Raw genomic sequence first — 92,128 nt, forward strand, 5'->3', positions numbered from 1 at the left:
CGTGTCCGAGATCGTCGCCAAACGCTCGAATACGAGTAGAATCAACACCGTGCGCCATGTCCACCAAATTTAAACCGGACAGCAGTGGGACAGGCCCGAGGATGACGTCGGGTGGGATGGCTTGTTAGCCGATAGAAAGATCGGCTTCTCAGCCCCTGCCACCCGCGAGCCTCAGAGCGCCGTTCTCACCGATGACAACATCCAGCTCACCATATCCGCCTATGGAAAGATGCGGCGTTTCGATGAGATGGGAGTGGGTGGCGTTGATGACGACCACGGTTGCGCCCATGCTTTCCCCGGCCTGAATGCCGGCGGGGGCGTCCTCGAAGACGACACAGTTTTCAGGCGCGACGCCGAGCTTTTCCGCCGCCTTTTTATATCCTTCCGGATCAGGCTTGCCGTTCACCACGTCCTCGGCGCAGATCATCACCGCAGGCGGGGTGAGGCCTGCGGCCGCCAGTCGGCGCTCGGCGAGCGCGCGGGCGGCGGAGGTGACGATGGCCCATTTGCCAGCCGGCAATTTTTCGAGAAATGCCGCAGCCTCGGGAATCTGGAGGATGCCGTCGACATCGTCCATTTCCTTCTGCAGCAGCATCGCCGCCTGTTCCGCGACATCCAGACCGGGAACGGCCTCGCGGCGCACCACTTCCGACGCGCGCATGCCATGGATGCGCTGCAGGAAAGCGTTCGGCTCTATGCCGTTGTCCACGGCCCATTCACGCCAGACCCGCTCCACCACCGCAATCGAGTTGAGCAATGTTCCATCCATGTCGAACAGGAAGGCCGCATAGTCTTGCGAAAATATCTGGTTCTGCGGCGGGACTTTGCTGTGCATCTCATTCTTCCGTTGAAGCTGTCGGGACGCCTGTCTCTACAGCATCGGCGGAGATAACGGAATCGCTTTTCCACCTTGAAGGCATAATGCGGTCATCTGGCCGAAGGCGGATATTGTCCCGGAATCGGACGTTCGCGTGTTCCGCGACTCGCCGGGTTGGGGTAGGGGACATGGCGTGCCCATCTCGCGATGACGGGCGTCAGGTTGCAGCAAGGATGAGCTGCTATCGTGAGTTTTCAAATGTGCCGGAAACGCGTTAAATCAAGAGGTAATGATGGATTTTGAATGTTTCGCATGAATTTTTTCGGGGCGGAATTTTCTTAACGAATCCGCCGCTTCAGGGGCGGCGTTAACCATTTGTTAACCATATTCGAGGTACCTAATTGTCAACGATTTGTTTACCAAGATGACCAAAGTGCTAACAGACCAGCGTTCGATCCGTATCAAAGGCCGCTCCTTCCTCGCAGTCGTCCTGTCTCCCGAATCTCCGGTCGATCAATGGCTGGAAAGGCTCGATGATCTAGCCGCCCGTTCAGCGGGCTTCTTCCTGTCGCGTCCGGTGGTTCTGGATGTGTCGGAGCTGTCGCTCGACAAGGCGGGGCTGAAGGAGCTGCTGGCGGCGCTGACGGAGCGCAATGTCGGCATCATGGGTATCGAGGGCGTTCGCCCCTCGATGATCGAGCCGGGCATGCCGCCGTCGCTGAAGGGCGGAAAGCCCGCTTCCGATGTCGAGGTTGAGCCGGTCGCCATCGCTGCCGAGTTGCCGGAGGAAAAGCCGCGTGCTGCCGGTGAGGTCAGGGCCGTCGTGCCGTCGCTGGTCATCAACGAGCCGGTTCGCTCCGGCCAGTCGATCATGTTTCCCGAGGGTGACGTGACCGTCATCGGTTCGGTCGCCTCGGGGGCGGAAATCATCGCCGGCGGTTCGGTGCATATTTACGGCGCCCTGCGCGGTCGCGCCATGGCCGGTTCGCTCGGCAATGTTTCGGCGCGCATCTTCTGCCGCAAGCTGGAAGCGGAGCTTCTGGCCATCGACGGCGTCTACAAGGTGGCCGAGGACATTGACGACAAGCTGCGCGGCCAGCCCGTTCAGCTCTGGCTGGAAAACGATACGATCAAGGCCGCAAAGCTTGGCTGATAATAGAGAAACAACACAGGAACAGGAGAGCCATATGGGGAAGGTAGTCGTTGTAACTTCCGGCAAGGGCGGGGTGGGAAAGACCACCTCGACCGCAGCGCTTGGCGCCGCACTGGCGCAGAGCAAGGAGAAGGTCGTGGTCGTCGATTTCGATGTCGGCCTGCGCAACCTCGATCTCGTCATGGGTGCTGAACGCCGCGTGGTTTACGATCTCGTCAACGTCATCCAGGGCGATGCCAAGCTGACGCAGGCGCTGATCCGCGACAAGCGCCTCGAGACGCTGTTCCTGCTGCCTGCCTCGCAGACGCGCGACAAGGACAATCTGACGCCGGAAGGTGTCGAATGGGTCATCAACGAGCTGAAGAAGCACTTCGACTGGGTGATCTGCGACAGCCCCGCCGGCATCGAACGCGGCGCGACGCTGGCCATGCGCCATGCGGATGTGGCCGTCGTGGTCACCAATCCGGAAGTCTCCTCGGTGCGCGACAGCGACCGCATCATCGGTCTGCTGGATTCCAAGACGCTGAAGGCGGAACGCGGCGAGCGCATGGAGAAGCATCTGCTTCTGACACGTTACGACGCTTCCCGCGCCGAGCGTGGCGATATGCTGAAGGTCGACGACGTTCTGGAAATTCTCTCCATTCCGCTGCTCGGCATCATTCCCGAAAGCACGGATGTGCTGCGGGCCTCGAACGTCGGTGCTCCTGTTACGCTGGCCGACGCCCGCTGCGCGCCGGCCATGGCTTATTTCGACGCCGCCCGCCGCCTGTCCGGTGAGGATATTCCGGTGGTCATTCCGGGCGAGAAGCGTGGCATCTTCTCCAAGATCTTCGCAAGGAGGGCTGCATGAGCATCTTCAGTCTTTTCCGCAAACAGAAGTCGGCACCGCTTGCGCGCGAACGCCTGCAGGTGCTGCTCGCCCACGAAAGGGCATCCTCCGGCTCCGATCTGGTCGCCATCCTCAGGGAAGAAATTCTCGGCGTCATCGCCAAACATGTGCAGATCGACAATGATCGCGTGCATGTGAAGATGGATCGCGACGAGCATGTCTCCATCTTGGAGATCGATGTCGAGATTCCTCTGGGTGCCGATCTGCGCGCCGCGTAAGATACGTCTTGAAAAAAACGCCGCCCGCCACCGGCGGCGTTTTTATTCCGCTGTCGTATCGACGGGTTTTCGAAATGCCTCCGCCAGATCGCCGGGCAGCGGGCGCTTCAGGTTGATGCCGTTTGGCGGAATCGGCGCGTTGAACCATTTGTCGTAGATTTTATCGATTTCGCCGCTCTCATAGATTTGGCCGAGCGCTTCGTTGACGGCGTCGCGGAAGCCGGTATCGCCGTGGCGGAGCATCAGGCCATAGGGCTGCGGCGGGGCAAGATATTCGTCGGAGATGACGTAGTCTTCCGGCTTGCCGGTCTCGGCAACGAAGGATCGCAGAAGTATGTCGTCCATGACGAAGGCCGAGGCACGGTTTTCCGTTACCATGTCAAAACTGCCCTCGGTGCTGTCATTTTGCAGAACAGCGACGTTCAGCCCCAGTTTGCGATTGAGCACGTTGAGTTGGGTTATGTTGATGGTTCCCGTCGTCACCACCACCGTTCGCCCGGCGAGATCGGCGACGGTGTTCAGGCCGCTCGATTTCAGCGCCACATAACGGGTGCCGGTGATGAAGTGGCTGTAGGAGAACCACACTGCCTTGCGCCGCTCTTCCGTATTCGTGCTCGCCACGCATTCCATGTCCATCGTACCGTCATTGAGAAGCATGATGCGGTTGCTGGGCGTGCGCTTGACGAACTCGATCTTCAGTTCCGGCAGGCCGAGCTTTTTCTTGATGGAATCCGCCACTCTCAGGCATAGCTCGATGCTGTAGCCGATAGGCTCCGGGCCGGCGCCGAGATAGGAAAAGGGAATATTGCGATCGGCGTAACCGAGCTTGATGGTGCCGGTTCTGGCAATGGTTTCAAGTGTCGGCGGTTGGGCGTCCTCGCTCACCGCCTGGGCGGGAAGAAGACTTGAAAATACGAGCATAAGCCATAGTGTCGATCTCTGCATCGCGCATCTCCAGCCAAATAATCTGTCAAAACATTCTCATGAAAATCGATACGGGTGGACGGCTTGCGCTCTCAGTCCTGGTATTCGCTCGGATGTTCGTATGCCTGTTTCAGAGAGGCGGCCATCGGCAGGTTCAGGTTCATGCCGTTTGGGGGAATGGGCTTGGTGAACCACTTTTCATAAAGGCCATGAATGACCGGCCCGGTGAAAATATGCCGAAGGCTTTCATTGACCGCCGCCTTGAAACCGGGGTCGTTGCGCCGGAAAACCAGGCCATAGGGTTCGGGCGCGCTCAGCGTTTCCTCAGAAAGCGCATAGAGGTCCGGATTCTCTGATGTCGCCGCCAGCGCCGCGAGCAATATGCCATCCATGACAAAGGCGGAGGCCTTGCCGGAAACCACGAGTTCGAAGGCCTCCTCATTGGTTTTCGTCGGCATCACAGAGATATTGAGGTTCTTTGCCCGGTTCACGGCATTGAGCTGCTCGATATTGACCGTGCCGGAAGCGGATGTGACGGACCGCCCGGCTAGATCGGCAAGGCTTTTCAGATTGTCCTGTTTGCGGGAGAGAAACTGCGTCGCGGTCATGAAGTTGGGATAGGAGAAATCCACGATCTTGCGGCGTTCGCTATTGTTGGTCGTGGCCGCGCATTCAATGTCGATCTGGCCGCCGCGGACAAGGATGAAACGGGTCGCGGGCGTCGCCTTGACGTATTCGAGTTCGATCCTGTCGAGCTTCAGCTTCCTGCGAATATCTTCGCTGATCGCCCGACAAAGATCGGTCGAGAAACCGGTAACCTCCCCATTCGGCAATTGATAGGAAAAGGGCGGTTCGGCTTCGCGATAGCCAATGCGGATCTTTGCGGTTTTGGCGATCTGCTGGAGCGTATTGCCTTCGCCGGCAGCCTGGAGAGGCGTGATGGGAGCAAGGCATGTGAGGAAAAGGCAAAATACTGAAAGACGCATTTTATGTCCTCTGGGCCGGCGGCCGGTTTCTCAAATGGCTTTTTGTGGCGGGCAATAGGTTTCCTGTGTCGGTCGACCGATATCGCCGAATTCATCCTTCGCAATCGGCGCGATGACGGCGCGGTTCTTGAGAATGCGGGCAAGCGGCGCGGGCTCGGCAAAATAATAGCCCTGCGCTTCGTCGCAGCCGGAAAGCTTGAGCGCTTCGACCTGCTCCCTGTTTTCAACGCCCTCGGCGGTGACCTTCAGGCCGATCTGTTCAGCCATGTCGATGACGGTGTTGACGATGGCGGAACACATGGGATTGGATGGCAGGCCGGAGACGAATTCCCGGTCGATCTTGATCTTGTCGAAGGCGACATGGGTGAGCGTGCTGAGCCCCGCATAGCCGGTGCCGAAATCGTCAAGCGCGAGGCGAACGCCCCTTTCCTTCAGAAGTTTCAGGGCTCGGGCGCTGTTATCGCGCTCCAGCATGACCGTTTCCGTCACTTCCAGTTCAAGCCGTTCCGCCGGGAAGCCGGATGTTTCAAGCGCCCGGTCCACTATCGGTACGATGTCGTCATTGCTGAGCTGAACGGCGGATAGATTGACGGCGAGCCTGATATCCTTCGGCCATGTCATCGCGTCTCTGCAGGCCTGCGCCAGAACCCACTCGCCCAACGGCTTGATGAAGTTGTTTTCTTCGGCAAGCGCGATGAAGCGGTCCGGTGCGATAAGGCCAAGCTTGCTGTGCCGCCAGCGGGCCAGCGCTTCATAAGCGACGATGCGACCGCTCTGCAGATTGACGACCGGCTGATAGTGCAGCTCGAATTCCTGGTTTTCGAGCGCGGATTTCATGTCTATTTCCAGCGCATGCTTGTGTTGCGCCGCCATGTCCATGCCGGGCTCATAAAAGACGAAATAGCCGCAGCCCATGGATTTCGCCCGGTAAAGGCCGAGATCGGCATGTTGCAGAAGCTGCGTTGCGGATGTGCCGTGGCCCGGCGCGCAGGCGATGCCGATGCTGGTGTCGATGCTGATATCGCTGCCTTCGAGACTGAAACTGCGCGAGACGGCATGCACCACCCGCGCGGCCAGCATCGCCGCATCGCTCTCGCAGTCGCCGTTTGCCGATTGTATGATCGCGAATTCGTCGCCGCCGAGACGGCTTACCATGTCGTTTTCACCCAGCACGGCGGAAATCCGTGAGGCCACCGCCACCAGCAGGGCATCGCCGGCGGCGTGTCCGAGTGTGTCATTGACGGCCTTGAAGCGGTCCAGATCGAGCAGCATGACATTGAACGGCTGGCCTGACGCGGCAAGCTGTTCGAGACGGTTTTCCAGCGTCTTCATCAGCAATACGCGATTGGGCAGCCCGGTCAGCGCATCGTGATGGGCCATATGTTCCAGCTGCTGCGCCATATCGCGAATCTGCCGCAGGCGCCCGCGTTCCAGAACCGCCTCGCGCAACGTCTCGATGGCGGTGGCCATGTCGCCGATCTCGTCCCGCCGCTCCTGAAACGGCGTGGCGACATCCGTTTCCTCGCGGGCGATCCGAAGCGTCGCCTGCACCAGCGCCGGGACCGGTTTCAGGAAATGCCGGGCGATGACGGTCACAAGCACGCCGGTGACGGTCAAGACCACGATCAGCGCGGCGAGCGAATTATAGATGAGCTTGCGCTGCGCGCCATAAAGCGCGTCCGAGCCGCCGATGCTGACGGCGACCGCGCCGATGGGTTTCTTCGTTTCCGTGCTGATGATCGGCAGCAGGCCGATATAATGGCTGGATTCGCCGATGGTCGCAAAACCGGTGGAAAAACGCGCGGCGACCGCATCCCGGGAAAAGATGGGATCGGTAGCGAGCGGCTTTTCATCGTCGTCGGTGGCGTTGTCGAAAGCCGCCGCGATCTGCCGGAAGCCGGAATCTGCCTCGTCATAACGGAAAAGCCAGACGGCATTCTTGGTCTGTGCGCCGATAAGCGCGAGAACATCGCTGGGGTTGAAGCCGGTGACGAGAATGGATTCATCGTCGCCGATGGGTTTGTCGGTCAATATGCCGTTGACCTGCCCGTCGGCATCGGCGGTGACGCTGACATAAGTGTAGATGCTGCGAAGCGTGGCGCTGGCGATCTGCGAATTGACGCGCGCCTGGTTGAGCCATTGCTCGCTGGCGGCGGCGACGAACATATACCAGCCGACAAGCGCACCGATGCTGTAGGAAAAGATCACGCCGCCGAGGAATATCAGGGTTATCTTGCTGGCGAGCGAACGCCGCCGCGAAAACCGGCCTGTTTCCGGCTGCGTTGGCGAGCGAAGCGTGTGGCCCGATTCAACCTGTCTATCTGTCCCGCGATAGGCAGTCTCTTCCATTCGCGATAGTCCCCCGCGATGTCGCGTTATAATTGTTTTATGGAATTTTATAGGGCATGCATTTCAATGCTGTCTGCTAAATAATTCAACAAAGTTTAGATGCGATTAAGAATTAATCCGTCTTTTTATAGTCGTAGCTTATATAAGAGATGGCGTTCCTGTTCAGGTTGCAAAAATCAGAGGTTGGAAATGAATCGTCAAGGATAAACTCCAAAATTCTGCGATCGCTGCCATGTTTCCCGATCCGGCATGCCGGTCCTCGATAGCGCGGCGATTGGCCTTGCCAACTCGCCGATAAACGGCATGTTGTGCGCAACATGCCGCTTTCAGGGAAGATATTATGGCTCATAAAGGCAAAAACATCGCGCAGCTTTCCGTTCTCCTCCAGAGCGGCCATCTCGATCCGCGTGCCCTGGTGGAAGAGACGCTGGATGCGGTTCGCGGCGGGGACGATCGCGCGATTTTTGTCGAGTTGACGGCGGCGCGTGCGATGTCGGAGGCGGAAGCCGCGGCAAAACGCATTGGTGAGGGCCGTTCCTGTGGTGTGCTGGATGGCATTCCGGTGGCTTGGAAGGACCTGTTTGACCTTGAAGGCATGGCGACCACGGCGGGATCGACGGTGCTTGCCAACGATAAGCCTGCGTCTCGCGACGCGGATGTGGTGACGGCGCTGAAACAGGCGGGCATGATCTGCATCGGCCGCACCAATATGAGCGAGTTCGCGTTTTCCGGTCTCGGCGTCAATCCGCACTACGGTACGCCCCGCAATCCTGCTTCTACGGATGGTCACCGTCTGCCGGGCGGCTCTTCGTCGGGTGCGGGCGTCGCCGTGGCTGCCGGTCTGGTGCCGGTGGCGATCGGCACAGATACCGGCGGATCGGTGCGTATTCCCGCCGCCTTCAACGGCGTGGTGGGTTACAAGGCAAGTCGTGGCCGTTATTCGATGCGCGGGGGTTATCCCTTGGCGAAAAGCCTCGATTCACTTGGACCGCTCACGCACACCGCACAGGACGCCGTCTGGGTGGATGCCGCCATGCGCGGCAAGGCGGCTGCCGATCTCACGCGCGCACCCCTTTCCGGCCTGTCGCTGGTGGTGCCGGAAACTGTCTTTTTCGATGGCATCGAGGATGGCGTCGCAGCCGCTTTCGAGCAGGCGGTGGAGCGTCTCGTCCGCACCGGCGCTTCGGTGCGGCGGCAGGCATTCCCGATTTTTTCGGAACTGTTCGATCTTATCAGGGAAAAGGGTGCGCTGGTGACGGCAGAGGCCTTCGCCCTGCACAAGACCCGGCTGGAAGGTGCCGACGCCGCCCGCATGGACCCGCGCGTGGTGGCCAGAGCAGGGCTCGGCGCGAATATTTCCCTGCCGGACTATATCGCCATCATCGACGCGCGCGAACGCATGACGGCGGCGTTTTCCGGCATGATTGGCAGGCAAGAGCTGCTGGTATCGCCGACATTGCCGCATGTCGCGGCCAAGGTCGCGCCGCTTCTCGAGAGTGACGATGCCTTTTTCGCCATGAATGCGAAGACGCTGCGTAACACCCAGATCGGCAATTTTTTCGATCTCTGCGGTGTTTCGATCCCCTGCGGAACGGGCGATGCGGGCATGCCGGTCGGCCTACTGCTTTCCGGCCTGCACGGCACGGACGATCATGTTCTCAGCGTGGCGATGGCGGCGGAAGAAATTGTTCGGGGTTGAGGAGAGGGCGGTTCACACAGCCATTCTCCGTCACCCCGGACTTGATCCGGGGTCCAGCGCGATCAAGTCCTTGATCGTGAAAGACTCCTGACGCCGCGCAGACGCGCGGCTGCTGGATGCCGGATCAGGTCCGGCATGACGGAGAGAGTACTTGGCCGCCTCCTACCGACAACCTCAACGCGCTGCCCAATTCGCGCCACGGCGGAACATGGTTTTCATCTGCGGCACGGAAAACTCCTTGGCCTGATGGCCGAGCGCCGAATAGAAGACGCGGCCCTTGCCGTATTTGCGTTTCCAGACAACCGGCATCACCACGCCGTCGATCCACCATGCGTGCTCACCTGTAAACTTCGTCGTCGCGAGAACCTCGTTGGAGGGGTCGACATGCATGTAATATTGCTCCGACGTATAGGGGAAATCGGAAATCCCCTCCATCAGCGGGTCGTCGGGGCGGGTGATGTTGACGTGGTAGTCGATGATATTGCCGGGATGGGCGACCCACTGGCCGCCGATCATGAACTGATATTCGACGCATTCGCGGAAACTATCGCCCGCACCGCCATGAAAACCGGCAATGCCGACGCCGTTTTCCACGGCGGACGTCAGGTTCTTGATCTCTTCCTTTTCGATCTTCGACATGGTGACGATGGGCACCACGAGGCTCAGATCATGCACCGAAGGATCGGCGAAGGCCTCGGTTGAGTGCTCCACATAGACCTTGAAACCGTCCTCCTCCAGCATGTCCTTGACGATGGTGGCGCATTCCTGCGGCTCGTGGCCGCTCCAGCCGCCCCAGACGATGAGTGCTTCGCGCATTTATATCCTCCTCCGAATTATTTGCCGAGCTGGCCGTTGACCAGCGATGTTTCAAGCGGAGCAGGGCGCTCCGCCTTGGTGGTGATGGAAACGGCGGTGCCGGTGTCCGATGCGGTCTGGAAGGCTTCCATCACCTCCAGCACATGCAGGGCAAGATCGCCATTGGCGCGGTGCGGGCGGTTCTCGCGGATCGCATGGGCCATGTCGGCGACGCCTATCGAACGATAATTGCCGTCGGCATAGGGGGACGACAGCGCCTGCGGCTCGAACTGGCCGCCCTTTTTCAGCAATTGCACCTCGCCGCCGAAATGGTTTGGATCGGGGACGATCAACGTGCCTTCGGTGCCATAGAGTTCCAGCGGCACATGTTTGTGGCCCGCCACATCGAAGCTCATGCCCACCTGCACCACGGCGCCGTTCTCAAAAGCCAGCACGCCGGACACATGTGTGGCGACGTGGACGGGGATTTTTTCACCGTTCTTCGGCTCGCTGGTAATGAGGCGTTCATTGCGCGGCGCGATGGCAAAGCCCGCCACTTTGGCGACCGGGCCGAACAGGTTGACGAGATCGGTGATGTAATAGGGTCCCATATCCAGCATCGGCCCGCCGCCGACCTCGTAATAAAAGGCCGGGTTGGGGTGCCAGCGCTCGTGGCCGGGGCACATGAAGGTGGCCGTTCCACCGACCGGCTGGCCGAGCACGCCCTCATCGATCAGCCGGCGTGCAGTCTGGTGCCCGCCGCCGAGGAAAGTATCCGGGGCCGAGCCGATGCGAAGGCCCTTTGCCTTTGCCGCATCCGCAAGCCGCTTGCCCTCGGCGAAATTGATACCGAGCGGTTTTTCGGAATAGGCATGTTTGCCCGCGTCCAGCGCGCGCAGGCCAACTTCCACATGCGCCTTGGGAATGGTCAGGTTGACGATGATCTCCACGGAAGGATCTGAGAGAAGCGCGTCGATGCTTTTTGCCTGGAGGCCGAATTCGTCGGCGCGGGCCCTTGCGGCCTCCTCGTTCATATCCGCAAGACCGCGAATGTCGAGAATGGGAAACGACGCCATGGCCTTGAGATAGGCGCTGGAGATGTTGCCGCAGCCGATGATGCCGATACCGACCCTGTTCATGTGATTTCCTCCCGTAAATCAGAAATGCCGAAGCCCGTGCTCAACCCGTGGGCTAAAGCGCCGGTCCCGTGGTGTTCCATGGCGATTCGTAAAGTTCGTAAAGCGCGACGGCCGCAGCCCCCTGCGCCCATAATTCGTCGCTCGCAATGTCGAAAACCAGCGCGGCGACGCCGGCCAGCGAAGGCGGCACGGCGGCATTGTAGCTGTCACGAATACTGGCGATGAAGGGTTCTCCGAGCTCGAGGCTGGAGCCGGTGATGATGACCCGTGGCGGCGCAAACAGCGTGACGATATTGGCAAGCGTCAGGCCAAGCGCTGCGCCGGCGCGCAAGGCTGCCGCGATGAGGTCGTGGTCTTCCGCCGCAATCAATGCATGGGCATGCTGCATGCCGCGGCCGAGCCGGATCGCCTCGGCAAAGCGCCCATCCGCCGGGCGGGAGCCCAGAATGGCGTTTTCGCCCGCCTGGCTCGCCAGCCGCACCGTGCCCTCATTGGCAAGGCCGATGACGAGGTCGCCGAGATTGTGGCTGAGCCCGCCAGCGCCGCGAAAAAGCTGGTTCTGGTGCAGCACGCCAAGCCCCAGCGTCTGTTCGAGCGAAATCAGCACCATGTCTTCCAGATCGCGCGCATGGCCGAACCAGTGATGGGCGAGCGTGATGGCGTGGGCGTCGCTTTCTATGATGGTCGGCGAATTCAGCCGCGCGGTCATTTCCTCGGCGAAATTGACGTTCACTTCGCGTAAAATCGGGCTGCTGCGAATTTTCCCGGTGCGATGCTCGATGACGCCGGGCAGGCCGAGGCAGACCATGTCCACATCTTCCAGCGACAGCCCGGCATCGACGACGCAGCGCCGCACCCCGTCCTCCACCAGATCGGCGATGACGCCGATGGGCTGACGGTCGACACGGATCGGTAGTGCAAGCGTTGAAAGCACGTTGCCGCAGAAATCGGTGACGACGAAGACCATGCGGCTTGCGGCGATCTTGGCGCCCACCACGCGGGCGGCATCCGGGTTCAGTTCCAGCATCACGCGCGGCCTGCCGCGTGCGCCTTCGGTGCGGATATCGCCGATATGACGGGTGAGGATAAGCCCGTCATCGAGCAGCGAGGCGGTAATAGCCGAGACGGTGGTGGTGGAAAGCTCAGTTCTTTCGCTGATTTCCACCCGCGAGATCGGCCCATGGCGGCGGATGCTGTCCAGCACGCTCAGCCTGTTGATCGCGCGCATTAATTCTGGGTCTGCGGTCTTCATGGGGTCCTGCTGCGATCGGCTGCGATCTAAAACGAATTTACATCGGATTGCGGATTAAATAACGTCTGCCGGGAGGGGTGTGTCAAGCCATCAGGGTAAAAAATCAGCAACCCGCCTTGACATTGGGCAGGGTGTGGGGTGAATTAATCCGCATTGGGGAATAAATGGTGAGGAACCCCAGGGAGGATCACGAACATGACCTATTGGCACGCAGGCGCAAGCCTGAGCGGCAGGCGGATCGCCTTTGCCGCAACGACAAGCATAGCCCTGATGCTCGGCGCGGCCAGCGCCTCGGCGGCGACCGTCGTTAAATGGATGCATGTGGAATTGGACCCGAAATCCGTGGCTGTCTGGGAGGAGATCGCCAAGGAATACGAGGCCAAGCACCCCGATGTCGATATTCAGCTGCAGTTCCTCGAAAACGAGGCTTTCAAGGCGAAATTGCCGACGCTGCTGCAATCCAACGACGTGCCGGATTTCTTTTATAGCTGGGGTGGCGGCGTCCTTGAGGAACAGTCCAAGACCGGTGCGCTGAAGGATCTGACCGAGGTGTTCGACGCCAATGGCGGCAAGCTGCGGCAGGCCTATAATGCATCCGCAATCGACGGCCTGTCTTTCGACGGTAAGGTCTGGGCCGTGCCTTACCGTGTCAGCCTCGTCAGCTTCTTTTACAACAAGGAGCTGTTTGCCAAGGCCGGCGTGAAGGCCGAGGACATCAAGACCTGGGACGATTTCAGCGCCACGGTCAAGAAGATCAAGGAAGCGGGCATCGTCCCGATTGCCGGTGGCGGCGGTGAAAAATGGCCGATCCATTTCTACTGGAGCTATCTCGTCATGCGCAATGGCGGGCAGGCCGTGTTCGATGCCGCCCGCAAGGGCGAAGGCGAAGGTTTCATGGATCCGACGATCATCAAGGCGGGTGAACAGCTGGCCGAGTTCGGCAAGCTCGAACCCTTCCAGCCCGGTTATCTCGGCTCCACCTGGCCACAGGCGCTCGGTGTCTTCGGCGACGGCAAGGCGGCGATTATTCTCGGTTTCGACAATACGGAAGCCAACCAGCGCAAGAATGCCGGTGACGGCAAGGGGCTGGCCGCAGACAATATCGGCCGCTTCGCCTTCCCGGTGGTCGAGGGCGGCAAGGGCAAGGCCACAGATACGCTGGGCGGCCTGAACGGCTGGGCTGTCACGAAAAACGCGTCCAAGGAAGCGATCGATTTCGCCACCTTCCTTACCAGCAAGGAAAGCGAAGAGAAAATGGCGACCGCCGGTATGATCCTGCCGGTTGCCACAGGGGCTGCCGGTGCGGTGAAGAACCCGCTGCTGGCGGATTCCGCCAAGCAGCTGGCTGCTTCCACCTGGCACCAGAACTTCTTCGACCAGACGCTCGGCGCTGCCGTCGGTCGTGTTGTCAACGATATCTCGGTTGAGATCGTTTCCGGCCAGATGACTGCCGAAGAGGGTGCCCAGCAGATTCAGGACGCATTCGAACTGCGCTGATCTGGTTTCCATGGCGGCGCCGCGAATGTGCGGCGCTGCTTATCTGCCTCCATGAAAGCGGATAGAGATGACGGATATTTCCATGACTTCTGCGTCCATACCGGCGCGCGGCGCGGCGAAGACAAAGCGCAAGCAAAGCTCGGTCGCGCATGACCGGGCACTGACCCTTCTGGTCTTCCTGCCGCCCGCACTGCTGCTCTTTACCCTGTTCGTCATCCTGCCCATGGGCGAGGCGGCGTGGTACAGTCTTTACCGCTGGAACGGCTACGGCACGCCGACCGATTTTGTCGGCTTGAAGAATTTCCAGGTGCTTTTCGGCAATGCCGCATTCTCGCAGGCCCTGATCAATAACGGCCTCATCATCCTCATTTCGATCCTGATCCAGATTCCGCTGGCCATCTGGCTCGCCATGATGCTGGCGCACCGCATTCCCGGTGTCGTCGCTTTCCGCCTGGTGTTCTTTCTGCCTTACGTTCTCGCTGACGTCGCGGCGGGTCTGATCTGGCGTTTCGTTTATGATGGCGATTATGGCCTGTTTGCCGCCATTTCCAATTTCTTCGGTTTCGCCAATCCTTATGTGCTGGCTGACAAGGATGTGGCGATCTATGCCGTGCTCGGCGTCATCGTCTGGAAATATTTCGGCTTTCACATGATGCTGTTCATCGCCGGCCTCCAATCCGTCGACAAGAATGTGCTGGAAGCAGCCGAAATCGATGGCGCTTCCGGCTGGCAGAAATTCCGATACGTCACCTTGCCGATGCTCGGCTCCACCGTTCGCCTCTCCGTCTTCTTTGCGGTCATCGGCTCGCTGCAGCTCTTCGACATGATCATGCCGCTCACCGGCGGCGGGCCGTCCAACTCCACGCAAACCATGGTCACCTTCCTCTACACCTACGGCGTCATGCGCATGCAGGTGGGGCTCGGCAGCGCGGTCGGCGTCGTTCTCTTCGTCATCTGCGTGACGCTCGCCTTCGGTTACAAAAGGATTTTCATGCGCCATGACTGACACATCCACCTCCGTCCGCATGCCGCTGCAAACCAAGCTCTATCTTTATATATCGCTGAGCCTGATCGCGGCCATCGTGCTCATCCCGTTGCTCACCACCGCGCTTGGCGGCTTCAAGACGCTGGGAGACCTGCGTGTGAACCCGTTCGGCATCCCGGCCGAATGGCAATGGGCCAATTATGGCGATATTCTCTTCGGCAAACGCTACTGGCTGCAAATCTTCAATTCGCTGGTCATCGCGCTGTTGACGGTATTCCTGACGCTGACCGTCTCGGCCATGGCCGCCTTCACCTTCGCGCATGTGAAGTTCTTCGGCTCGTCCTTCCTGCTGAATTATTTCCTGCTGGGACTGATGTTCCCGGCGGCCACCGCCATCCTGCCGTTGTTTATCCGCATCCGCGATCTCGGCCTGCTCGACACCTATTGGGGGGTGGTGCTGCCGCAGGTGGCCTTCGGGCTTGGCATGAGCATTCTCCTGTTCCGCAATTATTTCCGCAATCTGCCGGAGGAGCTGTTTCAGGCCGCCTTCGTGGATGGGTGCGGTTATCTGCGCTTCTTCTGGCACATTTCCGTGCCGCTCTCGCGGCCGATCGTGGCGACCGTCGGCATCGTTTCCTTCGTTGGCAGCTGGAACAGCTATATCCTGCCGCTCATCATGCTGAACTCGGAATCGAAATATCCCTGGCCACTCGGCATCATGGTCTATCGCGGCGAATTCGGTACGGAATGGCAGCTCGTTCTCGCCTTCATCACGCTGACGATCCTGCCGACCGTCATCGTCTTCTTCCTCGCACAGAAACACATCATCGCGGGCCTGACGGCCGGTGCCGTCAAATCGTGACGTGAAAGGAGCAAAACATGGCTTCCGTCGAACTTAGGGATATCCGCAAGTCCTATGCCGCGCTTGATGTCATTCACGGGATCTCGCTCGATATTGCGGACGGTGAATTCATCGCGCTGGTCGGGCCTTCGGGCTGCGGCAAGTCCACGCTTTTGCGTATGATCGCCGGGCTGGAGGAAATCACCGATGGAGATATTCTCATCGGAGACAAGGTGGTCAATGGCATGACCCCGCGTGAGCGCAACATCGCCATGGTGTTCCAGTCCTATGCGCTTTATCCGCATATGACGGTGGCGGAAAACATGGGCTTCAACCTGAAGCTTGCCGGCCAGCCGAAAAATGTGATCGAGGAGCGCGTGGCGGAAGCCGCCCGCATGCTCGATCTCGGCAAGCTGCTGGATCGCAAGCCCTCACAACTCTCCGGTGGCCAGCGCCAGCGTGTCGCCATGGGCCGCGCGGTGGTGCGCAATCCGGCCGTCTTTCTGTTCGATGAGCCGCTCTCCAACCTGGACGCCAAGCTTCGCGTGCAGATGCGCAGCGAAATCAAGGCGCTTCATCAGAAGGTCGGCACCACCTCCATCTATGTCACCCATGACCAGATCGAGGCGATGACACTGGCGGATCAGGTCGTGGTGCTCAATCACGGTCGCATCGAACAGCAGGGCACGCCGCTGGAACTCTACAAGACGCCCGCCAATCTCTTCGTCGCCGCCTTCATCGGCTCACCGGCCATGAACCTCATCGAATGCGTGGTCGATGGCGAGGGAGACCAGCCGGCGGCCCGGCTGAAGGACGGAACCGCGATCCGCATTGCCGCCTCCCGAAAGGTGAAACGCGGCCAGCCGGTGACGATTGGCTTGAGGCCGGAACATATCGGTTCGGCCATCGGCGGTGATGTGTCTCTCTCTGGCCGGACACTGCTGGTGGAGCCGACGGGCGCACAGACCCATGTGATATTCGAACTGGCGGGCGATCATGTGACGGCGGTGGTAGATGGCGAGCAGCCGGTCAAGGTCAACACTCCCTTTGCCGCCACCGTGCACCATGAGCGTGTGCACGTCTTCGACAGGGCGAGCGGACTGGCGCTTTAGGCGTCTTCCGCATTTTCAACGAAATGCGGAAATTCTCTCGTCCCTCCGCTTTTGGGGCTTGTTTGAAAATCACGAGCGGTTAGCTTGGCGCTTGGGAAAAAAGCGGATTACCGCGAAACTGTATCGATGCAGGAGGAGATTTTTATGAGAACGATCAAGGGACCGGGTCTTTTTCTCGGCCAGTTTGCCGGCGATGCCGCACCTTTCAACAGCTGGGACGGCATTACCAAATGGGCGGCAGAAAAGGGCTATGCCGGTGTGCAGGTGCCGACATGGGCCGGACAGCTGATCGATCTCAAAAAAGCGGCGGAATCGAAGGATTATTGCGACGAATTTGCCGGAGTCGCGCGCCAGAACGGTGTCGAGGTGACCGAGCTTTCCACCCATTTGCAGGGCCAGCTGGTTGCCGTTCATCCCGCTTATGACGAGGCTTTCGACGGTTTTGCAGCGCCTGAAGTGCGCGGCAATCCAAAGGCCCGCCAGCAATGGGCGGTGGAGCAGGTGAAGCTGGCGCTGAAAGCCTCGAAAAATCTCGGCATCAAGGCGCATGCGACCTTCTCCGGTGCGCTTGCCTGGCCCTTCGTTTACCCGTGGCCGCAGCGCCCGGCCGGTCTGGTGGAAACAGCCTTCGACGAGCTGGCGAAACGCTGGACGCCGATCCTCGATTATGCCGATGAGCAGGGTGTGGATGTCTGCTACGAAATCCATCCCGGCGAAGACCTGCATGACGGCGTGACCTTCGAGATGTTCCTGGAGCGGGTGAGGAACCACAAGCGCGCCAACATGCTCTACGACCCGTCGCATTACATTCTGCAATGCCTCGATTATCTCGACAATATCGACATCTACAAGGACCGCATCAAGATGTTCCACGTCAAGGACGCGGAGTTCAATCCGAACGGACGGCAGGGCGTTTATGGCGGTTATCAGGGCTGGGTCAACCGCGCGGGCCGGTTCCGTTCGCTGGGCGACGGGCAGGTGGATTTCGGTGCGGTCTTCTCGAAAATGGCGGCCAATGATTTCGATGGCTGGGCCGTGGTCGAATGGGAATGCGCGCTGAAGCATCCTGAAGACGGTGCCCGGGAAGGAGCCGAATTCGTCAAGGCGCATATCATCCGCGTCACGGAAAAAGCCTTTGACGACTTCGCATCGAGCGGCACGGACGATGCGGCCAACCGCCGTATGCTTGGGCTTTGAGAGCATTTCAGGGGAGATATTATGGCTATTGAAGGAAAGACAACCGACAAGGCGAACAGGCGGATTCGCCTTGGCATGGTGGGGGGCGGTTCGGGCGCATTTATCGGCGGCGTTCACCGCATGGCCGCGCGACTCGACAATCGCTTCGATCTCGTGGCGGGGGCCCTGTCCTCGACGCCGGAAAAATCCCTAGCCTCCGGCCGTGAGCTGGGGCTCGATCCCGAGCGCTGCTACGGTTCGTTCGAGGAAATGGCCGAAAAGGAAGCGCTGCGCGAGGATGGCATCGAGGCGGTGGCGATCGTCACCCCGAACCATGTGCATTATCCGGCCGCCAAGGCGTTTCTGGAGCGCGGCATCCATGTCATCTGCGACAAGCCGCTGACCTCCAATCTGGAGGACGCCAAAAAGCTGAAGCAGGTGGCCGACAAGGCCGATGCCCTGTTCATCCTGACGCATAATTATACCGGCTATCCCATGGTGCGGCACGCGCGGGAACTGGTGGAGGCCGGTGAACTCGGCAATATCCGTCTGGTGCAGATGGAATATCCGCAGGACTGGCTGACGGAAGCGGTGGAGCAGACCGGTGCGAAACAGGCTGTCTGGCGTACCGATCCGGCGCAATCCGGTGTCGGCGGCTCCACCGGCGATATCGGCACCCATGCCTATAATCTCGGTTGCTTCATTTCCGGTCTGGAAGCGGATGAGCTGGCGGCAGATGTGCACACCTTTGTCGAAGGCCGACGGCTGGACGACAATGCGCATGTGATGCTGCGCTTCAAGCAAAAGGGCGGCAAGCAGGCGGCCAAGGGGCTGCTCTGGTGCAGCCAGGTTGCGGTCGGCCACGAAAACGGGCTGAAGGTTCGTGTTTATGGCGACAAGGCCGGTATCGAGTGGACGCAGGCGGACCCAAACTATCTCTGGTTCACGAGGCTTGGCGAACCCAAGCAATTGATCACCCGCGGCGGCGCCGGGGCAGGGGCTGCCGCAGCGCGCGTCACCCGCATTCCGTCCGGCCACCCGGAAGGTTATCTCGAAGCCTTCGCCACCATCTACACCGAGGCGGCGCATGCCATCGAGGCCCGCCGCAGCGGCTCGGCGCTCGACAAGGCGGTGATTTACCCGACCGTGGACGACGGGGTTAAGGGTGTCGCTTTCGTCACGGCCTGCATCGAGTCCGGCAAGAAGAATGGTGGCTGGGTGAAGCTGTAAGATTGTGCGCGGGGGCGCGCGACACGGTTTCTTCTCCCCGCCGGGGAGAAGGTGGCCCGAAGGGTCGGATGAGGGGGCAACGTTGCCGAATATCTCGACCCTTGCCCCCTCATCCCGCTGCCGCGGACTTCTCCCCGGCGGGGAGAAGAAACAAGTGGCATGCGCTCGCTCCTTCGTGGACTAGGGTGCAAGACTTATTGATAATATTGATAAGCGCTAGACGATGTCGTCTGCACCCTTTCTGTTATGGGGCAACCGTCCTGAATCTTTGTCCATGACGAAACGTTGAGCTTCATCTCGCAGCGCGCGAGATAAGAGCCGCCATCGACCTTCAGGCAGGATGTCTGGCCGAGCTGGAACATGACGCCGCGATTTCGGCATTTGCAATTGTGGGCATCCGCCAAAGTCGGAATAAGGGCCATGACCAGGCCAAGTATGAGCACTCCAGGACGCATGGCTGAGGCTCCAAAGGATATCCCGCCAGATTACTCCTGTCGGAGGGCATAGTCAAAACGTCTTCCCTCCGCGATCCACGCGCGGGAAAGCCCGTAATCGTTGCGAACTTCTCCGCTATCACCCGATCAAAATCGCGCGGATATCATTCACATTCGTCAGCGTCGGCCCCGTCACGACAAGGTCTCCTGCTGCCCTGAAAGCGGTGTAGCTGTCGTGGCTCACGAGCGATTGGCGCGGATCGACACCGGCTTCGCGCATGCGGGCAAGCGTGTCCGGTGTCACCGCCGCACCTGCCGCATCCTCCACGCCGTCTATGCCGTCGCTATCGCCGGCAATGGCCCAGATGCCGTCCGCACCCTTCAGGGTCAGCGCAAGGCTGAGCAGGAATTCCGTATTGCGGCCACCCTTGCCGGCCGGTCCCTTGCCGCCAACGCCCCTGTTCAGCGTCACTGTGGTTTCGCCGCCGGAAAGCAGCACGGCGGGGCCTTTCACAGGCAGGCCCTTACGGCTGGCGGAAAGCGCGATGCCGGCCATGACAGCGCCGACATCTTTTGATTCACCCTCCAGCGAATCTCCGAGGATGAGTGGCGTAAGCCCGAGTTTCACCGCCTCATCCGCTGCCGCCTGCAGGGCGAGCGAGGGGGCGGCGATGAGCCGGATATCCTCCTCGATATCGCCCGCCTTGGGGGTTTCCTCGCCTTTTTCCAGCACCTTGCGCACGTTTTCGGGAAGATCGAGCGCATAACGGGAGACGATTTCCCGCACGCTTTCAATATCGCTCGGATCGGCAACCGTCGGGCCGGAAGCGATTTCGGAGGGATCGTCTCCCGGCACATCGGAAATCAGCAGCGAAACGACCCTGGCCGGTTTGGCAGCCAGCGCCAGCCGCCCGCCCTTGATGCGGGAGAGATGTTTGCGCACGGCGTTCATTTCGGAAATCGTCGCGCCGCTGGCCAAAAGGGCACGATTGACGGCCATCTTGTCGGCAAGCGTCATGCCTTCGGCAGGTGCCACCATCAGCGCCGAACCGCCGCCGGAAATCAGCGCGATGACCATGTCGTCCGCCGTCAAGCCTTCAACGGCTGCGAGAATGCGTTTTGCCGCTTCCGCGCTCTTATCGTCCGGCACCGGATGCGAAGCTTCGATGATCTCGATGCGCGCAGTCGGGACGGCATGGCCGTAACGCGTCACCACCACACCGGAAAGATCGACATGCGGCCATGCCGCTTCGAGCGCGGCAGCCATGGCGGCCGAAGCCTTGCCGGCGCCCACCACAACGCAGCGGCCTTTGGGCGGGGAGGGAAGGTGGTGTTGCAGCGCCTTTGCCGGATCGGCGCTTGCGACTGCCGCCATGAAAATCCGGTTGAGGGCGTCTTTTGCGCTGTGATCGTTCCATGCGCTCATCGGTTCATGCTCCGATCCAGAGGAAGCCGAGCGCGAACAATGCCGGCAATGCCTGAATGAACAGGATCTTCATATTGGCGGTGATGGCGCCGAAAATACCGGCCACCAGAACGCAGGTCAGGAAGAAAACCTTGAAGCTCAGCCCTTCATCGCCCTGCATCAGCCCATAGATCAGCCCCGCTGCGAGAAAACCGTTATACAGTCCCTGATTGGCGGCCAGTACTTTCGTCTGCCGGGCAAAATCCGCCGAAAGACCGAAGGCCTTGCGGCCGGCTGGTTTTTCCCACAGCAGCATTTCCAGAATGACGATGTAAATATGGATGGCCGCAACCACGGCAATCAGAATGCTGGCGATCATCGGCGGTTCCTCCAAACCATGATGTCCGTTGCCGGGCGGCTGTCAGGGTAAAACAGGTGCGGCGGACAATTCCGTTTTAACGGCAGGGCAGAGGGCCGCAAGGCCAGAATCCTCTCTTCCCGTGCAAACTGTTGAAGACCGGCAGCCTATTGCTTGACTCTTTGCTGAAATAGGAACAAAACAGGAACAATAAAGATGAATAACCGGAATTGAAACCTGTCATGCCATGCAAAAGCGCGCGGATCAGTTGCTCGTTGTCGAAGAGCTGCGTGAAAGGCTGGAAAGGATCGGTAACGGCGCTCCGCGCCTGCACGAGACCTTGCCTTTCGGCGTGGATGCCATCGACCATCGCCTGCCGGGAGGCGGGCTGAAGCTCGGTTGCCTGCATGAGGTGAGCGGCGGCGGCAATGGCGCTGCCGATGGCGCGGCGGCCGCCCTTTTTGCGGCCGGTGTGGCGGCACGGCTTTCCGGCAAGGTTTTATGGTGTGTCACCCGCCGGGATCTGTTCATGCCGGGGCTGATGCAGGCCGGCCTGTCGCAGAACCGGGTCATCATCGTTGAATGCCGCGATGAGAAAGGCGTGCTCGATTGTTTCGAGGAGGGCTTACGCTGCAACGGTTTCGGCGCGGTGATGGGCGAGCTGGCGAAGCTGCCGATGAATGCCTCGCGGCGGCTGCAACTGGCGGCGGAAACCTCCGGTGTTACCGGCATCGCCATTCGTCGTTTCCGGCGTGCGGCCGATGCGGCGCTGTTCGGCGAGCCGACGGCGGCGATGACCCGCTGGCGCATCTCCGTCCGACCCTCATCCCCCTTGCCGGTACCGGGGGTGGGCAGGCCGCACTGGTTTCTGGAACTTTTGCGATGTCGCGGCGGCGAAAGTGCCGAATTTGAAGTGGAAGCCTGTGATGCAAAGGGTCGTCTCGCTCTACCTGCCGACATGGCCGACGGATCGTTTCCGGCGTCTTTCGGGCAAGGACGCGCCGCCGGTTGAAAAGCCGCTGGTCATGATTGGCCGCCATGGCAGCCGCCGGCTGGTGCTGGCGCTCGACAAGGCGGCAAAGGCGGTGGGCATCCGGCACGGCACGCCGGTCAGCAAGGCGCAGGCGCTGGTGCCGGGCCTTCTCGTGGAAGATCTGGATGCCGATGGAGATGCCCGCGCCCTGCAACAGCTGGCCTTTCATTTCCTGCGCATCTATGCACCCATCGTCGCCGCCGACCTACCGGACGGGCTGGTGCTGGACACGGCGGGGGCGGACCATCTGCACGGCAATGAGGCGCTGATGCTGAGCGGCATGGTCAACCGCCTGCATGCCGCCGGCTTTAGCGCCCGCGCCGCCATTGCCGATAGCTGGGGAGCGGCCCATGCGCTGGCGCGTTTTGGCCGTGAGGCGATCAGCATCGTGCCGCCGGGCGGGCAGCGTGTGGCGGTCAGCGGCTTGCCACTTGCCGCGTTGAGGCTGGAAGAGCGGATCGTTTCCGAGTTGAAGGTGCTCGGTTTCCGCAGCATCGGCGAGCTGGCCGATGCGCCGCGTGCGCCGCTCACCCTGCGTTTCGGCCCCGAACTCGTGCGCCGTCTTTCTCAGGCTTTGGGGGAGATCGGTGAACCCATCGAACCGGTGCGCGTGGCCGAGCTGGTGGAGGTGCGGCGCGCCTTTCCCGAACCCATTGCAGCGGCGGAGACGATTGCCCGCTATACGCAAAAACTGGTTGCTGACCTTTGTATCGCGCTGGAAAAGCGCGGCCTCGGCGCTCGCCGTGTCGATCTGGTGCTGCACCGGGTCGATAGCGGCCTGCAGGCGGTGCGGGCCGGCACCTCCAGACCGGTGCGCGATGTCAAACAGCTTGTCCGGCTTTTGACCGACCGGATCGATACCATCGATCCCGGTTTCGGCATCGAGATGATGGTGCTGACCGCCACCCATGCCGAGCCGCTTGTCGCCGCGCAGGCCCGATCCTCGCTTCTGGAGGAAGGCCGTGCGGACATCGCCGATACGGTCGATGTCATTCTCAATCGCGGCCACCGGGTCTATCGTTATGCGGCGGTGGCAAGCGATGTGCCGGAACGCTCCGTTGCCCGGGTTGCGGCGCTGGCACCTGAGGATAGGCTCGGCTGGCCCGGCCACTGGCCGCGCCCGGTCAGGCTTTTTGCAAGGCCGGAACCCATCGAAACGCTGGCGCTGCTGCCGGACCATCCGCCGCGTTATTTCCTCTGGAAAGGCGTGCGCCACAATGTGCGGCGCGCCGACGGGCCGGAGCGGGTGTTCGGCGAATGGTGGAAACGCGACCGGGAAAAGGCCGCCGTGCGCGATTATTTCACGGTGGAAAATGAAAGCGGCGAGCGCTTCTGGATTTTCCGCTCAGGCGATGGCGAACATATCGAGACTGGTTCTCAGGGCTGGTTCATTCACGGGGTTTTCGCATGAGCGCGCCGCGTTATGCCGAATTGCAGGTGACCACGCATTTTTCCTTCCTGCGCGGTGCAAGCTCCTGCGACGAACTGTTTGAACAGGCCAAAAATCTGGGCATCGAGGCGCTCGGCATTGTCGATCGCAACAGTCTTGCGGGCATTCCCCGCGCTTACGAGGCGGCGAACAAGCTTGGCATCCGCCTCGTCATCGGCTGTCGTCTCGATCTGGATGACGATATCTCCGTGCTTGCCTATCCCATGGATCGCCCGGCCTACGGCCGGCTTTGCCGGCTGCTTTCCATCGGCAAGAAAAGGGGCGGCAAGGGAAAATGCCGGCTTGCTTGGGACGATCTCGTCGCCTACGGCGAAGGTCTGATCGTGGTGCTGCTCGCCGATCTGGCCGACGATCTATGCGCGCTTCGCCTGCGCCGGCTGAAGACAGCTTTTGCGGACCGGGCCTATATGGCGCTTAGCCTCAGAAGACGCCCCAACGACCAGATGCGGCTTTTCGAACTGTCAGCTATGGCCGAAGCGGCTGGTGTGCCGACTGTTGTCACCAATGACGTGCTTTTTCATGTGCCGGAACGGCGCATGCTGCAGGATGTCGTCACCTGCATAAGGCACAATTGCACCATCGATGAGGCCGGTTTCCGCCGCGAGCGCCACGCCGACCGTTACATGAAACCGCCGGAAGAGATGCACCGGCTGTTTGTCCGTTACCCCGAGGCGCTGGCCCGCAGTCTCGAAATCGCGAAGCGCTGCAAATTTTCGCTGGAGGAGCTGGTCTATCAATATCCCGAGGAGCGCAGCCTGCCGGGGCTGACGGCGCAGCAGGCGCTGGAGAAGATGGTATGGGAAGCGGTGCCGGGGCGTTATCCGCATGGTCTGCCGGAAAAGGTGGAGAAGGCGCTGCATCATGAGTTAGATGTTGTCGGCAGGTTAAATTACGCCCCCTATTTTCTGACCGTGAGTGCTATCGTCAAACAGGCGCGTAAGATGGATATCTTGTGCCAAGGACGCGGTTCGGCGGCAAACTCGGTTATCTGTTTCGTCCTTGGTATCACTGCCATTGATCCTGCTCGCTTCAGCAATCTCGTCTTTGAACGTTTCGTTTCCGAAAACCGGGGTGAACCGCCTGATATCGATGTGGATTTCGAGCATCAGCGGCGTGAGGAAATTATTCAATGGGTCTACAAAACCTATGGCCACGATAAAGCCGCGCTTTGTTCCGTCGTCACCCGCTATCGTGGTCGAGGGGCATTGCGAGATGTTGGTAAAGTACTAGGTCTGCCAGAAGATCTGACCAAACTTCTATCCTCGCAGGTCTGGCGCTGGAGCGAGGGCGTTGGCGAAAAACAGGTCAAGGAATTGAACCTCAATACAGAGGATCGCCGCCTGCAACTCGCTTTTGAATTAGCCAATCAGCTTGTTGGCACGCCACGCCATCACAGTCAGCATCCTGGCGGCTTCGTGCTTTCCCACGATCGGTTAGATGAGCTCGTCCCGATTGAACCAGCTACCATGAACGATCGACAGATCATCGAATGGGATAAGGATGATATCGATATCGTGCGGTTCATGAAAATGGATTGCTTAGCGCTTGGAATGCTCTCCTGCATGAAGCGTGGCTTCGATCTGTTGGAAGCGCGTACTGGAGAGAAATACGATCTCGCTGCGATGCCGCCGAATGATCCTGCAACATTTGCAATGATTCAAAAGGCAGACACGCTAGGCACTTTCCAGATCGAAAGCCGGGCGCAGATGTCAATGTTGCCCCGTTTGAAGCCCGTCGAATTTTACGATCTTGTCATTCAGGTCGCTATCGTTCGTCCCGGTCCCATTCAGGGAGATATGGTCCACCCATATTTGCGGCGCCGTCAGGGAAAAGAGCCCGTTCGATATGAAAAACCAGAGCTTAAAAATATTCTCGAAAAGACGCTGGGTGTCCCGCTATTCCAAGAGCAGGCCATGAAGATTGCCATCGACTGCGCCGGTTTTTCTCCCGGCAAGGCGGACCAGTTGCGCCGCGCGATGGCGACTTTCAAGAATGTCGGCACGATCTCCAAGTTCCAGCAGGATTTGATCGATGGCATGGTGGAACGCGGCTATGACGAGGACTTCGCCAAACGCATCTTCAAACAGCTCGAAGGGTTCGGCAGTTATGGTTTCCCGGAAAGCCACGCGGCGTCCTTCGCGCTGATTGCCTATGCTTCCGCATGGCTGAAGTGCCATCATCCGGATATTTTCTGTGCCTCGCTTCTGAATTCGCAGCCCATGGGCTTTTACGCCCCGGCGCAGATCGTGCGCGATGCGCGCGATCATGGGGTGGAGGTCCGCCCGGTATGTGTCAATGAAAGCCGGTTTGATTGCACGCTTGAGCCAACAGGCGAGATGAATGCGGAAGGCAAAGAACGCTATGCCGTGCGGCTTGGCATGCGTCTTGTGAAGGGGCTTTCCAATGACCATGCTGCAAAAATCGTCGCCGCCCGGCAGGATCGGCCTTTCGCCTCCGTCGACGATCTTTGGCGAAGGGCGGGCGTTCCTGCCGCCGCCCTTGTCTGTCTCGCCGAAGCCGATGCCTTTCTGCCATCGCTTTCGCTTGCCAGACGCGAAGCGCTCTGGGCCATCAAGGCTTTGCGGGATGAGCCGCTGCCGCTTTTCGCCGCCGCTGCCGTCAGGGAAGATGCCGTTATCGAAGAGCTTCAGGAGCCCTCCGTTGCGCTCAGGCCCATGACTGATGGTGGCGAGGTGGTGCAGGATTACGGTCATGTGGGGCTGACGCTGCGCGAACATCCCATGACCTTCCTGCGGCGCGATCTTTCCCGCCGCCGCATCGTCACCTGTGCGGAGGCGGTGCGCGTTCGGGATGGTACATGGCTGGAAACGGCGGGTCTGGTGCTGGTGCGCCAGCGTCCCGGCTCGGCAAAGGGCGTGATCTTCATGACGCTGGAGGACGAGACCGGCATTGCCAATGCTGTCCTTTGGGTCAAGACCTTCGAAAAATACCGGCGTGTGGTGCTGTCTGCCGGCATGGTCGGCATTTACGGCAAGATCCAGCGGGAAGGCGAGGTGGTGCATCTGGTCGCCCACCGGCTGACCGATTTGTCGGAAGCGCTGGCAAGTGTGGGTGAGCGCAACCGTGCCTTTCCCCTGCCGCATGGGCGCGGCGATGAGTTCCACCACGGAATGTCGCCGGAGGATCATCGCACTATTAGGAAGCGCCCGCCGGCTACAGTCGATGATGAAGATGAGGTGGAGCGGATAAAGGTCATTTCCCGCAATTTCCACTGAGACACATTCTTATGCCGCATCCTCCAGCCCGGCCGTGTCCTTCCTGCGGAACTGGCTGGGCGGCGCGCCGAGCACGCGTTTGAAGGCGCGGCTGAAGGAGGCTTCGGAATCGTAACCGAGCTTTTCCGCCGCCAGCGTCACGCGCATGCCTTCGCGCAGCCACAGCCGCGCCTGATGCATGCGCACTCGCACCACGTAACGGGCCGGGCTTTCGCCCACTATGCGGGTGAAACGTTCCGCGAAACTGGAGCGGGATGCGCCCATCAGCGAGGCAAGCTCCTCCACGCTCCAGTCCTTTTCGGGGTTGAGGTGGATGGCGGCCAGCACCCGCCCGAGTTCGGGATTGCGCACGGCGGCCAGCCAGCCGCTGGAATCGCCGCAGCCATATTCCACCCATGTGCGGATCAACGTCGCGGTCAGCACATCGGCAAGCCGTGCCAGAATGCCGCCCGCGCCCACGCGGTTCAGCTCCACCTCGCGCGTCATGGCTTCAAGCAGATGGGGGATAGCCGGGTCGCTTTTGGCCAGATCGCTGGTCAGCATCACATCCGGCATCAGCTGCAGCAGCGGGTGCAGATTGTCCATGTTGAAACGCATCGAGGCGGTAAAGGCCACGGTATCGCCGCCGGCACTCGCGCATTCCATGTCGAAGATGCCCTGGCAGACTTCCTTCTTGCCGAAGCGGTCGAAAAGGGCGGGCTTCACATCCTCGCCACTGCCCAGCACATGGGCGTGCCCTCGCGGCAGAAGCACGGCGTCGCCGCAGGTCAGCGTCAGCCATTCCCCGGAAGGTTTCAGCAATTTCGCCTGACCGACGCCGATGAAATGAAACCGCGCGGCTTCCTGTTCGGGAAAAGCCGTCGCCCAGGGTGTGGCCATGCGGCACCGGCCGTATTCGACACCATCGAGCCTCAGGCCACGCAACATTTCGGTCAGGGCATCATTCATGGCTTGCTCGCAAATTCGGATGTTTGGTTAAGGAATATGGATTTTCTAGCATGGAAACGCCGGGATGTCACGCATAGCTTATGTGCATCGATTTACGGTTGTTGAACCGGGCTCCCACCGGTTTCACCACTTTGCCTTTCCGTTTCAGGACGCATTCCGGGAATGCGCATCAGGAGATTTTCATGAACAACCGGACCATAAACGAGCTTGAATATGTGCCGCGCAAGACAGAGCCGGATGCGAAATGGGCGGCCGTGGTTTCGCTTTCGCTCGGCGTTTTCGGGCTGGTGACGGCGGAGTTCCTGCCGGTCAGCCTTCTCACGCCGCTTTCGGTCGATCTCGCCGTCAGCTCCGGCATTGCCGGTCAATCCATCACCGTTACGGCGCTGGTCGCGGCGGTCGCCGGCCCCGGCGTCGTCATCGGCACACGCAGCATCGACCGTCGCTGGACATTGCTTGGGCTGACCACGCTGCTGATCATTTCCAGCACGCTGGCCGCCTTCGCCAACGGTCTTTTCATGCTGTTCGCCTCGCGCGTCCTGCTCGGCATCGGCCTTGGCGGCTTCTGGGCCATGTCGGCGGCGCTGGCGCTGAGGCTGGTGCCGCTTGAGAAGATGCCGCGCGCCATGGCCATCATCCTGACAGGGGTTTCGGTCGCCACCGTCTGTGCAGCGCCGGTGGGCGCATGGATCGGCGCGACGCTTGGCTGGCGCTCGGCCTTTGTGGTTGCGGGTGCGCTCGGTGTCATCGCACTTTTCGTGCAATTGCTCACCGTTCCGTCGCTGCCGCCGGCTGGCGCACCCGGTCTTTCCACCATGTTCCGGCTGTTGCAGCGGCCGCAGGTTCGGATCGGCCTTCTGACGACGCTATTCATCGTTGCGGGTCACTTTGCCGGTTTCACCTATGTCCGTCCATTCCTGGAAGACGTCACGCTTCTTGGCGTCGAGGCGATTTCCCTCGTCCTTCTGGTTTATGGTGTCAGCGGCTTTTTCGGCAATCTTTTCGGCGGTTTCCTCTCCGAGAAAAACACGGCATGGGCAGTGACGTTCGCCGCGACTCTCATCGCGGCATCGGCTTCCGTTCTGGTCGTTGCGGGTGCGTCACCCCTGATTGCTGGCCTTGCCATCGCCTCCTGGGGTTTTGCCTTCGGTGCGCTCCCGGTCAGTGTGCAGAGCTTCATCACGCGGGCCGCTTCCGATGAGGCGGAAAGTGCTGGCGCGCTGCTGCTCACCACGTTCCAGATCGCCATTTCCAGCGGTGCGGTTCTGGGCGGCCTGTTGATCGATCTTCAGGGGGCGACGATGGTCTTCGTCTTCGTGGCGATTGCCGCCCTTCTCGGCGCATCGCTGATGGCGTCGCGCCGTGGCGTGGTGCCGCAGGTCGAGGCATCGCAGGGATAATTGGTTGGAGAAAACGGACCCGCATTCCTGCGGGTCTTACAACTCCTCAAACCGTCTTGATCGCCTTCTGCGTCCGGTCTTTACCGACCTCGATCACGTGGCGCATGGCTTTCACCGCCGCATCCGCGTCACGCGCCGCAATCGCATGCACGATGCGCAGATGATTGGACGCGATTTCGGCGATGGTGCCAGGCGAAGCGGCCGGCGACGAGAGCTGGAAGGAAATGGCAAGTGCTGCTTCGATCAGCCCGCTTGCCGAGCGCATGAAGGGATTGCCGGACATATGCGCCACGGCAAGGTGGAATTCGAGATCGACCTTGGCGATGCTTTCCGGCGTATGTTTCGGATTGTCGAATTTGGCGGCGATGACGTAAAGCGAAACGATATCGTCATTGGAGGCCTGCAGGGCCGCTGCCGCTGCCGCCGCCGGTTCCAGCGCCAGGCGGATCTCCGCCAGATGCGTGACGAATTCCTGGTCTATGCCGGCCTCGCAGCGCCAGCCCAGCACATCCGGATCGAAGAAGTTCCAGCTTGAGCGGTCGAGAACGCGGGTGCCGACCTTCGCCTTGGGTTCGACCAGCCGCTTGGCCGCCAGCGTCTTCATGGTTTCGCGCAGCACGGTGCGCGAGACGCCGAAGCGCATGGAAAGTTCCGCGTCATTGGGCAGCAGGGAGCCTTCCGCAATTCTGCCCGAGACGATGGCGCTGCCGAGTTCGGAGACCACATGGGCGTGGCTGTTCCGGCGTTTTCGCCCGCTTATCGTCGTTTCGAGCAGCCCCAAGCAAGCCTCCCTTGGCAATTATGCCGGATGCGGTCCGGCCAGTCTCCTGTTTGAATACCAGATGATTGCGCGCTGCAACACGATGAAGACGAAAAGCAGCACACCGATGACGATTTTCGTCCACCAGGAGGAAAGCGTCCCGTCAAAAACAATGTAGGTCTGGATCAAGCCCTGGATCAGAAGGCCGATGAAGGTTCCCGCCACCAGCCCCGTGCCGCCGGTCAAAAGCGTGCCGCCAATGACGACGGCGGCGATGGCGTCGAGCTCCACCCCCACCGTCGCCAGCGAATAACCTGACGAAGTGTAGAGCGTATAGACGATGCCGGCGAGACCGGAGAGGAAACCGGAAAGCGCATAGATGCCGATGGTCGTAGCCCCGATCGGCACGCCCATCAACTCGGCCGATTGCGGGTTGCCGCCAAGCGCATAGACATTGGCGCCGAAGCGGGTGCGGCTGGCGATCAGCATGCCTGCGGCGAAGACGAGAAGCATCAGCATGGCGAGCGCCGTCAGCCTGCCGCCGCCGGGGAAGCGATAATAGAAGCCCTGTATCGCATCGATGAAGGGATGCGAGATCGGCACGGACTGGGTGGAGATGAGGTAAGCCGCGCCGCGCGCCAGAAACATGCCCGCCAGCGTCACCACGAAAGGTGGGATCGACAGGAAGCGGATCATCGCCCCCATCAGGCAGCCAAACAGCGTCGAGACAACCAGCACGATGGCGAAGGCGAGCAGCGGATGGATATTATAGGTGCCGACCATGACGGCGACGAAGACGCTGGTGAAGGCGATGACCGAACCGATGGACAGATCGATGCCGCCAGACAGGATGACGAAGGTCATGCCGACCGCCGCTATGCCGAGGAAGGCATTGTCGGTCAGAAGGTTGCCGATCACCCGCGTGGAAAAGATCGCCGGATATTGCAGCACGCAGAGGAGATAGGCGATGACGAAGATCGTCAGGGTGGTGAGGAAGGGCAGGTTGCGGCTGTGGATCATCGCGCGGTTCCTTCCTTGGTCATGCCATTGGTGGCCGCCGGTTTGGCGTGTGGCTTCGGCGCTTTCACGAAGCCCAGCACCGTCATGATCGCTGGCGATTGCAGCGTCAGCACCACCATGATGATGCCGGCCTTGATGATGAGGTTGAATTCCGGCGGAAAGCCCGAAACGAGAATGCCGGTATTGATCGTCTGGATAATGAGCGCGCCGATCAGCGAGGCGGTGATGGAGAAGCGCCCGCCATTCAGCGACGTGCCGCCGATGACTACCGCCAATATGGCGTCCAGTTCCAGCCAAAGCCCGGCATTGTTGGCATCCGCGCCGCGAATATCGGCAGTCACGATCATACCGGCGATGGCTGCGCAGAGGCCGGAAACCGCATAGACGAAGAACAGCAGGAAGCGCGCCCGCACGCCGGCAAGCGCTGCCGCGCGACGATTGATGCCGGTCGCCTCGATCAGGAAACCGAGCGCGCTCTTGCGCACCAGAAGGCCGATCGTCAGCGCCGCCGCCACCCAGATGATGACGGGCAGCGGAATGCCCGCAAACGAGCCGGAACCGATAGCGGAAAAGCTGTCATTGTTGAAGGTGAGAATGACGCCTTCGGTAATGAGCTGGGCGATGCCGCGCCCCGCCACCATCAGGATGAGCGTGGCGATGATCGGCTGTATGTCGAGAAGGGCGACGAGCACACCGTTCCAGAGGCCACAGGCAATGCCCACCGCAAGCGAGATGACGATGACCGAAGGAATGGAATGGCCGTTGCTGATGAGCGTGGCCGCAACCGCGCCGCAGATGGCGATGACAGCGCCGATGGACAGATCGATGCCCTTGGTGGCGATGACCAGCGTCATGCCGATGGTCAACAGCGCGACCGGTGCGGCGCGAACGAGAATATCCACCAGACTGCCGTAGAGCCGGCCGTTCTGAAACGAGACATGCAGGAAACCCGGCGAAAGGATTGTAATCGCTGCCAGAATGATGAAGAGCGCGGCAAGCTGGGGAGCAAGCCTTTTTAGGCGTCGTGTCACTGCCACCATCACGCCGCCTCCGTTTTCGCCGCATCGGCAATCGCCCGCATGATGTTGTCGGCGGTCACTTCGCCGCCCTTCAATTCGCTGACATGGCGGCGGTCGGAGAGCACGACCACACGATGGGCAACTGCGGTAAGCTCTTCCAGTTCGGAGGAGATGACGACGAGCGACATGCCCTCGCTGCAGAGTTTTTCGATCATTTTCAGGATTTCCGCATGCGCGCCGATATCGATGCCGCGTGTCGGCTCGTCGAGGATCAGAAGCCGGGGATGGGTGGCGAGCCAGCGCGCCAGAATGGCCTTCTGCTGGTTGCCACCGGACAGGAATTTGATCGGCCGCTCGGGATCGGCCGGGCGGATATCGAGCGACTTGATAAAGCTTTCGGCCAGTTCCGCCTTCTGTCGGCGCGACAGCGGCCGTGCCCAGCCCTGCCGTGCCTGAAGCGCCAATGCAATATTATCTGTGACGGAAAAGTCGCCGATGATGCCGTCCGTCTTGCGCTCTTCCGGACAGAAACCGAACCCGGCCGAGATGGCGGCTTCAGGAGACGAAATCGCCGCAGCCTTTCCGTCGATTGTCGCCGTGCCGGTATCGGGCCGGTCGATGCCGAACAACAGGAAGGCTGTTTCCGTCCGGCCCGAACCCAGCAGCCCGGCGACGCCGACAATCTCTCCCGGCCGGATGCCGAGATCGAAAGGCGCGATGCTGCCGCGTTTGCCGTAACCTTCGAAACGGATCGGCGGCTCACCCTCGGCAACCGTATCTTCGGTCGCCTGATGGTCATGGGTGATGTGCTGAAGCTCGCGGCCGAGCATCATCGAGATCAGTTCGGAACGGGGCAGGCTGCCGATGTCGCGGGTGCCGACGAGGCGGCCGTTGCGCAGCACCGTCACCCGGTCGGCGATATCATAGACCTGATTGAGGAAGTGGGTGATGATGACGATGCCGATGCCGCGTGCGCGCAGGTTTCTCAAGACGCCAAACAGCATCTCGACCTCATGGGCATCAAGGCTGGCGGTCGGTTCGTCCAGCACCAGCACCTTGCCGGAAAGATCGACGGCGCGGGCAATGGCGATGATCTGCCGGATGGCCACGGAATAGCTGGAGAGAAGCGCGTTGACGTCGATGGACAACCCGTATTGGGCAAGCAGCGCCTGCGATTTCTTCTGCATCGTGCCGCGGTCGATCAGCCCGAAGCGGCGCGGCTGGCGGCCGAGAAACAGGTTTTCGGCAACCGTCAGGTTTTCGAGAAGGTTCACTTCCTGATAGACCGTGCCGATGCCCAGCGCCTGCGCCTCACCCACATTGGCGGGCGAAATCTCTGCGCCCTCCAGAAAGATCGAGCCGCTGTCGCGGTGATAAACGCCGGTCAGGATTTTGATGAGCGTCGATTTACCCGCGCCGTTTTCGCCGAGCAGGGCATGGATTTCACCATGTCCAAGCGAAAAATCGACGCCATCGAGCGCCGTGATCCCCAAAAAGGATTTGCCGATGGCGCGTGCTTCCAGAAGTGGTGCCGTTTCGGACATTGAGCAGGTTCCGCATGAAGAATGCCATGATGGAGCGGCACGAACGACGCGCCGCTCCTTCCGAAGAATGGGGTATCAGTAACCCAGACCCTTCTTCGCCTCGTAGACCTTCATCGGGTCGTCAGACGCCGTGTAGAGCTTGGATTCGGTCTGAATCCACTTCGGCGGGGCCTTCTTTTCCTTCAGATAGGCTTCGAGCGCGTCGAAGGCAGGGCCAGCCATGTCAGGCGTCAGTTCGACGGTGGCGTTGGCTTCGCCGGCCGCCATGGCCTTGAAGATATCAGGCACGGCATCGATGGAAACGACCTTGATGTCGGTTCCGGGCTTAAGGCCGGCTTCCTTGATCGCCTGGATCGCGCCGACGGCCATGTCGTCATTGTGAGCGTAGACCGCACAGATATCCTTGCCGCCGCCTTCGGCCTTGATGAAGCTTTCCATCACTTCCTTGCCCTTGGTGCGGGTGAAGTCACCCGTCTGCGAGCGTGCGATCTTGATGTTCTTGTGTGAGGCAATCGCCTCTTCGAAGCCCTTTTTGCGGTTAATGGCGGGCGAAGAGCCGGTCGTGCCCTGCAATTCAACGACCTTGCAGTCCTTGGAACCAACATCCTTGACCAGCCAGTCGCCGGCAACCTTGCCTTCATGAACCTGATCGGAGGTTACGGCGGTGAGGTAAAGATCATCCGAAGCCTCGATCTGGCGGTCGAGCAGAATGACAGGGATATTTTCTTCCTTGGCTTCCTTCAGCACGGCGTCCCAGCCGGTTGCGACGACCGGAGCGATCAGGATCGCATCGACGCCCTGCGCGATGAAGCCGCGAACGGCCTTGATCTGGTTTTCCTGCTTCTGCTGTGCGTCGGCGAATTTTAGCGTGACGCCGCGCTTCTCCGCCTGCTGCTTGGTGACGGTTGTTTCAGCCGCGCGCCAGCCGGATTCCGAACCGATCTGCGAGAAGCCGACGGTAAGCGATTGTGCGGAAACACTGGATGCAAGGCATGCGGAAACGGCGACAGTGAATGCCGCAAGAGCTTTTCTCATCTTATCCTCCCAGAGATGATGTCAGCGTGACGGCGACACTATGAGCATATAGTAATACTCTTGAAAAGTGGTTTTTTAGCCTTTTCACAATTTGGCTTTCACGAAGCGCGACTAAATTTTGTCATAAAATACAATAAATCAATGGTTTGGGCGGAAATAAATTATACTCTTGCCCTGTCTGAACACACCGAAAATGGCCCGCGATGTGGCTTGACAGTCAATGACGGCATCTAATAGTAATATAAATAAAGATATCAGACTGAGGCGGAGTGCCGGGCCATCGGGCCAGACGCATTCCGGCAAGGCAGGGAGGAAGAGGCCGTTGCGCGACGCCGGTATCATCGTAAATGCCGAAAAATATTCGGCTAAAGCCGAAGAACAGCTCCAAATCACTCGTCTGGGGCTGCTCTGTCGGTTATGCGTGATCTCCGAAAGCTGATTCCATTTTCCTTGCGCACAACATAAGCTTGTCGCATTTCGTAATATTTTACCGTTGGCCACTTCCGGCTGGAGACCCGCATCATGACTACATCCGACAATCTTCCCGCAACCCAGGGCAAGGGAGGCAAGCTTCGCTCGCGCGCGTGGTTCGACAATCCCGCCAACGCGGATATGACCGCGCTTTATCTCGAGCGTTACATGAACTTCGGTCTCAGCCAGGCCGAGCTTCAGTCCGACCGCCCGATCATCGGCATTGCGCAGACCGGTTCGGACCTTTCGCCCTGCAACCGCCATCATCTGGAACTGGCGAACCGCCTGCGCGAAGGCATCCGTGAAGCGGGCGGCATCGCCATCGAATTTCCGGTGCATCCGATCCAGGAAACCGGCAAGCGCCCGACGGCTGGTCTCGACCGTAACCTTGCCTATCTCGGCCTCGTGGAAGTGCTTTACGGGTATCCGCTCGATGGCGTCGTTCTGACCATCGGCTGCGACAAGACCACGCCTGCCTGTCTTATGGCGGCGGCCACCGTCAACATTCCGGCCATCGCCCTTTCCGTCGGCCCCATGCTGAACGGCTGGTTCCGTGGCGAGCGCACCGGTTCCGGCACCATCGTCTGGAAGGCGCGCGAACTGCTGGCGAAGGGCGAGATCGATTATCAGGGCTTCGTCAAGCTCGTCGCCTCGTCGGCTCCCTCCACCGGCTATTGCAACACAATGGGCACGGCGACGACCATGAATTCGCTTGCCGAAGCGCTCGGCATGCAGCTTCCGGGCTCCGCCGCCATCCCGGCGCCTTACCGTGACCGCCAGGAAGTTTCCTACCTCACCGGCCTGCGCATCGTTGAAATGGTCAAGGAAGACCTGAAGCCTTCCGATATCATGACCAAGGATGCCTTCATCAACGCCATCCGCGTCAACTCGGCCATCGGCGGCTCCACCAATGCGCCGATCCACCTGAACGGCCTCGCGCGTCACGTCGGCGTCGAGCTGACGGTGGATGATTGGCAGACCTATGGCGAAGACGTGCCGCTGCTTGTCAACCTGCAGCCGGCAGGCGAATATCTCGGCGAGGATTATTACCATGCCGGCGGCGTTCCCGCTGTCGTCAATCAGCTGATGAACCAGGGACTGATCATGGAAGACGCCATGACCGTCAACGGCAAGACCATCGGCGAAAACTGCCGTGGCGCGATCATCGAAGACGAGAAGGTCATCCGTCCCTATGAGCAGCCGCTCAAGGAACGTGCCGGCTTCCGCGTCCTGCGCGGCAACCTGTTCTCCTCCGCCATCATGAAGACGAGCGTGATTTCGGAAGAGTTCCGCAACCGTTACCTCTCCAACCCGAACGATCCGGAAGCCTTCGAAGGCCGAGCTGTGGTGTTCGACGGTCCGGAGGACTACCATCACCGCATCGACGATCCGTCGCTGAAGATCGACGCCAACACCATCCTCTTCATGCGCGGCGCCGGTCCCATCGGTTATCCGGGTGCGGCGGAAGTGGTTAACATGCGCGCGCCCGATTATCTCCTGAAGGAAGGCGTCAATTCGCTGCCCTGCATCGGCGATGGTCGTCAGTCCGGCACGTCGGGCAGCCCGTCCATCCTCAACGCTTCCCCGGAAGCGGCGGCCGGTGGTGGCCTCGCCATCCTGCAGACGGGTGACCGCGTCCGCATCGATGTGGGCCGTGGCAAGGCGGATATCCTGATTTCCGGCGAGGAACTGGCCAAGCGTTACGAGGCGCTGTCGGCTGAGGGCGGTTACAAGTTCCCCGATCACCAGACGCCATGGCAGGAAATCCAGCGCGGTATCGTCAGCCAGATGGAAACCGGCGCGGTTCTGGAACCGGCCGTGAAGTATCAGCGCATCGCCCAGACCAAGGGCCTGCCGCGCGACAACCACTAAGGTTAGGCAGTTTTGCCGACCGCTTTTTAATCGGCCCCGGGGTAAAACCCGGGGCCGAAACATTTTGGATACCGTGCTTCGCAACCGCGTGAACCGTGCGGGCGGCCGAAGGGCGCGATAGCCTCATTGCTTACCTGCTTACTTCCCCGATGGGGCTGGCGGCTTTCCTAAATACGGCAGGAAGAACATGTAAAGCCCGCTGAGAACAAGCAAAGTCAGCGGCACCAGTGGAGCATAAACGATCATCGGTGGCGTCGGGCCGAAGGCCATCGAAGCGAAGTTCGCCAGAATGGTGACGGTCAGCAGAATGCCCAGCCACCGATGGCCCTGCCTTATCCAGTTTCGCAAGATCAAAGTCGCCCCCAAGAAAAAACATCCATGATGGAATGTGACACATCGGCGCTTCAGCGGGCCTGAACGAGCTTCCAGCCATTGCCGGAAGGATCGCGGAAGCTCGCATCCACCGAGCCGTAGCGGGCGATCGGTTCCTGGGTGAATTCGACGCCGCATTTGTGCATGGCGTCAAAGGCTTTCTTACAATCCTCGACCACCAGAACCAGCGGCGGCATGGCGCCTTTGGCCACGGCTTCGTTCAGATCCTGCGCCGTCGCCTCATCAACGGTCGGGGCCTGCGGCCGAAACAGGCCCAGCTGGAAATCCGGCTGGTCCGGGTGCTGCACGGTCAGCCAGCGATAATCGCCGTTGCGTGCGTCCGTATGCAGACGAAATCCGACTTTTTCGACATAAAATTGCAGCGCTTTGTCCTGGTCATGAACGTAAAGCCCGACAAGTTGAACACCATTTTTCATGAGCTATCTCCCTTTCACTCACCGTGCCTACCGCTTTCCGTTCGCCGGCGCTTCTCCGAAACTGCGATTGTGAGATGGGGACGATGTGCGGCGCTGACGAAGCAATGGGGAACCTGCTCAAGGTCGGCAGGCAAAAGCCGCATCCTGCGCCGCAATTCACTCGGGTTTTCCCCCGTCACGTCGCGGAAAACACGGCCGAACGTGCCGATGCTGTTCCAGCCGGTTTGCAGCGCGATGTCGATGATCGGAAGGTCCGTGTCACGCAACAGCGCCACGGCGCGCTCCACGCGCCGTGTTAGCAGATAGCGGTGAGGGGGTATGCCGAAAGCATCGCGAAACGATCTCGCGAAGTGCGCCTGTGAGGCCCCGCTGACGCTTGCAAGGCGTGAAACAGGCCACGCCTCATGGGGCGCCGCGTCCATATGATCCTTGGCCCGCAGAAGGCGGCGCAACAGTTGCAAGTCTCTGTTCGCAGAGTTCTTTTCGGGCCGGCGCATTTGGCAATCATTGAATGAACCCGCGGTCCTTGGCAAGGTTCATACCTGCAAGCCGCTGTGAGTGGCTCAGATCACCGGGTAAAGCGACCAGAAGAACAGTTCATATTCCTGATCGCGGTCGTCATCGTGCGACTCGTCATCGGGTCTGCGCGGTGTTTTGTCCTGAAACTCGGTCTCCACCCGCTCATTGACGACGGGCATCCTTCGGCCGATGCCAAAGAGGTCAAAGGAGAGCATGTTGAACCCTGCTACCATGGCCGTTTCCCTTCTTCACGCGAGTTAACGTAGCGTTAAGTTTCGCGCGTTGCCATGATTTCGTCAAGATTGGTCGAGGAATTTGTCTACCATTTTTAACAACAATGTCGTGACTGACATTCCAACGCTGCCGGATTTGGCGCAATGAACGTCTATTAGCGGCATTAAACGCCGTTCGCAGGGGCGTCAGAATAGGCTTTTTCAGTCGCTTCCAGTGCGGAATCGGTATCTGCGGCATGGCCGAGGCTCTTCAGGGCGCTGGAGAAGGCCGCGATATTGGCTTTTACTGCCTCCGGATGCGCCCTCCGACCGGTGTGATTGAGCCTTATCAGCCGTTCCGCGCCGGGGCCGACACCGGCGGAAATATCTGCGCCCTGCTTTTGGGATGCAGCAGCGAGGAACGCCTTTGCTTCCACGGTATCCGGCAGGATCGCCGTGGAAACGAGGGCGGAGGCGTGTGTCTCCTCCACCCAGGTCGGGATACCGAGCGCCCTGATGCCGTTCCGGGTGGCCGCCGCCGCTCTTTCATGACGTTCATTGGCGGATGCCAGACCTTCCGCCTCTATCCTGTCAAGGGCGGCCTCCAGCGCGTAGAATTCCAGCGGAGCAGGCGTTCCGGGCAGCGCGCCCCGGCCGGCATCGAGCCAGAGTTTCTTCTGGTCCAGAAGCGAGAGCATGGAGTTTTCCGGCGCACCACCATGGGAAAGTAGCTCCCACGCTTTTTCGCTGACGGAAATGGCGGAAACCCCGGCCGGGCCGGCCAGCGCCTTTTGCGGGCCGATCACGGCGATATCGATACCCAGCCGGTCGACCTCAAAGGCATGGCCGCCGATGGAGGCGACGGCATCGACGAGCGTGACGATACCCCTTTGCCGAGCAAGCGCGGCAATGGCGGGCAGGGGGTTGAGAATGCCGCTTGCCGATTCCGCATGGACGATGGCGAGAAGATCGAAGCCCGGACCCTCGTTCAGCGCCCGTTCCACCTCCTCCAGCGTGACCGGCTTTGCCGGGCTGGCGGTCAGGTTGCGTACCGTCGCGCCGCCTCTCGCGAGCCAGCCGCCGAACCATGCGCCATAGGGGCTGGTAACGATGTTGAGCGCTCTAAGACCCGGTCGGGCAAGGCTCGTCGCCGCCGCCTCAAGCGCCAGCACGGCTTCCGCCTGTATGAGAAGGACGTCGTTCCCCGTGCCCATCAAGGCTGCCAGCCGGTCGGCCAGAATGGCGTAATGCTCCGCGGGAAAGGCAGGTGGGTCGAGCAGCAATGCATAATCCGGAACGGGCATGTCTTTTCCTTACGTGGCAATGGTCAGGCGCGGTGCGGCGTCGATCAGGGTTCTGGCGGTCGAGGATTGCGGTGCCGAGACGATATTTCGCGTCCTGCCGATTTCAACGATCCGCCCCGCTTCCATGATGGCGACGCGGTGGCAGACGGCCCGGATGACCGCGAGATCATGGGAAACGAAGATACAGGAAACGGCCGTCTCGCGCTGTATTTCCACCAGCAGTTCGAGGATTTGCCGGCGAACCGAAACATCGAGCGCGGAGACGGCTTCGTCCAGAATGAGAAGCGACGGTTTGAGCGCAATCGCCCGTGCAATCGCGACACGCTGCCTTTGGCCGCCGGAAAGCTCGAAGACCGAGCGGCCGGCATAGGCGGCGGGCAGGCCGACGCGCTCGAGAAGGCGGTGTATTTCCGCCGCACGCTCGCGTCTTTTGACCATGCGATGAATGCGCAAGGGCTCGCCGATGGCATCCTCGACGCTGGCGCGCGGATTGAAGGCGCCATGCGTGTCCTGAAACACCATCTGCATGTGCTGGCGGGCGGCGCGAAGCGTGCCGCCGTCAAGCGCCAGCCAGTCACGGCCTTTGAAATGGATCGTGCCTTCGTCGGCCGGGACCAGCCGCATCAGAATGCGCGCCAGCGTCGATTTCCCGCAGCCGGAGGGACCGGCAAGCCCCAGCGTCTCGCCGGGCTGAAGCGATAAGGAGATGTCGGAAAGCGCCGCCACCGTTCTTGCGCCGGTGCGATAGGCTTTCGACAGTCCGTCGACGCTCAGAAGGGCTTCGTTCATGACGCGGCCTCGCTGATGAGCGGCGGGGTAGAGAGATCGAGATAATCGGCAAGCAGCGCACGCGTATAGTCATGACTGGGTGCGGAAAGCACCCGCCGTGTCGGGCCGTGTTCCACCAGCAGCCCCGCGCGCAGAACCGCGATCTCGTCGGCAAGGCTGGAGGCAAGGCCGATATCATGGGTGATGAAGACCAGCGTCTTGTTCTCCTGCCGCACCAGATCGTCCAGCAGCGTGGCGATGGCGGCCTGACTGACCGTATCGAGAGCGCTCGTGGCCTCGTCGGCAATCAGGATCGAAGGACTGGCGGCAATGGCAGCGGCAATCGCCACGCGCTGCCTTTGGCCGCCGGAAAGCTGGTGCGGATAGGCGGTGAGCAGATGGGAGGGATGCGGCAGCCGCACCCGGTCCAGAAGGTCGCGGGCAAGATCGCGCGCTTGCCTCCATGACAGGCCGAGATGCCGCACGGCGCCTTCCGCCACCTGTTCGCCGATGGTGAGAACCGGGTTCAGCGTCGCGCCGGTATCCTGAAAGATCGTGCCGATATCGCGCCCCGGCTGTGGCCTGCCGTGAAACAGGCCGCTATCGCGGCTCCAGGAAATATCGCCGGAAACCCGTGCATTGCCGGGAAGAAGACCGGCAATGGCTCTGCCGAGCGTGGATTTTCCCGAACCGCTTTCGCCGATGATCGCCAGCCTCTGCCCCTGCCGGATCGTCAGCGAAACACTCTGCAAGGCCGGCGCATCGCCCGCCGCATAAAAAACGCTGAGATCGTCGATCCGGCACAGCGCATTTCCGCTCATGGCGCTTGCCTCCTCGTCGCCATCGCCCTGTTGATGCCTTCGCCGAGAAGGTAGACGCCGAGAACGGTGATCAAAAGGCCGATGCCGGGGATGACGGACAAAAACGCGGCCGAGCGCAGGACGTTGCGTCCTTCGGCGATCATAGAACCCCAAGTGACGATATTGGGATCGCCAAGCCCGAGAAAGGACAGTGCCGCTTCGGTGAGGATGGCTGCCGCTACAATGATGGCGGCCAGCGCCAGAACCGGCGGCAGAGCGTTGGGCAGGATTTGCCGGAAGGCGATTTCCAGCGGATGCATGCCGATGGCGCGGGCGGATTGCACGTAGTCGCGCTCGCGGATGCTCAACACCTGCGCGCGCATCAGCCGCGCGGGATCCGCCCATGCGCCGAGCGCAATGGCGAGAATGACGATGGGCATGGAAGGGCCGATGGTGCTGACGAAGGCGAGCGCGAGCAGGAAATTCGGCACGATCTGGAAGGCGTCGGTGACGCGCATCAATGTTTCGTCCACGAGGCCGCCCGCAAAACCGGCGATGGTGCCGATGACGGTGCCGATCACCAGCGCGGCGGCGGCGGCGCCCATGCCGACGAGCAGGGAGGCCTGTGCGCCATGGGCAAGTTCGGCCAGCACATTGCGGCCCAGCCGGTCGGTGCCCAGCGGCAGGGTGGCATCCGTGAACGGCGCGATCAGCGGTTCGCCGACAATGGCCAGCGGGTCCCCCGGAAAGAGGAGGGGGGCGGCAAGCGCCGCCACGGCAAGCAGCACCAGTATGATGGTGCCGGTGGCGCCTTCGAAACTGCGCAGCAGCCGGAGAGCGAAACTCATGCCTGTCTCTCCCCGCTGCCGATGCGCGGATCGAGAACGGCATAGACAATATCGACGGCGAGATTGACGAGAATGACGAAGACGGCGCTTGTCAGGATAATGCCCATCAAAAGCGGCGTATCGCGGCTGCTGACCGCCTCCTGCGCCAGCCGGCCGAAACCGGGAATCGCGAAGACGCTTTCGATCACCACGCTGCCGCCCAGCATGGTTGCAGCCTGCAGGCCGAGCACGGTGACTAGCGGAAGAGCGGCGTTGCGCGCGACATGGCGCAGCACGATCCGCCGTTTGGAAAGCCCCTTGGATTGCGCAAAAAGCACGAAATCCAGCGGCCAGACCGCCGCCATGGCAGTGCGCATGACGCGCAGGAAAAGCGCGAGATAAATGAGGCCGAGACTGGCGACCGGCAGCACGAGATGGCGGGCAATATCGAGCGCCCTTGCAAATCCCTGCTTGCCCGAAGCGATGGTTTCGATGCCTGAGGTGGGCAGCCATTTGAGTTGAACGGCAAAGACGATGGCCAGCACGAGGCCGAGCCAGAAGCCGGGCGTGGCGTAAAGCGTCAGCGAAAGCGTTGAAAGCACGCGATCCGTCAGCCCCCCGGGACGCGCGCCGGCCACGATGCCAAGCCCGGTGCCGAGGATGAAGGCGAATGCGGTGGCGCTGCCCATCAGGAGAAGCGTGTTCGGCAGCCGCTCGAGGATCAGCCCCAGCACCGCCCGGTCGAAGGCAAGGGACCAGCCGAGATCGAGCCGCAGCACCGAGCTGGCATAGAGCCAGAAACGGGCAAATACCGAACCGTTCAGGCCGTATTGTTCGCGCAACACATCCCTGAGCCCGGCATCGCCGCCGCCAATGGAGACGAGATAGGCGTCCACCGCGTCTCCGGATGCATTTTCAAGCAGGACGAAAGTGAAGATGACAACGATCAGCAGCACCGGAATGGCGCTGACTGCCCTTCGCTTCAGCAATGTTACTGCACGCTTCACGATGCGTCCTTACGTATCGACCGCGGTATCCGCCCAGTTGGAAACGGCCCAGCGGGGATTGCTGGCGACATGTTTGACGGTATCGCGCGCCACCGTGATGAAGCCCCATTCGGCAACGTTGATCAGCGGCAGATCGGCGGCGACCTGCTTCTGGAAATCCTTGTAAAGCGCCGTGCGCGCGGCGGTGTCGACCGTTATCGACGCCTTGTCGATCAATTCGTCCAGCGTCTTGTTCTCGTAACCGCCCTGATTGGAGAAGCCGACGCCCGCCGGAATGCCGGAACGCACGAGAATGGTGGTGGAAATTGCCGGGTCGCCGCGGAAGACCGGCGGCGCGATGGCGAGGTCGAAGGCATGATCGGTGTAGACCGCCTTCTGGTGAGCAGCTGAATCATTGTTGACCAACTCGGCATCGATGCCGATTTCCTGCAACGCCTGACGAAGATAGGAGCCGAACTGCCTGGTTTCGTTGAAATAGGGCGCCGGCAGAAGTTTCAGCGAGAAACGTGTTCCGTTCGGGCCGCGCGCATAACCCGCCTCGTCCAGCAGGGCATTGGCCTTGGCCACATCGAAATCATAGGTCTCGACATCGTCGGTGTAGAATTCAGGGGCGTTCTTCGGCACCGGGCCTGTGGATGCCGTGGCGTAACCGAGGAAGACCTTGTCGATGACGAATTTTTTGTCGATGGCGTGGGCGATGGCCTTTCTGACCTTGAGATCGGCCAGTTCCTTGCGGCGATGGTTGATTTCGACCACCAGCTGATAGGTCAGCGCCTCGTAACCATCGGCAATGACCTTGATGCCAGGCACCTTCGAGATGCGGTCGAGATCGGCCAGAGGCACGGCCGAAAAGGCGGCGAGCTGAATTTCCTCTGCTTCGAGCGCGGAGGCCGCACCCGCCCGGTCCGGCAGGACGCGGTAGATGATCTCTTCGAGCTGCGGTTCGTCCTTGCCCCAGTAATTGGGATTGCGGGTCAGGCGGTAATATTCGCCGGGCTTGTATTCTGCAAAGACGAAAGGCCCGGTGCCGACCGGCTTGGTATTGGCCGGGTTGGTGGCGATATCGGTGCCTTCATAAAGATGTTTCGGCACGACGCTGGTAACCACCGGCAGCGCATTGCGGATGAGCTGGAAGGGTGTCGGCTTGGAGAAGCGGAAGATCGCCGTGTGTTCATCCGGGGTATCCACCTTCTCGAGATTGGCGAAGACCAGCCGTCCGAGATTCTGCAGCGGCTTCCAGATGGAGAGCGCCGAAAAGGCGACATCCGCCGCGGTGAACGGCTTGCCGTCATGCCAGGACACGCCTTCGCGCAGCTTGAAAGTGGCGCTGAGACCGTCATCCGATCCCTGCCATTCGGTCGCAAGCCGCGGCGTGAGCCCGTCCTTGCCATCGAAGGAGGCCTCGGCCAGCGGCTCGACGATCTTGCTGGCAATATAAAACACGCCGTTTGAGGCGACGATCGCCGGGTTGAGGTTCTTCGGCTCCGAATCGGCCGCGACGATCAGCCTTCCGCCGGGTGCCGCCTCCTGCGCGGCGGCGATGCCCGCCAAACCCGTGGTTGCGGCAAGAAGGAGTGACGTCTTCAGAAGCGAGCGGCGGGACAGGTGGACAGGCGACATGATTCACTCCGGAAACGAGGGCTGGGCGGGCCTTTCCACTTGGTCCGCGGCGGCCGATCTTAAGACTGCAACCTCGGCAGTGTCCACGTTAATTCGCGGGCTTTACAGCAATGATTTTACGTTGCGTGGGCCATTGCGGAAACAATATGCTTTCTGGCGGCAATGCGCTTTTCTCGTGCTGCGGTCCTGCCGGCGGCGATGTTCCGGAAAATTGATTTAACGCAATGAAATTAGGTGGTTGGGATGCCGGCGTTTCGGCCGTGTGTGTCCCGTTGCCCCTGTGGGCGGAGCGAAAATCTGCCGCGGTGACCCCGTTTGGAAAGGGGTAATTAACCTTTATTTTCTATTTCAGGGAGACCGAAATATGTACGTTTATGATGAGTGTGCACGCTGCCATGAGTTTCTCCCGATCCAGATTCCAGAATTCGTCCAATAGCGTAGGGGAGGGGAGCGAGAAGGCTCGTCATGCCGGCGGCCAGTCGGTTGCCGGTCAGCAAACGGCGGGAATGAAGGCGGGCGCGGCACCCCGGCCGAATGCCGATGTCAGCGCAGCCGATGCCATTGAAGGCCGCGCCGAGATGCCCGGCTGGCAGAATGCTTTCGTGCTCGGCCCGAATGTGCGTTTCACCCGCACGCCGGAAAGCGCCTTTGCCCGGCGCATGCCGGTCGAGACACCCAATATTCCGGAAGAGGAAATCCTGGATGCCGCCCCGCCTGAAATGGTGGAGCAGGAAGCGGTGGCGCAGCAACGCGCTGTGCAGCAGGAGGTTTCTGTCCCTCAACCCGTCGTGAAGCAGGCTGAACAGCGCGTGCCGCCGCCGCGCATGCCGTTTCTGCCGCAGCCGCCGGAGGCCCGGGGCGCCAGGGCGCTGACTTACAAATTGCGGCTGGAGCTTGCCCGCAAGCAGGCGGAAGAGGCGGCTGCCGCTGCGCAGATGCCGGTTCAGGAGGGTATCTCCGTAGCCGTGGAAGCGCCTGTGCCGCAGGTATCCCCGTCGGTTCAGCCGCAATCCGTCGCGCCTGCTGTCGAGGCCGCTCAGGCCGCCATTCCTGCTTTCGCCGCCCATCTGCCGGATGAGCTTTTCTGGGAAGTGATGACGCTCGATCTGCCGGGCAGTGCCGGCGAGGGCGTTTCTGCGTCCACGCGCGCCGTTCTTGCAAATTCGGTCGTCACGGCGCCAACGATAGTCGCGCCGGCGGCCGTCGTGTCGCCGGCAGCGGCTGCGATCGTGCTTTCGTCCGAACCTCCGGTCGTCACCGTGCCGGGCGGTTCCGCAATCCGGCTTTACCGCGAGATTGGCGTGCGTCAGTCCGTTGTTCCTGCCGCCCTTCCGGTCGTGGAACAGGAAGTCGCACCGCTGCCCGTCGCGGAAGCGCCGATGGTTGTCGAGACGCCGAGACCTGTGGAGCAGGTTCAGCCGGTTGAGAGAATTGCGGCCGAGCCGCGTTTCACGCCGCGCGCGCCCATCCAGGCCTCGCAGCCGATGTTCCGCGAAGCGCCTGTCTTCGCCGAGGGGGAATATGAATACCCCTCCATCGATCTTCTGCAGGAGGCCCGCGTTCAGCAGACCACGACCATGACGCCGGAAGCGCTGGAGCAGAGCGCCGGGCTTCTCGAAAGCGTGCTGGAGGATTTCGGCATTAAGGGCGAGATCATTGATGTCCGCCCCGGCCCGGTTGTCACGCTGTATGAGTTCGAACCCGCCCCCGGCGTCAAGTCCTCGCGCGTCATCGGTCTCTCGGACGATATCGCCCGCTCCATGTCAGCGCTCTCGGCCCGTGTCGCCGTTGTGCCCGGCCGCAATGTCATCGGCATCGAACTGCCGAACCCGGTGCGCGAGACGGTTTATCTGCGCGAACTGATCGAAGCAACCGACTATGCCGAGACCCGCCAGAAGCTCGCACTTTGCCTCGGCAAGACCATCGGCGGCGAACCCGTCATCGCCGAACTGGCGAAGATGCCGCATCTGCTGGTCGCCGGCACCACCGGTTCCGGCAAGTCAGTCGCCATCAACACTATGATCCTGTCGCTGCTCTATCGTCTGAAGCCGGAAGAGTGCCGTCTCATCATGGTCGATCCCAAGATGCTCGAGCTTTCCGTTTATGACGGTATTCCGCATCTGTTGACGCCTGTGGTTACCGATCCGAAAAAGGCGGTCATGGCGTTGAAATGGGCCGTGCGCGAAATGGAAGACCGCTATCGCAAGATGTCGCGTCTCGGCGTACGCAATATCGACGGCTACAATGCAAGGGCCGCTGCTGCCCGCGCCAAGGGCGAGACGGTGTTCTGCAACGTGCAGAGTGGTTTTGACCGCGCCACCGGCGAGGCGGTCTACGAGCAGGAGGAAATGGACCTCACGGCCATGCCTTATATCGTCGTCATCGTCGACGAAATGGCAGACCTGATGATGGTGGCCGGCAAGGAAATCGAAGGCGCGATCCAGCGTCTGGCGCAGATGGCGCGTGCGGCCGGCATCCATCTCATCATGGCAACCCAGCGCCCGTCGGTCGATGTCATCACCGGTACGATCAAGGCGAATTTTCCGACCCGTATCTCCTTCCAGGTGACCTCGAAGATCGACAGCCGCACCATCCTTGGCGAACAGGGCGCGGAGCATCTGCTCGGCCAGGGCGATATGCTGCACATGATGGGTGGCGGCCGCATCGCCCGTGTCCACGGTCCCTTCGTTTCGGATGAGGAAGTGGAAAAGGTGGTCGCGCATCTGAAGACGCAGGGACGTCCGGAATATCTCGGCACCGTTACCGAAGACGCTGACGAAACCGACGAAGAGGCGGAAGAGGAAGCCGCTGTTTTCGACAAGACCGCCATGGGTGAGGACGATAGCGACGATCTTTATGAAAAGGCCGTCAAGGTGGTGATGCGCGACAAGAAGTGCTCCACATCCTATATCCAGCGCCGCCTGTCCGTCGGTTACAACCGTGCCGCTTCGCTGGTCGAGCGTATGGAACAGGAAGGCATCGTCGGGCCTGCCAACCATGTCGGCAAACGCGCGATTATCGCCGGCGAACGCTCTTCTTACGATGCCATGGGAGCGGAAGACTGATTGAGCCCTCGGGGCGCGCGATATTCGATTGCAAAAACGCGCCCCGTGAATAGCTTGTGCGGCATGGATTCTGGAATTGGGAGGATTCCCTCATGGCGCACAGCAATGAAAAAGCCACCGTTCTGGCGAGCCTGGGTGAGCTGGAGCGGTTTTGCCGCACCGTTTTTCTGGCCGCCGGCACCGATGACGAAACGGCCGATGCGGCGACCCGCGCCATGATGCACGGCACAAGGCTCGGTGTGGACAGCCACGGTGTGCGCCTCCTCGCCCATTATATTACCGCGCTCGAAGGCGGGCGTCTCAATCGGCGGCCGCAGATCCGCCGCGTTTCGGGCTTCGGCGCGGTGGAGACGATCGACGCCGACCACGCCCATGGCGCCCGCGCCACCTATGCGGCGATGGACAGCGCCATGGTGCTCGCGGAAAAATTCGGCATTGGCGCGGTGGCGATCCGCAACTCATCGCATTTCGGCCCGGCCGGCGCATATGCGCTGGAAGCGGCGCGGCAGGGCTATATTGGCCTCACCTTCTGCAATTCCGACAGTTTCGTGCGCCTGCACGATGGCGCCATGCGTTTCCACGGCACCAATCCCATCGCCATCGGTGTGCCGGCAGCGGATGACATGCCCTGGCTGCTGGATATGGCCACCAGCGCGGTGCCCTATAACCGTGTCCTGCTTTACCGGAGCCTCGGCCAGCAATTGCCGCAAGGTGTCGCCTCTGACGGCGACGGCGTCGATACCCGCGATCCCCATGCCGTTGAAATGCTTGCCCCGGTCGGCGGCGAGTTCGGTTTCAAGGGGGCCGCACTTGCGGGGATGGTCGAGATTTTCAGCGCTGTTCTCACGGGCATGAAACTCAGCTTCGATATCGCTCCCATGGGCGGGCCGGATTTTTCCACGCCGCGTGGGCTTGGGGCCTTCGTTCTGGCGCTGAAGCCGGAAGCCTTCCTGGAACGCGAGGTGTTCGACGAGGGCATGAAACGTTATCTCGAGGTCCTGCGCGGATCTCCCGTGCGGGAAGATTGCAAGGTGATGGCGCCGGGTGACCGGGAGTGGGCGGTGGCGGCAAGGCGGGAGAGGGAAGGGGCTCCTGTCGATCCCGTCACGCGGGCGGCCTTCTCGGAGCTTGCCGTAAAATTCTCGCTCAACCCGCCTGCTTATCATTAAAGCGGCCTGCGGCTGACGGCGTCGTTCCGCCGTCATCCCGTGTTCAGGCGGGTCGCAGTAGCATATTCGGGCGCGGATAGGACGCTGCCGCCGCGCCCAGCCTTTCGGCCCCGATGGGGCGACCGATATAATAGCCCTGCGCGTAGTCGATTTCCATCTGACGCACGAGCCTCAGCTGTTCCTCGGTTTCGACGCCTTCGATCAGGATCTTGTGGCCGCGATTGCGGATGAGGCGGATCATGTCCTGCAGCATCGCCCGGCCACGCGGGGTCTTGCTGTCGTGCAGGAAGGAGCGGTCGATCTTGACGGTATCGAAATCCGTCATGCGCAGCCAGGAAAGGCCGGCAAAACCCGTTCCGAAATCATCCAGCCAGATATTGATGCCGAGCGTTTTCAGGTCGTTCAGACAACGCAGCACGTCCGAATGCATTTCCATGTCGACGCCTTCGGTGATTTCGAAGGCAAGCCTGTTGCCGGCAATTCCCGCCTCCACGAGAATGGCGGCCACCGAGGTGGCGAAACCCGGATTTTTCAATTGCATCGGCGACACGTTGACACTGACGACCGCCACCTTGTCATCGGCCAGTATCTGCTTGCAGACGGTCTTGATGGTCCACAGGCCCAGTTCCATGATCGTGCCGGTGCGTTCGGCAATCGGAATGAAAATACCGGGTGCGACTGGATTGCCATCCAGCAGGCGAAGCCGCATCAGCGCCTCGACCCCCGCGGTCTCGTTGGTCGAAACGTTGAGAATAGGCTGATAGACGAGGGAAACGAGATCTTCCGCGACAGCGATTTTCAGCAGGGCGGCAATGTTTTCCGTCTCGTCGCTGGTCTGCGGATCGTCCGGGTCGAACAGCTTCATGCAGTTGCGGCCATTGCCCTTGGCGATATAAAGCGCGCGGTCGGCCTCGTTGATGATCTTTTCCAGCTTGCCGTCCGCGTTGGGACGGGTGAAGGACGCACCGATGCTGACGGTGACGATGAAGGTGCCATCCCGGCGCTGGTCATGCGCAAGCGACAGGTCTTCAACGGTGTGGCGGATCGTCTCGGCAAGCTCACCCACCTGCTGCTTGGATTTGAACGGCGCCAGCACGATGAATTCCTCGCCGCCATAGCGGCCGATGGAAGCGCCATGTTCGGTGATCGCATTCTGCAGGGCTTTGCCTACCGTCACCAGGCATTTGTCGCCTTCCTGGTGGCCGTAACGGTCGTTGTATTTCTTGAAGAAGTCGACATCGATCAGGAAAACGGCAAAGCCTTCTTCCTTCCTGATCCAGTTGTCCCACAGCAGGCGCAGATGGTGGTCGATGGCGCGACGGTTCTGCAGGCCGGTCAGGGAGTCGGTATTGGAAAGCCGCAGCAGCGCCTGGCCACGTTCGTCAGCCGCCTTCTGCTGGGCCTTCGCCTCCAGCCCGTTGACGAAGACGTGGTAGCGCTCCCGGTTCAGATTCCAGTTTACGTAAGAAGTGAAGACGAAACACGATATGTAGAAGGTGCCAAAGGCGAACTTGTAGAAGCTGTCTTCGGGAAACTGCGTTGCCGCCAGAAAATAGGTGACGAGAATAATGCCTGAAGACACCAGCGACAGATGGAAGCGGAAGGTGAAAAACAGATTGGCGCCCATCATGAAGATCGCCCCGAAAACCATGTAGTAAGACATGTTTTCGGTATTGTCGGTCAACAGCGACGGCAGTAGCCAGCCGATATAGCCCATGACGAGAGCGGTGGCGCAGGTGAGATCGAGCGCCGTGGTGCTGGCACCCTTGCTTAGCTGAATCTCCAGTGTCAGCAGGGATGACAGGACAACAATCAGACGTGCGATAATGGTGTAAAAAGCGACGTCGGGTATCAGAATGATGTCGGTTGCGGCAAACAGCAGATAGATGAAAACAGCGGTCCACAGGCCCCGCCGGATAGAACCGCGGCGGCTGCGCTCACCTTCCTGCTGGTAAAGGGCAAGGAGTTCATCAGAAAACCGGGAGTCCGGCCGCCGATAGTCTTGCTGTCCACTCACCTCTCCCAATGTGTGCTTCATGCACTTTCCCATAGTGTTGCGTATACTTTATTAAGTAACTGCTTATTCCACTTTTCCGTGTGCTGTCGCACCCAGTGCGGGTTCCCGTCGATCTCTGCCGATGTGTGCGGAGAACATGGAAAGGAAGAACGCATCATACGTTCGCAACATTAAGTTTCACTAAATCGCGTATCTGCTTTCTCCCGTCCTCACGAGTGTGACCAAAAAAATACGCTAATTTACTAGTGTATCCCTACACCGCTCAAAAATCGAAAGCGAGTGGCCTTCCGCCTCCCAGAAACGTATAGTTAACAATGTGTTAATACTGGAGGCTGAAGTGGTGCGGGTAAAGAAGAAAAATCTTGACGGGGCAAGTCTGATTACCCCGGATACTGTCGCAAAAGAGATTTTTGAACGCAGAACGGAAACATTCGATGAGCAGTTCGCCGTTGCGAAAGCAGAGATTGCGCTCATTCTCGAATTGGCACAGCAGCAGTTCGACAATCGTATTTCAGCACGTGAGATAATACATAGAACGGCGGGCGCACTGCATGGTCTGCGTGAGAAGCTCCACTCCAGCGTGTGGGCTGAACTGATTCCGCTGGTGCAGAATCACCCTGTTTCGGTCCATTTTCTGGAGGACCCGTTCACCCGCTGGTCTTTCGAAAAGCCGCGGGGTTATTCGGGCGATGCGCAGCTGCTCGATTTCATTTATGGCCACGACAGTGTTGCCGAACTGGTAAATAACGCCACGCCGCTCGGTGCGGCCCTTTACGACTACACGAAGGATGCCAGTTCCTCGGTCGCCGTGCGCGAGCGTCGCGATTTGCTGACGCGATTCGTCGATGAGGCTGCGGCCCGGCACGGTAGTGAGACGGAAATCCTCACCATCGCTTCCGGCCATCTGCGTGAGGCGGATGCCTCCGTGGCGCTGAAAGAGGGCAAGATCAAGCGCTGGGTAGCGCTCGATCAGGACCCCTTGAGCGTCGGTTCCGTCGCCCGCGATTTCAACGGCAGCTGCATCGAGGCGATCGACGGTTCCGTGCGCGATATCGTCCTGCGCACGCAGGAACTCGGCACTTTCGATCTGATCTATGCGGCCGGTCTCTACGACTATCTGAACGACCGCGTGGCGATCAAACTCACGCGGCGCTGCATGGAAATGCTGAAGCCCGGCGGCATGTTCCTCTTCGCCAATTTCTCGGAGGACATCGTCGTCGACGGTTACATGGAAACCTTCATGAACTGGGCGCTGCTGTTGCGCTCCAAGGCGGATATGTGGCGAATCGTCAATGCCAGCGCCCATCCTGCAGGCATCGAAGCGGATGTGTTCTTCGGGGAGAACCATAATATCGTCTACGCTACGATGCGTAAGAAGGCGTGACATCCTTCGGGCCAGTCTCTGCTTGCCAATAACCATTTGATTAAACCTCGGCGCGGGCCTAAGAATCCGCGCCGAATGCGTTGCAGAATGGAATGGCTGAAATGAAGAGATATTATTCGGATATGGGTGGTCTGCCGGGACAGACGGAACTTCTGTCGAGCAAGGCGGTGTTCAAGACCGCCTATGCGGTCATCCCCAAAACCGTCATGTCCGATATCGTGACGAGCGTGCTGCCGCACTGGACCGGCACCCGGGCCTGGATCATCGCCCGGCCGATGACCGGTTTTTCGGAAACTTTCGCGCAATATATAGTCGAGGTGCAGCCGGGCGGCGGCAGCGAGCGGCCGGAGCCGGACGCAAGGGCGCAAGCGGCGATCTTCGTTGTCGACGGCGAAATGACCGTGGAATTCGAGGGCGTGCCGCATGCCTTGCGGGAGGGCTCCTTCGCCTTCCTGCCGGCCGGTTCCCGCTGGCAGCTTCGCAATTCGGGCAAGGCGCCCGTCAAGTTCCACTGGGTCCGCAAAGCGTTTCAGGCGGTCGACGGGCTGGAGCCGCCGCCGGCTATCTTCACGCATGAGGATGAGCACGCTTTGTCGGCCATGCCGGATACGGACGGCAAATGGGCGACGACCCGCTTCATCGATCCGGAAGACGTGCGTTACGACATGCATCTCAACATCGTCACCTTCGAGCCGGGCGCGACCATTCCCTTCATGGAAACCCATGTGATGGAACACGGCCTTTATGTGCTGGAAGGCAAGGCCGTCTACCGGCTGAACGAGAACTGGGTGGAAGTGCAGGCGGGCGACTTCATGTGGCTGCGCGCCTATTGCCCGCAGGCCTGCTATGCGGGCGGGCCGGGCCGCTTCCGTTACCTGCTCTACAAGGATGTGAACCGGCACGTGAAGCTCTGGTAACGGGCGTCATATCGGCAAAACCCATGAATTATCGCGCAATCCGGCGGTTTGCGCGATAAATGCTTGCGTTAGATCGAATATCACTAATAAATCCGGTTATGCGGACGGCTATCGCCGTTGCGCACCGTTTCGGCATTCGCCTGCTATCCTTGAGAAGACCTCCCGTATGAATGAGATAATCGATACCAATGTCTTCAATCTTGCCCCCGTGGCGATGTGGATCGAGGATTTCAGCGAGGTGAAAAGCCAGTTCGATATCTGGCGATCGCAGGGCGTCGAGGATATCCGGGCGTTTCTTCTGGAAGATTTATCGAGGGTGGCGGCCTGCTCGCAGAAAATCCGCGTGATCAAGGTCAACGCCAGGACGCTGGAACTGTTCGAGGCCCGCGATCAGGCGCATCTCGTCGACAATCTACACCGGATTTTTCGTGACGACATGCTGGAAAGTCATGTGAACGAGCTTTCCGAGCTCTGGGCGGGCAAGACGGAATTCACCAGCAACGCGGTCAATTACTCAATCGGCGGCAAGCGGCTGGATATCCAGTTGCGCGGCGCGGTCATACCCGGCCATGAAGAAACCCTCGGACGGCTGCTTTTGACCACCGAGGATGTGACGGAGCGGGAGGAGGCGCGCCGCAAGGAGCTTCTCAATCGCCGTTACGCCGAAGGCATGTTCAAACATTCGCCCGTTTCCCTGTGGGTGGAGGATTTCAGCCGGGTGCGGCGGCTGATCGAGGAGGTCAGGGAGCGCGGCATCATCGATTTCCGCGTGTTCATGGATGTGCATCCCGAATTCGTGCGGCAATGCATGAGCGAAATCCGCGTCATCGACGTCAACCGCGCGACGCTCGACCTGTTCTGCGCGCCGGACCGGCAGGTTCTGTTGCAGCGGCTCGGCGATATTTTTCGCGGCGAGATGGAAAAGCCGTTCCGGGAACAGCTGATGGAGCTTTGGAACGGCAATCTCACCCACCATCGCGAGGTGGTGAATTACGCGCTTGACGGTTCGGAGCGGCATGTGCTCCTGCATTTTTCCGTCTTCCCTGGCCATGAGCGCGACTGGTCGCTGGTCCAGGTGGCGTTGACGGACATTACCGCGCGCAAGAAGGCGGAAGCCTATCTCGAATATCTCGGCAAGCACGATGTACTGACCAAGCTGCACAACCGTGCCTTCTATTCGGACGAGCTGAACCGGCTGGAGCGCAGTGCGCTCAGGCCGGTTTCGGCCATCGTTATCGATCTCAACGGCCTGAAGGACGCCAATGACAGGCTGGGACACGATGCCGGCGACGCATTGTTGCGGCGTGTGGGCGAGGTGCTGAATGGCGTGGTGACCGCGCCGAACCATGCGGCGCGCATTGGCGGCGACGAATTCGCCATCCTTCTTCCCGGCGCCGACAGGCAGGTGGCCGCCGCCATGGTCGAGACCGTTTATGAGCTGTTGAAGATCAACAACCAGTTCTATTCCAGCGCGCCGCTCAGCCTGTCACTGGGCGTGGCCACCAGCGAGGTCGGAGAGACGATGGAATCGCTGGTACGCCGCGCCGATATGAACATGTACGAGCAGAAGAACGCCTATTATGCGGCGCTGCGCAACAGATCCGCCGACAATAATGACACGACGAAACCCGGCTCGCAGCCGGAAGCCTCCTCGCTGAAGCGTCTGTCCTGAGGGGTAGTGAGGGCGTCGGGGCATTCCCTCAGCCCCATGCCGAAGATCTAGTCACGTCGAATAAAATCAATCGGTTCCAGATCCTCGGGACAGGCCCGAGGATGACGTCGAGACAATGTTATCCCCGGAATCAAAACCGCGTAGCGGTGGTTTGGACGTGCCGGCAGCAGCGGAAAGCTTCATTCGTCCGGCTGTCGCCTCCGGCTCGGCGCGATATGTCCTGCCTCGAACGCCAGTTAGTCCTCCATTCCCGAATTACAGCGCTTTCCGCAAGCCGTCGCACGCACCTTCACAAGCGCGTGAGACGGCTTTTGCACTGCAACAATTTCATTGCTGAAATTTTACATACGTCTTAGTATGTATGTAAATATGACATTTTTTTATGGATTCGGAGCGCAGTATGGCGAAGAGATTGGGGCAGATCGCGGCGGTGTTGTTGACGGGCATTGTTCTTGTCGGATGTAGCGATGAGCAGGCGTCCGCGCCCGGCGCGCCGCCGCCCGGTGCGGTGAAGGTCGTGACGGTGAGCCAGGAAGAACTGCCCATCACCAACGAATTGCCGGGGCGCATTGCGCCGACGCGGCTTGCCGAAGTGCGCCCGCGTGTCTCCGGCATCATCGTGGAGCGGGTGTTCGAGCAGGGCTCGCTGGTGAAGGAAGGCGACGTTCTCTACCGGATCGATCCCGCGCCGTTCCAGGTGCGCGTCGACAGCGCCGAGGGCACGTTGCGCCGGGCGCAGGCCGCGCAGCTGCAGGCGCGGCAGACGGCCGACAGACAACAGCAGCTGCGCCGTTCCAACGTCGGTTCCCAGCAGGAATTCGACAACGCCATCGCCCAGCTGGCGCAGGCCGATGCCGAGGTGGCCGTGGCCGAAGCCGGTGTCGCGGAGGCGAAGCTCAATCTGCAATATGCCGAAGTCAAAGCCCCGATCAGCGGCCGCATCGGTCGTGCGCGCATTACCGAAGGCGCCCTCGTCAGCGCCACCGGCTCGGAAAATCTGGCGACGATCCAGCAGCTCGATCCGATCTATGCCGACTTCACCCAGCCGGCAGCCGATCTTATCCGCCTGCGCAAGGCCCTGCAGGATGGCAAGCTGATGACCGGCCCGAACGAAGCCGAAGTCAACCTGCTGTTCGATGACGGCAGCCGTTACCCGCTGCCCGGCCGCCTGCTGTTTTCCGAAGCGGCGGTGGATGAAACCACCGGTCAGGTGACGCTGCGCGGTGAATTCCCCAACCCGAACGGCGATCTGCTGCCGGGCATGTATGTCCGCGTGCAGATCCAGCAGGGTATCCAGAAAGCGGCCTTCGCCGTGCCGCAGCAGGCGGTTCAGCGCGATGCCGGCGGTCAGGCGAGCGTGCTTGTCGTCAATGCCGAAGACACGGTGGAGCAGCGTCGTGTCAGCGTCGGCCGCTCCATCGGCGATCGCTGGGTGATTTCCGAGGGTCTGAAGGACGGCGACCGCGTCGTGGCCGAAGGTTTCCAGAAGACCGCTCCGGGCGCGAAAGTGAAGCCGGAACCGTGGTCCGATGAGGCCGATGTCGCAACCGCCGCTGACAGCGAGAGCGCGGCTCCGGCTGCGAAGCAATAAGGACCGATTTCATGGCACGTTTTTTCATCGATCGGCCCATTTTTGCCTGGGTCGTCGCCATCTTCATCATGCTGGCGGGTCTGCTCGCCATTCCCATGCTGCCGATTGCGCAATATCCCAATGTCGCCCCGCCGCAGATCTCCGTTTCGACGACCTATCCGGGCGCGTCGCCTGAGGATATTTACCAGAGCGTCACGCGTCCCATCGAAGAAGAGCTGAACGGCGTTCCAGGCCTGATCTATTTCGAATCGACGTCGGAATCCTCGGGTCGAATTTCCATCAACGTCACCTTTGCGCCGGGCTCCAACATCGGTGAAGCCCAGGTGGAGGTTCAGAACCGCATTGCGCGCGTCGAACCCCGCCTGCCGCAGGCGGTGACGCAGCAGGGCCTGCGCGTGGAGCAGGCGGGCACGTCGTTCCTGATGATGGTGGCGCTCACCTCCGTCGACGGCAACACGGACGCCATCGGTCTCGGCGACTATCTCAGCCGTAACGTGCTAGGCGAATTGCGCCGCGTTCCCGGCGTCGGCAGCGCGCAGCTCTTCGCCACCCAGCGCTCCATGCGTATCTGGATGGACCCGGACAAGATGCTGGGCCTGAGCCTCACCTCGAACGACGTCATCGGCGCCATTCAGGCGCAGAATTCGCAGGTTGCTGCCGGCCGCATCGGTGCATCGCCAAATCCCATCGGCCAGCAGATTTCCGCAACCGTCAACGTGCAGGGCCAGCTCACCTCGCCGGAAGAATTCGGCTCCATCGTGCTGCGCGCCAATCCGGACGGCTCGTCCGTACGGCTGCGCGATGTCGCGCGGGTGGAAGTGGGCGGCGAAAGCTATAACTTCTCGAGCCGCCTGAACGGCAAGCCGAGCGCCGCCATCGGCGTGCAGCTTTCGCCCACCGGCAATGCGTTGCAGACCTCCGAGGGCGTTCGCGCCACCATGGAAGAGCTGTCCCGATATTTCCCGCCGGGTCTGGAATATGAAATTCCCTATGACACCAGCCCCTTCGTCAAGATTTCGATCGAAAAGGTCATTCACACGCTGATCGAGGCGATCATCCTCGTCTTCGTGGTGATGTTCGTCTTCCTGCAGAATATCCGCTACACCATCATCCCGACACTGGTGGTGCCCGTGGCGCTGCTCGGCACCTGCGCCATCATGTATGTCTCGGGTTTCTCGATCAACGTTCTGACCATGTTCGCCATGGTTCTCGCCATCGGCATTCTGGTGGATGACGCGATTGTCGTCGTTGAGAATGTCGAGCGCATCATGGCGGAAGAGCATCTGTCGCCCAAGGAGGCCACCCGCAAGGCGATGGGCCAGATTTCCGGCGCGATCATCGGCATCACGCTGGTGCTGACCGCCGTGTTCGTGCCCATGGCCTTCTTCCCGGGCGCCGTCGGCATCATCTATCAGCAGTTCAGCCTGACAATGGTGGTGTCGATCCTGTTTTCGGGCTTCCTTGCTTTGTCGCTCACGCCGGCGCTCTGCGCGTCGTTCCTGAAGCCCATCAAGGCCGGGCACCATGAGAAGAAGGGCTTCTTCGGCTGGTTCAACCGCGGCTTCGACAAGGCATCGCACAAATATTCCTCGTCCGTCGGCAGCATCATCAAGCGTTCCGGCCGCTTCATGGTCATTTACGCGGCTTTGCTGGTGGGTCTTGGCTGGGCGTATATGCAACTGCCGAGCTCTTTCCTTCCGAACGAAGATCAGGGCTACCTGATCGTCGACATTCAGGCGCCGGCGGAAGCCAGCAGCGACCGCACCCTGCAATCCATCCAGCAGATCGAAAAGATCTTCATGGAAGAGCCGGCGGTGGATCGTGTGATTGCAGTTTCGGGGTTCTCCTTCTCCGGCTCCGGCCAGAATGCGGGTCTCGCCTTCGCCACCCTGAAGGACTGGAGCGAACGCGGACCGAACGATTCCGCCGCCGCCATATCGGCGCGCGTCAACGCCAAGCTGTGGGGTCTTCCGGACGCCATGTCGTTTGCGCTGTCGCCGCCACCAATCCAGGGCCTCGGCAATTCCAGCGGCTTCACCTTCCGCCTGCAGGATCGCTCGGGCGCGGGACAGGCCGCTCTCAGCGCGGCCGGTGCGCAGCTGATGGCTGCCGCCCGTCAGAGCCCCATCCTTGCCGGTCTTCGTATCGAAGGCATGCCGGATGCGGCGCAGGTCAATCTCATCATCGACCGTGAGAAGGCCAATACGTTCGGCGTCACCTTCAGCGACATCAACGCCACCATCTCGGCCAATATGGGTTCGTCATACGTCAACGACTTCCCCAATGCCGGCCGCATGCAGCGCGTGACGGTGCAGGCGGAACAGGGCCAGCGCATGAAGACGGAGGATCTTTTGAACCTCAACGTCCGCAATGCCAATGGCGGCATGGTGCCGGTGAGCTCATTCGCAACGGTGGAGTGGGTGCGCGGTCCCTCGCAGGTGGTCGGTTACAACGGCTATCCGGCGGTCCGTATCGGCGGCCAGTCCGCACCTGGTTATTCGTCGGGTGACGCCATTGCCGAAATGGAGCGCTTAGCGGGTGAGTTGCCGAGCGGCTTCGGTTTCGAATGGACCGGCCAGTCGCTGCAGGAAATCCAGTCCGGTTCGCAGGCGCCGGCATTGATCGGGCTCAGCGTTCTGTTCGTCTTCCTGCTGCTGGCAGCGCTTTACGAAAGCTGGTCCATTCCGCTCTCCGTCATGCTGGTGGTGCCGCTCGGCGTCATCGGCTCGGTGGCGGCGGTGATGCTGCGCGGCATGCCGAACGACGTCTATTTCCTCGTAGGCCTCGTCGCGATCATCGGTCTGTCCGCCAAGAATGCGATCCTGATCATCGAATTCGCCAAGGATTTGCGGGCGGAAGGAAAATCCACCTATGATGCGACGGTGGAGGCGGCGCATCTGCGCTTCCGGCCGATCCTGATGACGTCGCTCGCCTTCTCGCTCGGCGTGCTGCCGATGGCGATTGCTTCGGGCGCCAGCGCGGCGAGTCAGAACGCCATCGGCACCGGCGTGCTCGGCGGCATGATCTCGGCGACGATCCTTGCGATCTTCTTCGTTCCCGTCTTCTTCGTCTTCGTCATGAAGATTTTCGGGGATCGGAAGAAGGAGAATGAGATTGCTGCTGACGCGGTATCGCCGGCGGAATAAAACGGGTGTGACGGCTGGGCGAAAAGTCACGTGAATGCGTTCATCTGACTGACAGCCCGGCACCGCAAACAGGGCACGGTGCGAAAGCGCCGTGCCGCGACTGGAAGGAGACATCAGCATGCGCCGAACCAAGGCCGAGGCAGAAGAGACCCGTCAGGCGATCCTTGCCGCTGCCGAGCGGGTGTTCTTCAAGAAGGGCGTGGCCAACAGCTCTCTGGATGAGGTGGCGGCTGCGGCCGGCGTTACGCGCGGGGCGATCTACTGGCATTTTTCCAGCAAGAGCGATCTTTTTATCGGCCTCTATCAATCGGTGTCCCTGCCGGAATCGGATCTTCTCGATTTCGGCGACCCCGACGTCAAGGGCCTGGCTCTGCTGGCCAAGATCGAGGAAGCGGCCTGCAAATGGCTGACGCTTCTTTCAAAAGATGAGCAACGCCAGCGCATCATGACCATCAGCCTGCGCACCAATTACTCCGATGAGTTCGCCCCGGTTCTGCACGCGCAGGAGGAACTGGACCGGTATCACAAGGATCGGCTCGAGGGCGCTTTCGCGCGGGCGCAGGCGGAAGGCGCATTCAACGACAACTGGACGGCGGACTCTGCGCTCGACGCGCTCTACTGGCTGCTGAAAGGCATGTGCTCCGACTGGCTGCTGTTCGGCAAGCGTTTCGATCTGGCCAAGGAGGGCGCTGAAGCCGTGCACCGTCTGATGAAGGGATTCCAGCGCTCCTCCGCGTCATGACGGGACTTTCGCGACCCTCTGGCTTGCGGTTCCTGTGGTCAAATTTGAGTGTATTCTAAAACACCAGCGAAATTTGCTTTACGTACCTCAAAACGGACGCTAGCTTCTTCCTCGAGCTTTGGGAGGAGTTCGCAGATGGTCGTTTCAGATAAAATCAAGGGGCAAATGCCGTCCGTTCACACCGGATACCGGTGACGGCACATGGCTTTTGCTGACGAATCTCCAGACCACGCCCTTATCCGGACGGTTGGGCTGTCCAAGTCTTTCGGGCCGGTACAGGTTCTCAAGGATATAGAGATCGCGGTGCGCGCCGGTGAGGTCCACGCGATCATTGGCGAGAACGGCGCCGGCAAGTCGACGCTGATGAAGCTGCTGGCCGGCAATGAAAAGCCGTCGGGCGGCGAAATCCGCATCGATGGCGAAGCCGTTACGCTGAGCGGTCCGGTGGATGCCGAACATCGCGGCATCGTTCTCGTGCATCAGGAAATATTGCTGGCCCCGGATTTGACGGTGGCGCAGAACATTTATCTCGGTCGCGAAGTGGGTCGGGGCGCCATGGTGGACGATCGCGCCATGCGCGCCGGCGCCCGCAAGGCAATCGCCGATCTCGGCGGTACGATCGATCCGGACGCCATTGTCGGCAGCCTGTCGATTGCCCAGCGGCAGCTCGTGCAGATCGCCCGCGTTCTGCTGGTGCCGCATCGCGTGGTGATTTTCGATGAGCCGACCGCGAGCCTGACGCCCATCGAAACGGATGCGCTGCTGAATGTCATCAGGGACATCCGGGCGAAAGGCGTAGCCGTGCTTTATATTTCGCATCGTCTGCCGGAGGTGAAGGAGATCGCCGACCGGGTGACGGTTCTGCGAGACGGCAGGCTGGTCGCCTCCCATCCGGCATCGGCGCTGGAGCCTGCCGATATGGCGCGGCTGATGGTGGGGCGCGATGTCGCCAAGCTTTATCCGGACCGCGCCGCCGGCGGCGAGCACGAGCCGGTTCTGCAGGTGGAGCATTTTACTGTTCCAGGTTATGCTCAGGATGCCGGTTTCAGCCTGCGCGGGGGCGAAATTCTCGGTTTCGCCGGTCTGGTCGGCGCGGGCAGAACGGAACTCATGGAAGGAATACTCGGCCTGCGCGCCGGCCGGGGAACGGTGCGACATCATGGCAGGCCGGTGCATTTCGCAAAGGCGGAAGACAGCCTGAAAGCCGGCATCGTTTATCTGAGCGAGGACCGCAAGGGCAAGGGCCTGCTGCTTACCAAGGATTTGCGTGTCAATCTCACGCTTGCTTCGCTCAAGAAATTCAGCCGGCTGTTTCAGATCGATACCCGCCGGGAAACGGCGGCGCTCGATGATGCGGTCCGGGATTTCGACATCCGTACCGGACGCAAGGATCTGCTGGCGGGCCAGCTTTCCGGCGGCAACCAGCAGAAACTGCTTCTGGCCAAGATGATGCTCATCGATCCGTCCATCGTCATCATCGACGAACCGACGCGCGGCATCGATATCGGCACCAAGGAACAGATTTACCGCTTCATCGCCAGGCTCGCGGATGAGGGGCGCTCGATCATCGTCGTTTCCTCGGAAATGCCGGAGCTGATCGGTATCTGCGACCGCATTCTGGTTATGCGGTCGGGCCGGATCGTCGGCGAGGTGACAGGTGAGCGCATGACCGAAAACGACATCGTGGCGCTGGCGACTGGCGTTCATACGCAGGAACCTGCCTGAGCGCCCGTGTGCCGGGAAACATGGCCTGACAAAAGAGACTGAGGGGAAACATGACTGAGGCCGCATTTGACAACGGCAAAACGCCGAAGACCTCGAAGGACTGGGATCTGCGCGCCGTCGCGCCTTTCGTGGCGCTGGCCCTGCTGCTGGTTCTCGGAACCATCGCCAATCCCAATTTCATCGGCATCGACAATCTCCTGAACGTCATCACCCGCAGCGCCTTCATCGCCATCATCGCGCTCGGCGCAACTTACGTCATCACATCGGGCGGGCTCGATCTTTCGGTGGGCGCAATGGTGGCTTTCGTCGCCAGCCTGATGATCCTGTTCATGAATAGCGGCGCCATCGCCAGTCCGCTTTTAATGCTGCTTACCGCCATGGCGCTGGCGCTCGCCATCGGGGCTGCCTGCGGGCTGACGAACGGCCTCATCACCACCATTGGCCGCATCGAGCCCTTCATCGCCACGCTCGGCACCATGGGCATTTATCGCGGCTTGACCACATGGCTGTCGCAGGGCGGGGCGATCACGCTGCGCAACCCGGAAATCCAGACGCTTTATCGTCCGGTCTATTTCGGCAATGTCCTGGGCGTGCCGGTGCCGGTCATCGTTATCTTCGTCACCGCCGCGATAGCCGCCTTCGTGCTTTACCGCACCCGTTACGGGCGGCATCTGACCGCAGTAGGGTCGAGCGAGGATGTGGCGCGTTATTCCGGCATCTCGGTCGCGCGGGTGCGCACCATCGCGTATGTGGTGCAGGGGCTGTGTGTTGCCGTTGCGGTGCTGCTTTACGTGCCGCGCCTCGCTTCCACTTCGGCCACGACAGGCATGTTGTGGGAGTTGCAGGCCATCACCGCCGTCGTTGTCGGCGGCACGGCGCTGAGGGGCGGGGTAGGGCGCATCTGGGGGACGATCTGCGGCGCTTTCATTCTGGAGATCGTCGGCAACATCATGATCCTGTCGAACTTCGTCAGCGAATATCTGATCGGCGCCATTCAGGGGGCCATCATCATCATCGCCATGCTGGTGCAGCGTTCGCTCAGCCGCAGGTGACGTATCACGCCGCGCCATGTGGGGCAGGCGCGGTTGAAGGAGGAACGCCCCGGTCTTGGGAGGAAAGAGACTATGCGTAGTAAATTCATCGGCGTGGCCTTTGCCGCGCTGGCCACGGTGCTGGCGGGCTCAGCGCAAGCGCAGGATAAGAAGGTTACCATCGGCGTATCCATTCCAGCGGCCGACCATGGCTGGACGGCGGGCGTCGTCTACCATGCCGAGCGTGTGGCGAAGCTGCTGATGCAGGAACATCCGGGGCTCAACGTCATCGTCAAGACGTCGCCGGACGCCGCCAATCAGGCCAATGCGCTGCAGGACCTTGCCGTGCAGGGGCTCGATGCGCTGGTCGTCTTGCCGTCCGATCCAGATCCGCTGGTCAACGCCATCAAGGAGATCAAGGACAAGGGCACCTTCGTCGCGCTGGTCGACCGCGCGCCGAGCGTCAACGACAATTCGATCCGCGATCTCTATGTTGCCGGCAACAACCCCGCACTTGGCCAGGTGGCCGGCGAATACATCAAGAAGACGACGCCTGACGCCGAAGTCGTGGTCATTCGCGGTCTGCCGATCCCGATCGATCAGCAGCGTCAGGATGGTTTCGACAAGGGTATCGCCGGTTCCAGCGTCAAGGTTCTCGACCGTCAATATGGCAACTGGAACCGCGACGACGCCTTCCGCGTGATGCAGGACTATCTGACCAAATACAAGAAGATCGACGTGGTCTGGTGTCAGGATGACGATATGGCTATCGGCGTGCTGGAGGCCATCCAGCAGGCGAAACGCACCGATATCCAGTATATCGTTGCGGGCGCAGGTTCCAAGGACATGATCAAGAAGGTCATGGATGGCGACAAGCTCGTGCCGGTCGACGTGCTCTACCCGCCGGCGATGGTGGCGACCGCCATGCAGCTGACGGCCGGGCATTTCTACGATCAGGTGCCGGTTGCGGGTGAATATATCCTCGATGCGACGCTCATCACCAAGGACAATGCCGAGCAGTTCTACTTCCCGGATTCGCCGTTCTGATCTGATTTTCCGCTAACGCCGACGCCCGCCGCAAGGCGGGCGTTTCATTTTGTGGCTCACCCGTTCTTCCTGAACCAGGCCGAGAGATAATCCACGAAGCTGCGAACCTTGGCGGGCAGGTAACGGCGATGCGGATAGACCGCATAGATACCCCTGTCCTTGGAAATATAATCGTCGAACAGCGTCACCAGCTCGCCGGACTGGATATAGGGTCTGGCGATGAAATCGGGCACGAGCGCAATGCCGAGCCCGGCGCGGGCGGCGCGCAGCGTCGCCTGCGGGCTGTTGACCTCGATCGGTCCGCTGATGGTGACGGAGTTCGAACCGCCATCTGGCTCCAGATATCGCACCGTATTGTGAAACCGCGTATTGGTGTCGATGATGAAGGGAACGCGGGAAAAATCCTGCGGCCCGTCGAGCGGCCCGTGCTGCGCCACGAAATCCGCCGTCGCCACCGCATAGACCCGGAAATCGGAAAGCTTGCGGGCGATGAGACCGGAATCCTCCAGCCGGGTTATGCGAACCGCAAGATCGAAACCCTCTTCGATCAGGTCGACGAATCGGTCTTCCGCGACGATTTCCAGCGACAGTTCCGGATTTTCTTTGGCGAAGTCGATCAGACTCTGGCCGACATCGGCATCGATGAAGGTGCGGGGCACCGAAATCCTGAGCTTGCCCTTCAGATCGGCATTCTTTTCGCGCACCAGATCGGCAAGGTTATCGATCTCCTTCAAAATGTCGGAAGCGGTGCGGTAATAGGTGTGCCCGGCTTCCGTCAGAGAGAACTGCCGGGTGGTGCGGTTGAGGAGCAGCGCGCCGAGATCGTCCTCCAGTTCCCGCACATATTTGGACAGAAGCGCCTTGGAACGCCCCGTCTTGCGCGCCGCGGCGGAAAAACCCTCCGCTTCGACGACATCGATAAAGGCGCGGATGCGGGTGAGCGTGTCCATGAAAATCCTCCAGTTCGTTCCATATAATTGAACGGCGAAGGCGGACTGTTCAACCCTTAATTCACTGCCGAAAAAATCCGCTCTTTGGTGAAAAAATCCTCTTGATTATGACTGCGAATATTCTTATCTCCCGTGCTGCCCAAAGTCGCACGTGCCCATGTGTGTCCGCCGATTCCTCGATGTGGTGAGGATTTAGGTAAGGTACCTGGAACTAACCCCTCCAGTCGCTATTCCGGCCAACCGGAAAATGCGAGGACATACGAAGCAACGACGGTGCGGGCCTTTCTGGTTCTCTGCCGGCTTTCCATCAGCCGGGGTACTAAAGAGGCACACCATCATTGCCTGAAGTGCGGTCGGGTCATTCCCTCCAATCCATGGCAGACAAAGCCGAATGATGCTCTGGCAGGGCATCGTTCCCATTCGCGCCTTGAGCGTATGCTATCGATTCTGCGCCTCCACCGGCTGATTCGAATGCATATCTCGAGCGTCCTTTGTCCTCCGGATTTTTCCGGAGCCGGTTTAACAGGGAATACATCGATGACGACTGCACGCATTCTCGACTTCATCAAGACCCGACGTCCCGAAGGCCCTTGCCTCGTGGTTGATCTCGACGTCGTGCGCGACAATTTCAACGCTTTCCGGCATTCCCTGCCGAACAGCGCCATTTATTACGCCGTCAAGGCAAACCCGGCTCCCGAAATCCTGAAGCTGCTCGCTTCGCTCGGCTCCAACTTCGATTGCGCCTCCGTGGCTGAAATCCAGATGGCGCTCGATGCCGGTGCGACGGCTGACCGTATCTCCTTTGGCAACACCATCAAGAAGGAACGCGATGTTGCTCGCGCCCACGCGCTCGGCATCGATCTCTTCGCCGTGGACAGCCATGAGGAAGTCGAGAAGGTCGCCCGTGCCGCTCCCGGCGCGCGCGTCTTCTGCCGCGTGCTGACGGATGGCGAAGGCGCCGAATGGCCGCTGTCGCGCAAGTTCGGCTGCGTGCCGCAGATGGCTGTCGACGTTCTGGTCTATGCACACCAGCTCGGCCTCGAGTCCTATGGCGTATCCTTCCATGTCGGTTCGCAGATGATGAATCTCGACGCATGGGATGCGGCGCTGGCCGATGCCAAGCGCGTCTTCGCTTCGCTCGCCAAGCAGGGCATCCACCTGCAGATGGTCAACATGGGCGGTGGTTTCCCGACCAAGTACCTGCGCGACGTTCCGGCTGCCGAAGAATACGGCCAGGCGATCGACACGGCGCTGCGCAAGCACTTCGGCAACCAGATCCCGAAGACGATCATCGAGCCGGGCCGCGGCATGGTCGGCAATGCCGGCGTCATCAAGGCGGAAGTCGTTCTCGTGTCGCGCAAGTCCGACAATGACAACCACCGCTGGGTGTTCCTCGATATCGGCAAGTTCGGCGGTCTCGCCGAGACGATGGACGAGGCTATCCGTTACCCGATCCGCACGGAGCGCGATCAGGACGAGATGGAGCCCTGCGTTCTGGCCGGCCCGACCTGCGACAGCGCCGACGTGCTGTATGAAAAGAACATGTACCCGCTGCCGGTCTCGCTGACCATCGGCGACGAAGTTCTGATCGAAGGCACGGGCGCTTATACGACCACCTATTCGGCGGTCGCGTTCAACGGTTTCGAGCCGCTGAAGGCCTACGTCATCTGATCCGAGCGCCGTCCGCTGAGCAGGGCGGCGTCTCGACCAAGCTTCCGTTCCGGCTTTGCCGATTGTGCTGATGCGCAAATCCCTGCTTGCTGCACCTCTTCCAGCCGAGGAAAGCGTGTCGGCGGGCCGGAACGGCTCCACCAATTTTTCATCAAGGGCCGCGTGTGGGCGGTAGTGTGACGGGAGGCCAAGGATGGCCGCTCTTTTGAATTCGGTACGGGCATTTTTCACGCCGCAGACATTTCATGTCGATCAGGAAAATCCGGGCGATGTCGTCGCCCGTGAGAACCTGCTGGACCGCGCCATGGGCGCCGGCCGCCGCCGCAAGTCTTCCGAAAAGCTGCGCGCGGGTCGCATTCCGGCCGAAGGCCTGGCGCTGGTTGCCCGCGACGAGGATGGCCATGTCATTGGTACGGTACGTCTCTGGAATGTCGAGGCTGGCATCTCCCGAGAAGGTCGCGCCGTCGAAGCCCTGCTGCTCGGCCCGCTGGCCGTCGATGCCGCCCATGAAGGCAAGGGCATCGGCTCGGCGCTGATGCGCGCCGCCATTGCCGAAGCCACCAAGCGTGGCCACGGCGCCGTTCTTCTGGTCGGCGATGCACCCTATTACGAGCGCTTCGGCTTTTTCGCCGACAAGGCCCAGCACCTCATCATGCCCGGCCCGTTCGAGCGCAGCCGTTTCCTGGCGCTGGAACTGAAAGCCGGCTGGCTTGAAGGCGCTGCCGGCCTGTTGGTGGCAAGCGGTCGCAGGCTCTCTGCCTGACACCGGCCTCGCTGCTGATATCAAACCCCGGCCCAAAGCCGGGGTTTATTGTTTCTGCTCTATGGCTTTGGGGGTCGGCCGTTGCCCGCCGATAATTTCTCGGAGCGCCTCTTGCGCACAGAAATTTACGGGTATATACCCGAGACAAATGCCAAACGATAGTTGCCATTGCATCCTGTTGCGCAAAGCATCCCGCAAGGTTTCGTCCTATTATGACGAGGCTCTGGCGCCGCTTGGCGTGAATATCGGTCAGTTCAGCCTGTTGCGGAATATCAATCGCACCGCGCCGGTCTCGCTGACCGATCTGGCCGCGCGGGTGGAACTGGATCGTTCCACCGTCGGCCGCAACGCCAAGGTGCTGGCTCGCATGGGTCTGGTGGCCATCGGCCACGGCGAGGATCAGCGGGAAGCGATGCTGACGGTGACGAAGGAAGGCCACGCGATCCTGAAAGCGGGCGCCCCGCTCTGGGATGGGGTGCAGGATGAAATCGAGGCTCGGCTTGGGCCTGAGAAGACAGCACAATTGCAGGAACTGCTCGCAGCCCTGTGATTTTTGGGGATATGCGGGTATCTGCCCGCAATATAGGGTATATACCCGTAAAATATCGGCCGCGGCCGCGGGAAAGGGAATTTGAACATGCTCTCCACACGCCTCGCCAGCTGGATGGCCGGCAGAAATCTGCATTATGGCTGGCTCGTTGCCGCAACTACCTTCTTGACCATGCTGGCCACCGCCGGTGCGATGGGATCCGCCGGGGTGATGATCCAGCCGCTGCATCAGGAATTCGGCTGGGATATTGCCGATATTTCCTCCGCAATGGCTGTCAGGCTGGTGCTTTTTGGCCTGCTCGGGCCTTTTGCCGCCGCCTTCATGAATCATTTCGGCGTCCGGCAGGTGGTGTCCACCGCGCTTGCCCTGATCATGGGCGGCATTGTCGCCTCCTTCTTCATGACCGAGGTATGGCAATTGCTGCTGCTCTGGGGCGTGGTGATCGGCGTCGGCACGGGCATGACCGCGCTGGTGTTGGGCGCCACCGTGGCGACACGCTGGTTTTCCAAGCGTCGCGGACTGGTGATCGGCCTCATGACGGCGAGCAACGCCACCGGCCAGCTGGTTTTCCTGCCGCTGCTGGCGGCGCTGACGGAAGCCTATGGCTGGCGAACCGCCTTGACCCTGTCCGTTGCTGTAATCGCCACCGCCATGGTTCTCGTCCTGCTTTTGATGCGTGACCATCCTGCCGATGTCGGCCTGCCGGCCTATGGCGAGACGGCGGTGGCAAAGCCGGTCAAGCAGGATCACAATCTTCTTGCCACACTGGTATCGCCGCTGGTGACCCTGAAGAGCGTATCGGGCAACCCGGTGTTCTGGGTGCTTTTCGGCACCTTCTTTGTCTGCGGGCTTTCGACCAACGGCCTCATCCAGACACACTGGATTTCGATCTGCGGCGATTTCGGCATGGCTGCGGTGACGGCGGCGGGCACGCTGGCGGTGATCGGCATTTTCGATTTCTTCGGCACGATCTTCGCAGGCTGGCTTTCCGACCGGTTCGACAATCGCTTCCTGCTGTTCTGGTTCTATGGTCTGCGCGGCCTGTCCCTGTTGTACCTTTCATTCTCGGGGTTCAGCTTCGTGGAGCTTTCGGTCTTCGCTGTCTTTTATGGGCTGGACTGGGTGGCGACGGTGCCGCCGACGGTGAAGCTCGCTGCCGAGAATTTCGGCCGAGAAAAGGCCGGTCTCGTTTTCGGCTGGGTGTTTGCCGGCCATCAGCTGGGAGCCGCCACAGCCGCCTTTGGCGCCGGTTTCTTCAAAAGCGACTTCGATACCTATATGCCCGCGCTGCAGATTGCCGGTCTGATGTGCATGATCGCGGCCGTCTCGGTTCTGCTTCTGCGCAAGCCGGGCTCCGCAACCCTGACGCCCCAGGCCGCTTGATAGACGTGATGCACTGGAAGGAGGCCTGCATTTGCAGGCCTTTTTTCGTATTTTTCCGGCATCTGCCGGCGCGTTGTGCACGAGCTCCACGATCGCCGGACGGCACTTGTTGCGTAATTGTCACAATCCTTGCCGGTTAATCGTTCCGATCCATGATCGGCGTCCCGGTTTGATCCATCTCAATCGGCCCGCCTCTCCCTTCGTCATAGTGGCCCCAAGCGGTTGCGGCAGGCGAAGATTCGCGAAAGCCCGCCGTCATCAGCCGGTTCCGGGGACTTGCCCGGCTGCGGTGCGCTATAGGAGAGATGGAATGACGAACGGAAACAAAAAAAACGCCTTGCTTGCCAGTGTCGCAGTGGGTGTCGCAGCCATGCTGGTATCCGCCAATGCGATGGCTGCCGATCTGGCCCAGGCAGCGCCGGCCCCCACCGCCGAAGAGGCGATTGCGGCAGCAAGCCCGTGGATGCTGCGCGTGCGCGGCCTCGGCGTCATCACCCATGACAGCGGCAGCGTCGACGGTGTGCCGGGAGCGGGCCTGTCCTATTCGGACACCGTGATCCCGGAACTCGACATCAGCTATTTCTTCACCGAAAACTTCGCCGCGGAGCTTATCCTCGGCACCACCTATGCCAAGATCAATGGCGAGGGTGTGCTGGCCGGCACGCCGGTCGGCAAGACGTGGCTGCTGCCGCCGACATTGACGCTGCAATATCACTTCACCGATTTCGGTGCTTTCAAGCCCTATATCGGCGCGGGCGTGAACTATTCGCTGTTCTATAACCAGACGGAAAAGCCCGGTTTCAGCAATCTCGATGTCAAGAACAAGGTCGGTGCAGCCGTGCAGGTCGGCTTCGACTATATGCTGGACGAGCATTGGGGCGTGAACTTCGACGTGAAGAAGATCTTCCTCAAGACCGACTGGACGGCGGAACTCGGCGGCACGCCGATCAGCGGCAAGGCGAAGCTCGATCCCTGGCTGATCGGCGCGGGTATCACCTATCGCTTCTGATTAGGGGATCGGTTAAGCGCCGCCTTTGACGGGCGGCGCTTTCTAAGCTATAGGGACGGCCACGGGCATAAGAGCCCCGGCCGTCCGCAGGCGTTTGCGCCCCTGGTGAAGCTCTTTCTTTAATAACGGTCATCCCATGTTTTGCATGTCGTCGATGGCAACGCGGACCCCCTTCGGAATAGTCGGCATGCGCATGTTGGAGAACCGTTATGAACGTGTCCAAACCGCTTCCCGCACTTGAGGGGCTGAAAGAACAGGCAAAACGCCTGCGCGCCGCCCTTGAAGGTGAGGGGCAGGCAATCACCCATTCGAAGGCGCTGGAACTCATCGCCGCGCAATATGGCTTCCGCGACTGGAACACCCTCCACGCATCGGCCGGCAACCGCCCCGCCTTCAACCCCTATCTTCTGGGCTCAAGGGTGGAAGGTTTTTACCTCGGCCAACCCTTCGTGGCTTCGGTGCTGGGCGTGCAGGCGCTCGGCGGCGATCCCGAACGTTACCGGCTGACCCTGCATCTCGACGATCCGGTGGATGTGGTGACTTTCGAAAGCTTTTCCGCCTTTCGCCAGCGCGTCCACTGCAATGTCGACACATCCGGCCGCACCGTGGAGAAAACCTCCAATGGCCGGCCGCAGGTGGAACTCGTCTGGTAGGGAAGCGGGCAGAGTTCGCTTGCCGTTACCTCCAAAACAGCGCCCCAGATCGCTGGCGTCGTCGCACCGCGTTCCGATTCAGGGTCGGAATGCGGTGTGCCGCAGCTGTTTGGGAGCACGCGCCGACAAAGAGAGCATGACCTGTTGCAATTCCCGTTTGGGTGGCAGTATAATTAAGTCCACATTGTTGAATATTGCATTTTTATAACAAATTTTGAATGAGGTATTGATGAGCGCGGAGCGCAATCCCGGGCGTTGGATTTACGTCGATTCCATTCGAGGCATAGCGGCTCTGGCGGTGATATACATTCATATTGCCGAAGTCGCCTATAAGAACAGATTTTCGACCTATGCGGTCGAGCATTATCTGTTTTACTTTTTTTCGGAATACTTCGATCTCGGGAAGATCGCCGTCGTTATGTTCTTTGCCGTTTCCGGGTTTGTTATTCCCTTCTCCTTGCTGAAGGCAAACAAAGTGCCCTTGCGCAGCTTTGCGATTTCGCGATTTTGCAGGCTTTACCCCGCTTACTGGGGGTCGATGGTCCTTGCTCTGTTGATTATCCCGCTGGTGCGGGGAGATGTCTTCACGCTTAGCCAGATCATTGCCAATGGGACGATGCTGCAACAGTTTCTGGGACAGCAAAATATTCTCGGGGTCTATTGGACACTGCAGATAGAAATCCTGTTTTATGTCGTCAGCGCCATGCTGTTCTATGTCAGGCTTCTTCACAAGCCTGAGGGTGCAGCGGGTGCTGTAGTGTTCTTCCTGTTCTGCGCCGTCGCCATGGGGGCGGCGCGATATGGTACGGGCATCAAATTGCCGGTCGCCATTCCGCTTGGACTAACCGTCATGTTCTGGGGATTGTTGAGGCGTCACGGCGCGAGTGAAGAGGCTGGCGTGCATATGCGGCGGCTCATCCTTGCCACATCCCTCCTCATCATCTTCACCGTGCCTGTCGTCAGCCTTCTGAGCTATAATGTGGATATGGGCTTCGGTGAAACCTGGTACCGTTATACGATTGCCTATTATGCGGGAATGGCGCTGTTTGCGCTCTTCACGACAAAGCTCCGCATAACGCACCCGGTTTTCGTCTGGCTCGGTGCGATAAGCTATTCCGTGTATCTGCTTGGCCCAGTCGCCCAGCCGATCGTGGAATATGTTCTCCCCTATCGGCAACTGGCTCCCTATCCCATCCACGTCACCATCATCCTAACCTTCGCCTTGACGGTGATTATGGCCTATTTGAGCTACAGGTTCATCGAGCTGCCGTCGCAAAAGCTCGGGAAGAAACTCGCATCACGCCAGCCCGCTCATGTGGCGGGATCATCGGTTTGAATGCACCGGCATTACAGCAGGGGACGGCCATGCCGGTGCGCTCGGTTTCAAATCCGTTTGCCGGCCGCATCGAACAGGTGAAAATCCTTCGCCTGGGCGGCGATCTTCAGCGTTTCGCCGATGCGTAGTTGCGAGCGGCCGGGAACGCGGAAGACGATGGTGGTGCCGTCAGCGAAGGAGCCGTGTACATAGCTTTCCGCGCCCACAAGTTCCACGGCGTCCACCTGCACGTTGGCGGTGAAGGCGGCATCGGCGGGTTCTGCTTCCGCCAGCGTGATGTCTTCCGGGCGGATGCCGAGCGTGGCGGCGTTTTGCGGTAGTGCTGCGGCGCCATTTACCGACCAGCCGGTCGAGGCATTGGACGAGGCCGCGGCATGGGCCAGAAGGTTCATGGAGGGCGAGCCGATGAAGGTGGCTACGAAGGTGGTCGCCGGCTTTTCGTAAAGCTCGATCGGCGTACCCATCTGCTCAATGCGGCCGGCGTTCAGCACCACCAGCCGGTCGGCCAGCGTCATGGCCTCCATCTGGTCATGGGTGACATAAACGCTTGTCGTGGCGAGCGAGCGCTGCAGGCGGCGGATCTCCACCCGCATCTGGACGCGCAGCTTGGCATCGAGGTTGGAGAGCGGCTCGTCGAACAGGAAGGCGGCCGGCTTGCGCACGATGGCGCGGCCCATGGCCACGCGCTGGCGCTGGCCGCCGGAAAGCTGGCGCGGCTTGCGCTCCAGGAACTGCTCGATCTCCAGCGCCTTGGCCGCCTCGGTGATGCGCCGTTCGATCTCTTCTTTCGGCGTGTTGCGGTTCTTCAAGCCATAGGCAAGGTTCTGGCGCACCGTCATATGCGGATAAAGCGCATAGTTCTGGAACACCATGGCGATGTCGCGGTCGGAGGGTTCGAGATCATTGACGACGCGGTCGCCGATGACGATCTCGCCGCCCGATATGCTTTCCAGCCCGGCGATCATGCGCAGCAGCGTGGATTTTCCGCAGCCGGAGGGGCCGACGAGCACGATCATTTCGCCGTCAGCGATATCCATCGATACGCCCTTGATGGCCTCGACATTGCCGCCATAAACCTTGCGGACGTCTTTCAGCGCAATTTTTGCCATTACTTTTCGGTCTCCACCAAACCTTTGACGAACCAGCGCTGCATCAGCACCACAACGATAATCGGGGGGATGATGGCGAGGATCGCCGTCACCATCACATAATTCCAGGGCGTCGAGGCGTCGGTGAAATCCACCATGCGCTTCAAGCCGATGATGATCGTGTTCATCCTGGCGTCGTTGGTCACGAGCAGCGGCCAGAGATACTGGGTCCAGCCATAGATGAACAGGATCACGAAAAGGGCGGCGATATTGGTTCTCGACAGCGGCAGCAGGATATCCCGCATGAAGCGGAACGGCCCTGCATTGTCGATGCGTGCCGCCTCGACCAGCTCGCCGGGAATGGTCAGGAAGAACTGCCGGAACAGGAAGGTTGCCGTCGCAGATGCCATCAGGGGCAGCGTCAATCCCGCATAGGTGTCGATAAGCCCAAGATCGACGATGACCTTGTAAGTGGGCAGGATACGCACCTCCACCGGCAGCATGAGCGTGATGAAAATCATCCAGAAGAAGCCCATGCGGAAGGGAAAGCGGAAGAAGACGATGGCGAAGGCCGACAGGAACGAAATGACGATCTTGCCGATGGCGATGGCGAGCGCCACGACGAAGCTGTTGAACAGCAGCCGCTCGAGGCTGACGCCGACCACTCTTTCGACGCCGCCGACCATGGCCTCGGTGTAATTGGCGCCAAGATGGTCGCCGGGCAAAAGCGACATTGGCGGGCGGATGATATCCGTCGACGTCATGGAGGAGGCGACGAAGGTGTAATAGATCGGGAAGGCCACGATGATGATGCCGAGTACCAGCATCAGATGGGCGATCACGCGGGCGACCGGGCGATTTTCAATCATTGTGAAATCCTCAGCCGTAATGCACGCGCTTCTCGACGAAGCGGAACTGGAAGGCGGTGAGCGCGATGACGATCACCATCAGGATCACGGACTGCGCGGCGGAAGAGCCGAGATTGAGGTTCACGAAGCCATCATTATAGACCTTGTAGACCAGCGTTTCCGTCGCCTTGGCCGGGCCGCCGCCGGTGACGGCATGGATGATGCCGAAGGTATCGAAGAAGGCGTAAACCGTGTTGACGACCAGAAGGAAGAAGGTGGTCGGCGCAAGCAGCGGGAAAACGATAGTCCAGAAGCGCCGCGAACCGCGCGCGCCATCGATGGAGGCCGCTTCCAGCAATGATTTAGGAATTGCCTGCAAGCCTGCGACAAAAAACAGGAAATTGTAACTGATCTGTTTCCACGCGGCCGCCGCGACGACGAGCAGCATGGCCTGGTCTCCATTGAGCAGCGGGTCCCACATGATGCCGTTGCGGCGCAGAATGTAGGAGAAGGTGCCCATGGCCGGGTTGAACATGAAGAGCCACAACATGCCGGCCACCGCAGGGGCGACGGCATAGGGCATGATCATCATGGTGCGGTAAAAGCCCTTGCCGCGCACAACGCGGTCCGCCGCCGTCGCCAGAAGCAGCGCCAGCCCCATGGAGACGAGCGCGGTCAGGATGCTGAAAATGACCGTGACCTGCAGCGAGTTCAGGTAGCTTTCATCCGACAGCACGGCGGAAAAATTCGCCAGCCCGACGAAATTGCTGTTCAGCCCGAAGGCGTCCTCGCGCATGGTCGACTGGTAAAGCGCCTGGCTTGCCGGCCAGAAGAAAAAGATCACCGTGAGGATGATCTGCGGCGCGACCAGCAGATAGGGCAGGATCTTGTTGGGGAATACGACGCTTTGCACGGCGATCTCCTGATGAGATGGGAATGCCGCCCGCACCCTGTTGAGGATGCGGGCGGGGCAGGGGATCGTTTAGTTGCCGGCAGCCTGTTTGATGGCCGCATCGCCGCGCTCTACGATCTTGTCGAGGGCGGCTTTCGCGTCCTGCTTGCCGGCCAGCATCGCCTCGAATTCCTCATTCATGATGTCGCGCACCTGCGGCAGGTTCACGAGACGCACGCCCTTGGAGTTTTCTGTCGGCGGCTTGCCCATCATCTGCAGCAGCGGCGTTTCACGGGCGGGGTTCTTGTCATAGAAACCGGATTTCTTGGTTTCCTCATAGGCCGCGATGGTCACGGGCATATAGCCGGAGACCTGATGCAGGCGCGCCTGAATCTTGGTCTGGGAGAGGAAGTGGAAGAACTCGGCCACACCCTTATATTCGGCATCGCTCTTGCCGCCGAAGACCCAGAGGCTGGCGCCGCCGGGAATGGTGTTCTGCGGGCCATGGCCCTCATAATAGGGAAGCTGACCGATGCCGTAATTCATGCCGGTCTTGACGATATCGCCAAGGCCGCCGGAGGATTCGGTCAGGATGCCGCATTCGCCGGACATGAACAGCTGCTTGGCTTCGGAGGTGCGGCCGCCATAACGGAAGGTGCCATCCTTGGCGAGATCGGCAATCGCCTGGAAATGCTCGACGAAGAGCGGCGCATTGACCGCAAGTTTCACATCCGTGCCGCCAAGGCCGTTTTCATTGCTGCCATAGGAGACGTTGTTCCAGGCGGCGAAGTTTTCGGTCTGAATCCAGGTGAGCCATGTGGAGGTGAAACCGCACTGCGCCGCACCGCTGGTCTTGATCTTCTTGGCGGCTTCGAAAACTTCCGGCCAGGTCTTCGGCGGATTGGCGGCGTCGAGGCCAGCCTTCTGGAAGACATCCTTGTTGTAATAGAGGATCGGCGAGGATGAATTGTAAGGAAAGGACAGCATGGTGCCGTCCGGCTTGGAATAATAGGCCACGATGCCGGCCAGATAATCGGCCTTGTTGAAGGTGTAGCCGCCTTCCTTCAGCACGTCGGCCACTGGCTTGATGGCGCCGGCAGCACCCATCATCACGCCCGAACCGGCGTCGAAGACCTGAATGATCGCTGGCGGCTGCTTGGCGCGGAACGCCGCGATACCGGCATTCAGCGTTTCCGGATAGGTGCCCTTGAAGACGGGCGTGATCTTGTATTCTTTCTGGCTATCGTTGAATTCTTTGGCAAGCGTATCCACGACCTCGTTATTGGCGCCGGTCATGGCGTGCCACCACTGAATGTCCGTTACTGCATATGCATTCGATGTGACAAAAAACGAAAGCGCGGATGCCGCGGCGAGGCGGTAGCTGAGTTTTTTCAAGGTCATTCCTCCCATTATGAAAACAGTAAAAGATACAGCCCCTTATTGCAGTGGTTCCTCCTCGATCCGGCTGCGGGCGATCTTCTCTGTATTAGCATTACTGATTAAAAGCGAACTCTAACGAAAATGCAAGAGAACGTGGAACGATTAAAACGAAAGTGAAGGAAACGGATTTATTATTCCATTTCCTTCGTTCCATGGTTTTTTCATGCGCCCGACCCCAGGGGCATGCAGGCGCAGGATCAGCTCCCGCCGGAAATCCAATAATCGCCATTGATATGTTATTACATTACGTATTATGGTGCGGTGAATCTATGAATGTCGAAGGTGCGGATGTGTTCGGAATGAAGCGGAAGAAAGCGGTCGATTCCAGGGACGATTCGGCCGTCGCGCCACCTGTCCGCACGGTGCCGGTTACCCTGCTGACCGGTTTTCTGGGCGCGGGCAAGACGACGTTGCTGAACGCGCTTCTGACTGAGCCGGCCATGCGCGATGCCGCGGTCATCGTCAATGAATTCGGCTCGGTGCCCATTGATCACGGTCTGGTGCGAACGGGTTCTGAACGATATTTCAGAACGACGACGGGCTGCATCTGCTGTACGGCCACCAGCGATATCCGCACCTCGCTTTACGAGCTGCATCAGGCCTTTCTGGAGGGGATGATGCCGCAAGTATCGCGGGTCGTCATCGAAACCACCGGCCTTGCCGATCCCGCGCCGATCATCAACAGCCTGATCGCCGGCGGCACGCCGGCGCTTGGCCTGCGCGATCACATCGTGGCCCGGCATTTCCACCTTTCAGGCGTGGTCACGGCTTTCGACGTTGTCGCCGGCCCGGCGATGCTCGACAGCTTTATCGAAGGCTGGAAACAGCTTGCCTTTGCCGACCATATCGTTCTGACGAAAACCGATCTTGCCGATGCCGCTGCCGTGGACCGGGATAGCCTCGCCGATCTCAATCCTGCGGCCTCGTTTCATGACCGTAATGCCGTCGATTTCGATCTGATGTCATTGTTTGCAGCCTCGGATTATTCGCTTAGTGGCAAGCCGGAGGATGCGCCGGGGTGGCTTGCGGCCGACAGGCTGAGCCTTCATGCCGCCCACCAGCACGATATCAACCGCCATGGTGTCGGGATCGAGGCTTTCGATCTGACCTTTGAAGGCGCTTTCGATCCGCAGGCGATCGTCACCTTTCTGGAGCTCGTCACCAGCAATGTGCATTCCGGCCTGCTGCGGCTCAAGGGAATTTTCGGCGCGACGGATGATCCGGAGCGGCCGGTTGTCGCCCATGCGGTGCAGCACCGGCTTTATCCATTGACCCGCCTGGAGCGCTGGCCGGATGGCAATCGTTCCACGCGCATCGTGCTGATCGGCATGGACATGCCGCAGCAGCCGATCCGCGCTCTCTTCGAGACATTGGCCTCGCAGGCGGGGCGAAAGGGCAGGGCATGAACAATCCGCTTGCGCGCAGCGGCTCGGCAATCGTCTCGCAGGCCCGTCTTCTGAAGCAATGGTCCCGCGATCTGCTGCATCTCCACCCCGAAGACATTATCACCGTCAGCGAGCTTTCCTGCGCCCTGCCGGATTGCCCGCCACGGGAAACGGTGATCGTTGTCCTGTCTGCCTCCGGTGATATCAGGCAAATATCCATCCACAAGGCACTGCTGGAGGTGGATCATGACGATATCGTGTGCGCCATTGCCGCGAATTTCGCTTGAGAACCCGCCCCCAGGTGGCAGGCCCGCTTGACCGCTGCGGCCTTCATCCGCCACTTCAGGGACAGCGATGGGATTCGCTGATGATGAAGGGCGGGCGATGGCCGATCTAGCGGTATATACGGGTTTGTTCCTGACGGCGTTTATCGCGGCGACCATTCTGCCCATGCAGTCGGAGGCCGCACTAGCCGGCCTCATTGTTCTGAAATCACAGCCCGTCTGGCTGCTGGTCACCGTGGCCAGCGCCGGCAATGTCGCCGGTTCCTTTGCGAACTGGCTGCTTGGCCGCGGTATCGAGCGTTTTCGGCATGAACGCTGGTTTCCGGTCGGGGAGGCGGCGCTGGAGCGCGCCCAGAACTGGTATCGTCGTTACGGCAAATGGTCCCTGCTCATCAGCTGGGCGCCGCTGATCGGCGATCCGCTGACGGTCGCCGCCGGCATCATGAAGGAACCGCTGCCGGTCTTCCTGCTGCTGGTCACCATCGCCAAGGTCGGGCGTTATCTCGTTCTGGCGCTGGTGACGCTGAATTTTCTATGAAGCCTCTCCTCCGTCATGCCGGACTGGATCCGGCATCCAGCCACGGCGCGTCTGCGCCGTGAAAAGAGTCTCTCGCGATCAGGTACTTGATCGCGCTGGACCCCGGACCTAGCCCGGGGTGACGGTTTACGGATGCTACGCATCGGTAGCAATCGATCAAGCCGCCTGCCTGTCCCAGCTTGCGAAAGGATCGGGCAGATGCCGCCATGCATCCGGTGTGAATGCTTCGGTATCGATCAGGCAGGCGTCGAGCTGCGCGCGGATGCGCGCCTCGTTCATCGGGTCGGAGCCGATGAAGACGATTTCCTGTCGCCGGTCGCCGAAGACCGGATCGAGATAGGGCTTCATCATATCGAGGAACTGCTTTTCGCGCGGCCATTGTTCCTTCGGCACGGCGGACCACCACAGGCCCATCTTGCCGGTGCGCACCAACGCGCCGGCCTGGCTGATCTCGCCGACATAACGCGGACGCGTCGCCAGCCAGAAAAAGCCCTTGGCGCGCACCACGCCGGGCCAGGCGCGGTCGATGAAGCGCTGGAACAGCACGGGGTCGAAGGGTTTCTGGGCGCGGTAAACGAAGGAGCGGATGCCATATTCCTCGGTTTCGGGAATGTGGTCCTTGAAGCCGTGCAATTCCTTGAACCACAGGGGGTGTTCTTCGGCCCTGGCGAAATCGAAACGGCCGGTGCCGAGAACCTCCTGCAGCGCCACCTTGCCGAAGTCGGCCTCAATGAGTTTCGCATCCGGGTTCAGCCCGACAATGATCTTGCGGGCGGCGTCCCGCTGTTCCGGTGTGGCAGTCCCGATCTTGTTGAGGACGACGACATCGGCAAATTCGATCTGCTCCACCAGAAGGTCGACGATTGTGCGGTTGTCGCCATCGCCCGCCGTTTCGCCCCGGTCGGCCAGAAAATCGGACGAACCGTAATCGTTGAGAAGATTGGCGGCATCCACCACCGTCACCATGGTGTCGAGACGCGCGACATCGGAAAGGCTGCGGCCGTTTTCATCGCGAAAATCAAAGGTTGCGGCGACCGGAAGCGGCTCGGCGATGCCGGTTGATTCGATCAGCAGGTAATCGAAACGACCCTGTTCGGCCAGCGCCCGCACCTCCGTCAGGAGGTCGTCGCGCAGCGTGCAACAGATGCAGCCATTGGTCATTTCCACCAATTGCTCTTCCGTACGGGAGAGATTGGCGCCGCCATCGCGCACCAGTGCGGCGTCGATATTGATCTCGCTCATGTCGTTGACGATCAACGCCACGCGCAGACCATCGCGATTGGCGAGAATGTGGTTGAGAAGGGTCGTCTTGCCGGCGCCGAGAAAGCCGGAAAGCACGGTGACGGGAAGTTTTTGCGACATATGGACCTCGTTCTTTGGCAACGCCCGCGTGGACCTCATGGCGGCCACGCGCACGATCTGGAAACGACGGGTTCGGTGCTGCCCCGTCTTTATTTCGTAACGTAATAACATTACATGCCGACCAACTGTCAACGGGCGACAGAAAAAAAGCGTCCCGCAACGCGAGGGCTGCGGCTTACGCGAAGCGCAACGTATCTTTCCGATAGTTAATGTTATTTCATTACGTATTCGTTTGACGAATGTAATAACATTACATATCAAGGGCCATCGAATGACATCCTGCCCCGGAGGGATCGATGAGCGATCCGTGCCTCGCCTTCAAAAACCTGACGCTTGGATATGCCGGCCGCGCGGCCGTGCATCATCTGAATGGCGATATCGCCAAAGGCTCGCTCACTGCGGTGGTCGGCGCCAATGGCTCGGGAAAATCGACGCTGATGAAAGGTATCGCCGGCATTTTGAAGCCGCTCGGCGGCGAATGCCGGGTAAGCCCAAATACGTCCCTCGCTTATCTGCCGCAGCAATCGGAACTCGACCGCTCTTTCCCGGCGCAGGTGCGGGATCTGGTGGCGCTTGGTCTCTGGCCGAAACGCGGCCTGCTTGGCCGCCACCGTCCCGAAGACCGGGCGGCGATGGGCCGCGTGATGGAGGCGGTCGGGCTTTCCGGTTTTGAAAAGCGCAATATCGACTCGCTTTCCGGCGGGCAGATGCAGCGCGCCCTGTTTGCCCGCGCCATGTTGCAGGATTCGCAGCTGATCCTGCTCGACGAACCCTTCAACGCCGTCGACGAGCGCACCGTTTCCGACCTTATGGTCCTTGTCAAATCATGGGTGGCGGAGGGGCGCACGGTTCTGGCCGTCCTTCATGATTTCCAGCTCGTGCGGCAGCATTTTCCGGAGACCCTGTTCCTTGCCCGAAAGCTTGTCGGGCTGGGTCCGACGGCCGAGGTCCTGCAGGCGGAGAACATCCGGCAGGCGCGGCATTTCCACGAGGCGTGGGAGGAGAATGCGCCCTGGTGCGAGCCGGCCGAGGCACCTTCGCCGCAGATCGTCGGGGCAAGTCCGCAGGCGGCATCCGCCCATTCCCATGCCCACTCCCACGCGAATTCGAATGTCCATGGCTGATATCTTCGTCCAACCCTTCGTCCAATATGTCTTCATGCAGCGCGCGCTTGCCGGTGCGCTGATCCTTGCCATCAGTTGTGGCCCGGTCGGTGTGTTTCTGATGCTGCGCCGCATGAGCCTGACGGGCGACGCCATGTCCCACGCCATCCTGCCGGGAGCGGCGGTCGGGTTTCTGTTCTACGGGCTGGAAATCCTGCCCATGACCATCGGCGGGCTGGCCGTCGGTCTTCTTGTCGCGCTGGGTGCAGGCGCTGTGTCACGCTTCACCATCCAGAAGGAAGACGCCTCGCTTGCCGCCTTTTATCTCATCTCGCTGGCGCTTGGCGTGCTGCTCGTCTCATGGCGCGGTTCCAGCGTCGATCTCATGCATGTGCTATTCGGCACGGTGCTGGCGCTGAACAATGAGGCGCTCGGCCTGATCGGCGGCATCTGCATCGTGACGTTGGTGGTGATGATCACTTTCTGGCGGGCGCTGCTGGCGGAATGCCTCGATCCCCTGTTCCTGCGTTCGGTCAGCAACTGGGGCAGCCCGGTGCATTTCCTCTTCCTTGCCATCGTCGTGCTCAATCTGGTCGGCGGCTTTCAGGCGCTGGGAACGCTGCTTTCCGTCGGGCTGATGATGCTGCCCGCAGCCGCCAGCCGTTTCTGGTCCAACCGTGTCGCACCCATGTGCTTCATTTCCATCGGCATCGGCATGGTGTCCTGCTTTGCCGGTCTGCTTTTGTCCTATCACGCGTCGCTGCCATCCGGCCCGGCGATCATCCTTTCCGCGGGCGTCATCTATGCGCTCTCCATCCTCATCGGCACGCGCGGCGTGCTCAGCGATCTTCTCGGTTCCGGTCGTCACAGGACGGCCTGAAAACAGCGTTCGAAAAAGGAGAACCTTCATGTTCAAAAGCCTCCGTCTGGCCACCTGCGCCAGCCTTCTTTCCCTCTCCCCGGTTCTGATGGCGCAGGCCTCCGCCGCCGAACTCAAGGTCGTTGCCAGTTTCTCGATCATCGCCGATTTTGCGAAGAAGGTCGGCGGCGACCGCGCCGAAATCACCACGCTCGTCGGGCCGGATGGCGACGCCCATGTCTATGAACCCCGCCCGGCCGATGCCGTCGCCGTCAGCAAGGCGGATGTGGTGCTGGTTAACGGTCTGGAATTCGAAGGCTTCCTGAAACGGCTGATCGACACCAGCGGCACCAAGGCGCCGGTGATGGAGCTGACCAAGGGCGTGGAGCCGCTCAAGCTTTCCGAAGAGCCGGCCGGTCACGCCCATCCGGAAGCCGAGGAAGAGGAAGGTCACGACCACAAGGCAGAGGAAGCTGGCCACAGCCATCAGACCGCCGAGGCCCATGATCACGACCACGGCCATGAGGGACATCACCATCACGGCGAGTTCGACCCGCATGCCTGGCAGTCGATCAAGAACGCCGAAATCTACGTGAAGAACATTGCCGGCGCCTTTTGTGAGGTCGACAAGGCCGGTTGCGCGACCTACACCGCCAATTCGGACGCCTATATCGCCAAGCTTGCCGCTCTGAACGAGAAGGTGAAGACCGAGATCGCCGCCATCCCGCCGGAAAAGCGCGTCATCATCACCTCGCATGACGCCTTCGGTTATTTCGAGCATGCCTATGGCCTGAATTTCCTCGCACCTGAAGGCGTATCGACGGAATCCGAAGCCTCGGCCGCCGATGTCGCCAAGCTGGTGGATCAGGTAAAGCACGACAAGGCCTCGGCGATCTTCGTCGAAAACATCACCGACAAGCGGTTGATCGACCAGATCGCCAGCGAAACCGGCCTGAAGGTTGGCGGCACGCTCTATTCCGACGCGCTTTCGACTGCCGACGGCCCGGCTGCAACCTATATCGACATGATCAACCACAATATCGAGACGATCACGGCGGCTGTGCTCGGCCAGTAAGTTCGACCATATCGCTGTGAGTTCGGGGAGGGTGGCTTGTGCCGCCCTCTCTGCTTTTGTGTTCGTACAATGGCCCTGGAACTCTTCCTTTAGCGATTTCCATATCGGTGCTAAAAAGCCTCCTCATGTCCGATGCGCTTCACATCTTCACCGACGGCTCCTTCGACGATGCTTCCAGATCCGGAGGATGGGCGTTCGTGGTTCATGAAGCGGGCCACCTAGTGCATTCCGCTTCAGGCAGGACTGTCGGCACATCGAACAATACGTTCGAGGTCCTCGCTGTTCTCAACGCACTATCCTGGATCGCCGCCGAGGCGCCAACGCGGGCTGTCACGCTCTGGACGGATGCCGTTCATGTCATCGAAGGCTGCCGCCGATACAGGGCGATCTGGCGCAACAACGGCTGGAAGCGGATCACGCCCAACCAGCGTACCCGCCGAAGACCGATCCCCGACAGGGACATCTGGCAGCAGCTCGACAGCCTGCTGGAGCGGCATCCCCATGTGGTTGTAGAATGGTGCAAAGGGCATTCCGGCACTGTCGGCAACGAGCATGCCGATGCTTTGGCTCGGGGAGTGGCCCGCGCGACGGCGATTTAGCCGGCGGCCATCAGTCGCCGTGATTCGGCGCTTCAACCTCTTCACTTCAGCCATCCCGTCTTGACCTTTTTCCGTATCGAGCGGTCGCGCCGGTACTCTTTCGGGACTTCAGCCGAATGGTGTGCAGGCACGGCCGCCTTGCCGGTTGACAATCGACATCCCGTTTGAAATGGTAAGATGTCAGACCAATTTAGAGGGTGCGTCTTGGACAGGTCCAGCCGGGAACTCATGCAGCCAATTCCGCCGAGCGACCGCGTGCGCCAGGTGGAGGCTGCGCTTTCCGACTATGTGGAGCGGGCGGGGCTGAAGGCGGGAGACCGTCTGCCGGCGGAGCGAGAACTGATGGCGGCGCTGGGTGTGGGGCGGTCCACCATCCGCGAAGTCATCCGCAAGTTTCAGGCTCTTGGCGTCATCGACAGCCGCAAGGGCAGCGGCAATTACCTCTTGAAGCCGATTTCCGCTGCCACCGTGCATATGCCGATTTCCATCGATGCCGAAAGCCTGCGCGATGCGCTGCTGATGACGCTGGAAGTACGGCGCGGCATCGAGGTGGAAGCCTCCATGGCCGCCGCGCGCCGTCGCACGGCAGACGATATCGCCACCATGGAAGCGCGGCTCGATGAGATGGAGCGGGTGCATCTGGCCGAGGGAACCTCTGGCAAGGCGGACCTCGCCTTTCACCTCTCTATCTATGACGCCACGCATAATTCGCTCTTCAAGCAGCTATTGGAACAGATGCGCGAGGGTTTTGAACGCTTCTGGTCGAAGCCCTTTGATCGGCCGGATTTCGCCAGCCGCTCCTTTCCCTTTCACCGCACGCTGTTCAACGCGATCGCCGCCGGGGATGCGGAAACGGCGCGGGAAGAAACATTGAAAATCCTCGCTGTCGTCGAGGAAGATATCAAGGACATGTCGAAATGAACCATGGCAACGATCTCTTCGATCCCGCCTCATTTATCGTTGCGCATGACGAGGCCCACGCCTTCGAAGCCGTGGTGCCGCCCATCGTGCAGACCTCGCTTTTCACCTTTTCCAGCTATGACGAGATGGTCTCCACCTATCGCGGTGAGAAGGTGCGGCCGGTCTATACGCGGGGGCTGAACCCCACGGTGCGGCTGTTCGAAGAGATGCTGGCGAAGCTGGAAGGGGCGGAAGATGCGCTCGGTTTTGCAAGCGGCATGTCGGCCATTTCCTCCACCGTGCTCTCCTTCGTTTCGCCGGGCGACCGGATCGTCGCCGTGCGCCATGTCTATCCCGATGCGTTCCGCCTGTTCGGCACCTTCATGCAGCGCATGAATATCGAGGTGACCTATGTTGACGGCCGCGACGAGGCGGCGGTTGAAAAGGCGATGCCGGGCGCAAAGCTGTTCTACATGGAAAGCCCGACGAGCTGGGTGATGGAGGCGCATGATGTCGGCGCGCTCGCCGCCACCGGCAAGCGGCATGGCGCCGTCACCGTCATCGACAATTCCTGGGCAAGCCCGGTCTTCCAGCAGCCGATTTCGCTGGGCGTCGATCTCGTCGTGCATTCGGCATCGAAATATCTCGGCGGCCACAGCGACGTGGTTTCCGGCGTGGTTGCCGGTTCGAAGGCGATGATTGATCGCATCCGGGCGGAAACCTATCCCTATCTCGGCGGCAAGATGTCGCCTTTTGATGCCTGGCTGCTCATTCGCGGGCTTCGCACCCTGCCACTGCGCATGAAGGCGCATCAGGCCTCGGCTTTGGATATCGCAACGCGTCTTCACGCGCTCGACGTCGTGGAAACCGTCTGCCATCCCGGGCTGGCGAACCGCCTGCCGCCGGGTCTCAACGGCACGTCGGGCCTGTTTTCCTTCATTTTCAAGGAAGGCGTGGATGTGCGCGCTTTTGCCGACCGGCTGAAGCTTTTCAAACTGGGTGTTTCCTGGGGCGGGCATGAAAGCCTGATCGTCCCCGGCGAAGTGGTGCTTGAACAGAAGGCGCAGCCAAACTCCGCCCACACCTTCGGCATCAGCGCGCGTTCGGTGCGCCTGCATGTCGGGCTGGAGGGCACGGAAGCCCTCTGGAACGATCTCGAACCCGCGATCAAGGCGGCTACCGCCGCCTGACGCATTTTTAAACTGACGACAAAAAAGGGGAGAACGACATGAAAAAACTGGTAACAGCAGCAATCTTCACCGCCCTGATGACCGGAACGGCGCTGGCGGACACGACCTTGAAGCTGGTGGAAGTTATCACCAGCCCGGAACGCACCGAAACGCTGAAAGGCATCGTTTCGAAATTCGAAGCGGCCAATCCCGGCACCAAGGTTGAAATCATCTCGCTTCCATGGAGCGAGGCTTTCCAGAAATTCGCCACCATGGTCTCTGCGGGCGATATTCCCGATGTGATGGAAATGCCTGATACTTGGCTGTCGCTCTACGCCAATAACGGCATGCTCGAAAGCCTTGAGCCCTACCTCGCCAAATGGGAACACACGGCAGGGCTCAGCGAGCGCACGCTCGAACTCGGTCGCGACGTAAAGAACACGGCCTATATGCTGCCCTACGGCTTCTATCTCCGCGCCATGTTCTACAATAAGAAACTGCTGGAACAGGCTGGCGTGAAGGAGCCGCCGAAGACGCTTGATGAATTCGCCGACGCCTCGAAGAAGGTCGCGGCCCTTCCCGGCAAATATGGCTATTGCCTTCGCGGCGGCCCGGGCGGCCTCAATGGTTGGGTCATGTTCGGAGCATCCATGGCCGGTTCGAACGAGTTCTTCACCAAGGACGGCACCTCCACCTTCGACAGCCCCGGCTGGGTGAAGGGCCTGACCTATGTGATCGATCTCTACAAGAACGGTTACGCGCCGAAGGACAGCGTCAACTGGGGCTTCAACGAGATCGTTGCCGGCTTTTATTCCGGCACCTGCGCCTTCCTCGATCAGGACCCGGATGCGCTGATTGCCATTGCCCAGCGCATGAAGCCGGAAGATTTCGGCGTCATGACCATGCCCAAGGGCCCCGACGGCAAGACCTTCCCGACGATCGGTTTCGCCGGCTGGTCGATGATGTCGAAATCCGAAAACAAGGACCTTTCCTGGAAGCTGATCGAGACGCTTGAAGGGCCGGAAGGTAATATCGAGTGGAACAAGAAGACCGGTGCGCTGCCGGTGCACAAGTCGGCGGAGAAGGACCCCTTCTATGCCAGCGAGCAGTTCAAGGGCTGGTTCGACGAGCTGGCCGACAAGAACGCCGTGCCGACGACGATGCCGACCTATCTCGAGGAATTCGCCTTCTTCAAGGATTCGCTTGTGATCAAGACGTCGCAGGAAGCGCTGCTCGGCGATATCACGCCGGAAGACCTTGCCAAGCAATGGGCTGATTACATGACCAAGGCGCAGCAGAAGTTCCTGGCCTCGAAGTAACGACATTGACCGGCTGCGCGGGCGCAAATGCCCGTGCGGCGGGTCTTGCCGGCCTTCGCTGCGACAGGCCTTTTCATAGAAATTTTTTGGATCGGTAAGCCGAGAGGCTGGAAAACCCGTCCGTTCCGTCGTCCGATCAGGGAGCGATACAATGTCCTATGCCCATGGCGCCGGGCCGGTGGCTGCGCGCAAACCGGCTGGCAAGCCCGCGATGCGGCGGTTTGCCGATTGGGCCGAACCGTGGCTTTACAGCGCGCCCGTGCTGGTGCTCATCGTCGCCGTTATGCTGGTGCCGCTGGTGCTTGGCCTCTCCTATGCCTTTCGCGATGTGCAGCTGCTCAATCCATTTTCCGGCGGTTTCGTTGGCCTCAAACATCTGGAGGCGCTGTCGCAGGATGCGGCCTTTTACCGGGCGCTGAAAAACACGCTGTGGTGGACAGGCGCTTCGGTTTTCCTGCAATTCTTCTTCGGCCTCATTCTGGCGCTGCTGCTCGATAAACCCTTTGCGGGCAGGGGGCCGGCGCAGGCGCTGGTATTCCTGCCATGGGCCGTGCCCACCTTCCTTGCCGGTCTCAACTGGGCGTGGCTGTTCAATCCGGTCATCGGGCCGCTACCGCACTGGATGGTCTCGCTCGGGCTGTTATCCGCGCCTAACAATATCCTCGCCGATCCGCAGCTTGCCATGTGGGGGCCGATCATCGCCAATGTCTGGTGGGGCATTCCCTTCTTCGCCATCACTTTGCTTGCGGCACTTCAGGCCATCCCGCGCGATCTTTATGAGGCGGCGGAAATCGACGGGGCAAACCCGCTGCAGCGTTTCACCTCCATCACCCTGCCGTTTCTGGCGCCCACCATCGCCATCACCATTCTGCTGCGCACCGTCTGGATCGCCAATTTTGCCGATCTCATCATCGTCATGACCAATGGCGGGCCGGCCGACCGCACGCAGATCGTCGCCAGCTACATCTTCACGCAGGCCTTCAAGCGTCTGGACTTCGGTTACGCCTCGGCGATTGCGCTGGTGCTTCTGGTGCTGCTGCTTGCCTATTCCATGCTGATCGTGCTGCTGCGCCAGCGCCTGATCGAGAAGGATTGACCGATGACATCAAGGATATTTCTCACCCTTGCCCATCGTCTGGCGATCCTTGCCTATATCGCCTTTGCGCTGTTCCCACTCTTCTGGCTGCTCAAGGTGTCCGTGACGCCGAATGACCTGCTCTATAGCGAAGGTGTCAGGATGTGGCCGTCGCGGGCGACCTGGGATCATTATCGTTTCGTTATAGAAAACAGTGCCTTCCCGACGTTTTTTAAGAACAGCGTCATCGTCGCGGGCTCCACGGCAATTGCCGTAACGATACTCTCCTCGCTGTCGGGTTACGCGCTGTCACGCTTCCGTTTCAAGGGCAAATACTGGATCGTGGCGCTCATGCTGATCACCCAGATGTTTCCGCTGGTCATGCTGGTCGCGCCGATCTTCAAGATGCTGTCGCCGCTGGGACTCACCAATAGCCTGACGGGCCTCGTCATCGTCTATACAGCCTTCAACGTGCCCTTCGCCACCTTCCTGATGCAGTCGTTCTTCGATGGCATTCCGAAGGACCTGGAAGAGGCGGCGATGATCGACGGGGCAAGCCGGTTTACGGCCTTCCGCCAGATCATCCTGCCGCTGACGCTTCCGGGCATTGCCGCGACGCTTGGTTTCGTCTTCACCGCCGCGTGGAGCGAGCTTCTGTTTGCGCTGATGCTGATTTCCGGCAACCAGAGCGCCACTTTCCCGGTTGGCCTTCTGACCTTCGTTTCGAAATTCTCCGTCGATTTCGGGCAGATGATGGCGGCGGGCGTTCTGGCGCTCATTCCGGCCTGCCTCTTCTTCCTGCTCATTCAACGTTATCTCGTGCAGGGCCTCACGGCCGGCGCGGTGAAAGGATAATCCCATGGCTTCCATCGAGCTGAAGAATGTCGGCAAGACCTATGGCGACCTGGCCGTGCTGCATGGCGTCGATCTTGATATCAGGGATGGCGAATTCATCGTCCTTGTCGGCCCATCCGGCTGCGGAAAATCGACGCTGCTGCGCATGATCGCCGGCCTTGAAGAGATAACGTCCGGCGACCTGTCCATCGACGGTGAACGCGTCAATGATCGCCGCCCGAAGGATCGCGATATCGCCATGGTGTTCCAGTCCTATGCGCTCTATCCGCATATGAGCGTTGCCGACAATATGAGCTATAGCCTGCGCCTGCGCCGCAGCCCGAAGGAAACCATCGCGGCGGCGGTGGCCGGTGCTTCGGCAAAACTCGGTCTCGATCCCTATCTCGCCCGTCGCCCGAAGGCGCTCTCCGGCGGCCAGCGCCAGCGCGTCGCCATGGGCCGCGCTATCGTGCGCCAGCCAAAGGCCTTCCTGTTCGATGAGCCGCTGTCCAACCTCGATGCCCGGTTGCGCGAGCAGATGCGTGCCGAAATCAAACGCATGCATGCCGATCTTGGTGCCACCTCGGTCTACGTCACCCACGACCAGATCGAGGCGATGACGCTTGCCTCACGTATCGTCGCCATGAATGCCGGCCATGTACAGCAGATCGGCGCGCCGCTCGATCTTTATGATCGTCCCGCCAATCTCTTCGTCGCCGGGTTCATCGGTTCGCCCGGCATGAATTTCCTCGAAGGACGGCTCGTGCAGCAGAATGGCGGCAGTTTCGTCGTGCTGGGTGACGGCACGCGTCTGGCGCTTGGCCAGGAAGTGAAGCTGGCCGATGGCGAACCGGTCACGCTCGGTATCCGCCCGGAACATGTGATCGTCGCGCCGGCTGAAGGCGGTGTGGAAGCGACGGTCGATCTGGTCGAGCCAACCGGCCTCGGCGTCATCCTGCACCTCACCGTGCACGGATTGCCGTTCAAGCTGTTTTCTTCAGACCGGGCATTGTTGCAGCCGGGCAAATCCATCCGGGTCGGTTTCCCGCAGGAAAGGCTGCATGTCTTCGACAGGAATGGCGTCAGAATTGGGGAGGCGTGAGGCTCAGGCCGATATCGCCACACCCTTTTCATCGAACCTGTGTATCTTGGTGTCATCGGGCGTGATGAAGACGGTATCGCCGTGTTTGCACTCGAACTCGCCATCGGTCCTTGCGGTAATCGGCCCGATGCCGTTCACCTCGAGATGCAGGAAGGTATCCGATCCGAGATGTTCGGCGACGGTGACCTTGCCCTGCCACAGTCCGCTTTCCTTCGACAGCACCAGATGCTCCGGCCGCACACCGGCGGTGGTGGCTCCCTTTTGGCGGGCATAATCGCCGGTCACCAGGTTCATGCGCGGCGAGCCGATGAAGCCGGCGACGAAGAGGTTGGCGGGGGAGCGGTAAAGCTCCATCGGCGAGCCGACCTGCTCGATATTGCCGCGGTTGAGCACGACGATCTTGTCGGCCATGGTCATGGCCTCCACCTGGTCGTGGGTGACGTAGATCATCGTCGTCTTCAGCGTGTTGTGCAGCTCGGAGATTTCCAGCCGCATAGTGCCGCGCAGCGCCGCATCGAGGTTGGAAAGCGGTTCGTCGAACAGGAAGGCGGAAGGTTCGCGCACGATGGCGCGGCCGATGGCGACACGCTGGCGCTGGCCGCCCGACAGCTGCGAGGGCCGGCGCTCGAGATAATCGGTAAGGTTCAGCACCCTTGCGGCGTCTTCCACCTTTTTATCGATGATCGCCTTGTCGAGCTTGGCCATCTTCAGCGGGAAGGCGATGTTGTTCCTGACGCTCATATGCGGATAAAGCGCATAGGACTGGAACACCATGGCAAGGCCACGCTCGGCGGGAGCCTTTTCGGTGACATCCTTGCCGTCGATGACGATCTTGCCGCCGGAGACATCTTCCAGCCCGGCAATCAGCCGCAGCAGCGTGGACTTGCCGCAGCCGGAGGGGCCAACGAAGACGACGAATTCGCCGTCATGAATATCGAGATCGATCGACGGGATGACCTTTGCCTCACCGAAGAGCTTGGACACGTTCTGAAGGGAAATGCTGCCCATGTTTGTCGTTCCTTATTTCACGGCGCCAAAGGTCAGGCCACGCACGAGTTGTTTCTGCGAGAACCAGCCGATGACGAGAATGGGGGCGATCGCCATCATCGAGGCGGCCGAGAGTTTTGCCCAGAACAGCCCCTGCGGACTTGAGAAGGAGGCGATGAAGGCCGTCAGCGGGGCGGCATTGGTGGTCGTCAGCCGGATGGTCCAGAAGGATTCGTTCCAGGCGAGGATGACGTTCAAGAGCAGCGTCGAGGCAATGCCCGGAACCGCCATCGGGGTCAGCACATGGACGATTTCGTTCCACAGCGATGCGCCATCCATGCGGGCGGCTTCCAGAATCTCGCCGGGAATTTCCCGGAAGTAAGTGTAGAGCATCCAGATGACGATCGGCAGGTTGATGAAGGTGAGCATGATGGTGAGCCCGATGCGGGTATCGAGCAGGCCGGCATTGCGGAAGATCAGATAGATCGGCACCAGCACGGCGACGGCTGGCATCATCTTGGTGGAGAGCATCCAC

Annotated in this window: 81 protein-coding genes; 46 read left to right on the forward strand and 35 right to left on the reverse strand. The window is 60.5% G+C overall.

Annotated elements, in window-relative coordinates:
• Positions 1-148: 148 nt before the first annotated feature.
• Complete coding sequence (locus tag PIB16_RS22460) at positions 149-835, reverse strand: HAD-IA family hydrolase (protein ID WP_080857235.1); 687 nt, start codon at positions 833-835, stop codon at positions 149-151.
• A 406-nt stretch (positions 836-1,241) separates the two neighbouring features.
• On the opposite strand from PIB16_RS22460, the gene minC reads away from it, so the two are divergent.
• From minC to minE, 3 genes are read left to right on the forward strand one after another with little or no spacing between them, the layout of a single operon-like run.
• Entirely contained in the window at positions 1,242-1,970 is a 729-nt protein-coding gene (gene minC / locus PIB16_RS22465; RefSeq protein WP_003506496.1) for a septum site-determining protein MinC, read from the forward strand.
• A gap of 34 nt (positions 1,971-2,004) precedes the next feature.
• Positions 2,005-2,820 (forward strand): septum site-determining protein MinD, encoded by an 816-nt coding sequence (gene minD / locus PIB16_RS22470; RefSeq protein ID WP_271046341.1) that lies wholly within the window; start codon positions 2,005-2,007, stop codon positions 2,818-2,820.
• Positions 2,817-3,077: a cell division topological specificity factor MinE gene (gene minE, locus PIB16_RS22475; RefSeq protein ID WP_020809474.1), complete on the forward strand. Its 261-nt coding sequence runs from the start codon at positions 2,817-2,819 to the stop codon at positions 3,075-3,077. The genes minD and minE overlap by 4 nt, the downstream gene beginning before the upstream one ends.
• 42 nt (positions 3,078-3,119) lie before the next feature.
• Here the strand turns inward: minE and PIB16_RS22480 are convergent, their stop codons facing one another.
• From PIB16_RS22480 to PIB16_RS22490, 3 genes are all read right to left on the reverse strand, one after another.
• Positions 3,120-4,022 (reverse strand): amino acid ABC transporter substrate-binding protein, encoded by a 903-nt coding sequence (locus PIB16_RS22480; RefSeq protein WP_174039864.1) that lies wholly within the window; start codon positions 4,020-4,022, stop codon positions 3,120-3,122.
• A 71-nt stretch (positions 4,023-4,093) separates the two neighbouring features.
• Entirely contained in the window at positions 4,094-4,987 is an 894-nt protein-coding gene (locus tag PIB16_RS22485; protein ID WP_065655521.1) for an amino acid ABC transporter substrate-binding protein, read from the reverse strand.
• Positions 4,988-5,017: 30 nt separating this feature from the next.
• Positions 5,018-7,336 (reverse strand): EAL domain-containing protein, encoded by a 2,319-nt coding sequence (locus PIB16_RS22490; protein WP_271046342.1) that lies wholly within the window; start codon positions 7,334-7,336, stop codon positions 5,018-5,020.
• 340 nt (positions 7,337-7,676) lie between these two features.
• Between PIB16_RS22490 and PIB16_RS22495 the strand changes: the two genes are divergently transcribed.
• A complete protein-coding gene (locus PIB16_RS22495) occupies positions 7,677-9,035 on the forward strand; it encodes an amidase (protein WP_271046343.1) in 1,359 nt (452 codons plus the stop codon).
• Positions 9,036-9,209: 174 nt separating this feature from the next.
• Here PIB16_RS22495 and PIB16_RS22500 read toward each other — a convergent pair whose 3' ends face one another.
• Genes PIB16_RS22500 through PIB16_RS22510 form a run of 3 tightly spaced genes read right to left on the reverse strand, consistent with a single transcriptional unit; the run spans position 9,210 to position 12,221 of the window.
• Complete coding sequence (locus PIB16_RS22500; protein WP_271046344.1) at positions 9,210-9,851, reverse strand: ThuA domain-containing protein; 642 nt, start codon at positions 9,849-9,851, stop codon at positions 9,210-9,212.
• A 17-nt stretch (positions 9,852-9,868) separates the two neighbouring features.
• A complete protein-coding gene (locus PIB16_RS22505; protein WP_271046345.1) occupies positions 9,869-10,969 on the reverse strand; it encodes a Gfo/Idh/MocA family protein in 1,101 nt (366 codons plus the stop codon).
• 52 nt (positions 10,970-11,021) lie between these two features.
• Positions 11,022-12,221 carry an ROK family transcriptional regulator gene (locus PIB16_RS22510; RefSeq protein WP_271046346.1) on the reverse strand — a complete coding sequence of 400 codons (1,200 nt, stop codon included), beginning with the start codon at positions 12,219-12,221 and terminating at the stop codon, positions 11,022-11,024.
• 195 nt (positions 12,222-12,416) lie between these two features.
• On the opposite strand from PIB16_RS22510, the gene PIB16_RS22515 reads away from it, so the two are divergent.
• The 6 genes from PIB16_RS22515 (at position 12,417) to PIB16_RS22540 (ending at position 19,062) form a co-directional block, all read left to right on the forward strand.
• A complete protein-coding gene (locus PIB16_RS22515; RefSeq protein WP_271046347.1) occupies positions 12,417-13,718 on the forward strand; it encodes an ABC transporter substrate-binding protein in 1,302 nt (433 codons plus the stop codon).
• A 67-nt stretch (positions 13,719-13,785) separates the two neighbouring features.
• On the forward strand, positions 13,786-14,724 hold the full coding sequence (locus PIB16_RS22520) for a carbohydrate ABC transporter permease (protein WP_078052711.1): 939 nt from the start codon (positions 13,786-13,788) through the stop codon (positions 14,722-14,724).
• A complete protein-coding gene (locus tag PIB16_RS22525; protein ID WP_078052712.1) occupies positions 14,717-15,565 on the forward strand; it encodes a carbohydrate ABC transporter permease in 849 nt (282 codons plus the stop codon). Before PIB16_RS22520 ends, PIB16_RS22525 begins: the two co-directional genes overlap by 8 nt.
• A 17-nt stretch (positions 15,566-15,582) precedes the next feature.
• Positions 15,583-16,656, forward strand: a complete 1,074-nt coding sequence (locus PIB16_RS22530) for an ABC transporter ATP-binding protein (RefSeq protein WP_271046348.1) — start codon at positions 15,583-15,585, stop codon at positions 16,654-16,656.
• Positions 16,657-16,800: 144 nt separating this feature from the next.
• A complete protein-coding gene (locus PIB16_RS22535; RefSeq protein ID WP_142844587.1) occupies positions 16,801-17,853 on the forward strand; it encodes a sugar phosphate isomerase/epimerase family protein in 1,053 nt (350 codons plus the stop codon).
• A 21-nt stretch (positions 17,854-17,874) separates the two neighbouring features.
• Positions 17,875-19,062 (forward strand): Gfo/Idh/MocA family protein, encoded by a 1,188-nt coding sequence (locus tag PIB16_RS22540; RefSeq protein WP_065655512.1) that lies wholly within the window; start codon positions 17,875-17,877, stop codon positions 19,060-19,062.
• Between the two features lie 194 nt (positions 19,063-19,256).
• Here PIB16_RS22540 and PIB16_RS22545 read toward each other — a convergent pair whose 3' ends face one another.
• From PIB16_RS22545 to PIB16_RS22555, 3 genes are all read right to left on the reverse strand, one after another.
• On the reverse strand, positions 19,257-19,517 hold the full coding sequence (locus PIB16_RS22545) for a hypothetical protein (RefSeq protein ID WP_271046349.1): 261 nt from the start codon (positions 19,515-19,517) through the stop codon (positions 19,257-19,259).
• Positions 19,518-19,635: 118 nt separating this feature from the next.
• Positions 19,636-20,922 (reverse strand): glycerate kinase type-2 family protein, encoded by a 1,287-nt coding sequence (locus PIB16_RS22550; protein ID WP_271046350.1) that lies wholly within the window; start codon positions 20,920-20,922, stop codon positions 19,636-19,638.
• A 4-nt stretch (positions 20,923-20,926) separates the two neighbouring features.
• Positions 20,927-21,280, reverse strand: coding sequence for a DUF1304 domain-containing protein (locus tag PIB16_RS22555; protein ID WP_078052716.1), 354 nt, complete (start codon positions 21,278-21,280; stop codon positions 20,927-20,929).
• A 226-nt stretch (positions 21,281-21,506) separates the two neighbouring features.
• Here PIB16_RS22555 and PIB16_RS22560 point away from each other — a divergent pair, with 226 nt between their 5' ends.
• The 3 genes from PIB16_RS22560 to PIB16_RS22570 are packed head-to-tail and all read left to right on the forward strand — an operon-like array spanning position 21,507 to position 26,978.
• Positions 21,507-22,271: an ImuA family protein gene (locus PIB16_RS22560; protein ID WP_271046351.1), complete on the forward strand. Its 765-nt coding sequence runs from the start codon at positions 21,507-21,509 to the stop codon at positions 22,269-22,271.
• On the forward strand, positions 22,186-23,703 hold the full coding sequence (locus PIB16_RS22565) for a Y-family DNA polymerase (protein WP_271046352.1): 1,518 nt from the start codon (positions 22,186-22,188) through the stop codon (positions 23,701-23,703). The genes PIB16_RS22560 and PIB16_RS22565 overlap by 86 nt, the downstream gene beginning before the upstream one ends.
• The gene (locus PIB16_RS22570; protein ID WP_271046353.1) at positions 23,700-26,978 is read left to right on the forward strand and encodes an error-prone DNA polymerase; all 3,279 of its coding nucleotides are present in this window, start codon (positions 23,700-23,702) and stop codon (positions 26,976-26,978) included. The genes PIB16_RS22565 and PIB16_RS22570 overlap by 4 nt, the downstream gene beginning before the upstream one ends.
• Before the next feature lie 9 nt (positions 26,979-26,987).
• Here PIB16_RS22570 and PIB16_RS22575 read toward each other — a convergent pair whose 3' ends face one another.
• Positions 26,988-27,926: an AraC family transcriptional regulator gene (locus tag PIB16_RS22575; protein ID WP_271046354.1), complete on the reverse strand. Its 939-nt coding sequence runs from the start codon at positions 27,924-27,926 to the stop codon at positions 26,988-26,990.
• A gap of 182 nt (positions 27,927-28,108) precedes the next feature.
• Here PIB16_RS22575 and PIB16_RS22580 point away from each other — a divergent pair, with 182 nt between their 5' ends.
• On the forward strand, positions 28,109-29,326 hold the full coding sequence (locus PIB16_RS22580; RefSeq protein WP_271046355.1) for an MFS transporter: 1,218 nt from the start codon (positions 28,109-28,111) through the stop codon (positions 29,324-29,326).
• A gap of 46 nt (positions 29,327-29,372) precedes the next feature.
• On the opposite strand, the gene PIB16_RS22585 is transcribed toward PIB16_RS22580, so the two are convergent.
• From PIB16_RS22585 to ytfQ, 5 genes are all read right to left on the reverse strand, one after another.
• Positions 29,373-30,107 carry a FadR/GntR family transcriptional regulator gene (locus tag PIB16_RS22585; protein WP_003523755.1) on the reverse strand — a complete coding sequence of 245 codons (735 nt, stop codon included), beginning with the start codon at positions 30,105-30,107 and terminating at the stop codon, positions 29,373-29,375.
• A gap of 18 nt (positions 30,108-30,125) precedes the next feature.
• On the reverse strand, positions 30,126-31,106 hold the full coding sequence (gene yjfF / locus PIB16_RS22590) for a galactofuranose ABC transporter, permease protein YjfF (RefSeq protein ID WP_078052720.1): 981 nt from the start codon (positions 31,104-31,106) through the stop codon (positions 30,126-30,128).
• On the reverse strand, positions 31,103-32,146 hold the full coding sequence (locus PIB16_RS22595; protein ID WP_161987805.1) for an ABC transporter permease: 1,044 nt from the start codon (positions 32,144-32,146) through the stop codon (positions 31,103-31,105). Before PIB16_RS22595 ends, yjfF begins: the two co-directional genes overlap by 4 nt.
• Complete coding sequence (locus PIB16_RS22600) at positions 32,146-33,669, reverse strand: sugar ABC transporter ATP-binding protein (RefSeq protein ID WP_271046356.1); 1,524 nt, start codon at positions 33,667-33,669, stop codon at positions 32,146-32,148. Before PIB16_RS22600 ends, PIB16_RS22595 begins: the two co-directional genes overlap by 1 nt.
• A gap of 75 nt (positions 33,670-33,744) precedes the next feature.
• A complete protein-coding gene (ytfQ, locus tag PIB16_RS22605; protein WP_271046357.1) occupies positions 33,745-34,704 on the reverse strand; it encodes a galactofuranose ABC transporter, galactofuranose-binding protein YtfQ in 960 nt (319 codons plus the stop codon).
• A gap of 522 nt (positions 34,705-35,226) precedes the next feature.
• Here ytfQ and PIB16_RS22610 point away from each other — a divergent pair.
• Positions 35,227-37,047 carry an IlvD/Edd family dehydratase gene (locus PIB16_RS22610; RefSeq protein ID WP_065655500.1) on the forward strand — a complete coding sequence of 607 codons (1,821 nt, stop codon included), beginning with the start codon at positions 35,227-35,229 and terminating at the stop codon, positions 37,045-37,047.
• A 138-nt stretch (positions 37,048-37,185) separates the two neighbouring features.
• On the opposite strand, the gene PIB16_RS22615 is transcribed toward PIB16_RS22610, so the two are convergent.
• The 10 genes from PIB16_RS22615 to PIB16_RS22660 form a co-directional block, all read right to left on the reverse strand.
• Positions 37,186-37,395, reverse strand: coding sequence for a hypothetical protein (locus PIB16_RS22615; RefSeq protein WP_223215672.1), 210 nt, complete (start codon positions 37,393-37,395; stop codon positions 37,186-37,188).
• Positions 37,396-37,451: 56 nt separating this feature from the next.
• Complete coding sequence (locus PIB16_RS22620) at positions 37,452-37,856, reverse strand: VOC family protein (RefSeq protein ID WP_078052724.1); 405 nt, start codon at positions 37,854-37,856, stop codon at positions 37,452-37,454.
• A 14-nt stretch (positions 37,857-37,870) separates the two neighbouring features.
• Positions 37,871-38,353, reverse strand: a complete 483-nt coding sequence (locus PIB16_RS22625; RefSeq protein ID WP_078052725.1) for a helix-turn-helix domain-containing protein — start codon at positions 38,351-38,353, stop codon at positions 37,871-37,873.
• Positions 38,354-38,419: 66 nt separating this feature from the next.
• Positions 38,420-38,608: a hypothetical protein gene (locus PIB16_RS22630; protein WP_003506556.1), complete on the reverse strand. Its 189-nt coding sequence runs from the start codon at positions 38,606-38,608 to the stop codon at positions 38,420-38,422.
• Positions 38,609-38,772: 164 nt separating this feature from the next.
• Positions 38,773-39,891 carry a pyridoxal-phosphate-dependent aminotransferase family protein gene (locus PIB16_RS22635; protein WP_078052727.1) on the reverse strand — a complete coding sequence of 373 codons (1,119 nt, stop codon included), beginning with the start codon at positions 39,889-39,891 and terminating at the stop codon, positions 38,773-38,775.
• A gap of 9 nt (positions 39,892-39,900) precedes the next feature.
• The gene (locus PIB16_RS22640) at positions 39,901-40,680 is read right to left on the reverse strand and encodes an ABC transporter ATP-binding protein (protein ID WP_271046358.1); all 780 of its coding nucleotides are present in this window, start codon (positions 40,678-40,680) and stop codon (positions 39,901-39,903) included.
• Positions 40,677-41,480: an ABC transporter ATP-binding protein gene (locus tag PIB16_RS22645; RefSeq protein ID WP_271046359.1), complete on the reverse strand. Its 804-nt coding sequence runs from the start codon at positions 41,478-41,480 to the stop codon at positions 40,677-40,679. Before PIB16_RS22645 ends, PIB16_RS22640 begins: the two co-directional genes overlap by 4 nt.
• Positions 41,477-42,307 carry an ABC transporter permease gene (locus PIB16_RS22650; protein ID WP_271046360.1) on the reverse strand — a complete coding sequence of 277 codons (831 nt, stop codon included), beginning with the start codon at positions 42,305-42,307 and terminating at the stop codon, positions 41,477-41,479. The genes PIB16_RS22645 and PIB16_RS22650 overlap by 4 nt, the downstream gene beginning before the upstream one ends.
• Positions 42,304-43,293 (reverse strand): ABC transporter permease, encoded by a 990-nt coding sequence (locus tag PIB16_RS22655; protein ID WP_271046361.1) that lies wholly within the window; start codon positions 43,291-43,293, stop codon positions 42,304-42,306. The genes PIB16_RS22650 and PIB16_RS22655 overlap by 4 nt, the downstream gene beginning before the upstream one ends.
• A gap of 9 nt (positions 43,294-43,302) precedes the next feature.
• Positions 43,303-44,913, reverse strand: coding sequence for an ABC transporter substrate-binding protein (locus PIB16_RS22660; RefSeq protein ID WP_271046362.1), 1,611 nt, complete (start codon positions 44,911-44,913; stop codon positions 43,303-43,305).
• Between the two features lie 374 nt (positions 44,914-45,287).
• Here PIB16_RS22660 and PIB16_RS22665 point away from each other — a divergent pair, with 374 nt between their 5' ends.
• Positions 45,288-47,978 carry a DNA translocase FtsK gene (locus PIB16_RS22665; protein ID WP_442866793.1) on the forward strand — a complete coding sequence of 897 codons (2,691 nt, stop codon included), beginning with the start codon at positions 45,288-45,290 and terminating at the stop codon, positions 47,976-47,978.
• A gap of 92 nt (positions 47,979-48,070) precedes the next feature.
• Positions 48,071-49,147: an Ldh family oxidoreductase gene (locus PIB16_RS22670; protein ID WP_065655490.1), complete on the forward strand. Its 1,077-nt coding sequence runs from the start codon at positions 48,071-48,073 to the stop codon at positions 49,145-49,147.
• A 43-nt stretch (positions 49,148-49,190) separates the two neighbouring features.
• On the opposite strand, the gene PIB16_RS22675 is transcribed toward PIB16_RS22670, so the two are convergent.
• Positions 49,191-51,185: a putative bifunctional diguanylate cyclase/phosphodiesterase gene (locus PIB16_RS22675; protein WP_142844571.1), complete on the reverse strand. Its 1,995-nt coding sequence runs from the start codon at positions 51,183-51,185 to the stop codon at positions 49,191-49,193.
• Between the two features lie 316 nt (positions 51,186-51,501).
• On the opposite strand from PIB16_RS22675, the gene PIB16_RS22680 reads away from it, so the two are divergent.
• From PIB16_RS22680 to PIB16_RS22720, 9 genes are all read left to right on the forward strand, one after another.
• Positions 51,502-52,548 carry a class I SAM-dependent methyltransferase gene (locus tag PIB16_RS22680; RefSeq protein ID WP_271046364.1) on the forward strand — a complete coding sequence of 349 codons (1,047 nt, stop codon included), beginning with the start codon at positions 51,502-51,504 and terminating at the stop codon, positions 52,546-52,548.
• Between the two features lie 92 nt (positions 52,549-52,640).
• Entirely contained in the window at positions 52,641-53,465 is an 825-nt protein-coding gene (locus PIB16_RS22685; RefSeq protein WP_271046365.1) for a bifunctional allantoicase/(S)-ureidoglycine aminohydrolase, read from the forward strand.
• A gap of 166 nt (positions 53,466-53,631) precedes the next feature.
• Positions 53,632-55,137, forward strand: coding sequence for a sensor domain-containing diguanylate cyclase (locus PIB16_RS22690; RefSeq protein WP_065655486.1), 1,506 nt, complete (start codon positions 53,632-53,634; stop codon positions 55,135-55,137).
• Between the two features lie 400 nt (positions 55,138-55,537).
• Positions 55,538-56,728 carry an efflux RND transporter periplasmic adaptor subunit gene (locus PIB16_RS22695; protein WP_080858116.1) on the forward strand — a complete coding sequence of 397 codons (1,191 nt, stop codon included), beginning with the start codon at positions 55,538-55,540 and terminating at the stop codon, positions 56,726-56,728.
• 11 nt (positions 56,729-56,739) lie between these two features.
• Positions 56,740-59,874: an efflux RND transporter permease subunit gene (locus PIB16_RS22700; protein WP_125146280.1), complete on the forward strand. Its 3,135-nt coding sequence runs from the start codon at positions 56,740-56,742 to the stop codon at positions 59,872-59,874.
• A gap of 118 nt (positions 59,875-59,992) precedes the next feature.
• A complete protein-coding gene (locus PIB16_RS22705; protein WP_080857209.1) occupies positions 59,993-60,616 on the forward strand; it encodes a TetR family transcriptional regulator in 624 nt (207 codons plus the stop codon).
• A 201-nt stretch (positions 60,617-60,817) separates the two neighbouring features.
• Entirely contained in the window at positions 60,818-62,341 is a 1,524-nt protein-coding gene (locus PIB16_RS22710; RefSeq protein ID WP_271046366.1) for a sugar ABC transporter ATP-binding protein, read from the forward strand.
• A gap of 50 nt (positions 62,342-62,391) precedes the next feature.
• The gene (locus PIB16_RS22715; RefSeq protein ID WP_078052469.1) at positions 62,392-63,393 is read left to right on the forward strand and encodes an ABC transporter permease; all 1,002 of its coding nucleotides are present in this window, start codon (positions 62,392-62,394) and stop codon (positions 63,391-63,393) included.
• A 72-nt stretch (positions 63,394-63,465) separates the two neighbouring features.
• Positions 63,466-64,419: a substrate-binding domain-containing protein gene (locus PIB16_RS22720; protein WP_174036745.1), complete on the forward strand. Its 954-nt coding sequence runs from the start codon at positions 63,466-63,468 to the stop codon at positions 64,417-64,419.
• 56 nt (positions 64,420-64,475) lie between these two features.
• On the opposite strand, the gene PIB16_RS22725 is transcribed toward PIB16_RS22720, so the two are convergent.
• Entirely contained in the window at positions 64,476-65,369 is an 894-nt protein-coding gene (locus PIB16_RS22725; protein ID WP_065655482.1) for a LysR family transcriptional regulator, read from the reverse strand.
• Between the two features lie 537 nt (positions 65,370-65,906).
• Here PIB16_RS22725 and odc2 point away from each other — a divergent pair.
• The 7 genes from odc2 to PIB16_RS22760 all read left to right on the forward strand — a co-directional run bounded on the left by odc2 (position 65,907) and on the right by PIB16_RS22760 (position 72,734).
• Entirely contained in the window at positions 65,907-67,040 is a 1,134-nt protein-coding gene (odc2, locus tag PIB16_RS22730) for an ornithine/lysine decarboxylase (protein ID WP_003523360.1), read from the forward strand.
• Positions 67,041-67,233: 193 nt separating this feature from the next.
• On the forward strand, positions 67,234-67,803 hold the full coding sequence (locus tag PIB16_RS22735; protein ID WP_080854677.1) for a GNAT family N-acetyltransferase: 570 nt from the start codon (positions 67,234-67,236) through the stop codon (positions 67,801-67,803).
• 148 nt (positions 67,804-67,951) lie between these two features.
• Positions 67,952-68,353: a MarR family winged helix-turn-helix transcriptional regulator gene (locus PIB16_RS22740; RefSeq protein ID WP_020813347.1), complete on the forward strand. Its 402-nt coding sequence runs from the start codon at positions 67,952-67,954 to the stop codon at positions 68,351-68,353.
• Between the two features lie 87 nt (positions 68,354-68,440).
• Positions 68,441-69,736, forward strand: a complete 1,296-nt coding sequence (locus PIB16_RS22745) for an MFS transporter (protein ID WP_080820717.1) — start codon at positions 68,441-68,443, stop codon at positions 69,734-69,736.
• 310 nt (positions 69,737-70,046) lie between these two features.
• A complete protein-coding gene (locus PIB16_RS22750) occupies positions 70,047-70,745 on the forward strand; it encodes an OmpW/AlkL family protein (RefSeq protein ID WP_271046367.1) in 699 nt (232 codons plus the stop codon).
• 209 nt (positions 70,746-70,954) lie between these two features.
• A complete protein-coding gene (locus PIB16_RS22755; protein WP_271046368.1) occupies positions 70,955-71,398 on the forward strand; it encodes a glyoxalase superfamily protein in 444 nt (147 codons plus the stop codon).
• 229 nt (positions 71,399-71,627) lie between these two features.
• Positions 71,628-72,734 carry an acyltransferase family protein gene (locus PIB16_RS22760; protein WP_271046369.1) on the forward strand — a complete coding sequence of 369 codons (1,107 nt, stop codon included), beginning with the start codon at positions 71,628-71,630 and terminating at the stop codon, positions 72,732-72,734.
• Positions 72,735-72,781: 47 nt separating this feature from the next.
• Here PIB16_RS22760 and PIB16_RS22765 read toward each other — a convergent pair whose 3' ends face one another.
• From PIB16_RS22765 to ugpB, 4 genes are all read right to left on the reverse strand, one after another.
• Positions 72,782-73,843 (reverse strand): sn-glycerol-3-phosphate import ATP-binding protein UgpC, encoded by a 1,062-nt coding sequence (locus tag PIB16_RS22765; protein WP_271046370.1) that lies wholly within the window; start codon positions 73,841-73,843, stop codon positions 72,782-72,784.
• Positions 73,843-74,691 (reverse strand): sn-glycerol-3-phosphate ABC transporter permease UgpE, encoded by an 849-nt coding sequence (gene ugpE / locus PIB16_RS22770; protein ID WP_078052473.1) that lies wholly within the window; start codon positions 74,689-74,691, stop codon positions 73,843-73,845. The genes PIB16_RS22765 and ugpE overlap by 1 nt, the downstream gene beginning before the upstream one ends.
• A gap of 10 nt (positions 74,692-74,701) precedes the next feature.
• On the reverse strand, positions 74,702-75,583 hold the full coding sequence (gene ugpA, locus PIB16_RS22775) for a sn-glycerol-3-phosphate ABC transporter permease UgpA (RefSeq protein WP_003523346.1): 882 nt from the start codon (positions 75,581-75,583) through the stop codon (positions 74,702-74,704).
• Between the two features lie 69 nt (positions 75,584-75,652).
• Positions 75,653-76,963 carry a sn-glycerol-3-phosphate ABC transporter substrate-binding protein UgpB gene (gene ugpB, locus PIB16_RS22780; protein WP_003523344.1) on the reverse strand — a complete coding sequence of 437 codons (1,311 nt, stop codon included), beginning with the start codon at positions 76,961-76,963 and terminating at the stop codon, positions 75,653-75,655.
• Positions 76,964-77,301: 338 nt separating this feature from the next.
• On the opposite strand from ugpB, the gene PIB16_RS22785 reads away from it, so the two are divergent.
• From PIB16_RS22785 to PIB16_RS22795, 3 genes are all read left to right on the forward strand, one after another.
• Positions 77,302-78,408: a CobW family GTP-binding protein gene (locus PIB16_RS22785; protein WP_236780914.1), complete on the forward strand. Its 1,107-nt coding sequence runs from the start codon at positions 77,302-77,304 to the stop codon at positions 78,406-78,408.
• A complete protein-coding gene (locus tag PIB16_RS22790; protein ID WP_065655473.1) occupies positions 78,405-78,674 on the forward strand; it encodes a hypothetical protein in 270 nt (89 codons plus the stop codon). The genes PIB16_RS22785 and PIB16_RS22790 overlap by 4 nt, the downstream gene beginning before the upstream one ends.
• Before the next feature lie 97 nt (positions 78,675-78,771).
• On the forward strand, positions 78,772-79,209 hold the full coding sequence (locus PIB16_RS22795; RefSeq protein WP_271046380.1) for a YqaA family protein: 438 nt from the start codon (positions 78,772-78,774) through the stop codon (positions 79,207-79,209).
• 156 nt (positions 79,210-79,365) lie between these two features.
• On the opposite strand, the gene zigA is transcribed toward PIB16_RS22795, so the two are convergent.
• Positions 79,366-80,571 carry a zinc metallochaperone GTPase ZigA gene (gene zigA, locus PIB16_RS22800; RefSeq protein WP_271046371.1) on the reverse strand — a complete coding sequence of 402 codons (1,206 nt, stop codon included), beginning with the start codon at positions 80,569-80,571 and terminating at the stop codon, positions 79,366-79,368.
• 296 nt (positions 80,572-80,867) lie between these two features.
• Here zigA and aztA point away from each other — a divergent pair, with 296 nt between their 5' ends.
• From aztA to PIB16_RS22850, 10 genes are all read left to right on the forward strand, one after another.
• Positions 80,868-81,695 carry a zinc ABC transporter ATP-binding protein AztA gene (gene aztA / locus PIB16_RS22805; RefSeq protein ID WP_271046372.1) on the forward strand — a complete coding sequence of 276 codons (828 nt, stop codon included), beginning with the start codon at positions 80,868-80,870 and terminating at the stop codon, positions 81,693-81,695.
• On the forward strand, positions 81,688-82,554 hold the full coding sequence (aztB, locus tag PIB16_RS22810) for a zinc ABC transporter permease AztB (protein ID WP_271046373.1): 867 nt from the start codon (positions 81,688-81,690) through the stop codon (positions 82,552-82,554). Before aztA ends, aztB begins: the two co-directional genes overlap by 8 nt.
• Before the next feature lie 28 nt (positions 82,555-82,582).
• On the forward strand, positions 82,583-83,608 hold the full coding sequence (aztC, locus tag PIB16_RS22815; RefSeq protein ID WP_271046374.1) for a zinc ABC transporter substrate-binding protein AztC: 1,026 nt from the start codon (positions 82,583-82,585) through the stop codon (positions 83,606-83,608).
• A 125-nt stretch (positions 83,609-83,733) separates the two neighbouring features.
• The gene (locus PIB16_RS22820; RefSeq protein ID WP_271046375.1) at positions 83,734-84,207 is read left to right on the forward strand and encodes a ribonuclease H family protein; all 474 of its coding nucleotides are present in this window, start codon (positions 83,734-83,736) and stop codon (positions 84,205-84,207) included.
• 228 nt (positions 84,208-84,435) lie between these two features.
• Positions 84,436-85,128, forward strand: coding sequence for a FadR/GntR family transcriptional regulator (locus PIB16_RS22825; RefSeq protein WP_185740851.1), 693 nt, complete (start codon positions 84,436-84,438; stop codon positions 85,126-85,128).
• Positions 85,125-86,297 carry a PLP-dependent transferase gene (locus PIB16_RS22830; RefSeq protein WP_174039841.1) on the forward strand — a complete coding sequence of 391 codons (1,173 nt, stop codon included), beginning with the start codon at positions 85,125-85,127 and terminating at the stop codon, positions 86,295-86,297. Before PIB16_RS22825 ends, PIB16_RS22830 begins: the two co-directional genes overlap by 4 nt.
• Before the next feature lie 38 nt (positions 86,298-86,335).
• Complete coding sequence (locus tag PIB16_RS22835) at positions 86,336-87,595, forward strand: ABC transporter substrate-binding protein (RefSeq protein WP_174039840.1); 1,260 nt, start codon at positions 86,336-86,338, stop codon at positions 87,593-87,595.
• Positions 87,596-87,746: 151 nt separating this feature from the next.
• Complete coding sequence (locus tag PIB16_RS22840; protein ID WP_271046376.1) at positions 87,747-88,691, forward strand: carbohydrate ABC transporter permease; 945 nt, start codon at positions 87,747-87,749, stop codon at positions 88,689-88,691.
• Positions 88,692-88,694: 3 nt separating this feature from the next.
• Entirely contained in the window at positions 88,695-89,525 is an 831-nt protein-coding gene (locus tag PIB16_RS22845; RefSeq protein WP_035228147.1) for a carbohydrate ABC transporter permease, read from the forward strand.
• A 4-nt stretch (positions 89,526-89,529) separates the two neighbouring features.
• A complete protein-coding gene (locus PIB16_RS22850; RefSeq protein ID WP_271046377.1) occupies positions 89,530-90,606 on the forward strand; it encodes an ABC transporter ATP-binding protein in 1,077 nt (358 codons plus the stop codon).
• Positions 90,607-90,609: 3 nt separating this feature from the next.
• On the opposite strand, the gene PIB16_RS22855 is transcribed toward PIB16_RS22850, so the two are convergent.
• Positions 90,610-91,614, reverse strand: a complete 1,005-nt coding sequence (locus PIB16_RS22855; RefSeq protein ID WP_271046378.1) for an ABC transporter ATP-binding protein — start codon at positions 91,612-91,614, stop codon at positions 90,610-90,612.
• Between the two features lie 12 nt (positions 91,615-91,626).
• Positions 91,627-92,128: carbohydrate ABC transporter permease (locus tag PIB16_RS22860; RefSeq protein ID WP_271046379.1), on the reverse strand; the 502-nt coding region annotated here is incomplete at its 5' end.

This window comes from Agrobacterium sp. ST15.13.015, from assembly GCF_027871645.1.
GTDB lineage: Bacteria > Pseudomonadota > Alphaproteobacteria > Rhizobiales > Rhizobiaceae > Agrobacterium > Agrobacterium leguminum.

Excerpts from the sequence above, each read along its gene's own strand:
- PIB16_RS22460 (WP_080857235.1), bottom strand. The coding sequence starts at position 835 with ATGCACAGCAAAGTCCCGCCGCAGAACCAGATATTTTCGCAAGACTAT.
- minC (WP_003506496.1), top strand. The coding sequence starts at position 1,242 with ATGACCAAAGTGCTAACAGACCAGCGTTCGATCCGTATCAAAGGCCGC.
- minD (WP_271046341.1), top strand. The coding sequence starts at position 2,005 with ATGGGGAAGGTAGTCGTTGTAACTTCCGGCAAGGGCGGGGTGGGAAAG.
- minE (WP_020809474.1), top strand. The coding sequence starts at position 2,817 with ATGAGCATCTTCAGTCTTTTCCGCAAACAGAAGTCGGCACCGCTTGCG.
- PIB16_RS22480 (WP_174039864.1), bottom strand. The coding sequence starts at position 4,022 with ATGCAGAGATCGACACTATGGCTTATGCTCGTATTTTCAAGTCTTCTT.
- PIB16_RS22485 (WP_065655521.1), bottom strand. The coding sequence starts at position 4,987 with ATGCGTCTTTCAGTATTTTGCCTTTTCCTCACATGCCTTGCTCCCATC.
- PIB16_RS22490 (WP_271046342.1), bottom strand. The coding sequence starts at position 7,336 with ATGGAAGAGACTGCCTATCGCGGGACAGATAGACAGGTTGAATCGGGC.
- PIB16_RS22495 (WP_271046343.1), top strand. The coding sequence starts at position 7,677 with ATGGCTCATAAAGGCAAAAACATCGCGCAGCTTTCCGTTCTCCTCCAG.
- PIB16_RS22500 (WP_271046344.1), bottom strand. The coding sequence starts at position 9,851 with ATGCGCGAAGCACTCATCGTCTGGGGCGGCTGGAGCGGCCACGAGCCG.
- PIB16_RS22505 (WP_271046345.1), bottom strand. The coding sequence starts at position 10,969 with ATGAACAGGGTCGGTATCGGCATCATCGGCTGCGGCAACATCTCCAGC.
- PIB16_RS22510 (WP_271046346.1), bottom strand. The coding sequence starts at position 12,221 with ATGAAGACCGCAGACCCAGAATTAATGCGCGCGATCAACAGGCTGAGC.
- PIB16_RS22515 (WP_271046347.1), top strand. The coding sequence starts at position 12,417 with ATGACCTATTGGCACGCAGGCGCAAGCCTGAGCGGCAGGCGGATCGCC.
- PIB16_RS22520 (WP_078052711.1), top strand. The coding sequence starts at position 13,786 with ATGACGGATATTTCCATGACTTCTGCGTCCATACCGGCGCGCGGCGCG.
- PIB16_RS22525 (WP_078052712.1), top strand. The coding sequence starts at position 14,717 with ATGACTGACACATCCACCTCCGTCCGCATGCCGCTGCAAACCAAGCTC.
- PIB16_RS22530 (WP_271046348.1), top strand. The coding sequence starts at position 15,583 with ATGGCTTCCGTCGAACTTAGGGATATCCGCAAGTCCTATGCCGCGCTT.
- PIB16_RS22535 (WP_142844587.1), top strand. The coding sequence starts at position 16,801 with ATGAGAACGATCAAGGGACCGGGTCTTTTTCTCGGCCAGTTTGCCGGC.
- PIB16_RS22540 (WP_065655512.1), top strand. The coding sequence starts at position 17,875 with ATGGCTATTGAAGGAAAGACAACCGACAAGGCGAACAGGCGGATTCGC.
- PIB16_RS22545 (WP_271046349.1), bottom strand. The coding sequence starts at position 19,517 with ATGCGTCCTGGAGTGCTCATACTTGGCCTGGTCATGGCCCTTATTCCG.
- PIB16_RS22550 (WP_271046350.1), bottom strand. The coding sequence starts at position 20,922 with ATGAGCGCATGGAACGATCACAGCGCAAAAGACGCCCTCAACCGGATT.
- PIB16_RS22555 (WP_078052716.1), bottom strand. The coding sequence starts at position 21,280 with ATGATCGCCAGCATTCTGATTGCCGTGGTTGCGGCCATCCATATTTAC.
- PIB16_RS22560 (WP_271046351.1), top strand. The coding sequence starts at position 21,507 with ATGCAAAAGCGCGCGGATCAGTTGCTCGTTGTCGAAGAGCTGCGTGAA.
- PIB16_RS22565 (WP_271046352.1), top strand. The coding sequence starts at position 22,186 with ATGCAAAGGGTCGTCTCGCTCTACCTGCCGACATGGCCGACGGATCGT.
- PIB16_RS22570 (WP_271046353.1), top strand. The coding sequence starts at position 23,700 with ATGAGCGCGCCGCGTTATGCCGAATTGCAGGTGACCACGCATTTTTCC.
- PIB16_RS22575 (WP_271046354.1), bottom strand. The coding sequence starts at position 27,926 with ATGAATGATGCCCTGACCGAAATGTTGCGTGGCCTGAGGCTCGATGGT.
- PIB16_RS22580 (WP_271046355.1), top strand. The coding sequence starts at position 28,109 with ATGAACAACCGGACCATAAACGAGCTTGAATATGTGCCGCGCAAGACA.
- yjfF (WP_078052720.1), bottom strand. The coding sequence starts at position 31,106 with ATGATCCACAGCCGCAACCTGCCCTTCCTCACCACCCTGACGATCTTC.
- PIB16_RS22595 (WP_161987805.1), bottom strand. The coding sequence starts at position 32,146 with ATGGTGGCAGTGACACGACGCCTAAAAAGGCTTGCTCCCCAGCTTGCC.
- PIB16_RS22600 (WP_271046356.1), bottom strand. The coding sequence starts at position 33,669 with ATGTCCGAAACGGCACCACTTCTGGAAGCACGCGCCATCGGCAAATCC.
- ytfQ (WP_271046357.1), bottom strand. The coding sequence starts at position 34,704 with ATGAGAAAAGCTCTTGCGGCATTCACTGTCGCCGTTTCCGCATGCCTT.
- PIB16_RS22610 (WP_065655500.1), top strand. The coding sequence starts at position 35,227 with ATGACTACATCCGACAATCTTCCCGCAACCCAGGGCAAGGGAGGCAAG.
- PIB16_RS22620 (WP_078052724.1), bottom strand. The coding sequence starts at position 37,856 with ATGAAAAATGGTGTTCAACTTGTCGGGCTTTACGTTCATGACCAGGAC.
- PIB16_RS22625 (WP_078052725.1), bottom strand. The coding sequence starts at position 38,353 with ATGCGCCGGCCCGAAAAGAACTCTGCGAACAGAGACTTGCAACTGTTG.
- PIB16_RS22630 (WP_003506556.1), bottom strand. The coding sequence starts at position 38,608 with ATGGTAGCAGGGTTCAACATGCTCTCCTTTGACCTCTTTGGCATCGGC.
- PIB16_RS22635 (WP_078052727.1), bottom strand. The coding sequence starts at position 39,891 with ATGCCCGTTCCGGATTATGCATTGCTGCTCGACCCACCTGCCTTTCCC.
- PIB16_RS22640 (WP_271046358.1), bottom strand. The coding sequence starts at position 40,680 with ATGAACGAAGCCCTTCTGAGCGTCGACGGACTGTCGAAAGCCTATCGC.
- PIB16_RS22645 (WP_271046359.1), bottom strand. The coding sequence starts at position 41,480 with ATGAGCGGAAATGCGCTGTGCCGGATCGACGATCTCAGCGTTTTTTAT.
- PIB16_RS22650 (WP_271046360.1), bottom strand. The coding sequence starts at position 42,307 with ATGAGTTTCGCTCTCCGGCTGCTGCGCAGTTTCGAAGGCGCCACCGGC.
- PIB16_RS22660 (WP_271046362.1), bottom strand. The coding sequence starts at position 44,913 with ATGTCGCCTGTCCACCTGTCCCGCCGCTCGCTTCTGAAGACGTCACTC.
- PIB16_RS22665 (WP_442866793.1), top strand. The coding sequence starts at position 45,288 with ATGATGAGTGTGCACGCTGCCATGAGTTTCTCCCGATCCAGATTCCAG.
- PIB16_RS22670 (WP_065655490.1), top strand. The coding sequence starts at position 48,071 with ATGGCGCACAGCAATGAAAAAGCCACCGTTCTGGCGAGCCTGGGTGAG.
- PIB16_RS22675 (WP_142844571.1), bottom strand. The coding sequence starts at position 51,185 with ATGAAGCACACATTGGGAGAGGTGAGTGGACAGCAAGACTATCGGCGG.
- PIB16_RS22685 (WP_271046365.1), top strand. The coding sequence starts at position 52,641 with ATGGCTGAAATGAAGAGATATTATTCGGATATGGGTGGTCTGCCGGGA.
- PIB16_RS22690 (WP_065655486.1), top strand. The coding sequence starts at position 53,632 with ATGAATGAGATAATCGATACCAATGTCTTCAATCTTGCCCCCGTGGCG.
- PIB16_RS22695 (WP_080858116.1), top strand. The coding sequence starts at position 55,538 with ATGGCGAAGAGATTGGGGCAGATCGCGGCGGTGTTGTTGACGGGCATT.
- PIB16_RS22700 (WP_125146280.1), top strand. The coding sequence starts at position 56,740 with ATGGCACGTTTTTTCATCGATCGGCCCATTTTTGCCTGGGTCGTCGCC.
- PIB16_RS22705 (WP_080857209.1), top strand. The coding sequence starts at position 59,993 with ATGCGCCGAACCAAGGCCGAGGCAGAAGAGACCCGTCAGGCGATCCTT.
- PIB16_RS22710 (WP_271046366.1), top strand. The coding sequence starts at position 60,818 with ATGGCTTTTGCTGACGAATCTCCAGACCACGCCCTTATCCGGACGGTT.
- PIB16_RS22715 (WP_078052469.1), top strand. The coding sequence starts at position 62,392 with ATGACTGAGGCCGCATTTGACAACGGCAAAACGCCGAAGACCTCGAAG.
- PIB16_RS22720 (WP_174036745.1), top strand. The coding sequence starts at position 63,466 with ATGCGTAGTAAATTCATCGGCGTGGCCTTTGCCGCGCTGGCCACGGTG.
- PIB16_RS22725 (WP_065655482.1), bottom strand. The coding sequence starts at position 65,369 with ATGGACACGCTCACCCGCATCCGCGCCTTTATCGATGTCGTCGAAGCG.
- odc2 (WP_003523360.1), top strand. The coding sequence starts at position 65,907 with ATGACGACTGCACGCATTCTCGACTTCATCAAGACCCGACGTCCCGAA.
- PIB16_RS22735 (WP_080854677.1), top strand. The coding sequence starts at position 67,234 with ATGGCCGCTCTTTTGAATTCGGTACGGGCATTTTTCACGCCGCAGACA.
- PIB16_RS22740 (WP_020813347.1), top strand. The coding sequence starts at position 67,952 with ATGCCAAACGATAGTTGCCATTGCATCCTGTTGCGCAAAGCATCCCGC.
- PIB16_RS22745 (WP_080820717.1), top strand. The coding sequence starts at position 68,441 with ATGCTCTCCACACGCCTCGCCAGCTGGATGGCCGGCAGAAATCTGCAT.
- PIB16_RS22750 (WP_271046367.1), top strand. The coding sequence starts at position 70,047 with ATGACGAACGGAAACAAAAAAAACGCCTTGCTTGCCAGTGTCGCAGTG.
- PIB16_RS22755 (WP_271046368.1), top strand. The coding sequence starts at position 70,955 with ATGAACGTGTCCAAACCGCTTCCCGCACTTGAGGGGCTGAAAGAACAG.
- PIB16_RS22760 (WP_271046369.1), top strand. The coding sequence starts at position 71,628 with ATGAGCGCGGAGCGCAATCCCGGGCGTTGGATTTACGTCGATTCCATT.
- PIB16_RS22765 (WP_271046370.1), bottom strand. The coding sequence starts at position 73,843 with ATGGCAAAAATTGCGCTGAAAGACGTCCGCAAGGTTTATGGCGGCAAT.
- ugpE (WP_078052473.1), bottom strand. The coding sequence starts at position 74,691 with ATGATTGAAAATCGCCCGGTCGCCCGCGTGATCGCCCATCTGATGCTG.
- ugpB (WP_003523344.1), bottom strand. The coding sequence starts at position 76,963 with ATGACCTTGAAAAAACTCAGCTACCGCCTCGCCGCGGCATCCGCGCTT.
- PIB16_RS22785 (WP_236780914.1), top strand. The coding sequence starts at position 77,302 with ATGAAGCGGAAGAAAGCGGTCGATTCCAGGGACGATTCGGCCGTCGCG.
- PIB16_RS22790 (WP_065655473.1), top strand. The coding sequence starts at position 78,405 with ATGAACAATCCGCTTGCGCGCAGCGGCTCGGCAATCGTCTCGCAGGCC.
- PIB16_RS22795 (WP_271046380.1), top strand. The coding sequence starts at position 78,772 with ATGGCCGATCTAGCGGTATATACGGGTTTGTTCCTGACGGCGTTTATC.
- zigA (WP_271046371.1), bottom strand. The coding sequence starts at position 80,571 with ATGTCGCAAAAACTTCCCGTCACCGTGCTTTCCGGCTTTCTCGGCGCC.
- aztA (WP_271046372.1), top strand. The coding sequence starts at position 80,868 with ATGAGCGATCCGTGCCTCGCCTTCAAAAACCTGACGCTTGGATATGCC.
- aztB (WP_271046373.1), top strand. The coding sequence starts at position 81,688 with ATGGCTGATATCTTCGTCCAACCCTTCGTCCAATATGTCTTCATGCAG.
- aztC (WP_271046374.1), top strand. The coding sequence starts at position 82,583 with ATGTTCAAAAGCCTCCGTCTGGCCACCTGCGCCAGCCTTCTTTCCCTC.
- PIB16_RS22820 (WP_271046375.1), top strand. The coding sequence starts at position 83,734 with ATGTCCGATGCGCTTCACATCTTCACCGACGGCTCCTTCGACGATGCT.
- PIB16_RS22825 (WP_185740851.1), top strand. The coding sequence starts at position 84,436 with ATGCAGCCAATTCCGCCGAGCGACCGCGTGCGCCAGGTGGAGGCTGCG.
- PIB16_RS22830 (WP_174039841.1), top strand. The coding sequence starts at position 85,125 with ATGAACCATGGCAACGATCTCTTCGATCCCGCCTCATTTATCGTTGCG.
- PIB16_RS22835 (WP_174039840.1), top strand. The coding sequence starts at position 86,336 with ATGAAAAAACTGGTAACAGCAGCAATCTTCACCGCCCTGATGACCGGA.
- PIB16_RS22840 (WP_271046376.1), top strand. The coding sequence starts at position 87,747 with ATGTCCTATGCCCATGGCGCCGGGCCGGTGGCTGCGCGCAAACCGGCT.
- PIB16_RS22845 (WP_035228147.1), top strand. The coding sequence starts at position 88,695 with ATGACATCAAGGATATTTCTCACCCTTGCCCATCGTCTGGCGATCCTT.
- PIB16_RS22850 (WP_271046377.1), top strand. The coding sequence starts at position 89,530 with ATGGCTTCCATCGAGCTGAAGAATGTCGGCAAGACCTATGGCGACCTG.
- PIB16_RS22855 (WP_271046378.1), bottom strand. The coding sequence starts at position 91,614 with ATGGGCAGCATTTCCCTTCAGAACGTGTCCAAGCTCTTCGGTGAGGCA.